Origin of the sequence: Candidatus Pantoea gossypiicola, assembly GCF_008632075.1 — a bacterium.
GTDB classification, from domain to species: domain Bacteria; phylum Pseudomonadota; class Gammaproteobacteria; order Enterobacterales; family Enterobacteriaceae; genus Pantoea; species Pantoea gossypiicola.
The window spans coordinates 1-115343 of the sequence record NZ_VWVM01000016.1 but is presented as its reverse complement, the minus strand read 5'-3'; the positions used below and the strand labels follow the sequence as shown (position 1 = coordinate 115343).

Annotated in this window: 101 protein-coding genes and 4 pseudogenes (1 of these 105 running past the window's edge); 49 read left to right on the top strand and 56 right to left on the bottom strand. The window is 53.0% G+C overall.

Features of this window, described 5'->3' with window-relative positions:
* Positions 1-781 carry the 3' portion of a substrate-binding domain-containing protein gene (locus F3I20_RS18590; RefSeq protein ID WP_150038087.1) on the top strand. The gene continues 224 nt to the left of window position 1, outside the view, so the window shows 781 of its 1005 coding nt (coding positions 225-1005); the start codon falls outside the window, past its left edge; its stop codon occupies positions 779-781.
* Positions 782-809: 28 nt separating this feature from the next.
* On the opposite strand, the gene F3I20_RS18585 is transcribed toward F3I20_RS18590, so the two are convergent.
* The 4 genes from F3I20_RS18585 to F3I20_RS18570 all read right to left on the bottom strand — a co-directional run bounded on the left by F3I20_RS18585 (position 810) and on the right by F3I20_RS18570 (position 4589).
* Positions 810-2000 (bottom strand): cytochrome P450, encoded by a 1191-nt coding sequence (locus tag F3I20_RS18585; protein WP_150038086.1) that lies wholly within the window; start codon positions 1998-2000, stop codon positions 810-812.
* 22 nt (positions 2001-2022) lie between these two features.
* Positions 2023-2568, bottom strand: a complete 546-nt coding sequence (locus F3I20_RS18580) for a chorismate mutase (RefSeq protein ID WP_150015340.1) — start codon at positions 2566-2568, stop codon at positions 2023-2025.
* Positions 2569-2888: 320 nt separating this feature from the next.
* Complete coding sequence (locus F3I20_RS18575; RefSeq protein ID WP_150038085.1) at positions 2889-4055, bottom strand: zinc-dependent alcohol dehydrogenase; 1167 nt, start codon at positions 4053-4055, stop codon at positions 2889-2891.
* The gene (locus F3I20_RS18570; protein ID WP_150015342.1) at positions 4056-4589 is read right to left on the bottom strand and encodes an SRPBCC family protein; all 534 of its coding nucleotides are present in this window, start codon (positions 4587-4589) and stop codon (positions 4056-4058) included.
* Positions 4590-4817: 228 nt separating this feature from the next.
* Between F3I20_RS18570 and F3I20_RS18565 the strand changes: the two genes are divergently transcribed.
* Positions 4818-5063 carry a hypothetical protein gene (locus F3I20_RS18565; protein ID WP_150038084.1) on the top strand — a complete coding sequence of 82 codons (246 nt, stop codon included), beginning with the start codon at positions 4818-4820 and terminating at the stop codon, positions 5061-5063.
* A gap of 1 nt (position 5064) precedes the next feature.
* Here the strand turns inward: F3I20_RS18565 and F3I20_RS18560 are convergent, their stop codons facing one another.
* The gene (locus tag F3I20_RS18560) at positions 5065-5976 is read right to left on the bottom strand and encodes a GNAT family N-acetyltransferase (RefSeq protein WP_150038083.1); all 912 of its coding nucleotides are present in this window, start codon (positions 5974-5976) and stop codon (positions 5065-5067) included.
* Positions 5977-5984: 8 nt separating this feature from the next.
* Positions 5985-6125 (bottom strand): hypothetical protein, encoded by a 141-nt coding sequence (locus F3I20_RS23980; protein ID WP_156085420.1) that lies wholly within the window; start codon positions 6123-6125, stop codon positions 5985-5987.
* 317 nt (positions 6126-6442) lie between these two features.
* Between F3I20_RS23980 and F3I20_RS18555 the strand changes: the two genes are divergently transcribed.
* Both F3I20_RS18555 and F3I20_RS18545 read left to right on the top strand, forming a co-directional pair.
* Complete coding sequence (locus F3I20_RS18555; RefSeq protein ID WP_150015345.1) at positions 6443-6652, top strand: hypothetical protein; 210 nt, start codon at positions 6443-6445, stop codon at positions 6650-6652.
* 397 nt (positions 6653-7049) lie between these two features.
* Positions 7050-8633, top strand: a complete 1584-nt coding sequence (locus F3I20_RS18545) for a sensor domain-containing diguanylate cyclase (protein WP_150038081.1) — start codon at positions 7050-7052, stop codon at positions 8631-8633.
* Between the two features lie 24 nt (positions 8634-8657).
* Here the strand turns inward: F3I20_RS18545 and F3I20_RS18540 are convergent, their stop codons facing one another.
* On the bottom strand, positions 8658-10439 hold the full coding sequence (locus tag F3I20_RS18540; protein ID WP_150038080.1) for a bifunctional diguanylate cyclase/phosphodiesterase: 1782 nt from the start codon (positions 10437-10439) through the stop codon (positions 8658-8660).
* A gap of 347 nt (positions 10440-10786) precedes the next feature.
* Between F3I20_RS18540 and F3I20_RS18535 the strand changes: the two genes are divergently transcribed.
* Positions 10787-12169 (top strand): methyl-accepting chemotaxis protein, encoded by a 1383-nt coding sequence (locus F3I20_RS18535; protein ID WP_150038079.1) that lies wholly within the window; start codon positions 10787-10789, stop codon positions 12167-12169.
* A gap of 407 nt (positions 12170-12576) precedes the next feature.
* On the top strand, positions 12577-12816 hold the full coding sequence (locus F3I20_RS18530; protein WP_150015350.1) for a transcriptional regulator: 240 nt from the start codon (positions 12577-12579) through the stop codon (positions 12814-12816).
* A 134-nt stretch (positions 12817-12950) separates the two neighbouring features.
* Here F3I20_RS18530 and F3I20_RS18525 read toward each other — a convergent pair whose 3' ends face one another.
* Positions 12951-13235, bottom strand: a complete 285-nt coding sequence (locus F3I20_RS18525; RefSeq protein WP_223811721.1) for a hypothetical protein — start codon at positions 13233-13235, stop codon at positions 12951-12953.
* Positions 13236-13238: 3 nt separating this feature from the next.
* Between F3I20_RS18525 and F3I20_RS18520 the strand changes: the two genes are divergently transcribed.
* Positions 13239-15368, top strand: coding sequence for a putative bifunctional diguanylate cyclase/phosphodiesterase (locus F3I20_RS18520; protein WP_150015351.1), 2130 nt, complete (start codon positions 13239-13241; stop codon positions 15366-15368).
* Positions 15369-15413: 45 nt separating this feature from the next.
* Here F3I20_RS18520 and F3I20_RS18515 read toward each other — a convergent pair whose 3' ends face one another.
* Positions 15414-15998: a GNAT family N-acetyltransferase gene (locus F3I20_RS18515; RefSeq protein ID WP_150015352.1), complete on the bottom strand. Its 585-nt coding sequence runs from the start codon at positions 15996-15998 to the stop codon at positions 15414-15416.
* Between the two features lie 252 nt (positions 15999-16250).
* Between F3I20_RS18515 and F3I20_RS18510 the strand changes: the two genes are divergently transcribed.
* The 4 genes and pseudogenes from F3I20_RS18510 to F3I20_RS18495 all read left to right on the top strand — a co-directional run bounded on the left by F3I20_RS18510 (position 16251) and on the right by F3I20_RS18495 (position 21727).
* Entirely contained in the window at positions 16251-16820 is a 570-nt protein-coding gene (locus tag F3I20_RS18510; RefSeq protein ID WP_150015353.1) for a pyridoxamine 5'-phosphate oxidase family protein, read from the top strand.
* 275 nt (positions 16821-17095) lie between these two features.
* The gene (locus tag F3I20_RS18505) at positions 17096-18559 is read left to right on the top strand and encodes a YsnF/AvaK domain-containing protein (protein ID WP_150015354.1); all 1464 of its coding nucleotides are present in this window, start codon (positions 17096-17098) and stop codon (positions 18557-18559) included.
* 299 nt (positions 18560-18858) lie between these two features.
* Positions 18859-18969: pseudogene (locus F3I20_RS18500) on the top strand (transcriptional regulator); the annotation flags it as partial.
* A gap of 220 nt (positions 18970-19189) precedes the next feature.
* Positions 19190-21727, top strand: coding sequence for an excinuclease ABC subunit UvrA (locus tag F3I20_RS18495; RefSeq protein WP_150015355.1), 2538 nt, complete (start codon positions 19190-19192; stop codon positions 21725-21727).
* A gap of 158 nt (positions 21728-21885) precedes the next feature.
* Here the strand turns inward: F3I20_RS18495 and yefM are convergent, their stop codons facing one another.
* Positions 21886-22137 carry a YoeB-YefM toxin-antitoxin system antitoxin YefM gene (yefM, locus tag F3I20_RS18490; RefSeq protein ID WP_150038078.1) on the bottom strand — a complete coding sequence of 84 codons (252 nt, stop codon included), beginning with the start codon at positions 22135-22137 and terminating at the stop codon, positions 21886-21888.
* 178 nt (positions 22138-22315) lie between these two features.
* On the opposite strand from yefM, the gene F3I20_RS18480 reads away from it, so the two are divergent.
* Complete coding sequence (locus tag F3I20_RS18480) at positions 22316-22630, top strand: HigA family addiction module antitoxin (RefSeq protein ID WP_150015357.1); 315 nt, start codon at positions 22316-22318, stop codon at positions 22628-22630.
* Positions 22631-22678: 48 nt separating this feature from the next.
* Here the strand turns inward: F3I20_RS18480 and F3I20_RS18475 are convergent, their stop codons facing one another.
* From F3I20_RS18475 to budA, 6 genes are all read right to left on the bottom strand, one after another.
* Positions 22679-23518: an MBL fold metallo-hydrolase gene (locus tag F3I20_RS18475; protein ID WP_150015358.1), complete on the bottom strand. Its 840-nt coding sequence runs from the start codon at positions 23516-23518 to the stop codon at positions 22679-22681.
* A gap of 165 nt (positions 23519-23683) precedes the next feature.
* Positions 23684-24997 carry a CitMHS family transporter gene (locus F3I20_RS18470; protein ID WP_150015359.1) on the bottom strand — a complete coding sequence of 438 codons (1314 nt, stop codon included), beginning with the start codon at positions 24995-24997 and terminating at the stop codon, positions 23684-23686.
* 334 nt (positions 24998-25331) lie between these two features.
* Entirely contained in the window at positions 25332-26783 is a 1452-nt protein-coding gene (locus F3I20_RS18465; RefSeq protein ID WP_150015360.1) for a flagellin N-terminal helical domain-containing protein, read from the bottom strand.
* Between the two features lie 204 nt (positions 26784-26987).
* Positions 26988-27761: a (S)-acetoin forming diacetyl reductase gene (locus tag F3I20_RS18460; protein ID WP_150015361.1), complete on the bottom strand. Its 774-nt coding sequence runs from the start codon at positions 27759-27761 to the stop codon at positions 26988-26990.
* A 21-nt stretch (positions 27762-27782) separates the two neighbouring features.
* Positions 27783-29462: an acetolactate synthase AlsS gene (gene alsS, locus F3I20_RS18455; protein ID WP_150015362.1), complete on the bottom strand. Its 1680-nt coding sequence runs from the start codon at positions 29460-29462 to the stop codon at positions 27783-27785.
* Between the two features lie 14 nt (positions 29463-29476).
* Positions 29477-30259 carry an acetolactate decarboxylase gene (gene budA, locus F3I20_RS18450; protein ID WP_150038076.1) on the bottom strand — a complete coding sequence of 261 codons (783 nt, stop codon included), beginning with the start codon at positions 30257-30259 and terminating at the stop codon, positions 29477-29479.
* A gap of 104 nt (positions 30260-30363) precedes the next feature.
* Between budA and F3I20_RS18445 the strand changes: the two genes are divergently transcribed.
* Both F3I20_RS18445 and F3I20_RS18440 read left to right on the top strand, forming a co-directional pair.
* Positions 30364-31269 carry a LysR family transcriptional regulator gene (locus tag F3I20_RS18445; RefSeq protein WP_150015364.1) on the top strand — a complete coding sequence of 302 codons (906 nt, stop codon included), beginning with the start codon at positions 30364-30366 and terminating at the stop codon, positions 31267-31269.
* A gap of 71 nt (positions 31270-31340) precedes the next feature.
* Positions 31341-31586, top strand: coding sequence for a hypothetical protein (locus F3I20_RS18440; RefSeq protein WP_013356609.1), 246 nt, complete (start codon positions 31341-31343; stop codon positions 31584-31586).
* Between the two features lie 60 nt (positions 31587-31646).
* On the opposite strand, the gene F3I20_RS18435 is transcribed toward F3I20_RS18440, so the two are convergent.
* The 4 genes from F3I20_RS18435 to F3I20_RS18420 form a co-directional block, all read right to left on the bottom strand.
* A complete protein-coding gene (locus F3I20_RS18435) occupies positions 31647-34691 on the bottom strand; it encodes an efflux RND transporter permease subunit (protein WP_150038075.1) in 3045 nt (1014 codons plus the stop codon).
* Positions 34688-35821, bottom strand: coding sequence for an efflux RND transporter periplasmic adaptor subunit (locus F3I20_RS18430; protein ID WP_150015366.1), 1134 nt, complete (start codon positions 35819-35821; stop codon positions 34688-34690). The genes F3I20_RS18435 and F3I20_RS18430 overlap by 4 nt, the downstream gene beginning before the upstream one ends.
* A gap of 93 nt (positions 35822-35914) precedes the next feature.
* A complete protein-coding gene (locus F3I20_RS18425; RefSeq protein WP_150038074.1) occupies positions 35915-37084 on the bottom strand; it encodes a sensor histidine kinase in 1170 nt (389 codons plus the stop codon).
* A complete protein-coding gene (locus F3I20_RS18420; protein WP_150015368.1) occupies positions 37081-37776 on the bottom strand; it encodes a response regulator in 696 nt (231 codons plus the stop codon). The genes F3I20_RS18425 and F3I20_RS18420 overlap by 4 nt, the downstream gene beginning before the upstream one ends.
* A 129-nt stretch (positions 37777-37905) precedes the next feature.
* Here F3I20_RS18420 and F3I20_RS18415 point away from each other — a divergent pair, with 129 nt between their 5' ends.
* From F3I20_RS18415 to F3I20_RS18410, 3 genes are all read left to right on the top strand, one after another.
* Entirely contained in the window at positions 37906-38694 is a 789-nt protein-coding gene (locus F3I20_RS18415) for a MipA/OmpV family protein (protein WP_150038073.1), read from the top strand.
* A gap of 8 nt (positions 38695-38702) precedes the next feature.
* On the top strand, positions 38703-38825 hold the full coding sequence (locus tag F3I20_RS24360) for a hypothetical protein (RefSeq protein ID WP_255471556.1): 123 nt from the start codon (positions 38703-38705) through the stop codon (positions 38823-38825).
* A 513-nt stretch (positions 38826-39338) separates the two neighbouring features.
* A complete protein-coding gene (locus F3I20_RS18410) occupies positions 39339-40289 on the top strand; it encodes an Rpn family recombination-promoting nuclease/putative transposase (protein WP_150038072.1) in 951 nt (316 codons plus the stop codon).
* Between the two features lie 54 nt (positions 40290-40343).
* Here the strand turns inward: F3I20_RS18410 and F3I20_RS18405 are convergent, their stop codons facing one another.
* Together F3I20_RS18405 and F3I20_RS24535 are read right to left on the bottom strand one after the other, a co-directional pair.
* Positions 40344-41231 carry an ROK family protein gene (locus tag F3I20_RS18405; RefSeq protein WP_150015371.1) on the bottom strand — a complete coding sequence of 296 codons (888 nt, stop codon included), beginning with the start codon at positions 41229-41231 and terminating at the stop codon, positions 40344-40346.
* A gap of 394 nt (positions 41232-41625) precedes the next feature.
* Positions 41626-42098 (bottom strand): annotated as a pseudogene (locus F3I20_RS24535) (TetR/AcrR family transcriptional regulator); the annotation flags it as partial.
* 329 nt (positions 42099-42427) lie between these two features.
* Here F3I20_RS24535 and F3I20_RS18395 point away from each other — a divergent pair.
* Complete coding sequence (locus F3I20_RS18395) at positions 42428-43261, top strand: winged helix-turn-helix domain-containing protein (RefSeq protein WP_150015372.1); 834 nt, start codon at positions 42428-42430, stop codon at positions 43259-43261.
* Positions 43258-43755 (top strand): FidL-like protein, encoded by a 498-nt coding sequence (locus F3I20_RS18390; protein ID WP_150015373.1) that lies wholly within the window; start codon positions 43258-43260, stop codon positions 43753-43755. The genes F3I20_RS18395 and F3I20_RS18390 overlap by 4 nt, the downstream gene beginning before the upstream one ends.
* 76 nt (positions 43756-43831) lie before the next feature.
* Here the strand turns inward: F3I20_RS18390 and F3I20_RS18385 are convergent, their stop codons facing one another.
* The 11 genes from F3I20_RS18385 to F3I20_RS18335 form a co-directional block, all read right to left on the bottom strand.
* Complete coding sequence (locus tag F3I20_RS18385) at positions 43832-44263, bottom strand: DcrB-related protein (protein WP_150015374.1); 432 nt, start codon at positions 44261-44263, stop codon at positions 43832-43834.
* Entirely contained in the window at positions 44256-46439 is a 2184-nt protein-coding gene (locus F3I20_RS18380; protein WP_150015375.1) for a peptidase domain-containing ABC transporter, read from the bottom strand. Before F3I20_RS18380 ends, F3I20_RS18385 begins: the two co-directional genes overlap by 8 nt.
* Before the next feature lie 17 nt (positions 46440-46456).
* Positions 46457-47716 carry an HlyD family secretion protein gene (locus tag F3I20_RS18375; RefSeq protein ID WP_150038070.1) on the bottom strand — a complete coding sequence of 420 codons (1260 nt, stop codon included), beginning with the start codon at positions 47714-47716 and terminating at the stop codon, positions 46457-46459.
* A gap of 25 nt (positions 47717-47741) precedes the next feature.
* Positions 47742-49064 (bottom strand): TolC family outer membrane protein, encoded by a 1323-nt coding sequence (locus F3I20_RS18370; protein ID WP_150015377.1) that lies wholly within the window; start codon positions 49062-49064, stop codon positions 47742-47744.
* A gap of 37 nt (positions 49065-49101) precedes the next feature.
* Positions 49102-49764, bottom strand: coding sequence for a response regulator (locus tag F3I20_RS18365; RefSeq protein ID WP_150038069.1), 663 nt, complete (start codon positions 49762-49764; stop codon positions 49102-49104).
* A 56-nt stretch (positions 49765-49820) separates the two neighbouring features.
* Positions 49821-50882, bottom strand: coding sequence for a fimbrial protein (locus tag F3I20_RS18360; protein ID WP_150038068.1), 1062 nt, complete (start codon positions 50880-50882; stop codon positions 49821-49823).
* Positions 50883-50894: 12 nt separating this feature from the next.
* Positions 50895-53480, bottom strand: a complete 2586-nt coding sequence (locus tag F3I20_RS18355) for a fimbria/pilus outer membrane usher protein (protein ID WP_150038067.1) — start codon at positions 53478-53480, stop codon at positions 50895-50897.
* A 26-nt stretch (positions 53481-53506) separates the two neighbouring features.
* On the bottom strand, positions 53507-54244 hold the full coding sequence (locus F3I20_RS18350; RefSeq protein ID WP_150038066.1) for a fimbrial biogenesis chaperone: 738 nt from the start codon (positions 54242-54244) through the stop codon (positions 53507-53509).
* 60 nt (positions 54245-54304) lie between these two features.
* Positions 54305-54835: a fimbrial protein gene (locus F3I20_RS18345; protein ID WP_150038093.1), complete on the bottom strand. Its 531-nt coding sequence runs from the start codon at positions 54833-54835 to the stop codon at positions 54305-54307.
* Positions 54836-54939: 104 nt separating this feature from the next.
* Positions 54940-55161, bottom strand: a complete 222-nt coding sequence (locus F3I20_RS18340) for a hypothetical protein (RefSeq protein ID WP_150015382.1) — start codon at positions 55159-55161, stop codon at positions 54940-54942.
* Between the two features lie 9 nt (positions 55162-55170).
* Positions 55171-55488 carry a hypothetical protein gene (locus tag F3I20_RS18335; protein ID WP_150015383.1) on the bottom strand — a complete coding sequence of 106 codons (318 nt, stop codon included), beginning with the start codon at positions 55486-55488 and terminating at the stop codon, positions 55171-55173.
* A gap of 1039 nt (positions 55489-56527) precedes the next feature.
* Here F3I20_RS18335 and F3I20_RS18330 point away from each other — a divergent pair.
* The gene (locus F3I20_RS18330) at positions 56528-57118 is read left to right on the top strand and encodes a helix-turn-helix domain-containing protein (RefSeq protein WP_013356578.1); all 591 of its coding nucleotides are present in this window, start codon (positions 56528-56530) and stop codon (positions 57116-57118) included.
* Between the two features lie 39 nt (positions 57119-57157).
* Complete coding sequence (locus tag F3I20_RS18325; RefSeq protein WP_150015384.1) at positions 57158-57793, top strand: helix-turn-helix transcriptional regulator; 636 nt, start codon at positions 57158-57160, stop codon at positions 57791-57793.
* Positions 57794-58339: 546 nt separating this feature from the next.
* Here F3I20_RS18325 and F3I20_RS18320 read toward each other — a convergent pair.
* A complete protein-coding gene (locus tag F3I20_RS18320; protein WP_150038065.1) occupies positions 58340-58654 on the bottom strand; it encodes a NirD/YgiW/YdeI family stress tolerance protein in 315 nt (104 codons plus the stop codon).
* A gap of 40 nt (positions 58655-58694) precedes the next feature.
* A complete protein-coding gene (locus F3I20_RS18315) occupies positions 58695-61622 on the bottom strand; it encodes an autotransporter outer membrane beta-barrel domain-containing protein (protein ID WP_150038064.1) in 2928 nt (975 codons plus the stop codon).
* A gap of 598 nt (positions 61623-62220) precedes the next feature.
* On the opposite strand from F3I20_RS18315, the gene F3I20_RS24475 reads away from it, so the two are divergent.
* On the top strand, positions 62221-62490 hold the full coding sequence (locus F3I20_RS24475) for a putative hemolysin (protein WP_368668633.1): 270 nt from the start codon (positions 62221-62223) through the stop codon (positions 62488-62490).
* A 699-nt stretch (positions 62491-63189) separates the two neighbouring features.
* Positions 63190-65433, top strand: a pseudogene (locus F3I20_RS24660) (S6 family peptidase); the annotation flags it as partial.
* A gap of 386 nt (positions 65434-65819) precedes the next feature.
* On the opposite strand, the gene F3I20_RS24655 reads toward F3I20_RS24660, so the two are convergent.
* Positions 65820-66383 carry a hypothetical protein gene (locus F3I20_RS24655; RefSeq protein ID WP_505538513.1) on the bottom strand — a complete coding sequence of 188 codons (564 nt, stop codon included), beginning with the start codon at positions 66381-66383 and terminating at the stop codon, positions 65820-65822.
* A gap of 121 nt (positions 66384-66504) precedes the next feature.
* Between F3I20_RS24655 and F3I20_RS24650 the strand changes: the two genes are divergently transcribed.
* Complete coding sequence (locus tag F3I20_RS24650) at positions 66505-67389, top strand: autotransporter outer membrane beta-barrel domain-containing protein (RefSeq protein ID WP_505538512.1); 885 nt, start codon at positions 66505-66507, stop codon at positions 67387-67389.
* Between the two features lie 182 nt (positions 67390-67571).
* On the opposite strand, the gene F3I20_RS18300 is transcribed toward F3I20_RS24650, so the two are convergent.
* The 3 genes from F3I20_RS18300 to F3I20_RS18290 all read right to left on the bottom strand — a co-directional run bounded on the left by F3I20_RS18300 (position 67572) and on the right by F3I20_RS18290 (position 70097).
* Positions 67572-67775, bottom strand: coding sequence for an Hha/YmoA family nucleoid-associated regulatory protein (locus F3I20_RS18300; RefSeq protein WP_150015823.1), 204 nt, complete (start codon positions 67773-67775; stop codon positions 67572-67574).
* A 219-nt stretch (positions 67776-67994) separates the two neighbouring features.
* Positions 67995-68456: a PACE efflux transporter gene (locus F3I20_RS18295; protein WP_150038062.1), complete on the bottom strand. Its 462-nt coding sequence runs from the start codon at positions 68454-68456 to the stop codon at positions 67995-67997.
* Positions 68457-69086: 630 nt separating this feature from the next.
* Positions 69087-70097: a LacI family DNA-binding transcriptional regulator gene (locus F3I20_RS18290; protein WP_150015821.1), complete on the bottom strand. Its 1011-nt coding sequence runs from the start codon at positions 70095-70097 to the stop codon at positions 69087-69089.
* Between the two features lie 107 nt (positions 70098-70204).
* On the opposite strand from F3I20_RS18290, the gene F3I20_RS18285 reads away from it, so the two are divergent.
* Together F3I20_RS18285 and F3I20_RS24355 are read left to right on the top strand one after the other, a co-directional pair.
* On the top strand, positions 70205-71218 hold the full coding sequence (locus tag F3I20_RS18285) for a Gfo/Idh/MocA family protein (protein WP_150015820.1): 1014 nt from the start codon (positions 70205-70207) through the stop codon (positions 71216-71218).
* Positions 71219-71367: 149 nt separating this feature from the next.
* The gene (locus F3I20_RS24355; RefSeq protein ID WP_255467314.1) at positions 71368-71490 is read left to right on the top strand and encodes a hypothetical protein; all 123 of its coding nucleotides are present in this window, start codon (positions 71368-71370) and stop codon (positions 71488-71490) included.
* Between the two features lie 93 nt (positions 71491-71583).
* Here F3I20_RS24355 and F3I20_RS18280 read toward each other — a convergent pair whose 3' ends face one another.
* The gene (locus tag F3I20_RS18280) at positions 71584-72162 is read right to left on the bottom strand and encodes a YceI family protein (protein WP_150038092.1); all 579 of its coding nucleotides are present in this window, start codon (positions 72160-72162) and stop codon (positions 71584-71586) included.
* A gap of 691 nt (positions 72163-72853) precedes the next feature.
* Here F3I20_RS18280 and arnB point away from each other — a divergent pair.
* The 8 genes from arnB (at position 72854) to F3I20_RS18240 (ending at position 81878) form a co-directional block, all read left to right on the top strand.
* The gene (gene arnB, locus F3I20_RS18275) at positions 72854-73990 is read left to right on the top strand and encodes a UDP-4-amino-4-deoxy-L-arabinose aminotransferase (RefSeq protein ID WP_150019508.1); all 1137 of its coding nucleotides are present in this window, start codon (positions 72854-72856) and stop codon (positions 73988-73990) included.
* 1 nt (position 73991) lies between these two features.
* The gene (gene arnC / locus F3I20_RS18270) at positions 73992-74975 is read left to right on the top strand and encodes an undecaprenyl-phosphate 4-deoxy-4-formamido-L-arabinose transferase (protein ID WP_150015819.1); all 984 of its coding nucleotides are present in this window, start codon (positions 73992-73994) and stop codon (positions 74973-74975) included.
* Positions 74972-76951, top strand: coding sequence for a bifunctional UDP-4-amino-4-deoxy-L-arabinose formyltransferase/UDP-glucuronic acid oxidase ArnA (arnA, locus tag F3I20_RS18265; RefSeq protein WP_150038061.1), 1980 nt, complete (start codon positions 74972-74974; stop codon positions 76949-76951). The genes arnC and arnA overlap by 4 nt, the downstream gene beginning before the upstream one ends.
* Positions 76951-77853 (top strand): 4-deoxy-4-formamido-L-arabinose-phosphoundecaprenol deformylase, encoded by a 903-nt coding sequence (gene arnD / locus F3I20_RS18260; protein ID WP_150038060.1) that lies wholly within the window; start codon positions 76951-76953, stop codon positions 77851-77853. The genes arnA and arnD overlap by 1 nt, the downstream gene beginning before the upstream one ends.
* Positions 77853-79520 carry a lipid IV(A) 4-amino-4-deoxy-L-arabinosyltransferase gene (gene arnT / locus F3I20_RS18255; protein ID WP_150038059.1) on the top strand — a complete coding sequence of 556 codons (1668 nt, stop codon included), beginning with the start codon at positions 77853-77855 and terminating at the stop codon, positions 79518-79520. Before arnD ends, arnT begins: the two co-directional genes overlap by 1 nt.
* A complete protein-coding gene (arnE, locus tag F3I20_RS18250; protein ID WP_150015815.1) occupies positions 79520-79840 on the top strand; it encodes a 4-amino-4-deoxy-L-arabinose-phosphoundecaprenol flippase subunit ArnE in 321 nt (106 codons plus the stop codon). The genes arnT and arnE overlap by 1 nt, the downstream gene beginning before the upstream one ends.
* Positions 79837-80202 (top strand): 4-amino-4-deoxy-L-arabinose-phosphoundecaprenol flippase subunit ArnF, encoded by a 366-nt coding sequence (arnF, locus tag F3I20_RS18245; protein ID WP_150015814.1) that lies wholly within the window; start codon positions 79837-79839, stop codon positions 80200-80202. The genes arnE and arnF overlap by 4 nt, the downstream gene beginning before the upstream one ends.
* 146 nt (positions 80203-80348) lie before the next feature.
* Positions 80349-81878 carry a Fic family protein gene (locus tag F3I20_RS18240; protein ID WP_150038058.1) on the top strand — a complete coding sequence of 510 codons (1530 nt, stop codon included), beginning with the start codon at positions 80349-80351 and terminating at the stop codon, positions 81876-81878.
* A 37-nt stretch (positions 81879-81915) separates the two neighbouring features.
* Here the strand turns inward: F3I20_RS18240 and F3I20_RS18235 are convergent, their stop codons facing one another.
* The gene (locus F3I20_RS18235; protein ID WP_150038057.1) at positions 81916-82611 is read right to left on the bottom strand and encodes a haloacid dehalogenase type II; all 696 of its coding nucleotides are present in this window, start codon (positions 82609-82611) and stop codon (positions 81916-81918) included.
* Between the two features lie 475 nt (positions 82612-83086).
* On the opposite strand from F3I20_RS18235, the gene F3I20_RS18230 reads away from it, so the two are divergent.
* The 4 genes from F3I20_RS18230 to F3I20_RS18215 are packed head-to-tail and all read left to right on the top strand — an operon-like array spanning position 83087 to position 85889.
* The gene (locus F3I20_RS18230; protein ID WP_223811697.1) at positions 83087-84382 is read left to right on the top strand and encodes an L-cysteine desulfidase family protein; all 1296 of its coding nucleotides are present in this window, start codon (positions 83087-83089) and stop codon (positions 84380-84382) included.
* Positions 84383-84435: 53 nt separating this feature from the next.
* Complete coding sequence (locus F3I20_RS18225) at positions 84436-85173, top strand: AzlC family ABC transporter permease (protein WP_150015810.1); 738 nt, start codon at positions 84436-84438, stop codon at positions 85171-85173.
* Positions 85166-85486, top strand: coding sequence for an AzlD domain-containing protein (locus F3I20_RS18220; protein ID WP_150015809.1), 321 nt, complete (start codon positions 85166-85168; stop codon positions 85484-85486). Before F3I20_RS18225 ends, F3I20_RS18220 begins: the two co-directional genes overlap by 8 nt.
* 19 nt (positions 85487-85505) lie before the next feature.
* A complete protein-coding gene (locus F3I20_RS18215; RefSeq protein ID WP_150015808.1) occupies positions 85506-85889 on the top strand; it encodes a RidA family protein in 384 nt (127 codons plus the stop codon).
* Positions 85890-86164: 275 nt separating this feature from the next.
* On the opposite strand, the gene F3I20_RS18210 is transcribed toward F3I20_RS18215, so the two are convergent.
* From F3I20_RS18210 to F3I20_RS18185, 6 genes are all read right to left on the bottom strand, one after another.
* Positions 86165-86950, bottom strand: coding sequence for a hypothetical protein (locus tag F3I20_RS18210; RefSeq protein WP_150038056.1), 786 nt, complete (start codon positions 86948-86950; stop codon positions 86165-86167).
* Positions 86951-87310: 360 nt separating this feature from the next.
* Positions 87311-87598, bottom strand: a complete 288-nt coding sequence (locus tag F3I20_RS18205) for a type II toxin-antitoxin system RelE family toxin (protein WP_150019507.1) — start codon at positions 87596-87598, stop codon at positions 87311-87313.
* The gene (locus tag F3I20_RS18200; RefSeq protein ID WP_150015176.1) at positions 87595-87846 is read right to left on the bottom strand and encodes a type II toxin-antitoxin system Phd/YefM family antitoxin; all 252 of its coding nucleotides are present in this window, start codon (positions 87844-87846) and stop codon (positions 87595-87597) included. Before F3I20_RS18200 ends, F3I20_RS18205 begins: the two co-directional genes overlap by 4 nt.
* A gap of 265 nt (positions 87847-88111) precedes the next feature.
* A complete protein-coding gene (locus tag F3I20_RS18195; RefSeq protein ID WP_150038055.1) occupies positions 88112-89245 on the bottom strand; it encodes a glutathione-independent formaldehyde dehydrogenase in 1134 nt (377 codons plus the stop codon).
* A gap of 358 nt (positions 89246-89603) precedes the next feature.
* Positions 89604-90527 (bottom strand): sulfonate ABC transporter substrate-binding protein, encoded by a 924-nt coding sequence (locus F3I20_RS18190; RefSeq protein ID WP_223813111.1) that lies wholly within the window; start codon positions 90525-90527, stop codon positions 89604-89606.
* A gap of 119 nt (positions 90528-90646) precedes the next feature.
* Positions 90647-92536, bottom strand: a complete 1890-nt coding sequence (locus F3I20_RS18185; RefSeq protein ID WP_150038053.1) for a sigma-54-dependent Fis family transcriptional regulator — start codon at positions 92534-92536, stop codon at positions 90647-90649.
* 273 nt (positions 92537-92809) lie between these two features.
* Between F3I20_RS18185 and ssuD the strand changes: the two genes are divergently transcribed.
* The 8 genes from ssuD (at position 92810) to F3I20_RS18145 (ending at position 102339) form a co-directional block, all read left to right on the top strand.
* Positions 92810-93982, top strand: a complete 1173-nt coding sequence (gene ssuD, locus F3I20_RS18180) for an FMNH2-dependent alkanesulfonate monooxygenase (protein ID WP_150038052.1) — start codon at positions 92810-92812, stop codon at positions 93980-93982.
* A 25-nt stretch (positions 93983-94007) separates the two neighbouring features.
* Positions 94008-95420: an FAD/NAD(P)-binding protein gene (locus F3I20_RS18175; RefSeq protein ID WP_150038051.1), complete on the top strand. Its 1413-nt coding sequence runs from the start codon at positions 94008-94010 to the stop codon at positions 95418-95420.
* 68 nt (positions 95421-95488) lie between these two features.
* Positions 95489-96898: an LLM class flavin-dependent oxidoreductase gene (locus F3I20_RS18170; RefSeq protein WP_150038050.1), complete on the top strand. Its 1410-nt coding sequence runs from the start codon at positions 95489-95491 to the stop codon at positions 96896-96898.
* Positions 96895-97911, top strand: coding sequence for a methionine ABC transporter ATP-binding protein (locus F3I20_RS18165; protein WP_150038049.1), 1017 nt, complete (start codon positions 96895-96897; stop codon positions 97909-97911). Before F3I20_RS18170 ends, F3I20_RS18165 begins: the two co-directional genes overlap by 4 nt.
* A complete protein-coding gene (locus F3I20_RS18160) occupies positions 97908-98612 on the top strand; it encodes a methionine ABC transporter permease (protein WP_150038048.1) in 705 nt (234 codons plus the stop codon). Before F3I20_RS18165 ends, F3I20_RS18160 begins: the two co-directional genes overlap by 4 nt.
* Positions 98609-99484 (top strand): MetQ/NlpA family ABC transporter substrate-binding protein, encoded by an 876-nt coding sequence (locus F3I20_RS18155; protein WP_150015185.1) that lies wholly within the window; start codon positions 98609-98611, stop codon positions 99482-99484. Before F3I20_RS18160 ends, F3I20_RS18155 begins: the two co-directional genes overlap by 4 nt.
* Before the next feature lie 184 nt (positions 99485-99668).
* A complete protein-coding gene (locus F3I20_RS18150) occupies positions 99669-101129 on the top strand; it encodes an MFS transporter (protein WP_150038091.1) in 1461 nt (486 codons plus the stop codon).
* Complete coding sequence (locus tag F3I20_RS18145) at positions 101122-102339, top strand: acyl-CoA dehydrogenase family protein (RefSeq protein ID WP_150038047.1); 1218 nt, start codon at positions 101122-101124, stop codon at positions 102337-102339. The genes F3I20_RS18150 and F3I20_RS18145 overlap by 8 nt, the downstream gene beginning before the upstream one ends.
* A 34-nt stretch (positions 102340-102373) precedes the next feature.
* Here F3I20_RS18145 and F3I20_RS18140 read toward each other — a convergent pair whose 3' ends face one another.
* From F3I20_RS18140 to F3I20_RS18110, 7 genes are all read right to left on the bottom strand, one after another.
* The gene (locus F3I20_RS18140) at positions 102374-103024 is read right to left on the bottom strand and encodes a methionine ABC transporter permease (RefSeq protein WP_061060926.1); all 651 of its coding nucleotides are present in this window, start codon (positions 103022-103024) and stop codon (positions 102374-102376) included.
* Complete coding sequence (locus tag F3I20_RS18135) at positions 103008-104108, bottom strand: methionine ABC transporter ATP-binding protein (RefSeq protein WP_150038046.1); 1101 nt, start codon at positions 104106-104108, stop codon at positions 103008-103010. The genes F3I20_RS18140 and F3I20_RS18135 overlap by 17 nt, the downstream gene beginning before the upstream one ends.
* Positions 104109-104110: 2 nt before the next feature.
* A complete protein-coding gene (locus tag F3I20_RS18130) occupies positions 104111-104920 on the bottom strand; it encodes a MetQ/NlpA family ABC transporter substrate-binding protein (RefSeq protein ID WP_150038045.1) in 810 nt (269 codons plus the stop codon).
* A gap of 33 nt (positions 104921-104953) precedes the next feature.
* Positions 104954-106303, bottom strand: coding sequence for an LLM class flavin-dependent oxidoreductase (locus F3I20_RS18125; RefSeq protein ID WP_150038044.1), 1350 nt, complete (start codon positions 106301-106303; stop codon positions 104954-104956).
* On the bottom strand, positions 106300-107490 hold the full coding sequence (locus tag F3I20_RS18120; RefSeq protein ID WP_150038043.1) for an SfnB family sulfur acquisition oxidoreductase: 1191 nt from the start codon (positions 107488-107490) through the stop codon (positions 106300-106302). The genes F3I20_RS18125 and F3I20_RS18120 overlap by 4 nt, the downstream gene beginning before the upstream one ends.
* A gap of 9 nt (positions 107491-107499) precedes the next feature.
* A complete protein-coding gene (locus F3I20_RS18115; RefSeq protein WP_150015191.1) occupies positions 107500-108711 on the bottom strand; it encodes an SfnB family sulfur acquisition oxidoreductase in 1212 nt (403 codons plus the stop codon).
* 272 nt (positions 108712-108983) lie between these two features.
* Positions 108984-109451 carry an SgcJ/EcaC family oxidoreductase gene (locus F3I20_RS18110; protein ID WP_150015192.1) on the bottom strand — a complete coding sequence of 156 codons (468 nt, stop codon included), beginning with the start codon at positions 109449-109451 and terminating at the stop codon, positions 108984-108986.
* 929 nt (positions 109452-110380) lie between these two features.
* Here F3I20_RS18110 and F3I20_RS18105 point away from each other — a divergent pair.
* The gene (locus F3I20_RS18105) at positions 110381-111418 is read left to right on the top strand and encodes a tyrosine-type recombinase/integrase (RefSeq protein ID WP_150038042.1); all 1038 of its coding nucleotides are present in this window, start codon (positions 110381-110383) and stop codon (positions 111416-111418) included.
* Between the two features lie 355 nt (positions 111419-111773).
* On the opposite strand, the gene feoB is transcribed toward F3I20_RS18105, so the two are convergent.
* Both feoB and F3I20_RS18090 read right to left on the bottom strand, forming a co-directional pair.
* Entirely contained in the window at positions 111774-114101 is a 2328-nt protein-coding gene (gene feoB / locus F3I20_RS18095; RefSeq protein ID WP_150038041.1) for a Fe(2+) transporter permease subunit FeoB, read from the bottom strand.
* Positions 114101-114325 carry a FeoA domain-containing protein gene (locus tag F3I20_RS18090; protein ID WP_150038040.1) on the bottom strand — a complete coding sequence of 75 codons (225 nt, stop codon included), beginning with the start codon at positions 114323-114325 and terminating at the stop codon, positions 114101-114103. The genes feoB and F3I20_RS18090 overlap by 1 nt, the downstream gene beginning before the upstream one ends.
* A gap of 289 nt (positions 114326-114614) precedes the next feature.
* Between F3I20_RS18090 and F3I20_RS18085 the strand changes: the two are divergent.
* Both F3I20_RS18085 and F3I20_RS18080 read left to right on the top strand, forming a co-directional pair.
* Positions 114615-114936, top strand: a pseudogene (locus F3I20_RS18085) (WbuC family cupin fold metalloprotein); the annotation flags it as partial.
* Between the two features lie 326 nt (positions 114937-115262).
* Positions 115263-115343 (top strand): transposase (locus F3I20_RS18080; protein ID WP_150059927.1); only part of this gene is annotated, 81 nt, incomplete at its 3' end.

Sequence of the window (115343 nt, the reverse complement as noted above, 5' to 3'; positions counted from 1 at the left end):
GGAGATCACGAACCACGGTTTCGCTGCCTTTTCTCATGCGCTGGAAAATCTCTGCCGTGCGGCGGGTCTGCAGCTGCTGATCGCCTGTACCGACGAAAATGCCGGTCAGGAACGGGTCGTGGTCAACAATCTGGTGGCGCGTCAGGTCGACGGCCTGATTGTTGCCTCCAGTATGCTGACCGACAGCGACTATGTCAGCCTCAGCGAACAGCTGCCGGTGCTGCTGTTTGACCGCCACATGAACAACACGACGTTGCCCTGGGTCATCACCGACTCCGTGACGCCCACCGCTGAGCTGGTTGAAAAGCTGGCGCGCGCCTGTCCGGATGAGATCTACTTTATGGGCGGACAGTCCGATCTCTCTCCGACTCAGGATCGTCTGGCGGGATTCAGAGAGGGGCTGGCGCGGGCCGGTGTGACGCTGCAGCCGGAGTGGGTAATCCAGGGGAACTACCATCCCGGCAGCGGTTACGAGATGTTTGCCGCGCTATGTCAGCGGCTGGGGCGTCCTCCTAAAGCAATGTTCACTGCGGCCTGCGGCCTGCTGGAAGGGGTACTGCGTTACATGAGTGAGCATAACCTACTGACCAGCGATATCCGCATCGCCAGTTTTGATGACCACTATCTTTATGATTCACTGTCGATTCCTGTCGACACCGTAGAGCAGAACGTTCCGGCGCTCGCGCAGGCCTGTTTTTCTATGCTGACCACGATGATTGCCGGAAATGATCCCGCAGACAGTCAGCTGGTGCTGCCTGCCACGCTGCGGCTGCGCGGCTAAATGCCGGGCGCTTCTGGCCCCGGCGGCTTCACCACTCGACCGGCAGGGCGCTGACACCACGCAGGTTAGCTCTGTGGTTGCGGCGAACCCCGGTGGTTACCGGCCGCATCGCTGGCAGGCGGGTCAGCAATACCTTTAGCGCCACCTCCATTTCTGCCAGTGCCAGCCGGTAGCCCATACAGTGATGTATCCCGCCACCGAATGCCAGGCAGCGTCCCTCATGCCGTCGGATATTAACCCGCTCCGGCGAGGTGAAGACAAGTGGGTCATGATTGGCTGCGCCCAGACTCAGAAAGAAACGCGTTCCGGGCGGAATGAGCTGGCCTGCCACCTCAATCTCTTCCAGCGTCGTACGGTAAAGCATCTGGACCGAACTGTCGTAGCGCAGACACTCCTGTATAGCATCGGGTATCAGCGCATGATTCTGTTGCAGACATGCCAGTTCCTGCGGATGGTCATGCAGAGCCAGAATGATGTTACAGAGCATATTTGAGGTGGTCTCATGACCGGCAAGAAACAGCAGTATCACATTGGCGATGATCTCATCGTGACTTAGCCGGTCACCGTCGCTACCGCTACGCAGAAATAGGGACACCAGATCGCGGGCGCTGCTGTCACGGCGAGCGACGATCAGGGCGCTGAAGTAACTTTCCAGTACGGCAAACGCATCGGCGGCTTCAAGCAGATCTGCCTGGCTGATTTGCGGGTCGAAAACTTTGACCAGCACAGACGTGAGGCGACCCAGTTCAGACGCATCCGACTCCGGGACATCCAGCATCCTGCAGATAATGCGCACCGGTAGCGGAAAAGCGAATGCCTGTACCAGATCGCAGGTACGAAGGCCTGCCAGTGCATCAACCAGATCATTGGCTATCGTCAGCGCCATCTCTCTGAGGGGATGAATTTCCCGGGCGCTGAACGCTTTCATGACCAGTGCTCTCAACCGGTTGTGGTCCGGCGGATTCAGCACCAGAAACATTCTGCCGATGCCCTGAAACAGCGGCATGTCGGCAGCGGCATCACCAAATCTTAACCTGACACTTTCTATATAATTCTTACCGACCCGCCGATCGTTCAGCAGTGCTTCCACCACCGCGTGACTGCCGCTGATGATGATCTTATCCCCGGCCGGAATAAGCGGGCCCTGCCGATGCAGTTCTCGATAAAGCGGAAAGGGATTGTCAGCGTAGTCGGGGTTCATCAGTTCATGAAGCTGCATAGCTCACTCCTCGGCTTAAGGATTAATGCGAGCGCTGAATGCGGGCGAGAGAAGCGAAAAGGTTGTTTTTATCACTTTCACTGAGGTGGGGTGCCGTGAGCTGTGACATCAGAAACGCTTTGTCCTCCTGCGAGAAGGTGCCGGTCATCAGGTGCTGGCTGATCGCAGCCAGCACCTGGTTATCCAGCCGTTCAATCTGCTGCCGGGTTACGGCCAGATCGACAACGGATACGTCACTCTCCGGTGCTGAAAGCCAGTCAGCGCGATAGCGATACTGAATCGCTTTGCTGGCGTTCATCAAAGCATGGACAAAAGGCTCAACCGATTGAGGTTCAAGTCCTGCCTGCTGCGCGTTATGCAGCATATTATCCAGAACAACCTGCTCACGAGGCAGATCCTCAACGGATAAATGATGCTGCGCTTTATAACCCGCCACAGCCTTCATGACCTGCATACGTTCATTCAATGCGGTGGAAAGAGCATCGAGTGATACAGAAGAAACCGAGCCTGCGAAAACGTTGCTGCACATGAACAGGGAAGAGAGAAAAACTGCCACATATTGCATCATTGGTCTGCTCCATAAATGAAAACTGGTACTAATTTATGCATGAAAAAATAACTTAGTGTGATTATTTTGTTTTCAAAATGTGAACAGGCAGGGGTGACTGCTTAGTGTTTACAGGCGTCTGATTCCGATGTGTTTTTTTGACTTTGCGTTCATAAAAAATTCATATCAGCATGGAATGATGGTGGGTTAATTCAGGTTCAGCCTGGCCGTAACAGGCTCTTCTCATCTTTCTTTGAGCGTCCGGGAATAAGTAGGGTTTTTTCAGGATTCAGGAAAGATCCCGCAGGGCGGCAGCGCCGCCCGAATCGGTTTATGTGTTTTCAGGGCACGAACACGGCACGAACGCAGCCATCTTCTTTGTGTTTGAACATCTCATAGCCTCGCGGGGCCTCTTCCAGTGGAAAACGATGTGTCGCCATAAAAGCCGGATTAAGCTCATTTCTGGCAACATGCTCCAGCAGGCGATGCATGTAGCGTTGCCCGTGCTGCTGGGCGGTACGAATGGTCAGGCTTTTATTGATCATCAGCCCCAGCGGAAACTTATCCATCACGCCATACACCCCCAGAATCGCGATGTTGCCGCCTTTACGGCAGGCATATAACGCCTGGCGCAAGGCTGCTCCGACATCCGTTTCCAGATGCAGCATCTGTTTGGTCTTGTCATAGACCTGACTTAATCCTTCACCACGGGCTTCCATGCCGACAGCATCAATACAGCTGTCCGGGCCGCGCCCGCCGGTTAATTCCAGCAGCGCTTCGTTGATATCCACCTCGGTGTAATCCAGCGTTATGCTGCCTGCGAAGTCGCGTGCCATGGCCAGCCGTTCAGGATAGCGATCGATACCGATGACCTGATGCGCGCCCATCAGCCAGGCGCTTTGCTGTGCCATCAGTCCGACACCGCCACAGCCCCAGACCACCACGGTGTCACCCGGATGAATATTACAGAAGTCGGCACCCATATAACCGGTCGGCGTCGCATCGGAGAGGAACAGCGCCTGCTCATCGGTTACGCCTTCGGGCACGACGAAGCAATCATTGTCGGCAAAGGGCACGCGAACATACTCTGCATGTGAGCCGGCATAACCGCCAAACGCGTGGCTGTAAGCATAAATGCCGCCCGTGGCATGACCGAGCACCGTTTCGCCTTTCTCCCACTGCGGATGCGTATTGTCACAGCAGGAGGGCAACTGATGCTGGCAATACCAGCAGGAGCCACAGGAGATAAAAGAGGGCACGACTACCCGATCGCCGCGCCGGATATTTTTTACCGCATGGCCAACTTCAACGACCTCGCCCATAAATTCATGACCCAGGATATCGCCCTCCCGCATACTCGGGATCAGGCCGTCAATGACGTGCAGATCGGAGCCGCAGGTGGTCGTGAGCCTGACGCGAATAATCGCATCATGAGGATTGAGCAGGCCGGGGTCGGCCACGGTTTCAACGCTTAAATCGTTGACGCCATTCCAGCAGAGTGCGCGCATTTATTTCTCCTTATCCTGACGTCCGCCATGACGACCCGCAGGCTGCCCGTGCAGGGTAGGAATCTCACCGGTTTCAGCCAGACTTTTAAAGCGATGTAACGCTTTGCTGGCTACCTCTTTTGGCAGCAGATCAAATAACGTCGTTACTTTTTTTCCCAGTGCGCCACCCGGCGGCGTGAACTGCAGAGTCAGAGCCAGCTCGGTGCCCCATTCTCCCGGAGCCGGGCGCAGGCGCAGTTCACCTTCGTTAGGAATATCTGCATCCTCAAGCGAGCGCCAGGCAATAACTTCGCCTGGCTGCGCTTCAACAATGCGGGTATCCCAGCGGTAGTGCTTACCCAGTGGACCCTCAATCTGCCAGTGTGCATCGCTTTTATTGACCGGCGTCACGCTGGCAAAGTGGCTCATAATGCGGGGCAGGGTATCTGGCTCAAGCCACAGGTTAAAAAGCTCGGTAGCGGGCAGGCCCACAGTAATCCAGCGCCGTAGCGTGAGGGTATTATCACTGGCGGTAGTCAGGGATGTTGATGTCAAAATGTCCTCCGATAGTTTTCTCAGTGGAACAAAACTACTGAGTTTGAGTTAAGGACAGCTGGCGGAATTTTGCGAGCGAAGCCGCGCCCTGCTGGTCATCTCTGCAAGGCTATAAAGCTTCTGCGATGCATGCCGGGTTATGCGCACAGTAAGACGTCATGCCTGCCGGATAATCGGTATAATACGTGCCGCTGGTTTCATCATTTTTAGCAGCAAAAAGAGGCAGATATGTCTGTAACTGAAACGTCAGCCAGTGATAAAAATGTCGCGGAACTCGTCGGGACCCTGGAAAAACAGGCGGCAAATCGTGCGGATGCCAACTGGCACAACGGTCTGAAAAGCAGCACCAGAATCGCACTGGAAAAAATTAATCATGCGGTTGAGGCAAAGTGGATTGGCGCAGAAGACGGTCTGAACCTGAAGCAGCGCGTTTACAGCATTCAGGATAAATTGATTGAGCTGGCGCTGTGGTGATTCAGATGGCCCGGCGCTCCGCCCGTAGATCTGCGGGGGTAAAAAAGTGATATTTCAGCACGCAGCGCCGTCCGGCATTTTGCGCACTTCGCAGAGAAGGTGTATTGCCGGGCAGAATGGTGCCGGTCAGCATCGCATCATGACCGCAGTAATGGTGAAGCTGCTGCAGCAAACGCTGCTGAGCGCGTGCAGCCAGTCCACGGCCCTGATACGCCGGCAGAATCACCTCATCCATAATCTGAAATCCCTCAATAAAAGCCAGTCGTCGCGGCACGCAAATCATCAACCCCGCCATCATGCCCTGCCAGAGGATCAGAAACACATGTCCCCCGGCAATATCGTCCCGTAATTCCTGCCTGCTGGTGGCCATCAGCTGATCCCGCAGATGCGGCAGCGTGTGCCAGCTGGCACGATAAGCGCGGTTAATGGCACAGCTACAGAGGGAATAATCTTTCCGGCAGGCCGTAATCAGCGAAATCTGTCGGTCGTCAGACGCGGAATGTGAGCCCGGAACGCTGAGGTAAATCAGCTGATCGGTTATACCGATATCAGGATCGGTTGCCGGCAGCAGAATACGCATCTTCAGCGGCCTGATCGTTTGCCACTCACGCATGATGCCGGCTGCGGCTGCGTAATCCAGTTCACCATCACGGGCCACGATCTCAATAAAAGGCTGAGCGGGGTCGCCCCCCAGATAGCGCGGGCCGGTGAGAAAACGCTGCCCATTAATCATCAGTTCGCGCTGCAAAAAGGTGTGCTGGGGCAGGCCGGTTTCACGCCAGGGAAAGGCGGCGGAGAAGTGATGATCGTGGCACCGGGCCTGCTGCTGCGCCAGCCAGCTGGTCAGCCAGCCGCTGAGACATTCAGATGAGACAGGCACAGTACGGTAGAGCGATAACATATAATTCAGCATAAAATTCCTTATTGCCCGCCGTCAGTAATCTCCTGCTTCTCTGCGTACACTACAGAACCGTGCCGATAAGGCTGCTGAGAGTGTAAACGATGCGTTCGCTTTATGACCATCACCATCGCATCGGTCAGCACGAATATCTGGCGTTTCATAAAGATTCCGGGCCTGCCGCACACAGGTTCACATGCCGGAAATGCTGTCAGATAAACGTCATCATCCTGTGCACTTGTTATCGCCGCTGGCTGTGCTGATTTAAAAAAACAAAGAATATTTCCCCGATTTTTGGCACGTTACGCAAACATGGTCAAATTAATTGATGCAACGGGACTAATTTGCCCAAAAAATAAAAATATTCGTTTTTTACGTAAATATTACGGAATCAGATAATCGGCAGCCGGTAAATGGATTATGCTAAACAGGCTGTTCAATAATTATAAAATGCACCATCTTTTTAACTCCCGGGGGTTATATGGTCCATATTGATTTATGTACCAAAGAGGGCGTGATGAAGGCTTATGCTTTCCAGACGCCCATGCAGGCAATGAACCTGCTGGATAAAATTAAAGATGATGAATTCCAGTGGTTTAATCTGGAGTGGGAAGGGTGTCGCTTTACCTGTCCGCATCAGTTTATTAAAAGACTCAGCAGTTGTTCTTATATTAAGTCGTTCTGGCGTTAATCCGACCGCAATGATTAAGCCTGTGCCTGACTGCGTATTCATAACGCAGATTTAATTTAACTGTTTTACGAGCAATTCATTCACGATGATAAACGGGGCAGATTATGCCCCGTTATTTTTCGTGCCTGCAGCACCTCACGCTGGTGCTCAGCGATAATAAGGCACCTCACCTGAGAAAGTCGCAGGTTAAACAGTTTCATTATTACTGCTTAATTATTTTAGACTGCTGTTTATCAGTGCCTGAGAAATGCTCAACAAGACCTTATGCAAGTCTGTACGGATTTGTCCTGCGCCCGGCAATGCATCGTGATCCACTGTAAATCCGCTTCTTTTCTTCCCTTGACGTTAAGCATCAACTGTTACACTCAGGTGATACTTGATCCGGATCCCGACCGCAATGCTCCATAAAAAAATGCGCCTTCGTTCGCTGCTGACTTTACTTTCCATTGGGGGCGTCATTCTGACCTCCGGTCTGCTACTGAGTGCGCTGCTACTGTTTCAGAAGGCCAATATTGAAGACAGCCTGCTTGAAGGAAACATTGCCTATGCCCGCAAACTGGCCGATACCACCGATCGTTACCTGACGACAGCGCAACGGGAACTGGCCTGGAGTGCATCGCAGATCAAGGGCCTTAGCAATCTGAAGCAGCTAAAAGCAGAAACCGAGCGCCTGCGCATGCAGTCAGGCTTTTTCAACTCGGTAGTAGTGGTTAACCATGATGCCATCATTGCGGCAACCTCACCCGATAGCCTGAATCTGACAGGCATGAAACTTCACTCAGCAGCCAGTCTGCAGGCTATTACAACCCGTAAGCCCTTTATCTCCGCGCCCTTTACCTCTGCCGCCGGAAACTATGTGGTGTTTTTATCTCAGCCGCTGTTCAGCGAAGAGGGGGGCTATCTGGGTTATATCGGCGGCACCATTTATCTAAAAAAACAGAGCATGCTGAGCGAAATCCTGAGCCAGCATTTTTATACCAAAGGATCGACGGTGAGCGTGGTCAGCAATGAGGGGCTGATTATTTTCAGCCATGATCCGACGCTCGTCGGAACGAAGATGCTGCTGAGTCTGGCCCTGCAGAAGCGCCTGTCCACCACGGAAAGTGGACATTTTACCCTGGAAAAGGGGGGGCAAAGCTATCTGACCGGCTATGGCACGCTGCAGAAAACCGGCTGGAACGTATTTATAACTGGCACCTCTGAAACGGTCAGGCATATTCTGCTGCGCACGGCGGAAAGCGCCATCTGGTTCGTTATGGGCATTATTCTCCTGACGGCCAGCGTAATTGCGTTTATGGCTGGTCGGATCGCTTCGCCACTGGAAAAGCTGGCGGACAGAGTGCGGGATGGCGGCAGTGAAGCACAGGCGGAGTCACTCGCTACGGTCAAAACCTGGTATTACGAGGCTGACCGGCTCAAAGAAGCGGTGCAGGAGCATCGCCATGCGGTGGCAGGCCACCTGGCCGCGCTTAACGATGAGGCGATGACCGACCCGCTGACCGGGCTCTGCAACCGTCGCGGATTTTCAGCCCTGGCGGCGCAGGCAGACAGTGAGCATGAACAGTGTGTCATCGCGATTGATATTGACCATTTCAAGAAGATTAATGACTGGTACGGGCATGACGCAGGCGATGCGGTTCTGGTGAGCCTGGCGGCGTTACTGCGTCAGGCCTGTCGCACCGGGGATATCGTCAGCCGGTTTGGTGGCGAGGAGTTTATACTGCTGCTGCCTGACACCACGCTGGCTGATGCCGCCCGTACCGCAGAACGCATCCGCGAGACCGTCTGCGCCACCACCTTCCCGTTCGCCGGGACGATGACTATATCCGCTGGCGTGGCTTCACGGGATGACCAGAGTCGCGATCGCGAGGCACTGCTGCGCCGGGCGGATGAAGCGCTTTACGAGGCAAAAGCGGCCGGGCGCAATACGGTGATCATTGCCGGGCCGGACGGATTCAGTACGCCTGAGTCTGCCAGATAAGATTGCGGGGCAGGGAAGTCAGGATTAGCACTTACTGCGTAATCGCCAGCCAAGCCACTCATCCAGCGCCGCTTCCGGCAGTGGCCTGGAGTAGAAAAATCCCTGAGCCTGGTCGCAGCCGAACTCGGTCAGCGCCGTAACAGTTTCCGCATTCTCCACGCCTTCGGCCAGTACCATGTAATCAAGGTCTTTGAGCATTGCAATAATACTGCGGGCAATGACACGCGATGCAGTGTCAGACGAAATTTCGCTGATCAGTGAGCGGTCCAGCTTGATCACATCCAGCGGCATGCGCCGCAGATAACTGATGTTACTGTAGCCGGTACCGAAGTCATCCAGTGAAATACCAAATCCCCGTAGCTTCAGCATCTCAAGCCCCTGTATCGCGGTCGGACTTTCCAGAATCCGTTCTGTTTCCAGACACTCAATGCCCAGCAGCGAAACCGGCAGCTTCGCTCTTAGCATCTTCTCTTCCAGTTCGTCAGCAAAACCGTCACGGGAAAAATCGCTGCTGCTGACGTTAATGGTGATGGGCAACTGAATATAGCTGTCGCGAAGACGGGCGAGGCGGGCAATCGCATGCTCTGTGACCCAGGCGGTCAGTTCGGTAAGCAGCTGGGTTTGCCCGGCAACGGGTAAAAACTGCGCAGGTGAAAGTTCGCCGCGCTGCGGATGCTGCCAGCGGATCAGCGCTTCCAGTCCTATCGGCTTACCGCTGTGAAGGCAGATTTTCGGCTGCCAGGCGAGCCATAACCCTTTATCCTCGCGTATTGCAGTGGCCAGGTCATGCATCAGGGTGAAATCCTGAGTATGACGCGTATCAGTGGCTTCACTGAACGGCATTGAGGCAACGTTGCGGGTAATGGCTTCGTGCAACGCGCTGCCCGCCCGCCGCAGGATCTCCTGGGCAGGCAATTCACCCGTGTTGAAACTTGCCTCACCAGTATGTGTCATCAGCGCAACCGACAGCCCATCGCCAAGATCGGCGCTGATCCCGGCCAGTTTATTGGCCACCCAACTGGCAGTGAGTGTGCTCTCCTGTCGTGTCAGCAGGGCAAAGCGTCCGGTTGCTACGGTGTAAAGCATTTCTCCCGGGGCAGGGCGCAGACGCAGCGGCAGCAGTGTCGCCACATCCTTCAGCAGGCTCTCAACCGGCCCCATGCCCATTGAGCGTGCCAGTTCGTAGGCACGCGGCATATCGATACAGTCAATCAGCACAAGCCGCCGTGGCGTGGTGTCTCCGGAGGTGGCAAGGAACTGCAGGTCGCGGATCAGACGCTGACGATTGGGCAGGCCAGTTACCGGGTCGGCAAAGCCAGCCGAGTACCAGGCGTCAAGAAAGGACATCACCAGCGCAGCGAGCATTTTCAGCATGGTTACCTGATCGTCACTGAAGCGATGAGGTGCCGTGTCGGTCACGCAGAGCGTACCCAGAATCAGACCGGTACTGCTTTTAAGCGGCACGCCAGCATAGAAACGGATAAAAGGCGCGCCGGTAATCAGCTTATGGTCAGCAAAGCGGCTATCAAGCAGGGTATCAGGCACCACCACGGTGCTGTCACTGTCCACGGCGTGCCGGCAGAGCGAGTCCTGTCGCGTGGAATGAGTGAGTGTGAAATTGTGCGCCGCTTTAACGTGCTGCATCTCATCATCCAGGACGGAGATAAAGCTGCCGGGAATACCAATGGCCTGGCTGGCCAGCCGGACGAACTGTCGCAACACATCGTCACGACTCTCGTCGTTACTGCGCAGCGCGTGCAGGGTTCGCGTACGGCAATCGTCGCCGCCGCTAAGGCTCATGAGCATGAATTCCTCCGCACCGTCTGATTACGGAGCGAAATTAAACAGAAAAATTGAAGGTTATAGCGTTATGACTACAGGCTATTTCTGTAAAAAGAAAGAGCCATAACGATTTATTTTTTATTACACCGCCTGCCAGACCTGAAGAGAATAGCAAATCACTTTTCTTTAACGAAATATTTTATGAATGACGATTCTATTATTTTGTCGTTAAAAACTTTTAATTTCTGAAATATCCTGCCAGGATAGTAAGCATAAACATAGTGCGCTATATAATAACGCATTAAAGTAGATGACATAACTTATTTTTGTTTAATTTTAACTACACCAATGACAACATCGGGGAAAACCTCATGAACTCACTCAGGCATTTCACTATTCGCCGCGTTGTGTTGTGGATAATGATCGTTTCGCTGGGCGTGGTCGCACTGGCAGGTGGCTATAGCAGTCAGATCGTGCGGGATATCTATTGGCAGACCGATCGCTCAGCTGTTCTGACGCAACAACTGAGTTTTCTTGCGCGCAGCGCTCTTATTATGCAGGGCGGAACAGCCGCAGATAAAAACGCCCTGGTCGCCTTAATTCCGGTCAGTGCTGACTGGGATAGCGTCCGCGCAGCACTGACGACCTCACCCTCAGAGTATGCAACTGTCACCCGTGCGAAACTGGATAAGGTAATGCAGCAGCTTGCACAAAATCAGGCTCTTCTTAACGCTGACCGGCGTCAGCTTGAGCGCGTACTGCTGGCGGCTGTGCTGGCAGCATTCGCGTTGCTGCTGTTTTGCGACCGCTATCTGGTCGTCCATCTGGTGCGTCCGGTAGCTAAAATCCGCGGTCATTTAAAAATTATTGCCGGAGGTGATCTGACACGCGAGCCGGAAGATCTGGGTCGCAACTGCGTCGGGCAGTTAGTGCCGCTGGTGAAAGAGATGCAGCACAGTCTGTTACAGACGGTCAGCGCTATTCACGACAACGCAGCCATTCTTCATCGTGAGGCTGGCGACATCGCGGCGGGTAACGCCGATCTCTCCGACCGGACCTCCACGCAGGCCGCTGCGCTGGAGCAGACTGCTGCCAGTATGGAAGAGATCACGGTTACCGTGCGTCACAATGCACAGAATGCCCGCGAAGCGCGTGAACTGGCCGCCAGCACCACGGATACGACCCATCAGGGCGTGGAGCTGGTTCAGCGGGTGTCGGCAGCTATCACCAGCATCGCGCAGGGATCAGAGAAAATCCGGGAGTTTACCACCACCATTAATGGTATCGCATTTCAGACCAACATTCTGGCGCTCAACGCCGCCGTAGAGGCCGCCCGTGCGGGCGAGCAGGGCCGTGGTTTTGCGGTGGTTGCCAGTGAGGTACGTTCACTGGCGCAGCGAAGTGCTGCCGCCGCGAAGGAGATTGAAGAGCTGATAGCCGATACCGAGGCACGCGTAGATGATGGCCGACGCGCAGCAGAGAGTGCAGGAACGACTATGGAAGCCGTGCTGCGTGGTGTGGATGGGGTTAATGAACGGATCGGACAGATTGCGCTGGCCTCGGATGAGCAGAGCAAAGGAATAGCCCAGGTCACCGTGGCGGTTGCTGAACTTGACCGTGTAACGCAGCAGAATGCGACGCTGGTCCAGCAGGTTTCGACGACGGCAGGCAGCCTCAGTGGACAGACTGAAACGCTAGGCAGCGTCATTACCCGCTTTACCCTGCCGCCGCAGGTTGCCGGGATAGTGAACTGACATGTGCATCGTTTGAAAATAAGGGACCGTGTGGATTCTGGTCAGGCACAGTGATCAGATATTTTATTCATCCGCAGACAATGGCTCTGTAAAGTAATGGTTAATACTCACTCTTTTTTATCGCGGAATGAAAAGGTCATCTTTTCAGACGGTAATTAATGTTGAACATTAGCTGACCATTATTACCATTCAGAATAACGATGATTATTCTCAACGGTACAATCATTATCCGATTCACGAATTAAACATAAATACAGTTCATTCCGGTGGTTTTACCTGGGCTTTACGCTTTCCTGACGATCAGGGATCGCGCACATTTAAAACTTAACCCAAATTTATGGGTTGGCCAAAGGCGGATTCGGTTGCCTGGCCATCTCACCGGGGGCACCGTATGGGGAGCGTTTCATATGGGAAAACAGATTTTACAGCGGCCTGTTGCCGTCCAGCGTAACGTACGTGAGCTGCGCCTTGCGGCGGGTCTTTCGCAGGAAATTGCAGCCGAACGTTTCGACCTTAGCCAGCGCGTCTGGCAGACCAAAGAAGCATCAAAAAATCCTGCTCTGCTCAGTCAGGGCGAATATGAACTGCTGATGCTGCTGGCGGGAGAGCATCCGCACTACGAACTGATCCCAAAGCCTAAAAAGTAAGACGTTCTGCCACTATTTTCCCTGAAGTAAACGTATTTCAGGCCGATATAAAGAGCTAAGCGAAGCGCATTAATTCGCGCGTCTTAACTGCTCTGGCAGGATTGTTCTGGCACGGTCCGCTATTAACCAAACCGTCACGATCGCACTGCCCGGCATAACGTATTAACCGGCATCCCGCTGTCTGCGATGCTGGCTTTATCGGACTCATTGCGGCGGGTTTTGCTGCAGAGTTCACTGACGGGCCTTTCTTCCGGCAGCGGGTCGGCAGCCAGTTCTGCGTGTCCTGTCTGATTGAACGTGTCCTCTTCATGCTGCGTCATGCCGGCCACAGCAGATAACATCAGAGGGGATTTACGCTGAAACGTCCAGTTTATCATGATGCCGAGGCGGCTCGCCTTGACGCACTTAAGCAGTATCATCTGATGGATTCACCGCCGACCGATGCGCTGGATCGCCTTACCACGCTTGCCGCGCGACTGTTCCGCGTACCGGTTGCGTTTGTATCGCTCATCGATGAGAAGCGACAGTTTTTCGCCTCCCGCTACGGTTTGAACATTTCCGGTACGTCGCGCAACGTCGCCTTCTGCCACCATACCCTGGCGCAGGGCGATATCCTCTGCGTACCCGATACGCTGAAAGATCCCCGCTTCCGCGACAGTCCGCTGGTTCATGGCTACCCTTTTATCCGCTTTTATGCCGGGATCCCGCTCACAACGCCGGATGGTCATCACATAGGCACCGTCTGCCTGACTGACAGTCATCCGCGTGAGCCGCTGGCTGCAGAAGATCGGAAGCATCTGTCCGATATAGCTGCGCTGGTGATGGATCGCATGGAGATGCATCGTCTGGAGTTACTGCGCTACACCAGCCAGCAGCGGCTTCAGGCAATCTCATCCACTTCACCCGACGCCATTGTCTGTACCGATTTGCGGCGCGGCATCACCTTCTGGAATCCGGCAGCCACTGCCCTCTTCGGCTACAGCGCAGAGGAGATGAAAGGTCAGTATGTCAGCGAGCTGATCCCGGCGCGCTGCCAGACTGACTACCGTAACGAGCTGGCCCGGATTACCTCAGACGAAGGGGCTATCTCACACCCACGCTTGTTGCAGATATGGGGTGTGACGCGCGATGGCCGTGAATTCCCGGCAGAAGTCTCGTTTTCGGGCTGGCGTGAAGAGGGCGAGCGGCTGGTGGGCATGATCATCCGTGATGTCACGGCCCGCTATGAAAGTGAGGCGCGGCTCTGTGAGCTGGCTTCTCTGGATATGCTGACGCGACTCGCCAGCCGTAGCGCGTTTATGGATCAGGTCGGGCAGCTGACCAAAGCGTGCGTTCCCTACACCTTGTTGATGACCGATCTTGATGGTTTTAAAGAGGTGAACGATACGCTGGGACATGCAGCAGGCGATGCGCTGCTGTGTCACGTGGCCGAGCAGATTCGTGCAGTGTGTGCCGGTGCTGTGACGGCTGCGCGGCTGGGCGGCGATGAATTTGTGATCCTGCTGGCGGGCGGCAGCGCTGAGGCGGCGATTACCGCGGAAAAACTGATTGCGGCCGTACAAACGCCGTTCCACTATCACGATTCGCCGGTTGTGGTCGGTGCCAGCACAGGCATCGCTTCCTACCCGGATCACGGTCGCGATCCCTCTGCGGTGATGTCCGCCGCTGATCTGGCACTCTACCGCGCCAAAGCCTCAGGCAAAGGCTGCAGTATCCTGTTTATGCCTGCGTTTCGCGAAGCGGAGCAGCAGCGCCGCCGTTTCGAGCGCGAACTGGAAACGGCGGTGCGGCAGCAGCAGTTCACGCTTTACTATCAGCCCCGTTTCGATGTGGAAAGTGGAAAACTGGCTGGCTGTGAGACGCTGGTACGCTGGCAGCACCCGACACGCGGATTGCTGTTGCCTGCCGACTTCATCGGCATGCTGGTTAAAAGCCCGCTTTCCGTAACGCTGGGGGAATGGATCATCCGCAGTGCTCTGGCACAGGTCCGGCAGTGGCAGGTGCGATCGCCTGAGCTTCGCGTCAGCATCAATCTGTTTCCGCGTCAGCTGACAGTGAACAGCCTGGAAACCGTCATACGTGAGAGTGCCGGCGGCGATGCGGGTTTTGTTGAGCTGGAAGTAGATGAGCCTCTGCTGGCTGTACTGGTGCAGGATATGCCGGTTCAGGTTGAAGCGGTGCGACGTACCGGTGCCTCATTTGTCATCGATCATTACGGACGCACGCTGGGGGCTATTAACCTGCTGCGCCACAGCTTTGTGGCGGGTTTTAAAATCGATAAGTCGCTGACGCACGAGCTGAACTCCAGCATGCGCGTGCGAATGATGTTCCGATCTATCACCGCACTCGGCAAAAGTCTGGGTATTCGGGTGGCTGCAGAAGGGGTTGAAGATAAAGAGCAGATCGCCTTTGTCACGTCAGCCGGATGTCACATTATGCAGGGCAATGGCCTGTGCCGGCCACTGACACCGGCGGACTTTGAAGCGATGCTGTACGGCGAGGAGCATTCTGTGCCCGCTAATGCCAGCGGTTACGATGTCACATCCCCCTGAACATTCTGACCCTGGCAGCCGAAGAGAGGAGGCGATTGACGCCCGTCAGTCTGGCTGTCCGGGTCGGTAATCCTGTTTCAGCAATCCGAAAATCCAGTCATCCTGCCACTGACCATTGAGGAAGAAATTCTGCCGCAGGGTGCCTTCCTGAATAAAGCCCGCGGAGAGCAGCGTGTGGCGTGAGGCGACATTGCCTGCCGTCACCGTTGCGGTCATTTTGCGGTAACCCTGTTGCTCAAAGCAGAAGGCGATTATGGCATGCAGCGACTCGCTGCCGTAGCCTTTGCCCTGTGCCTCCGTGGCCAGAATAAACCCGGATTCCGCAACACCTTCTCCGCGATCGATAAACCCGCAGAAGCCTGCCGGAAGACCCGTCGCTTTTTCCTCAATGACCAGGCAAAGCCAGTGTGTGCAGCCTTTGTACCAGGCTGGCAGGCGCACGTTGAATGACAGGGTTCGGATCTCTTCAGCACTGCGCGGATCGCTGATGTACTTCATCACCGATCTGTCCTGACTGACCGCAAGATAAAAGGGCCAGTCTTCCTGACTCAGTGGCCGATAGGTCAGGCGCGGCGAGGTGACGTTAACGGGCATTTCTGGCCGGACTTCAGCGGGCTTCTCAGCAGACATAGTGCTATTCCCTGCGGGCAAGACGGTAAGGTGATGGCGCAAAAATAGCACAGAGCGGCAGACTGATGGCACGGGTGTGCGTGACTTTGCGAGGCATTCCGCAATCCCTCGGCTGTCTCACCCTCCGCGATATTGCCCGGCAACTCGCGGATCATATTTTCTTCCACAGCGGAGCAGACAGGCCATCTGCTCACATCATTGCTACGCTTTTAGCCAGATGGCTGACATTGTCCCTGATGAGAGTAATTTCCAATGGATCTGAAAACCTTTGAAACAGCCAGCTGGGCAGCACTGGCAGAAGCTGCCGCCGATCCGCAGGCCGGATTTCATTATCTGACGCTCGCTACCGTGGATGCTGGACAACGGCCTCAGGCTCGCACTGTGGTGCTGCGCGAGTGCCATGATGTCCGCCGGATGCTGACCTTTCATACTGATGTGCGAAGTCCTAAGTGGCTGGAGATGGCGGCGAACCCCCAGGTTACCGTGCTGGGATATTGCCATGAGCGTCGCCTGCAGCTACGGCTGGTGGGACAGGCTGAATGTTACGCAGCGGGAAGTGCGGTTGCCCGTGACGCCTGGCATACGTTACCGCAACACACGCGCCAGACCTATATCGGCGGGCCGCCGGGAGAAGCACTGGCTCCCGCTCACGAGACACTGGACGCGTCGACAGCAGAAACGGGCGAATCGCGTTTTGGCGTGGTGATTGTGCAGGTCAGCATGCTGGATGCGTATCAGCTTCAGCGCAATGAAAATCAGCGCGCACTGTTTCACTATTCCGCCCATGGCGAACGGCAGGAAAGCGGATGGATCAACCCCTGAGGCAGCCATGTCAGACGCGCTCAATGCCTGACCCGTTCTCTTTTTCTCAACTGAAAACAGAGATTTCACTGCTGTTCATACTATGATCCTCTTTTTATCTGCCGCATCGCTTATCCGATTTTAGCGCCATGTTATCTTCATATCGCGGCATATTTCTGCTTTTTTCTTCCCTTTGTCAATGTTTGTGCCAGGCTTTAACTAACCGGAAAGCAGTCACTTATGCTCAAGGTCACGGAAAGCACCAATGATCGTTCTGTATCACAGGCAGGTTAACCATGAACAATCAACCTCCTGAAAAAACAGGGTCAGAGAGTCGCGAACAGGTCTTAAGTCTGGCGGAGGAAACCGTTGAGGTCTCGAAACAGCGGGTCGTCGACGCTCATGTCAGGGTTACCCGCCAGGTCACTGAACATCAGCAGAAAATTGCGCTGATGCTCCGGCAGCAGACGGCGGACATTCAACGCATTCCTAAATCGGATCGGCTGACTGAGATGCCAGCGATCCGTGAAGAAAATGGCGTCCTGATTATCCCGATTGTCGAAGAAGAGGTCGAGATTGTCCGTCATCTGGTGCTGAAAGAGGAGTGGCACATTCGCAAAGTCGTCAGCGAGGTGGAGACCGAACAGATTGTCTCCCTGCGCCGACAGCAGGCTCATCTGACCCGAATACCCTATTCAGAGCCGTCCGAATCCATCACCGAGGAACACAACATGGCGCGTGAAACAATCGTAACAATGTTCAGCAATATCTCACTGGCAGAAGGGGCAAAGCGTAACCTGATTAAGGCCGGGTTCCTGGATGATGACATTGATATCATCTCGGGTGAACGGCTGCGCACTGAAGGTCATGAAGCCCGTCATCCGGGCTTCTGGCAGCGCCTGTTTGGCAACACGCTGGAAGAGGATCAGGCCGAAGTCTATGAAGATGCGATGCGTACCGGCGGTGTGGTGCTGTCGCTGCGGGCTGATGAAGATGAGTTGCCGCGCGCACTGGGCATCCTGGATGCGCATGAAGAGCTGACTGAGCGCAGTGCCGCATTGCCTGATGACTATGCGACCGATGATGGCCTGACAGCGCCCGCCAGCGGAACGCTTCAGGATAAGGGTGCCATCGATCCACGCCATACCGATCCTGCCCATCGCGGTGCGGCACGTGCGGCCCTGACTGGTGATGAGAGTGACGAGGATGTGCTGCGTCTGGCTGAAGAGCGACTGGAAGTAGGTAAACGACTGGTCAGCGAAGGATCAACCCGCGTGCGCCGCTACACTGTCACGGATCGGGTGTCTGAAAATATCTCTCTGCATGAGCAGCATGCCGAAATCTTCCGTCGTCCGGTGAACGAAACGGGCTCACCGGACCAGGTTGACTGGTCTGAAAAAACGGTTGAAGTGGAAGAGACGCATGAGCAGCCGGTGGTCAATAAGACTGCGCAGATCATTGAAGAAGTGGTGCTGCGTAAAGAGGCCAGCGATCGGGTTGAAACCATCAATGATTCGGTACGTCGTCAGGAGGTGGATATTGACCATGCCCGCGCCGACCATCTCAATACAGACCCCGTGACCGGTAATCCTGCCGCGACCGATCCGCTGCTGGAAAGCACGCGTCAGGCGCGCGGTGACGACAGCCGTCCGGTAACGCCAGGCAGCGAACCTGCGCATAAAGAGGGTTTCGCGGAAAAAGCCGGGGATAAAATTGCCGAAGCAAAAGAGAAGGTCGAAGACAAGTTTAAAAAACCGTAATGCTGTCACGTTGACGTTCCTCTTTCAGGCCTGAAAAAACCCGTCAGCGACGGGTTTTTTGGCGTACAGAGTATGTTTTGACTTAACTCTCCGGCGCGGGATCGACTTTCAGTCTTTTTCGCCCGGAATGGTCATTATGTGTACCGACCTGCCAGGGTAACGTTCATAACTGGAGCTGAACGCATGGACGCCATTTCTGTGCTCATGTGTTTTGTTTCTGCTAAGCGCGCAATGGCACAGCCATCATCTTAAGATAAATCGACATACGACAGGATAAACGCAAATACGGTGGAATTGTGATGACTTATAAAATCAAACCGATTCACAGTGAAGCAGATTATGAAGCCGCTCTGGCCGCCGTATCTCCCCTGTTCGACAATGAGCCAGAACCGGGAAGTGAAGCCGGTAACTAAAGCCCGCCCTGTGCGGGCTTTTTTATGGGCTGCTCTTTTGTACAGCCCTGAATCAGCCTTCCTTCACGTTGTGCTGACTAAAATTCCTGACTACCCTTGCTGGTGTTTCTGTCCCGTAGTGGGCCGGATAGCCCGAAAGCCGGGTCAGCCTCTGCGATTTTCAGTCATTAACGGCAGGTGATCGTTCATCTGCCGTGCATCATCAAACAGGGACACCATGACAGAACAAGACAACGCCCATACTTATCGCGCGGATGAGCACATTGATCCTTATATCTCGGTACAGGGTGCAAGAACACACAATCTCAAGGATGTGTCGCTGCGGTTTCCCCGGAATGCCATGGTGGTGTTCACCGGGGTTTCAGGCTCCGGGAAATCCTCACTCGCCTTTGACACGCTTTATGCAGAAGCTCAGCGCCGGTTTATTGAGTCGATTTCACCCCATGCCCGTCGCCTGATCGATCAGGCCGCTGCGCCAGATGTGGATAACATTGACGGACTCCCGCCTGCAGTGGCCCTACAGCAGAGCCGGGCTGGCGCGCAGGAGCGTTCAACGGTGGGCAGCCTGACCCGAATTTCCGTCACGCTGCGCCTGCTGTTTTCCCGTGCGGGCACAAGGCCTGACGGTGTGCCGTTTATGACCGCCGATTATTTTTCGCCTAACAATCCTGAAGGTGCCTGTCCGCATTGCCAGGGGCTGGGACGGGTTCATACCGTCAGAACCGAGGCGATGGTGCCGGACAGGTCACTGAGTATCCGGCAGGGTGCCATAGCTTCATGGCCGCGGGGCTGGCATAACAAAAATCTGCGCAGCATCCTTGAGACACTCGGCTACGATGTCGATGCCCCCTGGGATACGCTTTCAGCCCGCGACCAGCAGTGGATACTGCTGACTGACGAGCAGCCATCAGTGCCGATTTTTATGGGTCTTAACGCTGAACAGCGTGAAAAAGCGCTGGCGGCTGGCGAAGAGCCCGCTTATACCGGCACTTACACCAGCGCAGCAAAAATCGTATTGCAGAGCTATTCCACTGGCAGCGAGACGACGAAAAAACGGCTGGCGCGCTTTGTCACTGTCACACCCTGTTCAGCGTGTCACGGCAAAAGGTTAAACCGGAACGCGCTGTCCGTGACCTTTGCCGGTTATGACATTGCCAGCCTGAGTGAGCTGTCGGTCTCCGGGCTTGCGGAACGGCTGAAGCCTTATGCGAATGGCACCTCAGCGGATCTGCCAGTCGAGACGGCTCTGCGGGAAGCAGTGATCCGGATGGCGTCAGATATCTGCATGCGGCTTGAACAGCTTGAGACGCTGGGACTGGGTCATCTGGCACCGGGACGCCGAACAACGCTGCTCTCATCCGGCGAGCTGCAGCGCGTACGTCTGGCCACCCAGCTGATATCGCGGCTGTTTGGCGTGCTTTACGTGCTGGATGAGCCTTCTGCCGGTCTGCATCCCGAGGATGTCAAAGCGCTGCTCGCATCCCTGAAGAACCTGGTACGTGCAGGTAACTCGCTGGTAGTCGTCGAGCATAATATTGATCTCATTGCCGAGGCGGACTGGCTCATCGAAGTCGGTCCCGGCCCGGGAACGCATGGCGGTGAGATTGTTTATAACGGTGAACCGGCAGGGCTTAAAGACGTCAGTGCCTCGCCTACCTCAGGCTATCTCTTCTCCCGCAGCTATACCGGGATGCGCCAGCGCCGGCCCGCGGAGAGCTGGCTCAGGCTTGAGCAGGTCCATTGCAACAATATTACCGGCGTGGATATCGCCATCCCGCTGGCGAGAATGACGGCGGTTACCGGTGTTTCCGGCTCTGGCAAATCGACGCTGCTGAATCGCGTGCTTCCGGAAATGCTCGGACGTTTTGACAAAACATCCGACAGTGAAGAGAGTGAAGAAGAGGACCTGGTGCCGGACGTTAAGGGGCAGGTTGTCAGCGGAAATGACGCTATTGGTCGTCTGGTCAGAATCGATCAACGTCCTATCGGGCGGACGCCACGCTCCAATCTGGCTACTTATACCGGCTTTTTCGACATTGTCCGCAGGCTGTTTGCAGAAACCCCCGAGGCGAAAGCCCGAGGTTTCAGCGCCAGCCGGTTTTCCTTCAATCTGCCCGCGGGTCGCTGTCCTGCGTGCGAGGGACAGGGACAGATTTCGATTGAGCTGCTCTTTATGCCCAGCGCCACCGCAACCTGCTCGGTCTGTGCGGGAAGCCGTTACAACCCTGAAACGCTGGAGGTGCAGTGGAACGACCTGACCATAGCGGATGTGCTTGATCTCACCGTAGACGACGCCACCAGGGTCTTTGACGGGTATGACGGGATCCAGCGTTCGCTGTCGGCTCTGCGATCTCTGGGGCTGGGATACCTGACGCTGGGTCAGCCCGCCACGGAACTCTCTGGCGGTGAGTGTCAGCGCATCAAGCTCGCCTGGGAGCTGCAACGCGTCCAGCGCACATCCACGCTCTATCTGCTCGATGAACCGTCAACCGGGTTGCACCCATCCGACATGGACAAACTGCTGATTGTGCTGGATGAACTGGTGACGCGCGGCCACACCGTCGTAATGGCGGAACACACAATGCGCATCGTGGCTGAAGCGGACTGGGTGATTGATCTGGGGCCCGGTTCGGGGCTGAAGGGCGGAAGGATTGTCTCATCCGGTACGCCGGAAGCGGTCAGCACATCTGCTGAGAGTCTGACTGCGCCATGGCTTTACGCGCAGCTTAAAAAGAGGACGGGTGATCCGGCGTAATTAAATTGCAGTGGATGACGCCGCCGCTGAAACGGCTGACCTGTAAGGGCTCAGGACACGCTGCTGAGCCCGTTAATAGTGATAACGACATGAGGCAATTGGCAGAGCATTTCGACTGACGGCACAGACCAGCCGGGTTTCTGCGGACCAGGCCGGTTTCACTCAATAATATCCTTGTCAGTCTCGTTACTGCTTCGCAGGCTTTCGATGGCATTCGTCAACCTGCGGTCATTCTTAGGCGATCGCAGTAGCCAGGCTGTCTCTTCCAGTGAGTTATATTCTTCAAGCGACATCAGCACACAGGACTCACCGTTCCGGCGGATGATCATTACTGGTGCTTTATCTTCTGCCGTCTGAATCATCGTGGCAGAAAGATTCCGTCGGGCTTCGCCGAAAATGATGGCTTTCATAAAGACCTCCGCAGTGAATAAAACAAACCAATGTACAATGAAAAGCCGGGCTTTCGCTTTCACCCAGGCACGGGGAAAGGAAGAACGTCTGTTCAGTTCCGGTCAGAGCAAACTGGCGCATCACATTCGGATTCACGAACGTCCACGCATTCATTCTCAACCTCAAGGATTATCATTGATGGTAATGTTTAAACCGCCACACCCAGGCAGCCTGATAGCGGAATATCTGGAAGATAACGGCATCAGTCTGCGCAGTCTGGCTAAACAGCTGGGCGTTTCGGCGGCATCGCTGAGCAAAGTGGCAAACGGTAAAGTCTCCGTCAGCCCGGAAATGGCAGTACGGCTGGAGACTGGGCTGGGTATTGCGGCGCGGCTCTGGCTATCCATGCAGGCTGCATACGATCTGCACAAGGTACGAGAAACGACAGACGTTTCCGGCGTGCCTCTGCATCCGGGGATCGTGACGTCCCTGGGGCGCGACGGGACAGCTTAATCCTCGCTCTGAGGTAGCTGCCCCATCACTATTACGGAGTTTATCCCATCAGCGCAGCGGCGTATTGACCTGCAACGCATCCAGCTCGCGCGCATCGTGACTGCAGAAAAAGGTGATTTCGTTGCCGCGCAGGCAGGAGAGTTCACGCAGTCGCTGCTGGTTGTGCCGTCTGGCCACATTATCCATGCCCATCATCCACTGGTAAAAGCGCAGTCCCGGCGTGCAGTGGCGCGTCGGTTGCCGCATTTCACCCCGGTAGAACCAGGCGTCGCCGCCGTGCAGCAGCCAGCCATCGGATTGCTGAATCGCAATGCCCGCGTGACCCGGCGTATGGCCCGCCAGCGGCACCAGCAGAATCTCCGGGGGTAAATCCCGCAGGCGATTAACCGCCTCAAAACCAAACCACGTTTCCCCCTGCGGCTGATAGGTTTCCCAGTTGCCGATCCCGCCCCATTGTCCGGGACGATAGCGCTCACGCGACAACCAGCTGTGACGCTGGTGGGCGGTATCGACCTCCTGCTGCATCAGATGGATGCGCGCCTGCGGAAAATCGGTCAGTCCGCCAGCATGATCAAAATCGAGATGGGTCAGAATAATATGGCGCACATCGTCAGCCCGAAAGCCCAGCCCCTTTACCTGTGATAAGGCGGTGAGATCGTCACGCCGCTGAATATTGTTTAAGGCGCGGAAAAAGCCCGAGAGGCGACTGCCGGGCGTATGGATATCCTGACGGCCAAAGCCGGTATCGACCAGCACCAGCCCGTCGCGGTCTGTCTCAATCAGCAGGCAGTGACAGACCAGGTGCGCTTTCAGGCCTTTACTGAATCCATCATAAAACACGCCGCCCAGCGGGCACATACAGCCACAGTTAAGGTGGTGAATTTTCATCGGGCCTCCATAGGGTCATCGGCAAAATCTCTGAGAGACTACGGCCTGTCCGGCGCGCAGCACATCAGCCTGGCTATAGAGTGTAGAGCGGGTTGAAACAACAGGCGGAGCGGTGAAGCGGATAACCGGGCGAAAAAAGCCGGTTATCCGCCAGAAAGCAGAGAATTAACTGTGGAACAGCGGGAAAGCACCGGTCAACAGACCGCCCGCCATTAATACCAGACTGACCAGAATCCCCCACTTGATGGCAAAGCGCTGGTGGTCGCCGATATCGACTTTCGCCAGGCCCACCAGCAGGTAGACCGACGGCACCAGCGGGCTCAGCAGGTGGAACGGCTGACCGACAATGGAAGCACGGGCAATCTCTTCTGCGGTAATGCCATAGCTGGCCGCCGTCTGCGCGATAACCGGCAGAATGCCGAAGTAAAAAGCATCATTTGACATAAAGAAGGTGAACGGCAGGCTGACCAGCGCGGTAAATACCGCCAGGTAAGGTCCGAAGCTGGTTGGGATCACGGCCAGCAGACTCTTCGCCATGGCATCCACCATGCCGGTGCCGGAGAGAATACCGGTGAAGATACCGGCGGCAAAAATCAGTGCGGTCACCGCCAGCACGTTACCGGCATGGGAACTGATACGGGCTTTCTGCTCCTCCAGCGTGGGATAGTTGAGCATCACCGCAATGGCAAACGCCAGCATAAACAGGATCTGAATCGGCATTAAACCAATCACCAGCAGCACCAGCAGCACGGTGGTCAGGATAAAGTTAGGCCAGAACATCTTCGGACGGCGGTTGGCGGCGCACTCTTCGGCATCGCCGAGGCCCAGTTCAATGTTGTCGAAATGGTGATCTTTCATGGTCATCACGCCTAACCGTTTACGCTCACGCAGACCAAACAGCACCGCCATCGCTACCAGGCTGACGCAGGCGAGCAGCATCGCAGGCAGCATCGGAATAAAGATGTCGAGAGCATCAATGCGCAGTGCCGCGGCGGCTCGTGCCGTCGGTCCACCCCAGGGAGAGAGGTTCATGATGCCGCTGGCGAGGTTGACCAGGCAGGTCATCATCAGCACGTTCATGCCCAGCCGGTGATAGAGTGGCAGGAACGCGGCGATAGCGATCATGTAGGTCGTCGAGCTGTCACCATCCAGTGAAACCAGCAGCGTCAGCACCGCGGTGCCGACCAGCACTTTAAGCGGATCGCCGCGAACCAGCCGGAGAATAAAGCGTACCAGCGGGTCAAACAGTCCGGCATCGATCATCAGACCAAAATAGAGAATGGAGAAGGTCAGCATCACGCCGGTCGGGGCCAGCTTTTTGACGCCATCCAGCATCATGGCACCCAGTCCGGCGTAAAATCCGCCAATCAGCGCAAATAGGGTTGGTATCAGGATCAGCGCAATTAAGGCTGACATGCGTTTGGTCATGATCAGATACATGAAGCAAACAACCATGGAAAAACCCAGTATCGTCAGCAAAATAGCAGCCCTCACAATGGCGTAAAAGTAATGAAAAAGTTACATGAAGCCAGGAAAATTCAGGTAATTAGTTAGCATGGTAACAATTAACCTGTTGTTTTAATTAACCCTGCACAGCAGGATGATATTAAATAGTTGTCAGGATTTAGCATTTCTTTAACAAGGAAGGGTGATCGCGATCATCTTTAAACGAATCTTAAACGAGTTTGTGTGACTGAGATCAACAGGCGCAAAAGCGTAACCCGGTGTTTCGGACCAGAGCAGGCGCAAAGAAGTCAGGGTGCAGGACAAAAAGAGAAAGGGCTAAACCAGGCGGCTTAGCCGGTGAAAGGTATTAGCTGCCAAGCAGCTGGATGATCATCTCAGGGGTTTTATTGGCCATCTTGCTAACGGCTGTCTGTCCCTGCTGGATAATCTGGCTGCGCGCCAGCTGACTCGCTTCTTCAGCATAGTCTGCATCCTGAATGCGGCTGCGAGCCGCTGAGGTATCCACGCCCTGCTGTGACAACACATTACGGTTTGACTCGTAACGGTTTATCTTTGCGCCATAGAGCGACTGATAGCCGCTGATCTTCTCCAGCGCTTTATCCAGCGCCTTCATGGTGGTGGAGATGTCACCACTGGTCAGCAGGGTAGTGTTGTTGAGTCCCAGCGTTTTGGTATCTGACGGCGTAGCGGGGATGCTATCCGACTGGATCGGCTGGCCATAATCGGCGCTGGTGATCACTTCGAGAGGACGACTCTCATGTGGCGGCGTTGCAGGCACGCCTTTAGGTTCCGGCAGGTTTCCCCACGTCAGACTACCGGTGAAGGAGCCGTTGCCTACCACCACGACAATCAAATCTTCGCTAACGGTGTCCAGCGAGATGCGCTCCAGCCGGGTGCCGGTATTGGTGCCGTTGTTGAAATCGCCGCTGGCGGCATCTTCATAACGGTCGCCGTCACCGCTGTAGGTGATGGTCATCCCGTTGTAGCTGCTGCTGTTACTGCCCGCCAGCGCCCAGCTCGTGCCGCCTTCCAGCAGCTGTGAGCTGTCATAGGTCGCGCCAGTGGAGAAACCATTATTGCTGGTCAGCAGGCGGGATTGTGCCGTTGTCGGATCTGTTATGCCTTTACTGACCCAGGTGTAATCAGGCGCACTGCCGTCCAGCGGCGTACCGGCCAGATGCTTGCCGTCGCGGGTAAACAGCTGGAGATCGTCATCCTGGCCCAGTGAGTCAATGGTAATGCTTATCGATGTTGAGCCTGCCGGAATATAGGCCAGCGGGATCACACCCGAGGTAAACGAGTAACTCTTGCCCGGCTCCGGGAACTTAACGTTGATAGGGTCAACGTTACCCAGTTTCGCAGGCGGCAGATCGGGATTATCGGTTGCCAGCGGATAACGCCCGAAAATCTCGGTATGATCGGCAACGTCGTTGATGCCGGCCAGTATCTGCTGATACTGGCTGTTGACGCTCTGCCGATCCGCGTCCGACAGCGTACCGTTAGCGGCCTGGACTGACAGCGTACGCGCCTGAATCAGCAGATCGACGATAGTGCCCAGGCCGCCACTGGCGGTCTGGGAATAGCTGATGGCGTCATTAAGGCCGCGTGCCACTACTGCGTCGGCGTTGACATTGGCCGTCATACGGTTGGCTATCGCCTGACCTGCCGCATCGTCTTTGGCACTGTTAATCCGCATCCCTGATGATAGCCGTTCAACCGTTCGTCCCAGAACGGAGTCAGTACCGTACCGCAATTTGTTCGTAATGGCGGCGGTTTCGTTATGGTTGATCGTTAACATGGTCGCTTCGAACAGGGAGAGGAGTCTCTGTTTTATCGGCAGGGTGATAAGCAGCTTTAATCTCTGCGGCGACAAAAACTGAGCAAAGACGGGGTCAGGCGGGCAACTGGCTGATGGATAACTGCTTTTCAGATAAAATAAATTAACGGTTCGCCCGGTCAGGAAAGAAGCCTGCTGCGCAGAGACGCAGCAGGCGAGGGCAGATCAATTAAACACCATGCCGCCGTCAATCAACAGCGACTGACCGGTCATATAATCGGAGTCGGGACTGGCGAGGTAAGCGACGCAGGCGGCCACATCCTCCGGTTCGGAAAGCCGTCCCAGCGTAATACGTTTTGCAAATTCTTCGGTGCCGTAACCGGCGGGTTTTCCGGCGGCTTCAGAGATTTGCCGGTCGATCTCTTCCCACATTGGTGTTCTGACAATGCCCGGGCAGAAGGCGTTGACCGTGATACCGGCGGGAGCCAGATCGCGTGCGGCGGTCTGTGTCAGGCCACGCACGGCAAACTTACTCGAGCTGTAGACCGCCAGCTCCGGATTGCCGACGTGACCCGCCTGTGAACAGGCGTTGATGATTTTGCCGCCGTGGCCTTCTGCGGCGAACGCTTTAATTGCGGCCTGCATGCCCCAGATTACCCCTTTGACATTTACGTTATAGACCTTGTCGACCACCGCTTCGGTGATCTCAGCAATCGGCGTGGAGGGGGCAATACCGGCATTGTTGACGATGACGTCAAAACCGCCCAGCGCGCGACGCGCCTCTTCAACAGCATCCATCACCTGATCGCGCTGTGAGACATCGACTTTCAGGGCAATCGCTTTGCCACCCTGCTGGTTAATCTTCTCCGCGACCTGGCGGGCGGTCTCCTGATTGAAATCGGCTACGGCCACCGCCAGCCCATCTTTTGCCAGACGCAGGGCGATCGCTTCACCAATGCCCTGTCCTGCGCCCGTTACAAATGCCACTCTGTTTTTCATCCTGATTTCCTTTTTACGAGATTAAAGAAGCTGGCTCAGATGGAGCTGACCCATCAGCAGCGGGTTGTCGGCGTAATCGACCGGCACAGCCACCACGGCAGGACCCTGAACATCCATCGCTTTACGCAGCGTCGGCTCCAGCTCTGCCGCGCTGGTCACCGCAAAGCCCGCAGCGCCAAACGCTTCGGCGTAGGCTTTGAAATCGACCGGGCCAAAATTGACACCTGAGACGCGGTGATATTTTTTCTCTTCCTGCATTGCCACCATGTTGTAGGCGTTATCGACCCAGACGATGTGCAGGATATTGGCTTTTAAACGGACAGCCGTTTCCAGCTCCATGCTGGACTGCAGGAAACCACCATCCCCTGAAACCGATACCACTTTGCGCTGCGGATCGACCAGCCAGGCACCAATCGCCCACGGCAGTGCCACGCCCATGGTCTGCTGACCATTGGAGATCATGATCTGGCGGGCGCGAAAGCTGTAGAGATAGCGGGCGATCCAGATGTGAAAGCTGCCCATATCAACGGTCAGGCTCACGTCGCTGTTAATGATGTCCTGCATGGCGCGCACGATGCGCAGCGGATGCAGGGCAAACTGATTCAGGCTGGCACCCTGCATCGCCAGCAGTTTGCGTTGCTGCTGACGATCTTCCAGGATGCTGGCGGCTTCCGCTGTCAGCTGCAGCGGCGCGGTAATACGTGCTGCCAGTTTACGCACCGTGGCGGCGATATCACCCACCAGCTCCGCGTCCGGCAGGTAGCGGTTGTCAGTCTCTGCCGGAATCACGTCGATGTGAATCAGGGTGGCACTACCGCTGTTCCACATCGCTGGTTCATATTCGACCGGGCTGTAACCGATGGTGATGATCAGGTCAGCCTGTTGCAGCAGCCGGTCACCCGCCTGGTTGTTAAACAGTCCGACGCGACCGGCGAAGCGTGAGAAGTGATCCTGTCTGATCGCGCCCGCAGCCTGATAGGTGCTGGTGACCGGAATGTGACTGCGGCTCAGCAGATCGTGAATCGCTTCGCTGTTTTCCGGCTGGCTCGCCATCAATCCCAGCAGGATGACCGGATTTTTCGCGCCGGCAATCGCCTGGCTGACCGTGTCGATCATCGCGTCTGGCGCGGCACCCAGTACCGGTCGACCTTTGCTGCTCAGTGCTTTGCCGGTCACCGGCTGGTCGACAATATCCTGCGGCAGGCTGATAAAGGCACCGCCGCCCCGGCCATGCTCGGCGTGACGAAACGCATTCGACAGGCATTCAGAGAGCGCAGAGGGATCGGTCACCTCAACCGCATATTTGGTGATCGGGCGAAACATGGACACGGTATCCATGCTCTGGTGAACCTGCTTGGCGCTGTCCGAGCGTTTCACCTGGCCGCCGATGGCGACCACCGGATCGCCTTCGCTGGTGGCGGTGGCCATGCCGGTGATCAGGTTAGAGCAGCCCGGCCCGGACGTAACCAGTGCCACACCCGCATTGCCGGTCAGCCGGCCCACTGCGGCGGCCATGAAGGCGGCATTGGCTTCATGACGAACCGGGATAGTCTGGATGGAGGAATCCAGCAGGGAATCAAAAACCTTATCGATCTTTGCGCCAGGAATGCCAAAAACATGCTGCACGCCCTGCGCCTCAAGCTGTGCGACCACCAGGTCAGCGCCGCAGGTCCAGAGCGTGGTATCGGTTGGAGTTTTCATCGTCATTCCTCTGATTAGCTTTCTACCGCACGGATCGCGGCGTCAAGATTGGCGGGGTTCAGGTCGGCATTGAGAAAGTCACTGTCCTGCGGCAGATCCACGACCAGCTTGCTGATGGCACCAAAGGTCAGGGTGCCCTGTTCCAGCGCATAATCGAGAATGTGGCCGCCGCCTTCGCGGTCGTCGGTAATAAAATGTTCGTGATAGCCCGCCACGTTAATGCCCTGCATATATTGCGGGGTGCGGAAGCCAATCAGTTCGCCCTCACGCTGGCTGAAGGAGAAGGTCGGCTGATCGCCCAGCACTTCCGGCATGGAGCGATAGGGACGGCACTGGCATGGCACAGTGCGGGTGTCGACGCGGCTGAAACGACCGCTGATGCGCAACGCGCAGAACTGGTTATCGGAGATGATTTCGCTGTCAATCACCCGATGGATGTCTTCACGCGACATCGGCCGGTCAAACGCAAACAGGTGCTGCGGTTTGAAAAAGGTCATGACCGCAAACGGGGTTTTCTGAGCCGGATCGGCCGGATGCGCACTGCCATCTGAGTGCAGCTGATAGACCTTGCTGTCGAACGCAATCATCTCGCCATCCAGCCGGTTAAATGTGCCCAGGCCGAAATCCCCTTTGCGCAGCAGGTCGGCGATGCGAACATTCCCGTCGTAGACGCCGCTCAGCAACGCACTCATTAAAGAGGTCTGATAGATAACGCTTTCTGGTGCATCCTGGGAAAGCGTTAAGACAGTATGTTTTAGTTGATCCTCACAGGAACAATCAGTTACACAATTGCTCATTTCATGCCTCATCGATTAACCGTTAAGCCGTGTTAACCTAATGGTGAACCGATTCAGTCGGTGGGTCCAATAGCGAAACCTGTTAACTTTGAGACGTTTTTGATATGGAACTGCGCCACCTGCGTTATTTTGTTGCCGTAGCCGAGACGCTTCACTTCACCCGAGCCGCTGAAATGCTGGGAATTTCTCAGCCGCCGCTGAGCCAGCAGATACTGCGGCTGGAGCAGGAGATTGGCACACCGCTACTGAAGCGGCTGACGCGCGGAGTGGAACTTACTGAAGCGGGGGAAGCGTTTCTGGCGGATGCGCAGCAAATTGTCCAACTGGCCGATCAGGCGCTGGAGAACGCGCGAGGTATTGCCCGCGGGATCAGTGGCCAGCTGTCGCTGGGGTTTGCCAGCTCGGTGGCGTTTAATCCGCGCATCTTCACCCTTATCCGTCAGTTTACAGATCGCTATCCGGCGATGGAGCTGCTAACGCGTGAAGAGAACATGTCGTTACTTATGCAGGATCTACAGGAGGGTTTGCTGGATGCGGCCTTTATCCGCCTGCCGTGCGAAAGCAGTAAGGCGTTTAATCTGCGCGTGATCTCCACCGAGAAGATGCTGATAGCACTGCCGCGCAGCCATCCTCTAAGCGGCACGCCCGCAGTCGCGTTGTCCGCGCTGGCGGATGAAACCCTGATAATCTTCCCGCGCGACGTTTCACCTAGCCTGTATGAGCTGATTGTCACGGCCTGCCTGCGGGCGGGCTTTTCCCGTCACACTTTTCAGCAGGCACCACAGATCACCACATCGCTGGGCATGGTGGCGGCAGGCTGCGGAATTGCGCTGGTGCCAGAGTCGCTGCGCTGCGTCGATAACCCGGAGGTCAGCTTCTGCGATATCGAAAACAACACCCTGTTTACTGATGTCGCATTTGCCTGGCGTCGGCATCACCCATCAAAAGCGGTGCTGCATCTGCTGGCGCTGCTGGCCGAGCCGCCTGTGACACCAGGCGAAGCGGGTTGATAAGCGCCAGCTATTGTACTGAAAACAATAACCAACTGGCGGCCCGTGGCCGGGATGCCAATAATCGGTGCATGACTACATACCGCGTAAGAGTCGGGTATCACAACCCGTCAGCCCTGACATTCAGGCAACTGGATGAAATTCTGGAGCCGCAGCGATTCTGGAGAACAGATTCGGCGGGCGGCCAGTTCCGCTATTTCATGGAGTATGAGTACCAGTCTGACGTGCGCGATCTCTGTTCGGTCTGCTCGCTGGCCTACAGTCAGGCCTGCAAAGTCAGAAAGTGCCCGCTGATTCTGGTCGAGGTGATGAACTGAATGCGTCCGGCGATCCCGCGGTTCTCAGCACGGGTTCGCCAGGCATTTTATGCGACTGTTTTAACCTGCCCGTCGCTGCATCAGCAGACTTAACGCGGCGGGCAGCACTGTGAGCGTCACCAGCGTGCCACTGACCAGACCGCCAATAATCGCCAGCGCCATCGGACCCCAGAAAACCTGATGGGCGATGGGGATCATGCCGAGGATTGCAGCACAGGCGGTCAGCAGAATGGGACGCGCCCGATGATGCGCGGCCTGTCGGATAGCGTCATCGGCAGGCAGTCCGGCGCGGTTGTTCGCATCCACTTCACTGATCATAATCACCGCGTTGCGGATGATGATCCCCGCCAGCGCAATAATCCCCAGCAGCGCCACAAACCCCAGCGGTGTGCCCGCCGGCAGCATCGCGGAGACAATGCCGGGCAGGCCAAACGGAGCCATGCTCAGCGCCAGCAGCATGCCGGAGAAGCGTTGCAGCTGAATCATCAGCAGGACCAGCATGGCGCAGAGCGTCACTGGCAGCAGGGCAAAAACCGAACCGTTGCCTTTGTTCGATTCCGCCGCCACGCCTCCTTCTTCAATTCCGTATCCGGCTGGCAGTGAGGCGCGTAGGGCGGCGACCTCAGGCGCGAGCTGTTGCGAGACCTGTTCAGCACGCTGGCCGGGGGCAATGTCGGTCTGCACGGTAATGTATGAGAGTCGCTGACGGCGCCAGATCACCGGATCGTCCACGCCCCAGTTCAGAGTCGCCACCTGGCGCAGCGGAATTTTCTGTCCGCTGGCGTTGGTGATCATCAATCCTTCCAGCGTCTCCGTGTTCTGCCGTTCCGTATCATTGCTGCGCAGCACCACATCAATCAGCCGGTTGCGATCGCGCAGGGTGGTCACCAAACTGCCGGACATCAGGGTGTTCAGCGCGGAGGCGATGGTGTCGGACGACAGTCCGGCGGCTCGGGCGGCGGTCTGGTTTACCGCCAGCGTCATGACCCGTTCTGGCTCCCCGGCGGTGAGATTCACCCCGCGGGCCAGCGGAGAGCGGGCGATCAGCGCTGCCAGATCACTGGCAGCCTGCCGCACCCGGGCATTATCCGGGCCGGTGATGCGATATTTCAGTGGCCAGCCCACCGGCGGACCCAGCTCCAGCGGCGAGACCCGCGTCGTGATATCACTGAAATCTGTTGCCAGTTTCTTCTCCAGCCTGCTGCGAAGCCTATCGCGTACCGCCAGACTTTTCGCCACCACCACCAGCTGAGCGATGTTTTCATTATCCAGCAGCACATCCATCGGCAGATAGAAGCGTATTGCGCCAGAGCCGACGTAACTGGTGAAGTGTGCTACATCCCGATCGTTGCGCAGCATCTGTTCCAGCTGTGCGGTTCGGCGCGTGGTTTCCGCCTGGGCCGCGCTGGCGGGCAGCGTCAGGCTGACCAGCAGTTCAGGGCGATCTGACGCCGGGAAAAATTCACCCTGCATAAAAGTGGTGGCGTAAAGGCTGACCAGCAGTACCGTCATCGCTGCGCCAATCGTCATCAGCCGGTGGCGCAGAATCATCTCCAGTAGCCCGTGATAGCCGCGCATCAGCATGCCCGGCGGCTGGTGGGCTTTGATGCGCTTCGCTGACAGCAGCCAGCAGCCGGTGAGCGGCGAGAAGATAACCGCAACAACCCATGAGCAAAGCAGCGCCAGCGTAATCACCACAAAAAGTGAGTAGCAATACTCCCCGGCACTGGACGCGGCAAATCCGACCGGAATAAAACCGGCGATCATGACCAGAGTACCGGTCAGCATCGGAAAGGCGGTGGTTTTGAATGCATACGTTGCGGCCTGCCACTTGCTGTCGCCCGCTTCGAGTCGCGCCACCATCGCCTCGACGGTGATCATGGCGTCATCCACCAGCAGCCCGAGCGCAATAATCAGCGCGCCCAGTGAGATGCGCTGCAGTCCGATGCCCGCCAGCAACATGCCGGTAAAGGTCAGCGCCAGCACCAGCGGAATAGCTGCCGCCACTACCAGACCGGCACGCAGCCCCAGCGAAACAAAGGAGACAGCTAACACAATGACAACCGCTTCGCCCAGTATCCGGACAAAGCCACTCACCGCTTGTTTCACCACGGAAGACTGATCGGCTACGCGAGTCATGGTGATGCCGTGTGGTAACTGACCGGCGAGTGTCTGCATACGCTGATTAAGCTGTTTACCGAAATCGAGCATGTTGCCGCTGGCGGCCATCGAGATCGCCAGCCCGATAGCCGGCACGCCGTTAACCCGAAAGGTGGGCGCGGGTGGTTCAGCCGGTTGCAGGCTGATGGTCGCCAGGTCGGTCAGCGGAATGAAACGCTCCCCGATATGCAGGGTAATTGTTTTCAGGCTTTCGACCGAAGTCAGGGTGCCGCTGACCCGCAGCGCGATGTTCTCACGGTCAGTACGCAGGCTGCCAGCGGGCACCACATCGTTCTGCGCTTTGATGGCGTCACTGACCTGCTGTAAATCAAGGCCCATGCCGTTTAGTTTGCGCGGGGAAAAGGCAATGACCACCTGCTGCTCCTGTACACCCAGCAGACTGGTTTTGCCGATGTCGGGCAGACTGGCCAGACTGCGGCGCAGGTTATCAACCCGATCGCGAAGTTCTCTGGCGGTAAAGCCATCCGCCGTGAAGCCGTAAATTGTGCCGAAGGTGTCATCAAATTCGTCGTTAACCGCCGGCCCCTGCACGCCCTGCGGCAGTGAAGACGTCACGTCATGCATCTTTTTACGCAGCTGATACCAGATACCGGCCACCTGAGATGGCGGCGTTTCATCGCGCAGGTTGACATAAATGATCGTCTCTCCGGCGCGGGTCTCGCTCTCAACCGCATCCAGCGAAGGGATCTCCTGCACCTTCTGTTCCAGCACGTCCGTCAGCAGTTGCACGGTGGTGTTCACGTCAGCGCCGGGCCACTGGGCAGAGATCACCGCGGTTTTGATGGTAAACGCCGGATCTTCATTACGTGACAGACGTTCATAGCTCAGCACACCCGCCGCCATCACCAGCAGCATGAAAAAGACCACCAGCTGCTGGTGCGCCAGTGCCCAGCCAGAGAGGTTAAAGCCAGTCAGTTTTTTCATGATCCCTCCTGCGCCAGCGTCACTTTTTCACCGGGCTGCAGGGTGCCGACACCGGCGGTAACCACGCGCTCGCCTGGCCGGATCCCGGCAGAGACAAAGATTTGCTGTGCGCTGAAGCGGGCCAGCACCACCGGACGAAGCTGTAAGCGTGATGCCGCATCAACCACCAGCAGCGCAGGCTTGTCTGCGAAGCGGGTCAGGGCGCTGGCGGGCAGGGCGATGACCGGCGGTTGCGCATCGGGAAGCGTGACCGTGACGGTGGCACCCAGAGCCATCGCCTCCGGTGGCTGATTCATTGAGATGCGCAGCCGCCAGGTACGGGTCTGTGAATCGGCCTGCGGGCTGATGTCACGTATCGTGCCACTGGCCTGGATGCCCGGGTCAGCGAGCAGCGTTACTTTCAGCGCAGTCCGGCCGTCAGCTCGCAGCAGAGCAGGTGTTGTCAGATCAAACACGGCATCGCGTGCATCACCGGCTGCCAGTGTCATCACAGTCTGTCCGGCGCTGACCACCTGACCGGGCTGAACCGGAAGGGCGGTAATCCGGCCTGCTGCGGGCGCAGTGAGCTGGGTCCAGCTGAGGTTATCCTGGGCATTTTTCAGCGCCGCTTCGCTGCTGAGACGGCGGGACTGCGCGCTCTGCCAGTCTCCCTCGGCACTGTCCAGCTGGCTGCGGGCGATGGCTCCGCCGGGCATCAGCAGTCGCATCCGGTGGAGGTTAAGCGCGGCGACCCGTTCGGCGGCACGAGCGCTGTCGAGATCGGCCCGCGCACTGTTCAGCTGATTACGAGGCTGATCATTTTCCAGCGCGGCCAGGGGTTGCCCTATGCTTACGCGGTCACCCAGCTCAACAGCGCGGCTCACCACCCGGCCATCCAGCCTGAAGGCCAGCGCAATCTCTTCATGGGCGCGGATTTCACCGGTCAGCACGCGTGACGCGTCACTGCTGAGCGGCGGGGCAATCACCGTTTTGACCGGGCGGAGCGGGGCGGCTGGCGGGGCGGCATTGTTGTCCCGGCAGCCGGTCATGATGAATACGCCGAGCAGCACGAACACGATCGGTGCGAAGATATGAACACTGAAGAGATGACGCCACACCTGGCGGGCAGCATCCGATAAGAAGTCTGTCATAACCGGGTTCCTGTAATGAGTTGTGCTCATTGAACCCGGCCTGTGTCCAGAAACGTTCCATGAACCATCAAGAAATGGTCAAGTCAGAACAATTTATCTCGCCGGTAGTGTTATCCTAATCATCAGACCGCCGTCGGCAGGCAGCGTGGCGTGCAGCGATCCGCCGTGCGCCTCGATAATCGCTTTGGCGATCGACAACCCCAGACCGCTGCCGCCGGAGTGACGGGCGCGTGAAGAGTCAGCACGGGTAAAGCGGTCAAACAGCTGAGGCAGGAAGTCTGGCTCTACGCCCTGACCGTAATCACGAAAAGTGAGTGCGGTCGCCTTATCGTTCTGGCTGGCCGTGATCAACAGTGCGCCACCGTCGGCAGCGTAGCGCAGTGCATTTTCACAGAGGATGGTCACGACCTGACCCAGGCGAAAGGCGTCGGCGCAGAGCAGCAGATCGCCGGGTGCGAGAACGCTGATAGCTACACCCGACTCTTCTGCCTGTGGCAGCAGCCAGCCTGTACGCTCGCGCAGCAATTCAGAGAGATTAAATCGCTCTCGGTTGAGGGTAAGCTGCCCGGCATCTGCCAGTGACAGCAGATGCAGTTCATCTGTCAGGCGGCTGAGCTGTGTCAGTTGCTTCATGATCATCGCCAGCTGCTGCGGCTCCGCAGGGAAGACACCATCCAGAATGCCCTGCAGGCGGCCCATTGCCGCCGTCAGTGGCGAGCGAAGTTCGTGTGCCATCGCCACATGCGAAGTGCGCAACTCGCGATCGTAACGCGCCAGCTGCTGCGTCATCTGGTTAAAATCTTCGGTAAAGCGCACCAGCTCCTGCGGCGCTTCTTTCACTACCGCCGCCGTCCGGCCAAATTCCCCCTTCGACACCGCACGCGCCACCGTCGCCAGCTGGCTGAACTGCGCCGACAGCGGACGGGCGAAACGCAGCGCCATCATCACCATAAACGGGATGGTGACCACCACCAGGAGCAGCACTGTCAGCCAGTCAGATGATGCCAGCGAGGGATCGGAAAAGTTGATCCCCCACCACTGATCGACAATCTGATGAAAGCGCGCTGGATCGCTGGCGGGATGATGGCGCAGCTGGGTGAACTCACTAAGCAGCGCGGGCGGCATGCGGTAGTAGACCCAGAACGCCTGCACCGCAAAGCGCAGCCACATACAGGCGGCGATCAGGATCACGCTGCCGATGGCCAGAAACAGCACCCGGATGCAGATCCAGCGCCACAGTGAGGTATGCGCATTGTTCTTCATGGCTGTCTGAACCGGTAACCGACGCTGCGAACTGCCGGTAAGACGTCAGAGATGCCTGCAGCCTCCAGTTTACGACGCAGGTTATAGACGTGGGTATCGACTACACGCTCCAGTGCATCGCTTTCCGGCAGACAATGCTCCAGCAAAAACAGGCGGGTAAAAGGCCGCGTCGGCGCACGCATCAGGGTGACCAGCAGGGAAAATTCAGTGGGCGTCAGATCGAGGCGGCGCGGTGCATCACTTTCACTATCAACCACGGCGGTGAGTGCCAGCGGATCAACCACCAGACCCGCCCAGCGCAGCAATTCTGCGACGGGCGCATGACTCTGGCTGCGGCGCAGCACGGCCTGAACGCGCGCCACGACCTCGCCCGGATGATAGGGTTTGACCACGTAGTCATCTGCGCCATAGCGCAGGGCACCGATACGGTCCGGCGCGTCACCCATCGCCGTCACCATGATTACCGGAGTATTGTCACGCCGCCGCAGCGCAGCCAGCACTTCGGTGCCGTTCATGCCTGGCAGCATGATATCCAGCAGGATCAGATCGGGCTGCCAGCGTCCTGCAGTTTCCAGCCCGCCGGCTCCGTCACCGGCAATCATGACCTCATAATTTTCACGTTTCAGGTAGGCCTCAAGGACACCCGCCGCATCCGCGTCATCTTCAATAATCAGTACACGTTTTGACTGCATTTTCGGATCACCTTGACTGTTTCTTCATAAATCCCTGGTCGTTCATTGACACTCGCCTCGCATACTCCGGCCAGTGACGCGGCACTGAATCCCTCAGCTCCGCACCTGATGTGATAATGAGGAAACGTGATGATAACCGGAAAAATAACGCTTCACATGGTCTGTTTTTCGCTGGGGTTGAGTGCCGCTACTGCTATAGCTGATGAAAGCGCCACGCCACCGCCCAGCCTGACGCTGGGCATTGCGGGTATTAATGCCCCGCGCTATAGCGGCGCAGACAAGCAGCACTGGCAGCTGATGCCGGTCATTCAGACGCGCGACGGAGCATTCTTTTTCGACTCGCTGAAAGGCATTGGCTATGACCTGCAGGCGGATAACGGGCTGTATCTGGAACATACGCTGGGCTACGGGCTGGGTCGCTCTGACCGCAAATCATCGTGGCGCGATGGTGATGACCGGCTCAGAGGCATGGGGAATATCGACGCCACGGTTAACACTGCGCTGGCAGCAGGCTGGTCAGTCACCCCGTGGTTTGTGGTTGAGGGTAAAGCGACGCTGCCATTAAGTGATAGTCAGGGCGTGCAATACCGGACGTCTGTAACCCTGATCCCCTGGCAGACCCAGGACGATACGGTGGCATTGCAGGTGGCAGGTCTGGCTGGCGATGCGCGTTATATGAATACCTGGTATGGCGTGAGTAGCGGACAGAGTGCACATAGCAGGTTTGAACGTTATAACGCCGCGGGGGGATTTTATGGCACAGACACCAGCCTGACATGGAGTCATCAGTTCACGTCCGCCTGGGCTGCCAGCGTAATCGGCGATTACACCTGGCTGGATAAGCATGCTTCAGATAGCCCCATCGTCGCCCGGCACAATGGCACCTCGGCCACGCTGGCATTGAGTTATACCTTCTGAATGGCATCATGAAGAAAAGTGAGATGCGTAGCCATCGACGGTTGCTGGCTGCGCTGATTCTGTTCTATCTGCTGGTTTATGCCCTTCTCGTCGTGGCGCTGAGTCTGTTTGATGCGCCGGTACGGGGATAGGGACATCATTAATATCCACTGCAGGGCTTAGAGTCATTAATTAACCTGGTTACCGAATAAAGCAATGCTGATATAGCGGCTGTCAGGAAATAACAATACATTGCTAGTGAAAGTAATGCTGCTAATTAACAGGCATGGTTTATAAATAGTAACTGAGCTGATTTATTATCGGTGAGTTATGCTAAAAAAACAGTTAAATCAGATAATAATTGTTTTTTATAATTCATTACCTCTTATTTGTTTCGGTTTAAATATTGTTGGTGGATATGGAAAGATCATAATTCTGTTAGTTTATCTGCATATATATTGCTGTTTTATAAGTAATTAAATTGTTGTTATCAAGGGGTAACTTATTTTGAATGCATTAATTTTACTTTTAAATATTACAGTTAACCCAGTATGGATGTAGTGCATTTTAATTCACAGATAACACAGCGATAATATTGGCATCCGGCCTGGATAAACCATTTTCCCCTCACCTATCAGTATGTGAACCTTATAGAAAGTAAACCGATGAGAAAGAAAAAGAGCCCTGTACCTCATGATGCGACATTCCGACAGTTTCTGGCAAATCCGGATGTTGCCAGAGATTTTATGCAGCTGCATCTTCCTGAAGAACTCCGTAAAATCTGCGATCTCGGCACACTTAAGCTTGAATCCGGCTCCTTTGTCGAAGACGATTTGCGGCAATATTTTAGTGACGTTCTGTACAGTCTTAAAACCTCAGCCGGGGACGGCTACATACACGTTCTGATTGAACATCAATCTACACCTGACAGACATATGGCGTTTCGTCTGATGCGTTATGCGATTGCCGCTATGCAACAGCATCTTGCGGCGGGTCATAAAAAGCTGCCCCTGGTAATCCCTGTATTGTTCTACACCGGTAAGCGCACGCCCTATCCTTATTCGACCCGCTGGTTCGACGAATTTGACGATCCGGCTGTGGCAGAACAACTTTATAGAAGCGCTTTTCCGCTGGTGGACGTTACGGTTATCCCTGATGAGGAGATTATGACGCACCGCAGCATGGCCGCACTGACGCTGATGCAGAAGCATATTCATCAACGTGATATGGCTTCGATCATTGACCGTCTGAGCACCTTACTGATGGCCGATTATCTTTCTTCACCCCAGGTATTGGCGCTGATACACTATTTAATGCAGGCAGGTGAATCAGCTGATCACGAAGCTTTTGTTCGCGAACTGGCACAGCGGGTGCCGCAACACGGAGATGCACTGATGACTATCGCACAGCAGCTTGAGCAAAAAGGTATTGAAATAGGTCGCGCTGAAGGTATTGAGCTGGGCGAACAGCGGGGAATGGAGAAAGGCCGCAGTGAAGGTAAGCGCGAAGCCACGCTGGAAATCGCTCGCGTTATGTTACAGCGCGGCCTTGAACGTAAAACCATTATGGAAATGACAGGCCTTTCCTCAGAAGATCTGGCTAACATCCAGCATTAAGCCTCTGCGGATAAGACCTGATAACAACTTTTCATGTCAGGGAAAGCAAAGCTCTCAGGTCTTATTGCCCGCCGGCTGGCGCTGCAGGTAATTCCAGGTTGCGCCCAGCATGCCGGAGTCGTTACCGTAGGTTGCGGCATCTATGCGGATATCAGGATCATATTTTGCCAGCTGCTCTCCCAGTTCTTCGAGGAAGGGTTCGCGCTCGGTAATTCCTCCACCAATAAATACCCTCTGCGGATCGAACACGCTGAACAGGTTATATAAGCAGGCCGCAAGATCCGCATAAAATTTATTTACCACCTGCTGCGCGGCATCTTCATTACGGTCGTATGCGTCAAAGACATCTTTACCACTGATGTCGTCGACAGGCTTATCAATAAGCTGGCTGTAATTCTCCCGCAGCGCCGTCATGGTACAGCTCTGGCTCATGGTATGACGTTCAATATTGCCGCTGGTGGGACGCGATGTTAGCAGGCAACCAAACTCGCCCGCCCGGTTGCGTCCACCCCGAATCAGTGCGCCATTGCAAAAAGCCGCTCCGCCTAACCCGGTGCCTATCGTCAGCATCAGGAAATCGTTGAGCTTTTTTGCTTTTCCCAGCCACTTTTCCGCCAGTAGCGCACAGTGTGCATCGTTTTCGACGGTAGCAGGCAGGGACGTTTTTTCTGTCAGCCACTGGTTCAGATGAAACTGGTCAAAGTCACGTATGGTGCCGCCCATGGCAATATAACCGGCGTCTGCATCAATATAACCCGGTGTGCTGACGGCAATACCAGCACAACCGGGATTTTTCTCCAGCCAGGCCAGGATTTCATCAAGTATTTTATCGCGTGCGTTATGAGAAATATCAGCACTATCGCTGGTCAGAATATTTCCCTGATCGTCAATCACACCCATTTTTAAAGAGGTACCACCAATATCAAAAGCTGCAATTTTCATCAACGTTCTCTGAAGTTGTTTTCATACAACTAATTGTAGTGCTGAAAAAAAAGGGCAGACGGCAAGGCACCGGCAATTTTGTCAGGAAAGGTACAGATTTATAAAGCTATTGCCAAAAGGGCGTGTCTGAGATTACCCCGCACACAAGAATATCCCTGTAATTTAAAACCCGCACAGCCAGTGTGGATGCACAGATTTAATCGTTACGGTGCTGTTACTACCACTTAGCGCAGCAGGATGCGGGTGTTGACGCCGCCAAAAAGCCAAATCCGTTGGACGTGGCATAGATTATGCGCGGCAGATCGGGCATTAAGCGTCACCAGGTCAAGATTGCCTGCTGCTTCATCGGGATGATAGAGGTCCAATGAAGTAAAGGGTCACTGAGGTTTTACGTTCAGGGGGCGGGACTGCGTAATACGAGTGCGACCAATTGGGCAGAGGCTTCTTCCCCTTCATCAAGGCTGTACTTCAACAGTACTGGGTTGGCATCGCGTTTGATCACCCTGTAAATCGCTTCTGCTGCTTCGTCTGCAGGGGTTTTACGCTCAAGCTCACCGGTTTCTCTTCCATGGCGGAGGGTCTGCTGAATCAGGTTCAGCAGCCGCTTTTCGCAAGCCATCGCTGATGGTCAGCGATCACGTGATGCGACGGCGGCAATATCATAGCGTTTGCGTTCGTGAAAAAAAGCTCAGTGCCAGAAAGTGTGCCAAACAGCCGCCGCAGTTGTTCTGATGCTCCTGAAGCGTCGGCTATCGCGGCTTCGGCACGCTGCATGATCATCGCCAGCCGGTTTGAACAGATGACTTTGCCAATGGCCTGTTTCGATTCAAAAAACTTATGAATGTACGCTCTGGTAAAGCCGATTGCTGGCCACACTCCAGGCCCTGCTGCAGGCAAAAGCCATGAATTGCAGCGGATGAAGGGTGCTGATAGCGTTAATCTTCAGATTCAGCAAGCCAGTGGAGTCATACGGATAGTGTGTTCACTGACAGGGCTTATAACGCTGAATCTTCCGCAGATGATAACTTCTGAACGGCCGATCCTGGGCCGCACAGCCAGAGACATGAATCGAATACCCGCTTGAGTGCCTGATTTTAACGTCCCTTACTATCCTGCGCTTGCGTTCACTGTTTAGTGCTTCTTTAAATAAGCTGAATTATACTGTCCAAAATGAGCGCAAATTCAGTGATTTCTTAATGATTTACATTATCGATGATCAGATTAGTTACAATTCAGATGACTGTACGCTAAGCCATCTTCCTACTCAGGAAATGCTGAGTCTGAGTATTTCATCGGGTCGGCTGTTTGAACAGTTACTGAATTCTGAAGGTGAGATACTGTCGCGCGATAGCCTGTTGACCGAAGTCTGGGATAAATATGGCCTGCGCGGATCAAACAGCAATCTGAATCAGTATCTGAGTATTCTGCGCAGAGCGCTTGCAGCCTATGGCTGTGAAAACCTGATCATCACCATTCCGAAAATTGGCATCCGACTCAATACTGAAATCAAAATAGAACGCGAATCCTCTCCGGCTTTTGTTGCGATGCAGGTTCAGGTTGATGAGATGCCTGCAAAGCAGGTGGTATCTGTCGCAGATAGTCAGCCCATGCTACCCGATCCTGTTATCGCAGAGCATGTTGTTGAAAAACCCGCTCTGAATCTCGGACAGCTCCTGCTCGCCCTAATCATGCTGGTGCTGCTTGGCAGTGCTTTATGGTATTTCACTGTGCGTCAGCCTGCTGAAAAGAGTGCCTCTATGAGCAACATCAAACTGGAAGGCGGTTGCGAAGCTGTTATTATCCCGGGATTAGAGGTGTTTGAACAAAAATCACTGGAAAAGCAAATACTTGAAATGCTTAAAGAGAATAATCAATCCTGTGTGCCGGGTCGACGCATCTATTTCGATAAAAACACGGCATTCACAACTAAAGATTATGGCCGGACTATTCTTTCCGCATGTAACCTGAACAGCAGTGGTCATATCGTTTCCTGTGACAACTTCTACTATCTTGACTGGAGAATGTTTTGAAACGGAAAGCCACTCTTACGCTGACGATAATGCTGGCTATGCTGTTGCTGGGGATCTTTGCAGGCATTAACTATTTTAATCTCCGGACAAACGAACTGCCTTTCCGCTGCTCAACATTTAGCCGCTACGATCTTAGTCGCAACGATAATAAAAAAATTGAGTTTGCTGTTTCCCAGGATCTACGTTTTATTAATTCTGATTCAGGATATTTATTACTGAATGGGCAGGTGACGTTTGGTGATGAGGTAACAACGGTTAATCGACGTATTGCACTCAGTGCCGGTAATAAGATTGATAGTGACACTTACCGTTATAAAATAAGAGAAATTATTACTTCGACTAACGATACGACGCCGGATGCCGTGTTTAATCTGCTGCTGGCTGAGATCACGCTCGATCCGGGTTATCTTCAGCTTGATATCACCAGAATCGATAAAAAGACCTATCTGGTTGGCGGACCGCTCTCCTATCTCTTCACCTGTCAGCGTTACTGAATGCATCGACTGATAACCGAAACGCAAACCGGAAGAGCATATGCTCTTCCGATTTGTTTTATCTGTACTTTGCAGATTACCAGGTACGGAAGCTTTTCAGGGTATCTGAGAAAAGCTGTAAATCGTTAGCGGTTATGGGGCTCGCTTTCGACAGAGAGAAAATCAATATGTCTTCCATATTGAGCGTGAATAAGGCTTGTTTCTGATAAACACGAAGATTATCTGGTCGCAGGAAGTCATAACTGATCATGATTCCTGTCGTCAGGTTATCCCCCAAAACTACTGATTGATGGGCTTCCTGTTGCCAGTCTTTCATCTGCTTTTGCAGGATAGCGAGCTGGCTAAGGATATACTCTTCCGGGTTGTTATGGTCGCCTAACTTATCACGGGAAATAGTGATTGGTGGCAGAACAGATCGTGTATCAGCCAGCGTATTCAGAGTTCGCTCGGAGTAGCCTTCCGGCAAGGTAATTGTGCCTTCAGTGAAGCGACAAATAGTCTTATACATGGGTAATCTCCGTTTCATTATGATTTATTGTTTGCCCAAATAACTGCTCTGCCGTGACTTCGCTGAGCGTACCGTTATTTAACAGGACGATTTTATCGGCACTTCGGATAGTTTCCGGGCGGTGTGCGATGATGATTCTGGTGATCTTCATCTGCTTAATTGCGTTGTTGATCTGCGCTTCGTTATAGATATCCAGATGACTGGTGGCTTCATCCAGTACCAGGATTTTAGGTTCACGATAGAGTGCGCGCGCCAGCAGGATACGTTGTAGCTGGCCACCCGATAAAAACGAGCCCATATCACCTACCAGGCTTTGATAATTCATCGGCATTTTCATGATATCGCCATGAATCTGAGCCAGACGGGCCACGCGGGTAATTTTTGCGTGATCGGGTTCGTTATCAAAGAAGCTGATGTTCTCGCTGATTGAGCCTGAAAAGAGAATGTCATCCTGCATTACGCAGCCGATGCGATTACGGTGATGTTCAAGTCCGGTTTGAGTGATGTCCATGCCACCCACGGTGATGGTGCCTTCTTCAGGGTGCAGCAGGCCAAGAATAATTTTGGCCATCGTAGTTTTGCCCTGGCCGGATGGCCCCACGATGGCAAGGCTCTCACCCGCTTTAATCTCCAGATTGGCACCATCGACAACCCAGGGTTCAGTCGGCGCATAACGAAAACGGATATTGATGAGCTTGATATCCTGCGGTACGTCTGTCTCCTTGTCGATTTCCTTACTAACCAGACCCGGATTGCCCTCAGAACTGGCTTCTGTTTCAGACAGAACAATATCGGCCAGGCGTTCACCATGCATTCTCAGCATACGAAAATCGATGATGGCATTGATCAAACCTGAACCGCGACTCATGAATTGATCGGAAAAGCTGATAAAGGCGGTCAGCATACCGGCAGAGAAGTTGCCATCCAGGACCTGCAGCGCGGCAAGCCAGACCAGAACGACACGGCCCACTGAAGTTAGCAATCCCTGAGCCGAACCGAACAGGATGTTGAGCTTCTGAATCACGATGCCTTTATTGGTGGTATCCACCAGAAAGTTCATGTATGCCGAGAGGCGGGGCACCTGTTTATTATTGGTTTTAACCGCCTGGATACCGCGCAGCGTTTCAAGCAGAGAAGACTGGGTACGGGCCGAGCTGATGATTTGTTCTTCATTGGCGCGGCGAACCGGATCGTAGGCCATGAAACGTAGCAGTGCATAGGCGAGAAAAAGTCCAATGACCAGCCACGCCAGTTGCGCGTTATAGATGAAAAGCATCACTACCGTGACGATTGACATGACACCGTCCAGTACGGTGCTGATAAAACGGGAAGTCAGCGTACTCTGAATGGTATTAAGCGAACCGTAACGAGAGAGAATGTCTCCGACGTGGCGTGATTCGAACCATTCCAGCGGCAGCTTTAACATATGGTGACAGACATTTACGGTCCACTGCACACTGAGCTGACTTGAGAACCAGCTCATTACCCATGAGCGCAACGCTGTAACGATAGTCTGAAACAGCGCGATCATGATAAAGCCCACACCGAGCAGCGATAGCAAAGAATAGTCAGCAGAAACCAGCACCATATCCATCACCCACTGCATAAAGAAGGGGCCGAGGACGCCGAATAGCTCCAGTGCGATTGAGAGGATGAGCACCTGAGCAAAGGCAGACTTTACCCCGGTCACGCTGCCCACCAGCTTCATCATTGAGATGCTTTCTTTCTCTTCTTTTACTTCAAAGGTAGAGGAGGGAACCAGTTCCAGCGCGACCCCGGTGAAGGCGGTCGATGCTTCTTTAAATGTCAGTTCACGGATCCCGCGCGCGGGATCGTGAATGGTGATCTTATTGCCGCGTACTTTCTTCAATACCACAAAGTGGTTCAGTTCCCAGTGCAGAATGCAGGGCATACGCAATTTAGACAGCTCTTCCATTTCCACTCGCAGGGCGCGAGAAGTCATATTGAGCTGTTGTGCCATAGCGATGACATCAGCCAGAGTAGCACCTTTGAGTGATGTGGCGAACTGGCGGCGTAACGTGATCATGTCGATCTGATGACCGTGATAATTAGCCACCATGCCAAGACAAGCCAGCCCGCACTCGGCTGCCTGTGACTGACGAATCATCGGTAAGCGGTTAAACCATTTAAAATTGAGTTTCTCTAATAACAACACAGAACAGACCTTCTAAATCAGAGAGAAATTTTGTGTCCCAGCGCGAAAATCGGCTCCAGTACCCATTCATAGAGACGACGTTTGTCGACAATAAAGTCGGCATCCAGCGCCATACCTGGCTTCAGTTTTTCATTCTGCGAATAAGCAGAAATAGTTTGTTTATCCAGAGAGACCAGAACCCGGTACTGCTGTTCCTGAACATTGTTTTTACCGGTTAAGGTGGTAACTTCCTGAGGAGAGAGGGCGGTTCGCGAGACCTCGATTACCTTGCCATATTGCTGGCCAAATTTTTGGTAAGGGAAAGCTTTATAGCGCAGCACGACACGCTGGCCTGGATGGATAAAGCCAATGGATTGCGTGTTGACCATGATGCGGGCAACAAGATTGGTATTGTTAGGCAGAATCGCGACTGCCGACTGGCCGGCATTCAGCATCTGACCATTTTTGACCATGATCATGCCGACATAACCACTTTTCGGCGCACGAAGCTCAATGGATCGGCGCGCTTCATTCTCTGCCATTGCCTGACGGTTATCTGCCAGCTGCCGTTCGATGTCGTTGCGTTTTTTCTCATCATCCAGCGGCTTTTCATGCAGTTGCTGCTCCGCCTGAACAATTTTTTGCGACGTGTCCAGCAGCTGACGCTGGTACTCCTGGTAACGTGCCTGACTGTCGAGCAGATTGGATTCCTGCTCTTCCAGTTGACGGTTTGAGGCGTACCCTTCCAGGTGCATAGCGTTGAGTTTATCGAGTTGCAGTTTCGCTAACGCGACCTGCTTGCGACGGTGTGTCAGTTGAAGTCTCAGCTGTTCCTGCTGGAGTTTCAGACTGGCGATGGTGTCGGATAACCCTTTCATTTCGACGTTATGCAATTTGGCAAGCGTCTGAAGATCCTGCTGAAGTCGTTCCCGCTGAGCCACCAGATTTTCGGCGATAACCTGACGCGTCTGTCCCATCTGTGTTGAGACTTCTGATGACAACACCATAAGAACATCATCTTTTTTGACCAGTTGTCCCTCCTTAACTGGAATATCCACTACGGTTGCGCTTACAGGAGGAGGAACGACTAACATGCCATTCTCAGGCAGCAGTTCTCCGGTAGAGGATTCATATTTCGTATAGCTGCCGAAAATGAAAAACAGGGCTGTCACGGCAGTAATAAAAATCACCACAGAAATAACAAGCCAGCGATAGGGCGGACAATAAAGTGCCACGATACCCAGGTTACCCCGGTTAGCGGCATCAAGCGCCTCCTGACGGAAGAGTGATTGTTCCATTTATAGATTCATCATGATTGAGGGATTAACGGCACTGAAAATAATTCAGCATATCGAGTGATAACGATCCGGTGCTTTGCGCCAGACTGATCAGGGCATTGAGATAACTTAAGCGTGCTTCAGCCTGATCTTTGAGTGCGGTGTAATATTTTTGCTGAGCATCCAGTTCATCGTTAACGGTGCGGAAGCCCATTTCACGGCCATACTGGACCGACACCACTTTTTCACGTGCTGAGTCGACGGCATTCTTTTGAGCACTGAGTAAAACTTTGCCATTGGTCAGGCTAAGCCAGGCAGAACGGGTATCGGTTGCCGCTTTGCGTTGTGCTTCCATCATGGAATACTTTGCTGCCTGACGGCGGTAAGATGCTTCAAAAGATTGTGAAACCTGACTGCCGCCGGCAAACAATGGAACAGAAACGTTTACGCCATATTGGAGGTTATTACTCTTTGAGTTCGTCCCGAAGATTGCGTCATACAGGATATTGTCGTCGTCGTCATTACGACTCCAGTTCTTGCCGTATCGCGCATAGAGCGAGACCACTGGCATGTGCGCGCCGTCAGCCGCAAGGACATCTGCATCTGCCTGGTCATTCTGAAAAAGAGCAATTTTAATATCAGTATTACGCTGCTGGCTGGCATTAATTGCATCGGTCAGAGAAGAATAGGGCGATGCTTTCAGGCACTGAAAATTCACCGGTTCTACGGTGTCCGGGCTGATACCCGATAAACGGCGAAATGCCTCGCCTGCAAGCAATAGCTGATTGCCAGCTTCTATTTCCTTAGCCTGTGCCAGAGCGTAGTTAGCTTTAGCCTCATCCAGTTCAGTGCGGGTATTTTGACCGTTGATTAAGCCGGTCTGAATTTTCTGCTGTTGTTGCTTAAAGTTATGGCTGGCGGCTTTGGCTGCCTGTAAAACTTCCTGCTGATAAAGCACCGTAAAATAAGCATTACTGATGGCATTAAGTAACTTTTCTTCAGCCTGTTTTGCCTGTGCTTCAGCAGTGTTGGCAATCGCAACACCTTTACGCCATCCGGCATATTTACTCATATCAAACAGCGGTTGTCTGACGCTGAGATCGTAACTGTGGTTAGTAACCCCACTCTGATATTTCTTATCCGGTTGTTCCTGACGATCCCAGTTTCCCTCCAGGGTCAATGTTGGCAGCATTCCGGCCATACCTTGCCAGTATTTTTGTTTATCTGCCGCACTGGTCATCTGACTGGATTGTAATGCTGAGTCGTAGCTCAATGCAGCCTGAGCAGCTTGCTGCAGGTTGGTTGCAGATGTGCAAAATGGAGCACAGGTTAGAGCCAGTAATGCAATATTCAGATTATGAAATTTCATGATTTTCGCTGTTTATAAAATTTTTCGTGCCAGGTGATTAAATGAGTTCCTGTGCAAAAACATACTTAATTAAATCTGTGTTTGATTGCAGCTGAAGCTTACGCATGGCGTTGTATTTCTGTGTTGCAACGGTGCTTATGCTACGTTTACGCGCTTTTGCTATCTCCATCAGGCTGTATCCAATGGCGAATAATCGAATGACCTCTACTTCTGAAGGTGACAAAAGTGTTTGTGCCGGATCTGCGGGTGCAGAGAGCATTAAACTCTTCATCTGTTCCGAGTAGTATATTCCTGAGTTGGATGAGCAAACCCAATTGAATGCTTTGACCAAATCACGAATGTCATCTCGCTTGTGCACGATGGCATTAACCGGGATTTGTAATATGCTTTTCAAAATAGCCTGGCTGTTTTGTGCAGTAAAAACAATAATTTTTAATTCCGGGTTTTGCTTATGTATCTGTTCTATTTTTCGCACGCCATTGACATCATTGCGGTCAAAATTAAAGCAAAAGTCCGTTATTAATATATCGGGCATATCCTCTCTGATAACAGACAGCAAAAGATCAGCTTCAACCGGATAAGCAATAACATCAAGTTCTGAAAACTCCTTTATGAGTATGTTCCGGATAGAGTAAAGAATAAATGGACTTTCATCTGATACACCAAGCCTGAGCTTATTTTTTTCCTTGAGTTTATTCACAGACAATCCTTTTCTGTAGATAAAATATGAAGAAGGGCTCCGCAGAGCCCTGCTGATTACTGGTAACTAAGCGTATACGTTGCTACTGCATTAGCCGTGCCAGGATTGATTTTCGCAGCAGTCTGATAATATCGTGCATAGAGTGGCACCGTCACTAAGGCAGATGAGAGCGGGTAAGTCGCAATGTTAAATGGAGTAGCAAGTGCAATCGGCTGCTCATTTTCATTAAGGATTTGTACACCGACGCCACTCGCCGTTGAGGCCGAATTAAGTGCTACCACACCCAAATCGGATAATCCGCCAGACGCGTCACCATCCAACTGCATCATCACATCAAACGAACCCGAAAGAAGCGCCTCACAGTTAAGCTGAATATTAAATGCGGTTGTAGCGCTAGTCTGACCGATTCCTGATCCTAAACCGCTAGTGGGATTCGTGGTGTAACTACCTAATGGCACAGGCAGATTGGTATCACCGGCGACTGAGCAGGTCTGATCTTTAACAGTGATACCTGTTTTAATATTGGTGAAGTTGAATGATACATCTTTACCTGATATTAACGAACCAACATCAAAAGCGTTTACATAGCTCTTAAGAGAAGTAGACGCTGACATAGAGTTGGAGGTCTTTACAATCTGATAAGGTACGTTGATTGAGACATCTGTATATGAACCAATGGTTCCGCCGCTGGTTAAAGCATAAGTACTAATCATGATACCCGTTGCAATACTTGCGGCATCGGTACTCATCTCTCCGCCATAGCCAGTATATAACGTCAATCCATAACCCAGGGCACCCGCGTCAATCGCCTTGCGCTTAAAATAGACCTCACCGCTTAATCCATCTGCGTACTGCTGCAGATTATCCAAAGCACATTTAAAGTTAGCGGTTGCCGTGCCGCTATAAACGATCGTACCTACTGGCACAGCAGCTGAAATATTAATGCCCAATGAGCTCACATCAACTAACGTTGTACTTGATGTTATTTTGCATGTTAACGTCACATCGGCTGATGAATCCGCTGCATTAACATTAAAAGTAGCCATCAGTATCAGACTTAATATTAATGAAACTGAGCCAATGAGGCGCATTATTTTCTTTCCTGAAATTAAAAACATGATGTTACCTCATTAACCCTGTGTATCTTTATTGTCGGTATTAGAAGCGTACCGCACCGGCTGCATTTGCTCGTTACTGCAGGTTGTCGTCAGTCTCGCCAGTGTCTGATTCTCACTGGACTGAACGGCACCAGATTCAAGGTTAACCATGCAATTGTCATTTGCCGTTTTTCCCCATGAAACATGCAGACGGCTGACATCTTTATTCAGCCTGACGTAAATCTGACCACCCTGTGAAACAGTCGTTACCAGATTGCCATTTTCATCATTAACTGACGCACCAAAAGGTAAGGCATTGCCATTGGGCTGATTTGCCCGTATTAAAAGTGGTTTTCCCTTACTGGTTTTATAGTCCAGTCTGACTACAGCACCTTCAACAGGAATAACTCGCTGCTGAGTTGACTCCAGCTCAACATCAAGCGGAATACCTTTCGGATCAATCGCCAGTTCATTTATCCTGTACGGATTAAGATTAGGTACTATTGCTCTGCCGCTTCCGTCCAGCACTATATTTGGATAACCAAGCACCCGAGCCCCTTCTGCATCAGCGGCACTTACTACAGCATACGTTGTTGACTGATAAGCACTAAAGTTGATGCTATCAGGCAAGGCAACCACAGTTCCGCTGGCACCTGCTGAGGCTGAATAATAGTCTTCTCCCTTTGTATATGACGCTGTCAGCATGCTGTAAGGTGAACGATATTGACCACCGATCGAGCCTGACTTTTTATTATCAATATCGCGTGCAGCACCTACGTTATAGCTATATTGATCATTCTCACCTAGCACGCCATTAACTGCAGTTTGAGCAGTTACACCCTCTTTATTATGTGTGGCGCTTCCGGTTACATAATTCTTACTTTCACTACCAAGTGGTATAGAGAAGTCGAGTGAAAGTTGCGTGTCATGCCCACCGGTTGAATATAATAATCGGTTTGCTGATAATGTATAGGATACACGACCAATTCTATTATTATAGCCTAACTGAAATTGGGTGTTTGTACCGGTGCTGTTCCAGTAATTTTGAACGAAACCAGTAAGATAGATATTCCCATATGACTCTCCAAAATTTTGGCTGGCAGTCAGTGAAAAGCGTTGTTTAGGCCGTGATAGATAATTTTTCCCGTTAATTTTATTCTTTTTGTAATAGTTATTAATTTGCAGAGCATTGTCATAGCTGTAATAGCCTGATGACGAAAATCTATACGCTGCGAGAGTAAAGTTGGTGCCAGTCTGAGAAACTTTTTTACTGTAGGTCGCACGATAGCTCACACCCTGCTTTTTCTCATCGCCATATTTTGTCTGAGCACCGGTGATATCCAGAGAGATAGCGCCTATGGGTAACCCAAATGCACCGCCTAACAGCGCTGAGATATAGTTATCTGATCCCAGGATACCGGTATAACCGGTCAGGCTATTGGTAAAGCCATGCTGAATGGTGCCCTGATAAACAGAAGGCGTATAAGCCATATTGTCTTTACGCGACACACCTCCCGTCACAGAGTAGAACGTCATGCCCGGGCGCTTCAGTCTCGTCATAGCTGCATAGGGTACTGAAAAGCGCGTTTCGCTGCCGTCAGCTTCTTTTACAGTAACATCTAAGTCGCCACCGTAGCCGGTAGGGTAGAGGTCGGAGATGTTAAAGGGGCCTGGCGAAACTGTTGTCTCATAAATTTTACTGCCATTTTGCGATACAGTTACCTGAGCATTAGTACGCGCAACACCACGAATTTCTGGTGCGTAACCACGTTGTGAATCAGGCCACATTTGATCGACAGTCGATATCTGCGCACCGCGGAATGAGAGGGTATCAAAGAGTTCGCCACTCGTATTACCTTCACCTAACAATAAGCGTGATTTCAGCTGCGGGATATCACGCTGAACATAGGTGTTGATGGCATTATAGTGATGAGACTCCTCACCTTGCTGGCGTCGCCAGCTTAATGAGCCATCATGACGAAACATCCATCCGCCAAGGTTAAAACCTGCCAGCGCCCTGCCATAAAAAGAGTCATATTCACGTCCGTCGTTAACAGAGCGGTAATAGTTGGTGTCATAATTAAGTGTTAATGCCGTTTCGCCCTTATCCCAGAACTCTGGAGCGACATAGCCACGTGCTGAGCGCAGCAGATAAATCTGTGGAATTGAGATGTCCATCTGCATATCAGCGGAGTTGATTGCGGCATGACTCTCCTTAACCACATCTTCCAGTGCAATACATTGCTTACCTGTACGTAACTCTTCAGCTTGCTCAGAGCTGAATACTGTATCTTTGATGGAAAGGCTTTTTACCAGATCATAGGAAAGACAGGCTTTAGTACCAGCTCCCTCACGCACAACCTGAACATTCTCCCGACCAATCTGACGGCCATTTAAAAAGATATCCAGCGTGTAGATGCCGGGATCAATGGGGTTACCTGTTGCGTAGCGGGAAACATCTACTTTTACACCAGCTAAATTTTTTACAAATGATTCATCGAAATCATAAGCAGTTACAGCAAACGCTGACTGAGTTGCTGCGGTCAGAAACAGCGCCAGAAAAGAGCGATAAAAAATTTTGCCAGTTGGTTTATTAAAAAATACCGTCCTTGCCATCATAATTTCCCCTGGATAATTATCAAAAGCTACTCGTTTATTTTGCTTTCAACCTTACGTGCTGCACCAAAATCGTCCAGATACTGATAATTAAATGTTGTTTTTATTTGACTTGTTCTCATGCCTTTCATCGGAAACTCTTTTGTTTCGCCTGGTGCCAGCATTTCTCCTTTTTCACTGACTAATTTATGACCGGCGTTATCTTCTGCATTAATCTGGGAGACGTTAACGTAGAAAGGTGAGTTGTTAGTTGCGGAAAGAAAATTAGGTTTTTGACCGTGACGCCATACCAGTCCTGACGCAGCTTTATTGGCCTGCGCTGTATCAAACTGAACTGGACGATAAAAAATCTTGATACGACTCCGGATCGCCATTTGCAACTGGTTCTGGTTAGCCAGGCTTTTATCACGAGGAGGTATATCAAGGACATTAAGCCAGAAGATAGATTCTTTGTCCGTGGGCAAATTGGCACCCGTAAAAACAATACGTAACGTTTGCCCTTTATTCGCCTCCATACGGAAAACCGGAGGTAATAAAACGAAAGGAACATTTATTTTATCGACTGCTTCGTTAGGATTTCCGTTATCAACCCATGCCTGAACAAGTGCGGGATGATCGCCGCGGTTATCCAGACGAACGGTAACCTCTTTCTCGGAAGCAGGGTAGATTACCCGGGTACCAATAATGGTCACACTGGCAAAGGCAGACGAAGTCATTGCGCAAGTGAGCAAACAGGAGATTAGAAATTTAAAACTTTTTTTTTTCATGATATTAACTGAAGTGATGAAAGGGGAAGAGTGGTGAGGGCATTGCCCTCACCAAATCAATTACAGGTAATTGATTGAATAGTTTACTGTTGATGCAACGGTACCCGCTTCTGCAGCAGCAGTTGCATAGTACTGAGCTGAGTAAGACAGGGTGCCAGCCCCTGCTGTCAGAGCGACAGTTGCAGGAGCGGTAGACTGTTCAGTGCTGCCTGCATTGATAGCGTTGTTAGCGCTGTCCAGCAGTTGCAGATCAACACCTGTAGCAGTACCAGTGTTAGTCAGGCGACCGTTGGCGTTTACACCAGCGCCCTGCTCAAAGTAAGCGTAGACATCGCCAGTTGTTGCGGAGCAGTCGCTCAGCGCCAGAGTAAAGCGAGTGTTGCCTGCAACGGCACCTGCCGCATTTAATACACCGGCCGCTACTTTCGGCAGGGTAACGGTGGCAGTACTGCTTCCGCCGTTAACACTTACGGTACAGGTCTGAGATGCAATGGTGCCGGTGAAGTTAATTGTGCCATCTGAAGCTTCTGCTGCATTAACCTGCGCCGCTGCCAGCAGCAGACCCATAGCAACCATAGATACCTTTTTCATATACTTTCCTTTGTATAAAATAGTGAACAACATTTAATTATGAGCGATTGAGTTTTATGACAAGCGCTCATTCCTTCCCGGAAGTCTATCGACCTCCAGGTAAATCAGAACATCAGCAGGCCGAAAACTACGGCCGCAGCAACACCGACAATACCCATGCCAAAAGCAGTACCGCTAACCGGGTTAGCTTCTGGTATTGATTCCGGACGTACCCACTCAGTTTTTTCTTTGGAGCTTTCGCCAATCTGTTTGAAGAAATCTAAAATTACGGAAGTTAATGAGCCGCCACTAACGCCTGCAATTTCATTACTTTTCAATTCACGCATGATTTTTCCTTATGCAGTAATTACACCTGTTCCCAGGTCAAGCTGGTTTTCAACAATATTATTGAACCAGCCTGCAGTTGTTTCCCAGCCATTCATCGCGCCATAAAGTGCGCCATCGACCAGACCCACAACGGCACCCACGATCAGACCAACACCGCCAGAGATAATACCAACGCCCAATACGCCGCCCGTGCTACCGCCGCTCATGGCCCATTTGAGACCGAAAGCAGTAATACCTGCAGCTGCACCTACAACGACTGAACCGATGAAATCAAAAACGCCTGCGCCTGAAACGGTCTGCATTTCAACAGTTGTTAACTCTCTCATTTATATCTCCAGGATTAATTAGTTATTCAATTATTCAGTAATGAAATTTTTTAAAACGCCGCTTCAAGCGAACGGCGTTATTAGATTAGGAGGCCATAAAAAATAAAATAGTAAAATAGCCATAATTGATATTTGGTGCGGTTACCACTGGCTATAGAAGCTATGGACTTATTACATTCTGTTTACATTCATTATAATTTAGGTGGGCTTGATGAGGTTATTCACCTTATCGATAAATTATTTCTTTTCATACCGGTTTAGTTATCTTGTGTTGATGCGGCACTATCAGCCTCAGACGCTGATAACGGTACGCATTCTGCGGGGTAAAGGGCTTTGAAGTAATTTATAGGGTTTTCTTAAAACACTCTGATTCTCAGTAAGTGAGCTTCATATGAAATGTAAGGTAAAATCCGGGCGCTTAAAGTCAAGCACGAAAACAGGATATATTCCTAAAAATAAATTCAAAAATAGAATATAAATCTATATATTGACTGATTGTCGATTTAAATGTCTGTTATGAGGATGCTATGGTTTAATTTATGCCATCAGATGCTGTGCTGTTTTTTTATTTCTACGGGGGAGTTAACAATGATCACCTTATGAATGGCCATGTAAATATTATTACAAGTTTTTAAAGTGCTACTGCATACTTGTTTGTTTTAATACGGTGATTTTATAACATTAGTTTTCATATGGTTATGATTGATTCCTTTTTTAAGAAAAAAGTTATAACCCTATCAGTAAGTCTCTACTTGTTAGTTTGAGTTACTGATTAATTGGCATTTAAGCGGTGAAATATCTGGTTGTGTCGCCATTCCTTGGCTTAATACTCTTCCTTTTTGCATGTTTGTGGTGTTGAATTTTATCGCAATGGTTTTACTATAGTGAAACCAATAACGACCTCTTCTATGGCTTATATTTGAGGGAAGGCCAGAGATCAGAAATACACCAGGCGAAAAAAAGAGACTATAACAAACGGATTTTTACTAATTTTTCTACTAATCACTAACTTCGTGTTAGTTAGATTGAGTTAATTATTATGTATAGAGTGACTGAGAATCATGAGCGGATCATCGATGCGCTGGCCGGGTACACCCAGGTTGCTAATCCAGATGAGATTTCACGCGGTAAGCGTCGTTATCATCTCACCAAAGATAATGTGCGCCGGGTAATGTTCATTCTTGATGGTGACTTCTTACTGAAATTAAAGAGCGAAAATAAGGTCTTAAATATCCTGTCTGCTCCCTTTGTTGTCGGTGTCACACCGGCACTCGATGAACCTCCTGTTTATCTGGAGAGAATCGATTATGGGAAGGTCAGTTTCATCGATTACGATGTGTTCTGGCGACTGGTATTTGAGAAAGACCTCTTTAACGATGCCATGTCCATTCTGTCTGGCCAGTACTCAGACCTGATGAACTACATCCAGCTACCCAAGAATAACTCACATGATGAAGTGATTTCTTTAATTGGCCGCTGGGAAAAATTGCCACCGCATCTTAAGAAGCGCTTTTCGGCACTTTACCTGATTGAAAATAGTTCTCATCTTTCAAAAAGCTCCATTTGCAGAGTTTTGAAAGAATTAAAAGAGAAAGGCGAACTGACCCTGGTTAACGGCAAGTTTACCTGAGTCTTCTTTTATCCAACTTTTGGGATGCTTAAGGAAAAAATGGATTTTAAAGTCGTTTGTACAGATGAGAACTACTTCTTTCGGCTGGGCATCTCCAAAATTATTGAGGAGGCACTGTTATCAGAGACGTCAGTAGAATTCTTACCCGCCTATGACGCGAAAAATTTATGTCAGGCGGACTTTATACTGATTAGTGTTGCTCAGTGGCGCCTTTATATGTGTCAGCCTGCCTACCGGGATCGGAAGCCCGGTAGCATTTTAATGGTCTTCGTTGACGATATTGAAGACATGATTACTGAGCATTTGCCTCTCTGCTATCGTTCTTTGATTATCATTTCGCGCAGGGATTCTGTTCGCGATATTGCTGAAAAAATCATCCGGTTCTGGCTGGAAAATCAGGGGAGCGCCAGAGGATTTGTACCCACAGATTGCTCGCATTGCGATTTCGCGCGTATTACAGTAGTCCAGCTGCAGGTGCTAAGTTTTCTGAAGAAAGGGTATAGCGTGGGGCAGACAGCTAAACGCCTGAATCTTTCCACTAAAACAATTTATGCACATAAATACAATGTAATGAAGAAGTTTTCGCTAAGTGGTGATATGGCTTTTAACGCCTTCATCAATGATCTGACGCTGCTTGAGCTTTATAAGGGTGTTATTGAGTCTGCAAAATTATAATGCCTCATGCATCTCATATGTCCGGGATCCTGCAAATTACAGAGTTAATTCTGGTGTCCGGATTTTCTGTGATGCATAACGGCCTTCACAGGCTGCTTTCTGGCCGTTAAGGGTTGAGAGGTTTATGTGAGAAATGAACCGCGAAAAATCAATCCCTGGCCATCCCTTTTAAAAGGGTAACGGCACTCATGTCAGGGATGGTTATTTGTATTCATAGTAACTATGCCGTTGCTGCATCCGTACTTCATCTCCCCGATGCGTTTCAGTCAGACGTGGATAGCCGTTGTCCTACTCAGTCTGCGCCGACACTCAAAGAAACGCATATAAGTACGCAGAATCTTCCGGACAAACTCTTGAATGCTCAGCCGGATGGCTAAACAGCATTTGAAATCAGTGGTTTTGAGAAATAATGACGTTCAGGCGTTATTGCTGCCTGGGGATACCGTTGGTACCAATTACGCTTGCAAAAGATAAGGAACCTGAAGTTCCGATAAGTTAAGACAGGTAAAAAAAGCCAGCGTTGCCGCTGGTTTTTTTTACAGATTTTTATTTCAGGATATAAACACGTTCTGCATTGATTTCGCTGTAGCCATCATCCCGGTCGACTTCACCGCTGACCCGTACCTTTTTGCCAATCAGATAACGATTATCGTCATCATCATCGTCTATATCGACACGGATGCGGCCAGTCGGGTCTTTTAACCAGTAGTGATCATCATCGGCCCTGCCAGTGATCGTTCCCGTGAGCGTAACCTGGCTATCGTCGCGCAGGGTTTTCGCCACTGTAACCGTGACCTCTTGCCGGGCATATACCGAGCCTGAACTGATGAGGGCCAGTATCATCCATAATATTTTCTTCATTTACGTCTCCCTTAACATCTATCATTTGTCGGTTTATTTATTAAAAACTAAAACGATAGCCGGCGTTAACCTGGCGCTGATCGAAGCGATTTCCATTTACCATATCTCCTTCGATAAAAAGGGTATGGTTACTGATTTGCGCACTGACACCGATACCGTTATTCCAGCCATTACCTTTAAATGAGAGGCGCTCATCTGAACCATTCAGAGCAAAAGCAGCATCCCCGCCAAACTCGCGTAAAGCACCTGTTTTGACATAAGTATTGAGTTTGTAGTTGCTCTGATTGACTTCATATCCTGCCAGTACGCTGGCTCTTCCCATCAGCGATTTGTAACTTGAGAGATCAATGTTGAGGCCATTCGACGCCCTTACTGAGGTTCCATCCTGATGACCTGCAGTCAGCTGAAGCTGTGGTTCCACGTAAAAGCCAGTAAGTTCGTCAGAGAAGCTGAACTTCTTCCCGGCTTCGAGTGATCCACTCAGGCCTGATGAAACACCATGACCGGATACGCGATTATTCTGTGTATCGCTGACATCGAATTGATTTCTCAGGCGGTTGAATTTCAGTACACCATCCAGGTAGAAACCAGCATCATTCAGCCATGTGCCGTAGATACCAAAATGTTCAGATTTTGTCGTGCCATCGCCAGCACGATAATGAGGCGAGCCCTCTGTTGCTCCCATGAACAAGCCCAGATAAATCGGCAGATCATCGGACAGGCGTTTATCTATCCCAAACTGATAGCCTGAATAATTCATGTGGAAGTTGCTCAGCTTGCCATTGGCAAAACCACTGAAACGCCCATCCATTCCGCGCAGCCAGACATTGCCGCCCGTCTTTCCCTGGCGCACATCACCCATACGCTGCATCAGAGTCTGCATTTCGGCATAATTCATCAGATAACCGATGTTAAGGAAGTTGGCACCTGCATTCGCTGTGCTGGTGATGGTTGAATTGTGATTTTGTTCTGCTGGCTGTGTCGGATTTCCATTTTCTTTCATGTCTTCATCTGAAGCAGGTTGAATGATGTTATCCGTTGGGACTACGGGGGATTGGTCTGCTGAGGGGTTCTCATCTGAAACAGGTTGAATGTTGTTATCGGCTGGAATGGCGAGTTGCTCATCTGCAGCAGACGTTTCAGGCGCTTTTGGCGATGAGAGAACCCAGTTAGTACCCTGTTTGTTGACCGAATAGACATACCCACCCAGTTCAACGTCGGTGTTGCCCCTGAACGTCGCGATACCATCCGTAGTCTCAACAACGGTCAGTACTTCATTACCTGTGGTAATGGCACTGCCGCGGTTCAGAATATTCAGACCGTACTCACCTGCGCTGCTTTCGGTCACCACGATTTTGTCGCCCGTATTATTTACCCCTTCACCATCGCCGACCAGATTGGTACGAAGGGTAAAGTTGCCGCTACCGCTCAGGTTTGCAATGGTCAGAGTGGAGTAGGTCGCATCGTCTGTTGCTGCAGAAAGATCTGCCAGTGAGTTATTTAATGTCAGGTTATCAAGATTAGATGTTTGACTAACGTTCCATGTGCTGTTGGTGAGGCTGACGTTTAAATGACCGCCATTCACGTTATCGCTGGTAGCACTACCGGACCACAGTGAACCCGGCTCTAAATTAAGATCGATCAGGCCCCCCTGCGATACCACGCTGCCGGTGATTTCCGCTTTCCCCTGAGAAGTGATAACGCCCGGTGCAAGCCCTTCGGCGTAAAGTGTTGCTATTGCTACGCCATCCGGAGAGGTCATATCGATAGAGAGATCGCCTGTCAGATTGGTCTGGCCACCATTCCAGGTAACAACACCTATTCCTGTATCAGGGCCGGTGATGCTTATGTCTTCGCCATTAATCTCGCCTCCACCCAGAGACCAAAGGCCTCTGCCGACCATATCTGATTGTTTAAGAACTATATCTGTGTTGGCCAGGTTGATCACTGCACCTGTCGATTGAGCGGATGCGCCATAACCACCAGACTGAATGGTGTTGCGTTCCTCTTCACTGCCTGAAAAGTTGAGGGTGACATTACTATCCATAGCAACAAGGCCGCCAGTCTGCGCTGAAGAGATTACGCTGCCTGCGCCGACATTTATCAGGCTATTTTCTCTGGCTGAAATGCCAGGAGAAGTCGTGCCAGATGTGCTGATTGTCAGATGATCGGCAGTCAGTTCACCCAGGCTCCAGATGCCTGCAGAAATCTTACCTGTGGTGATAATGGTTGAGTTGCTACCCAGATCGACCGAGCCATTATCCTGAATATTGATACCCTGCGAGGCATCGCCCAGGGTATTAATGGTCAGCGCTTCGGCTTTAAGCGTTGCGGCACTATTAATCGCATCACCGGCTAGTGTATCCACCTGGACACCATGACTGTTGGTCCCGTTGGTCTGTATACTACTGCCATTGCCTAAATCAACGTTCGAGCCGTAACCGCTGACGCGCAGTGCGATACCGTTGGTGCCCTGGGTACTGATACTCAATGCTTCGGCCTGCAACGAGGATTGATTGCTTACAACCACTCCCTCCGCGTAAGCAATGCCTGAACCGATCGATGTGACGGAGCTACCGGATCCCAGATTGCCAGTAACCTGCTTTCCGCTGAGCTCCATCGCTACTGCGGATATTCCTGAAACATTGAGAATTAATTTATCAGCTGTAAAGTTACTGTTCGCCGCCTGGATGAAAATGCCCTTAGCGTAGTGCTCAGGGTCTTTCACCGTAACTGTGCTGCCCGAACCGGCAGTCACTTCAGCAGCGGTTGCACCGGTTACAAGAATGCCATAATAACCATCGCCAGATGACTGATCGGCAATCAACGTGGTGCCATCCGCCAGCGTAATATCTCCGCCTCTCAGACTTCCGACAATAGCCGCTGAACTGATAAGGGGCAACATACCCATTCCTCCGGCCAGCACTATCGCTTTTACGCGTTTATTCAGGTCAGTATTATTATTCATATTCGTAACTCTTCCTTAAGGTTTTATTAAAGGGCTAAGGGGCTCTGAAAGGTGTTAGACAGGCATGCCATTTCGCACTTCATACGCTTCTTTGGCCCGATACGAATTAAGCGTTTTGTTAATTAAATCCATTAATAACAGCGTGTTTACTAAGGGCGTCAGGATTATGCAGGTGAGGCGTTAATTATGTAAAGGGAGTGAAAGTATGCGTCTTTTGACGACAGGTTAAAAGAATCGAGGTACTACAAAGGAATTTTCATTGAAAATTAAGCTTATGTGTTAACTATAACTCGGGAGGTCTTGTTAATTATTATTACAGTCATTCTCTTTTGGGGTTTGTTTATTGTGTTTCGCAGGCCAGTAATGAGAATGCCGACAGTAATAGGTGTTGTTAAGAGAGGGTTTAGCGCGTGGGTGCTATCATTATTAGATGCTCAGATAAACACCCGGTTTTTCCACAAACTGGCCAGAAACGAATCTGAAGCGATGGTCTATGAAAAACGCATGACGAATAGCGAATTAATTAATGCGCTCATCGCTATTACGCTTTGTGCCATAGCATGGTGAGCATGAAAAACGAAGTCTCACTGACCTGAAAATGATGCTGAGAGAGGGTTACATGAAAATCATAAACAGAATAACAGTCGGCTCCCTGATGCTGGCCACACTGCAAATTAGTGCCTGCACGCCTCATCATGCCGAGCCACAGCGCCTGGTAATGCGGAATCCTGCAAGTCAATGGTGCCTTCAGCGTGGCGGACAACAGGTAAAGGATGAATTATCGAACACCAGTACACTTTACTGTCTGTTACCTTCAGGAGAAAGGATTGAGCAGTGGGCGTTGTATCATCGCGATCACCCGCAATAATCACTTTTCAATTTCCCTGCCAGCAGGATTATCAAAAGCTATTGAAATAAATGATAATTCTCCTGAGGCTCTGTCTGAGCTCAATGCTGGCTAAATCTTTGCAAGACCCCGGATCATTTGTCGCAGTCCTTTTTCTGGACTGCTACAGATTTCTGCTGCCTTTCTTATTTCGGGCTTACTCCAGGAATGGTTAACCGCGTGTTTTATGTGAACTATACACGCAATTGATTAATCCCATGAATGATTTTGAGTATTATTTAAACAAAGTAAAATAAGCTTTTTAAGATAAGAATTAATCCCGCGATAGATAAAAAAACTGGCTCTTAAATAATAAATTATTTTTTATCAGGAAGTGTTTTTTTATATCTATCTTGATCTCATTTGGCACTCGCCCGGCATATCTTTTAAGAATTATATTAAATAAGATATTTTCAATCCATTTTGGCAATGGGTTTTTATGGCCTTTTAATACAATGAGTTATCAAATATTTTACGCTAACCTGCCTCCTTTAATTGATCTGAATCAATATCTTTATAAAACTCAGATTCTATTACCGATTGTCATAATGATACTATTTCATTAATTAAGGTATTTTTCTTAAATAATAATAGCCTCATGAGGATAATCCATTGAAACATTTTGGAAGCGCAGCGTTATGTTGCACCTTCTTTATCTGCACCAAATCTTATGCGGGTATAATGCGACACGATATTGATGTGCAAGAATATCGTGATTTTGCTGAAAACCTGGGAAAATATTCGGTCGGTCTGACAAATATACCTGTCTATAAAATGGATGGTTCTTTATCAGGCTATCTTGATTTCGCCATGCCTGATTTCGGTATGGTAGCGACCTATGGCTACAGCACGCTGGTAGCACCCTCGTATGTTGCCAGTGCCCGTCACAACACCGGTTATCAGTCGCTGCAATTTGGCAACGGTGCACAATATGGTGCAACCTATAAGCTCATTAATCGCAATGAATCAACGATCTCAGATGTTGATTTCCACCTGCCTCGTTTAAATAAAGTTGTCACAGAGGCTGCGCCAGCAGAAGTGCTCGATAAGACGACCATGCGCACGGCTGATAAGTCACGTTTTTCCTGGTATACACGTACCGGCGGCGGTACGCAGAGTCAGGTCAGTGAGGATCAAACAACACAGATCACTCTGAGCGGTGCCTATAAATGGGTAAGCGGCGGCACTATTAATGCGGATACGATAACGACGCCGTCCGGGACCTTGCGCGCAATTGATTACGGACCAGACAACCCTCTCACTTCGCCGCTCGCGATTGGTACTCTGAGCGGTGATAGTGGTAGCCCGATTCTGGCCTATGACGAAATTGATCAGAAATGGAAATTGGCGGGTGTGCTACATGGTGGTACGAGTGCAGCAGCTTATGGCAGTACTTCCATGTGGGAATATATTCCTGATGGGTATATTCAGAACATCAGCGCCACAAATACCTCGCCCGATGTTACAGATAGTGCCAGTGGCGGCTCAATCTACTGGGACGGCAATGGCATTACTCAAAATAATGCTTCCTGGTCATGGAGTGGACTGGATACGAAATATGCGAGTATTGCCCCGTCAGAGCGAACCAATGAAGAGCTCGATGCCACCAAAGATCTTCGCTTCAATGGTGCTGGCGGACTCATCACCCTGAATACACCCATCAACATGGGTGCTGGCAAACTTCAGTTTTCCAGCGATTACACTGTCGCATCTGCCGACGGCGTCAATGCGACCTGGGCTGGCGGTGGTATTGAGGTTGATGCAGATAAAGAAGTCCTGTGGCAGGTTAACGGATTGGCCAATGACGCTCTGCACAAAATCGGCGCAGGTACATTGCATATCAATGCCGTAGGTAGAAACCCGGGTTCCCTGAATATAGGAGAGGGTACCGCTATCCTTGACCAGCAAGCGGATGCTTCAGGTAACAAGCAGGCTTTTTCCTCGGTTACGCTAGTCAGTGGTCGGCCAACCGTAGTACTCAATGACGAAAGTCAGGTTGCTACTGACCAGATCTTTTTTGGCTATCGTGGTGGTCGCTTAGATTTAAACGGCAATACGCTGAGTTTTAAAAAGATTAACCATACCGACAGCGGCGCTACACTGCTAAACCACAGTGATGCCGCGGCAACGCTCAACATTACTGGCTATACGGCCGCAGATGTTCCCTTTTATAAATTTACGGGCAGTAACCCTAAGGGAACACCAGGCACAATCTATGTATATAATAATCCTTACACTAAAGATACTGAGTACTTTCAGTTAAATACATCATCTTACTGGTATTTTCCGACCGATAAATCCTCGACGTCGACCTGGACGTATCTGGGGACCGATGCGGATGAAGCCATCAATCATCGCCTGACACAGCTGAACGTTCAGGTGTTCCGCGGTTTTCTGGGTGAAACGCTCGAAAATGCGCTGAATGGCGTCATGAATGTTAACATTTTACCGCGTAATACCACCGCGATTACCGCGCTGACCGGAGGGATGAATCTTAATGGCAATCTGGATGTTGCCAGCGGGACTGTTGTTCTCTCTGGCCAGCCGGTTCCACATGCGGGCAATGTTGTCGTTGATGATGACTGGAACACATCTCTGTTTAAGGCCGATCAGATCAATGTTGGCTCCGGAGCGCATTTCCAGGTGGGAGAATACGCTGGCGTTAAAGCCAACATTGTTGCTGCTGATTCGTCAACACTCTCTTTTGGCTATAACGATAGCGAGGTGGCAGGCGAGAAAAGCTGGCGTTGCTATTCTGCCATCTATTCTGATGATGTTTCCTGCAGTCAGCCCGTGCGAAGCGCAGAAGCACTGACACTGCTGCCTGCGAGTGAAGTTGAAGGGGATGTCCAGCTAGCGAATAACGCCTCACTTTATCTTGGAAAGGTAAATTATCAGGGTTCGGTAACCTCAACAGGCAGCACTATTATGACACTGGATCCCAATGCTGCCTGGACGATGACCGGCAACAGTAATGTCAGTTCGCTTATGGCGAAACGTGGATCGATGCTTTCAATGGTGCCTTCAGGCAACTGGAGCGCTAAAACGCTGAAGGTAGATACGCTGGATGCGACCGGGTTGAATCTGATGTTAGGCGTTAGGCCATCAACGCTGGAAAGTGACAAACTGATTGTAAAAAATTCGGTGAGTGGTGGTGATAACCTGCTGGACGTAAGTCTGCTAATCGGAAGTGAAGAGGAAGTTGCGCTGACCCAGGATCTGGTGATGGTGGATGCGCCTGCTGGCACCTCACACAGTTATTTCTCATTCGCCGACAGTTACAGTGGATTCAGCGTTTACACACCCAATTATCAGGTGAAAGATGATAACGATCGAGTTTTATGGGTGCTGGAGAGTAATAAGTCGGCCGAACCTGACCCCATCCCGGAGCCAACACCTGTTCCGGACGTGACGCCAGAGCCAACACCTGTTCCGGACGTGACGCCTGATCCAGAGCCAACACCTGTTCCGGACGTGACGCCTGATCCAGAACCGACGCCTGTTCCGGACGTGACGCCTGATCCAGAGCCAACACCTGTTCCGGACGTGACGCCTGATCCAGAGCCAGCACCTGTTCCGGACGTGACGCCTGATCCAGAGCCGACGCCTGTTCCGGACGTGACGCCTGAGCCAGAACCGACGCCTGTTCCGGACGTGACGCCTGAGCCAGAGCCGACGCCTGTTCCGGACGTGACGCCTGAGCCAGAACCGACGCCTGTTCCGGACGTAACGCCTGATCCAGAGCCAGCGCCTGTTCCGGACGTAACGCCTGATCCAGATCCAACCCCAGCACCGTCTGCTCCGACAGAGGATACCTCGACTGCCGAACAATCTGCTGCTGAGAAAGCGAAAGCTGAAGAGGAAGCTAAATCCAAAGCGGAGGCTGAAGCAAAGGCCGAAGCTGAAGAAAAAGCGAAAGAGGAAGCCGCGAAAGCAGAAGAGGAAGCCAAAAAACCGGCGTTCAATCCGGATGACTGGTTCTCTGTTTACGACAACCTGCCACTGATCCAGCGCACGCGTGCCTTAATCGCCTCGCGGCAGTACATTTTCAGTGAAGCGGTCAGCCAGTTGCATAACCGCACTGACAGTCTGCGCGCTTCGCCAGAAAGCAACGGATCATGGGCAACAATAGAGCAGAAAAAAGGGCATTTTCTTGGACTCGACGCCAACCAGCAAACACTGAATGTGGGCTGGGATACCCGCAGCGACACGCAAACAGCCGGTATCAACGTCAGTTATACTCAGGGTGAAGTTAAAGGTGAGGGGCATGAGAAGCATCGGCTGGCCACGGTTGGGGCCTACTACTCATGGCAGTCCGATGCCGGATGGTTCTTTGATTCTGCCAGTCGTTATATGTATCTGAATCAGGAGATAACGCTGGATCCTGCTTTAAATATTAATGGCATGAAAAAGGACAGCCATATGCTGGCAGGCAGCCTGCGCACTGGCTATCAGTTTGCGCTGGCTGACGATACGCTGTTTATCTCACCGTTTGTGGGTGTGACCGGAGGTGTCATGTCCGGCTATACCCTGAAAGGGGAGGATGCGTCAGTTTCGTTAAGTTCATCCACACCATACTTCACCAGCAGCGGGTTAATGGTGCAGAAACGCGGTGTGGGCGCATTAATGCCGAATATTAACGTCAGCGCCAGTCTGGCCTATCAGTATTCACCTGGTAAAAATGGCTCCACTACCACGCTCTCCGATCGTCAGTCAAACCGGCAATACAGCGCCTGGTCAGATAACCGTTATCGTGGCAGTGTAGGGCTGGAAGGCATTATCGCACCTGGCCTTTCACTGAATGCAAAAGTAGAGAGCAGTTTTGGTGGTGAATTTAAAACGGATTACAGTGGTTTGATCGGCCTGTCATATCACTTCTGATATCCGTGTCTGAATAATATCAGAGCATCACTGCGTGAAAGGGTGATGCTCTGACTTATCGATACATTATTCCTGCTGAAAAATATCAGTCTGCGGTCGTACTCGTAAGAGGAAAGGGGATAATCTGCAGACAGTAAATCATCAGCGGCTAATGTATTAATTTTTTTCTCCTTATTTCAGCTTCAGCAAACTAATCGCCAGACTTCCGCAGGCACTTCGTTGTAAGTCTCATTCATTATTAGTTCGGCTTTACGATGATCGTATGCGCCCTCAAAAGAAGAGAGATCGTCAGAAGGAAGTTTTTTTCGCATATAGCTTGTCACGATATCCAGGATATCGGTTGACGGGCAGTTTCTTAACTTATTCAGATAGTAGACTTTGTTCATAATTTTTTGCTGAAGTTAACCTGTAAAAATGAGCTTATGCGCGGTCTTAACTTTATCTAAGCTGACTCGCTGTGCTATCGATGCTGCCAGGAGAATAAATAAGAACCTGACAACAGATATACGTGTGTCCTTACGCACTGGATGCGTTCAGATGCGCAGTGTCGCCTCTGACGCTTCACTGACCTGGCTAAGCAGAAGGTTAAAAAATCAGTTTTTACCTTAACGTATTTTTAATTTATTGTTTTTTGTATTATTTTTATGTGCAGCCCTGCCGTAATCCCATATCAGATTGAACAGATAAGCATAAACCAGAAAAAACAGCACCAACCCACATTCCAGTTTCAGCGCTGCGAGTAGCGTAATATCCAGCCACCATGCTGCAAAAGGGATCAATACGAATAACAGACCTGCCTCAAATAAAACGGCATGGAGACATCTTATTCGCCAGTCTTTTTTAAATCCGGTTCGCAGCTGAACGCTGTCAAACATCAGGTTGAACAGATAGTTCCATCCCATCGCCAGTGTCGATGAAACGATGGTCAAAAGTGCCGACTGTGAAGGTGCTGCCGAGGCAAAAATAATCAGAATGATGAAAACCAATACATTGGCAACAACTTCGAAAATAACAGCGTGCAGCACTCTTTCTGTGGTGGTGCGCACTGGAGATAAACACTTTTCCAAACCACGCTCTCATTAATCAGTCAGACACCGTTACCGGTGGAGATAAAATTCAGGATGACCCTCTGCTCAGTCCTCTTAATATAAAGCGCTGAAAGTATCCCTGCCTTAAACCGATGAGAATTTAACATCGCACCGTCATAAAGTGAAAGCGTAACGGGACACTGGCAATTAAAACCCAGACAGGCTTGATATTTATCAAACCTTATACAAAACGTGCTTTATCAGTCAAACACCTTAGCGTATCAGCTCCTGAATCGCTCTTTCTGTTCAGCGATCCGGGTTCAGAGTGTCTAATCTGATATGTTCCTCGCTGCATGCGATGCTGGCCTGTCGGATTTGAGGCGATGATAGCAACTCTGAAGTGGGGTGGAATATTAAAATAATAAATTGATTATATATAGATTTATATTTCAATATTTAGATGCAAGGCAGTTTTAAAACCTGCCTCTCGGCATCATTTACCGTTCTGAAGTGATTGCGATACAGAAGAGCAGAGTAGAAGTGATGCTGCCTGACGTTAAAAGTGGGTCATCTGCTGGCCCAATATCAATAGCCTGATCAGATTTCAACGGCTGGCATCTATAACGAAAATGAGGGCTCTCGGTGGAGGGTATGATGTGATGGTTTGCTTCATATCGCGTTCTCGGCTGTATAAATCATGAAGTCCACTTTACCGCTGGCATACTCATCGGGTTTCGTCCCCTGCTCCAGATAGTTCAGCATCAGCTGCAGGGCGATTTGAGTATGCTGCCGGGTATTCTGATCCAGCGTCAGCGCAACGCTTTGCTGCGCCATCAATGTGCGGGTGGTGGCATAAAGTTCATGGGTGATCCAGATACACTGATTAAGCCGACGATGACGTGCCAGCGCCTGACCGATCTCAGTGTTCCCCAGGCCGGTATTATAAATTCCCATCAGATTTCCGCTCTGAATCAGCTGTTTCTCCAGCAATTTACTGATTATGTCGCGATTTTCCTGAGCGGCCAGAACTTCACGCAGCTGAAGATGGGGATATCGTTCAGTCATAAGCGTGCAAAATCCTTCAATGCGCTGACGATGCGCGCTGTAATCCCTGTGACCACTGACCATCAATACCTCACCGGGCTGATGCAGCATTTTACCCATAAGCTGAGCGGCGGTGCGTCCTGCCTGCAACTGGTTGATCCCGACATGACAGAGCCGGGCGGCACCGGGCAAATCGGTGACCAGCGAGATCACCGGTACACCACGCACCTGGCAATGTTCCAGCGCCTCATAAATAGCCGGATGTTCATGGGCAAAAACGATTAATCCATCCCGCGATTCACTGCCTTGCCTGATAAGCTTTGCCAGCCTTTCTGGCTGCGCCTCCGGGACAAAAGTGCGATGCAGCGTCAACCGGCGATAGCCCAGATGGGAGGCGATCTCAGTAAAATCCTGCGCCAGTTGCTTAAAGAAAAACGAATCGTTACTGCTCAGCAGCAGTTCGATCTGCCATGGATGACGATGCTCCTCAGGCAAAATCCGCCTGAGTCCGACTTCCCGTGCCGCCTGCAATACCCTGTGGACCGTTTCCGGTGCAACGCCACCCCGTTCATTAAGCACCCGATCCACGGTTGCCAGCCCTACTCCTGCCCGCAGGGCGACTTCTTTCAGCGACATGCCGTTCTCCTCTGAGGTAAACACCTCAAAACATCATGCCGTCAGTGTAAAACGCCGCGCTATCCTGCCGTTGCAGCTTTCTGCCGTACTATGATGGAGTTCAAATAATGAATAAAAAGCAACGCGTTGCCCTGCTCGGGTGTGGCTTTATTGGCGAAGTTCATGCGGCTAATCTTCAGGCACATCCCGGGGCTGAACTGGTGTGGGTAGCCGATGCGGAGCCCGCACGCGCTGCCGCGTTTGCGACACGCTTTGGTGCCAGGGCCGCGTCCGTGACTGAAGCGATAAATGATGGGCAGATTGACATGGTATTGATCGCCAGCGCGACGCCAACCCATGCCGATTTGCTTGAAGCCGCTGCCCGTGTCGGTAAAGCCATTTACTGTGAAAAGCCGGTCGATCTCTCTCTTGAGCGCGCCCGTAAGGCCGTGTCTAACGTTCTCCCTTACAATGTGCCGGTCACGGTGGGATTTAATCGCCGTTTCGATGTCAGTCATCTGCAGCTTAAGCAGCAACTCCGCCAGGGGCGGATTGGCTCGGCGGAACTGATTCAGATGGTCTGCCGGTCTTCGTCCATGCCGCCACTGGCCTATCTTCAGGCATCCGGTGGCCAGATGCGCGATCAGGCTATCCACTTTTTTGACCTGCTGCGCTGGCTGACTGAACAGGAAGTGACGGAAGTGGCAGCGATGGGCGCAGCGCTGGCTCTGCCTTCGATCAGCGAATTCGCCGACGTGGACACCAGCACGCTGCTGTTACGGCTACAGAGCGGGGCGCTGGCACAGCTCGATAATGCCCGCCGGACTGGCTATGGCTATGACGAACGCATCAGTGTGATGGGGTCAGACGGCATGCTGGAATCGGCCTCTCAGCCGCAGCGCGGCGTCAGCTGTTATCAGGGCGCGCAGGTTCAGCAGCCTGGGCTGCTGCCAGACTGGTTCAGCCGGGTGCAGCCAACCTATTATGCTCATCTGGACGCATTTATCCGATCGCTGAACGGGGAGCAGGTTGGCGATCTGCCCGGCCTGGAGGATGGCCTCAGGGCACAGGCAATTGCGGAAGCCGCGGTGATCTCCCTGGCGGAAAGGCGCTTCTGTCAGGTGGAAAACGTGCTGATCTGATGAGGCATGGCAGACTGAAAAAATAAGATTATTTTTATCGATTAGAAACCGGTGCTGAGCTGTTTACCGATTGTGAGGAGTCCCGCAATCTGAAATCTGTCATTAATGGCCATCCCGAGGTCTGATGTAGCAGGGAGGCGCGAAAAATCATGTACAGCAACCTCCATCAGCACCCTGAGGAACACCTGGCGTATGGCTATGCGCTGTCGCACAACGGTGACATGGCATGCAGCTGGCCTGGTGGACGCACGACGGTTATCAATATGTACTGATTGGCCGCAACCAAACCCTCAGCGCAGCTGGCGGCCTCCTGAAACATGACAGGCAGCGCTCACGTAATCCGGCAGCACGCGCAGCAGTGACGATCAGCGCGGCTGTCTGACCTGCGCTGCAATCTTAAGCGCAATATTTACCCGGTCGTCAACCACCCCGACCAGCCGATCCATACCGAAGGCGGAGCGGGAGATAGCGGTGGAGGCATGCAGCGCCAGCAAGCGTGAGGCAGGATCGAGGGTCTGCCCGCTGTCCAGCGAGGCCAGCATCACGACAGGCCGGCTGACAGTTTTAACCGTCAGCGTGCCAAAAATCCGGTAATTACCGTCACCCAATGCAGCCACGCGACTGCTGACGAAATGAATCTGCGGGTAATGTTCTGCATCAAAAAACAGATCACTTTTCAGTTGCCAGGTTAACAGGCTGTTCGAGGCGACCAGCGTTCCCACCGGAATATTCACTTCAATACGGTCGTCACGATCCTCATGCGGATTAAGCGTCACTGTGCCGGTCACGCCCTGTAGTCTGGCCTGCGAAAAGTCATGTCCAAAGGCACGCCACGAAAGGCCAATCGACGTTTTATCGGGGGTAATGGCATAGGTTACCGGCGCGGCACAGATCACCGGGCTGATCAGGACAAACAGAATGCATAAACAGGCGGCACGTATCATCACTTTTCCCCCTTCAGACAGACCAAACGTTAACGCCTGAAACCGCGATCTTATTCGCTTTTATTAGCACTGCTTTTACCACAGGGGCACAAATAATATTAAAGATATTAACTGACTGTCACCTTAGATTCACCAAAACGTAATGATTATTTGGGGCAAAGAACATCAACTACAGGAAATATTAAGAATGCATTAAGGAGGGCTTATTAATCGGTCGTTTTACTGAAATCCTGAGTGGAGGTATTTGATGACGTTAAGGGGGAAATTTTCAATCTGAAATTATCTTTTCGTCATCAGTGGCTTAAGGTTTCCCCATTAAAAAATCTGTGTCAGTCGAGCTGTGTCTGAGTTGATAACAGGCCGGCGTTTCTGTTTTTTAAACAAAATATCAATCACTCAAAAAGAGTTGGGTACCGGCGGAGTATTATTGAAATAATAGTGAACTTTTCAGAAATCCATTAAATGAATCCTCGCTGTTTTATTGTAATTAAACCTCTTCATTTAATGTTTAGTTAACTTTCATACGTTAGCTTGTATTAGCAGTCCGGTAACCTTAATTCCATAACGGGAAACCTGTTATGGCTTATCCGCCTGCCGGGTATTGATAAATCGCTATTTCAATTCTTTTCCGGCGTTGTATCCGATTAACAACGCGCGACAGTTTATGGGTTTGATTTGCAGGAGTTTTAGCATGGAATTTTTGCCATTTTCCCGCCCTTCATTCGGTGATGAGGAGCTGGCTGCTGTTAAAGCGGTATTCGATTCCGGATGGATAACAACCGGGGCGAAATGCGCTGAACTGGAGCAGGCCTTTGTTCAGCTGACCGGCAATCAGCACGCCATTGCAGTGAGCTCTGCCACTGCCGGGATGCATGTCACGCTGATGGCGATGGGGATCGGGCCTGGCGATGAGGTGATCACGCCGTCCATGACCTGGGTTTCAACCCTTAACCTGATTACGCTGCTGGGTGCCACGCCAGTCATGATTGATGTTGATCCGGATAACCTGATGGTGACGCCGGAACGGATAGCGCAGGCCATTACGCCACGCACCCGCGCCATAATTCCGGTGCATTACGCCGGTGCGCCCGCCGATATCGCACCGATCTATCATCTGGCTGAGCAGCATGGCATTGCCATTATTGAAGATGCGGCTCACGCGGTGGGCACGACTTATTACGACAGACCGGTCGGGTATCGTGGCACGGCAATTTTCTCGTTCCACGCCATCAAAAATATTACGTGCGCAGAAGGCGGTCTGGTGGTGACCGATGACGCTGCTCTCGCCGATCGTATCCGCAGCCTGAAGTTTCATGGCCTTGCCGTGGATGCGTTTGATCGTCAGACTCAGGGGCGTCTGCCGCAGGCGGAAGTGATGATGCCGGGCTTCAAATACAATCTGCCCGATATCAGCGCAGCGATTGCGCTGGTGCAGTTACAGAAACTGCCGGGCTTTATTGCACGCCGCCGTGAGATTGCCGAACGCTATCTTGAGGCGCTGCGTTCGCTGCCCTTCACGCCGCTTTCACGGCCAGAGTGGCCACATCAGCATGCGTGGCACCTGTTTATTATCCGTATTGATGAACAACGCTGCGGGCTGTCCCGTGATGCCTTTATGCAGGCACTGAAGTCGCGAGACATCGGCAGCGGCCTGCATTTCCGTGCAGCGCATACCCACAAATATTACCGCGAGCGCTATCCCGATCTGCGTCTGCCCGCCAGTGAACGTAACAGCCAGCAGATGTGTTCAATTCCGCTGTTTCCGTCCATGACGGATCAGGATGTAGAACGCGTGATTCAGGCTTTACATGACATTGCCGGAGTCTGAGATGCGCGATATCAAACCGATCAATATGCTCTCCGTGGTGATCCCGGTCTATAACGAGCAGGAGAGTTTGCCGGCGCTGCTGCAGCGCACCAGCGCCGCCTGCGACGCCATCAACCTTGAATATGAAATTCTGCTGGTGGATGACGGCAGCAGTGACCGCTCTGCCGAACTGATTGAACAGGCCGCTACCGTTCCCGGCAGCCGGATAACCGGCGTGCTGCTCAACCGCAACTACGGTCAGCACTCCGCCATCATGGCCGGCTTCAGCCAGGTCCGTGGCGATCTGATTGTTACCCTTGATGCCGATCTGCAGAACCCGCCGGAAGAGATCCCGCGGCTGGTTGAGGCTGCGCGTCAGGGGTATGACGTGGTGGGCACCGTGCGGCAGCAGCGCCAGGATACCTGGTTCCGTCGCAAGGCCTCGCGCACGCTCAATCACCTGATTCAGCGGGTCACCGGCAAAGCGATGGGAGACTACGGCTGCATGCTGCGCGCCTATCGCCGCCACATCGTCGAAGCGATGCTCAATTGCCACGAACGCAGCACCTTCATTCCGATTCTGGCCAACACCTTTGCCCGACACACCATCGAACTGCCGGTGATCCACGCCGAACGGGCTTTTGGCGATTCGAAATACAGCTTTATGCGCCTGATCAACCTGATGTACGACCTGGTGACCTGCCTGACCACCACACCGCTGCGACTGCTCAGCGTGGTCGGCAGCCTGATTGCCCTTTCCGGTTTTGCTTTCTCACTGGTGTTGATCGTATTGCGACTCTTTTTTGGTGCGGCCTGGGCGGGTGACGGCGTCTTCGTGCTGTTCGCCGTGCTGTTCATGTTTATCGGTGCCCAGTTTGTGGGTATGGGACTGCTCGGGGAGTACATCGGGCGCATTTATAACGACGTTCGCGCGCGTCCACGCTATTTCGTTCAACGCATTGTTCAGGCTCCTGAAGAGCCTTCAGTACAGGATACTCAATCATGAAGACCGTTGTTTTCGCCTATCACGACATGGGCTGTGTCGGCATCAATGCCCTGCTGAACGCAGGCTATGAGATCACCGCCATTTTTACGCACAACGACGTGGCGACCGAAAATAACTTTTTCGGCTCGGTAGCCCGCCTGGCGGCAGAACACGGCATCCCGGTCTATGCGCCGGACGAGGCGAATCATCCGATCTGGCTTGACCGCATCCGTACCATGGCACCAGAGATGATCTTTTCCTTCTACTATCGTCATCTGCTGAGCGATGAGATCCTGCAATGCGCTCAGAAGGGGGCCTTTAACCTGCATGGCTCCCTGCTGCCAAAATACCGTGGTCGGGCACCGCTGAACTGGGCGCTGGTCAATGGTGAGCGCGAAACGGGCGTCACGCTGCATCGCATGGTGAAGCGTGCAGATGCCGGTAATATTCTGGCGCAGCAGAAAGTAGCCATTGACGATCAGGACAACGCGCTGACGCTGCATCGTAAATTGACCCAGGCCGCAGAGCAGTTGCTGGGCGACATATTGCCTCGCCTGCGTCAGGGTGAGGTCAGTGAGTGGCCACAGGATGAGAGCCAGGCAACCCGGGTGGGCGGTCGCACGCCCGAAGATGGCCGCATTGACTGGAATCAGCCTGCTGAGAAAATTCATAATCTGGTCAGAGCGGTCACCGATCCCTGGCCTGGGGCATTCGCCTTCGCCGGTTCGGTTAAATTTATTGTCTGGAAGAGCAGGGTTCATCCGCAGCAGCAGCAGGTGAAACCGGGCACTGTCATCTCTAAACAGCCGTTTCTGATCGCCTGTGGCGAAGGCGCACTGGAAATCCAGACCGGACAGTCTGAGCATGGCGTCTATATGAACGGCAGCCAGCTGGCGCAGAGCCTGGGCATGGTGCCAGGTGCACTGCTCTATTCACAGCCGCAGTTGGCGCTGCAACGCCGTACCCGCGTGCTGATCCTCGGTGTTAACGGCTTTATCGGTAACCATCTCACCGAGCGTTTGTTACAGGATGAACATTTCGACGTCTACGGCCTGGATATCAGTTCAGACGCTATCAGCCGGTTCCTGGAACATCCGCGCTTTCATTTCGTTGAGGGCGATATCGCTATTCACTCCGAATGGATTGAGTATCACATCAAAAAATGTGACGTCATTCTGCCGCTGGTGGCGATCGCGACGCCGATTGAGTACACCCGCAACCCACTGCGCGTGTTTGAACTCGATTTCGAAGAGAACCTGAAAATCATTCGCGACTGCGTGAAGTATCAGAAGCGCATCATTTTCCCGTCCACCTCTGAGGTCTACGGCATGTGTACCGATGCCAGCTTCGATGAGGATTGTTCTAACCTGGTGGTCGGGCCGATTAATAAACAGCGCTGGATCTACTCCGTATCCAAACAGCTACTGGACCGTGTGATCTGGGCATATGGTGAAAAAGAGGGGCTGCGTTTTACCCTGTTCCGTCCCTTCAACTGGATGGGACCGCGTCTGGATAACCTCAATGCGGCACGCATCGGCAGTTCCCGTGCAATTACCCAGTTGATCCTCAACCTGGTAGAAGGTTCGCCGATTAAGCTGATCGACGGCGGCAAACAGAAGCGCTGCTTTACCGATATTCAGGATGGCGTGGAAGCGCTGTTCCGCATTATCGAAAACAGGCAGCAGAATTGTGACGGTCAGATCATCAATATCGGTAACCCGGACAACGAAGCCAGCATTAAAGAGCTGGCCGAGCAGCTGCTGGAAAGCTTCGAACGCCATCCGCTGCGCAGCCAGTTCCCGCCATTTGCCGGTTTCCGGGAAGTGGAGAGCAGCAGCTACTACGGCAAAGGCTATCAGGATGTAGAGCACCGCAAACCCGCTATCCGCAATGCACGTCGTTTGCTGGGCTGGACGCCGACCGTCACGATGGATGTCACTATTGATAACACGCTCGACTTCTTCCTGCGCACCGTCGAGCAACAGGTTGATAAGTGATGAAGAAGATCGGTCTGCGGATTGACGTAGATACCTGGCGCGGCACGAAGCAGGGTGTGCCAGCGCTGCTTGAGCTGTTCCGGCGTCATGCGGTGCGAGGCAGCTTTTTCTTCAGCGTGGGACCGGACAACATGGGCCGCCATCTCTGGCGGCTGGTGAAACCGGCGTTTCTCATGAAGATGCTGCGTTCCCGCGCTGCATCGCTCTATGGCTGGAACATTCTGCTCGCCGGTACGGCCTGGCCGGGAAAGCAGATGGGACGTGGCTTGCGGCAAATTATGCAGGACGCCACCCGTCAGCATGAAGTTGGCCTGCACGCCTGGGACCACTTTGCCTGGCAGACCTGGGCGGGCGTCTGGCCGCAGGACAAGCTGGTTGAGCAGATAGCCCGCGGCACGGAAACGCTGAGTGAGATCCTCGGTCACCCGGTCAGTTGCTCGGCCGTTGCTGGCTGGCGCGCTGATAGCCGGGTCATCGCTGCCAAACAGGACTTCAGCTTTCACTACAACAGCGACTGTCGGGGCAGCGGCCCGTTCCGGCCCCTGCTGCCGGATGGGCAGATCGGCACGGTGCAGATTCCGGTGACGCTGCCCACATGGGATGAAGTGGTTGGCCGCGAGGTCAGCGCAGCAGGCTATAACGACTACATTCTGGCGAAGATGCTCGCGTCTGATGAGGGCGCGGTTTACACCATACATGCCGAAGTTGAGGGGATCATCGGCTACACGGACTTTGACCAGTTGCTGGATGCTGCGGAACGTAACGGCATTCAGTTCTGTCCGTTAGGCGAGTTGCTGCCCGACGATCTCAGCACGTTACCGGTGGGCAGGGTCGTCAGAGGCGAAATTCCCGGACGGGAAGGGTGGCTGGGCTGCCAGAAACTGACTGAAGAGGCGAACTAGTGCGGATACGTAACAACACGATGTGGGTGCTTTTTTGCAGCTTCTTTATTCTCTATTACCTGATCCCGCCCGTGTTCCGTGATCTCTGGCAGCCGGATGAGACCCGCTACGCGGAGATCAGCCGGGAGATGCTGGCCACGGGTAACTGGATCACGCCACACTTCTTCGGCCTGCGTTATTTTGAAAAACCGATTGCGGGTTACTGGATTAACTCGTTGGGGCAGTGGCTATTTGGCCACAACAATTTTGGCGTGCGGGCGGGATCGATATTCTCAACGGCGATGACTGCCGCGCTGGTCTTCTGGCTCGGCAGGCGGATATTTGGTTCGGCGCGCACCGCCGCTGTCAGTGGTCTGATTTTCCTCAGTTCACTGCTGGTCTACGGCGTGGGCACCTATGCGGTGCTCGATCCCATGCTGATGCTCTGGCTGGCGGCGGCGATGTGCAGCTTCTGGCTGGCGACGGAGGCCACCGGACGTGCCGGACGCGCGGGCGGTTATCTGCTGCTGGGCCTTGCCTGCGGCATGGGATTTATGACCAAAGGCTTTCTGGCACTGGCGGTTCCGGTGCTGGCGATTCTGCCGTGGGCGATCTGGCGAAAGAGACTTCCGGAGCTGCTCTGCTTCGGGCCACTGGCGATGCTTTCAGCCGCAGCGATCAGCGCGCCCTGGGCGCTGGCGATCTATCATCAGGCTCCCGATTTCTGGCACTACTTCTTCTGGGTTGAGCATATCCAGCGCTTTGCGGAAGAGAATGCACAGCACAAGGCACCGTTCTGGTATTACCTGCCGATTCTGCTGCTGGGCACGCTGCCGTGGCTGGCGCTGTTACCGGGTGCGTTAATGACCGGCTGGCGCGAGCGTCAGCAGCATCCGGGCGCGCTCTATCTGCTGAGCTGGGCGGTTATGCCGCTGCTGTTTTTCAGCCTGGCAAAAGGCAAGCTGCCGACTTATATCCTGCCCTGTTTTGTGCCGCTGTCGCTGCTGATGGCGCACTATGGGCTGAACGCCGCGCAGCGGGCAGGACGCGCTTTAACGGTCAATGGCTGGCTTAACCTGATTTTCGGCATCCTCACCCTGACAACGGTACTGCTGGTGCTGTCGCCCTGGAGCGTGACGCATCATCCGCTGTTCGCTACGCATGAGATGCTGAAGCTGGTGCTGGGCGCGCTGGCATTTCTCATCTGGGGGCTGGTGGGTGCCTACAGCTGTCGATCTTCACAACGCCGCTGGCTGGCGGCCGCGCTTTGCCCGCTGGGTGTCGCACTGCTTATTGGTGCTGCGATCCCGGATAAAATCCGCGACGCTAAACAGCCACAGCACTTTGTTGCCACGATCAGCGCGCGTCTGGCCTCCAGCCGCTTTATCCTGGCGGACAATCCCGGCGTGGCGTCTGCCGTTGCCTGGCATCTTCAGCGCAGCGATATTGGCTTCTACGACACCAAAGGCGAGCTGGAGTATGGGCTGAGCTACCCGGATGCGCAGTCCCGTTTTGTCTCTCAGGCCGACTTCGGCAGCTGGCTTGTCGACCATCGCCGTATCGGAAGCGTGTCGCTACTGTTGCTGGTCGACTCGGTGCACAGCGATATCGGTGAGGATGTGCCGGTGCCGGATGCGGTCTATCGTCAGGGCAGGCTGGTCTGCCTCTACTACGATCAGATGAAGTAATGCTGCTGCTGATTGTGCTGGTGAGTCTGCTCAGCTGCAGCGCGCAACTGTGTCAGAAACAGGCGACGCACGCGATTTCGCGCCGTATTCGCCTGAGCTGGATTGGCATGAGCGTGCTGCTGTTAGGCATTGCGATGCTCCTCTGGCTGCTGGTCCTGCAGCGGGTACCGGTGAGTCAGGCCTATCCCATGCTGAGCCTGAACTTCATTTTCGTTGCGCTGGCCGGACGCATCCTCTGGCGCGAGCGGTTAACGCTGCGCCAGATTGTCGGCACGCTGCTGGTGGTGACGGGTGTGGCGCTGATGGCGAGCCAGCTATGAAAGGATACGGATGGGTCGCGTGCAGCGTGCTGCTGGTCTCCGCGGCACAGCTGATGATGCGCTGGGCAATGCCGCGGCTGCCCGATGTCAGCAGTATCTTCTCTCTGCCGACTATTGCCATACAGCCCGCCTTGCTGCTGTTTTCCGGGCTGGCCGCTTATGGAATTTCTATGCTCTGCTGGATTCGGGCACTGCACTATTTCCCGCTGAACCGGGTCTATCCGCTGCTCAGTCTGAGTTACGTGCTGGTCTGGCTGGTGGCTGTCTGCGCGCCGGTATTTCATGAAGCATTCAGCTGGCATAGTCTGGCGGGCGTGGTGATTATTGTTACCGGGCTGCTGTGCATTGTGATTAAGCCCTGAACATGTAAGTTAGCGTTTCCGCATCATCAATCCATTTTATTGCTATTTTCGGGCAGGAATTAATGCTGCTGTGGTTGGTATATTAGCGTTTTCGTGTTAAATATCCTTTTTGTTATCATTTTCGGGAAACGGATAAAGGATTCGCTATGCTGGTCGGCTTCAGCGCACTGCGCGAACGTTATGCTATTAATCCGGCGCAGCCATTACGCGTTAAGTCAGCTATCGGAACGGTACGCTCTCATCATGAGAGTCAGGGGCAGGTGGAAAATCATTATCCACCTGGCTATCAACCGGAAGATGATTTTGCCGGTCACTTTGCCTTTGGTCTCAAATACGAAGAGATTCACCTTGAGTTTTTTGCCCGCCTGTTTACCGCTGTCGGCCCGGAACCTCTGGAGGCGTGGTGCCGTCAGGAGCCGTTCGGACAGTATGCGCGACGGGCTGGCTTTCTCTATGAATGGCTGACCGGCAACACGCTGCAGGTACCGGATGTCACCAATGGAGGCTATATTGAGGCCATCTCATCCAAAACCTATCTGACCCGAACGACAGTAAAGCGCGTCAGACGCTGGCGCATCAATGATAACCTGCCAGGAACGGTGGATTTCTGCCCGCTGGTGCGCAGGACCGCGGCCGTTGAACAGGCGCTTACGTTCGATCTCAATGAAGCCTTAAACGATCTGGATAGCGCCTTTGGCGCGGACATTCTGATGCGCACGGCCAGCTGGCTGACATTTAAAGAGTCGCGCGCCAGTTTTCTGATTGAGAAAGAGTCGGATCAGGGCGACCGCATTCAGCGTTTTGCTCACGTTATTGCGCAGTATTGCGGACAGCTTGACGATCCGCTCAGTGATAGCAGCCTGCATACCATACAGCAGGGCATTCTTGGCCAGGACGCACTGGGGCTGGGGCTGCGCCGCTCACCCGTGTTTGTCGGGCAGTCGACAATGCGTGAAGATATCGTCCACTATATTGCGCCACACTATGATGATGTTCCTCGCTTCATGCAGGGCCTTAAAGCCTTTGACCTGGCGACGCGGGGGGCCGCGCCACTGGCCCGTGCCGCGGTTATTGCGTTTGGCTTCGTCTATATCCACCCGATGCGTGATGGCAATGGTCGCATCCACCGATTTTTAATCAATGACACGCTGATTCGTGACGGGGCGATACCTGATGGGGTCATCCTGCCGGTCTCAGCCACCATCACCAGCTCGATGGATTTTCGGGTCGGCTATGATCGCACGCTGGACGTGTTCTCGAAACGGCTGATGCGGCGCTATGCAGGCTGTTATCGGTTTGGCGAACTGAAAACCTATGAAGATGGCACGCTGAGCAACTTCAGTTTTAGCGACTACGAGGATGCCCGGTTCGCCTGGCGCTATCCCGACCTAACCGAGCATGTGCTCTATACCTGCAAAGTTATAGAGCATACCGTCCGAAAAGAGATGGCTGATGAAGCGCGCGTACTGGTGATATTTCAGCGTGCACAGCAGCGCCTGAAGGAAGTCATTGAAATGCCCGATCAGGACGCGAGTCGCATTATTCGTTCGCTGAAGGAAAATGGCTGGCAGATCTCCGGCAAGCTTAAAAAAGCGTTCCCGGTGCTGGACGATGCGACACTGTCCGGGCGCATCGTGGAAGCGGTCAGATCGGCATTTGAGACCCAGGCAGACTGACTGCCTGAGTCTCACCGGCAATCACTGCGCACTATGCTCAGCAGAGCGGCTTAAGCTGTGCGGCCAGCGCCTCGATATCGCTGACGATCAAATCAGGTGCAGGTGCCAGCGGATAAAGTGCCTGTCCCTGACGGCTGACAAAGGCGGTTTTCATGCCAGCCCGTTTTGCTCCGCCAACATCCCAGCCATGCGCAGCCACCATCATGCACTCTGCGGCGGGCTTGCCCATCTCTTTCATGGCCCACTGATAGACTCTGAGATCGGGCTTATACACCTTCACTTGTTCCACGCTGAGAATGCGAGTGAACAGCGGTGTCAGTCTGGCTGAGCTGAGTTGTTTTTCAGCCAGCGCGGCTGAGGAGTTGGTCAGCGCAACCAGCGTAAAACCCTGCTGCTGCAATGCAGACAAGCCAGTGGCAATATCCGGATGGGCGGGCATGGCGGCGATGATGTCAGCCAGCGGCGTCGCGCCAGCTGGCAGAGTGACGCCGTAACGCGCAGCGGTCATCTTCAGTACCGCTTCTGCAATATCACCAAAGCTGTGCCAGCTGCCGGTCACTGACTCGACCAGTGAATGATGCAACAGTGAGGTAAACCAGGCCTCGGCGCGCTCAGGCCTGTCGCCGAGCCGTTGCGCGACAGCCTGGTTCAGGGATGTGGTATCCAGCAGGGTTTCATTGACATCGAAAAACAGGGTGCCGCTGCAGGGTTCGGGGTTGTGATTGTTAGTCATAGAGTCTCCGCCTGGCTTAAAAGGGTGAGGGTAAGGCGTTATAGGCGCTGACTGAAGGCAGGACCCGGGGGGCAGATTCACCAACAATAGGGCTTAATTGCCAGACGCTGATTGCTGGTGACGTTGAATATCGCGATGGTCACACCAGCGCCTGCATCAGGCAGTATAATCTAATCAAAAAATCGGTTCAGGTTGATAACAAATATCATTTCTGACTAAGGAGAATATTCTTCTTAAATCAGCGAGCCTCGTGAAACATTTTCAGCTGCAAATTTTCCCCATACTGGTGGCCGATACTCCTGTGCACTCTGCTACACGTGTTCACTGGGTTACAGTATGAAATATCCTGTCATCTTCTGAAGCAGAAAAAAATTTTCTCCATAACCTTACTAAAAGTCGGGGATTGAGAAAATATTTCTCCCCCCTCCTGATTATCATACCTCCAAAGAGTGAATCAAATTTTGAGAGGATGCCTGTGAGTAAAATTAACGATGACGTTTTCCTGAAATGGCTCAGGCAGGAAGTCAGACCTGCGTTGGGGTGTACAGAGCCGGTAGCGATAGCATTTGCCGCAGCCATGGCCTGCCGTTATCTGCATGAACCCTGCGTCAGTGTCTCGGGCTTTGTTTCTGAGAATCTGTATAAAAACGCGATGGCTGTGACTATTCCGGGAACACAGTGCTCCGGTATTGCTATGGCTGCAGCCATAGGCGTCTACGGTGCCGATCCTGATAAAGGGCTGGAGGCGCTGCGCGGACTCACCGCAGAACACATTAAACAGGCTGAGGTTCTGGTGGATCAGGAGCTGGTTAACATTACCGCCCGCGCCGTACCCGATTTTATTCACGTCGACCTGACGGTATCTGGTAAGGAAAACAGGTGCCGTATCGTCGTCAAGGGCGGGCATACCTCCATTACGGAACTCTATCTGAATGACCAGCCTGTCGCTGACTTCTGCCGCCCGGAGAAAAAAGCCAGCACGCCACCACTGCCCCAGTTCTCTGTGCGTGAGGCGTTTGACTTCATCACCCGGGTTCCCCTGCGTGATATTGATTTTATGCTCGAGGCCGCTCGTCTGAATAGCGAGTTATCCCAGGCGGGTATACATGGCCGCTACGGACTCAATATTGCCGGCACGCTTTCAGCCGCCCTCAGTCAGGGGCTGATGAGCGATGATCTGCTTTACCGTATTCAGCTGGAAACGGTGGCGGCTTCTGACGCCCGAATGGGCGGTGCGCCAGTCACGGCCATGTCCAATTTTGGATCCGGCAATCAGGGGATAACGGCGACGCTGCCTGTCGTTGTGTTAGCCCGGTCGCTCAACGCCGATCAGGAGACGCTGGCCAGAGCGCTGACACTGTCACATCTGGTAGCCATCTCCGTACATGCCCGTTACACCCGGCTTTCGGCCCTGTGTGCGGCATCCACGGCGGCAATGGGCGCTGCGGCAGGCATGGCATGGCTGTTCAGCCGTGATTTGAATGTCGTTGAGTCAGCCGTTATCAATATGATCAGCGACGTAAGTGGAATCATCTGTGATGGTGCTTCGGGCAGTTGCGCAATGAAAGTCTCAACCGCGACGTCGAGTGCGTTCAGATCCGTGTTGATGGCAAGGCAGGGCGTACGGGTCAGCAGCACCGATGGCATTGTCGGCGTCAGTGCTGAGCAGACGGTTGATAACCTTAGCCGGTTGGTTGTTAACGCGATGCCTGCTACCGACAAAGAAATCATTCACATCATGACCGAAAAGGACGCGCTCGCGCACAGTTGAGTGCCTTCAGACAATGACGAGCTGCTCTCAGTGAGCGGCTCGGGAGAGTGTTAATGGACAAGAAAACCACCATCTGCCGTGGCGTCAGCGCGGTAATGCCCCTCTGTATAGGAGACTTTCCGTTCTCCTTCATCGTTGGCGCATTAAGCGTCAGCGCTGGCATGAGTGTGTGGCAGAGCACAGCCTGGTCCTGCATCGTAATTGCTGGTTCAGCCCAGATGCTGGCAGTGAACATGCTGAAAACCGGTGCCAGCCTGGGGGTAATTATCTTCACTACCTTCGTCATCAATCTGCGCCACGTACTCTACAGTGCCTCTCTGGCCGGTAAAATCCGGGATGCTTCTTTTTTTCAAAAATGCCTGATGTCTTACGCGCTGACCGATGAGGTTTATGCCACCACGATTAAAGAGATGGAAGAAAACAGGGGAGACAAATACCTCTTCTATTTCACCGTTATGCTGACTTTCTGGGGATTCTGGGTGCTGGCAAACTTTATGGGCGCGATGATCGGGTCTTCTTTCCCGGATATTCAGAAATACGGTCTGGATTTTGCGATGGTGGCCGCTTTCATCGCCATCGTGGTGCCTCAGGTCAAAAGTCAGGCCTGCACGGTCGCGGCTCTGGTCGCCTCTATGTCAGGCGTACTGCTGGTTATCCTGCCGTGCTCACTGGGTATCGTCATCGCCTCTCTGCTTGGCGTGCTTGCGGGCCTGGCGGTGGATCTGTCGGAAGAACGCAGGCAGAAAAACGTCAGCGGCTCTTCCATCATCAGGGACACCGCACATGAATAATAGCTACTTTGCTGCGCTGACATTGGGTATGGCAGCGGTGACATTTCTCATCCGCGTCTCCTTTACCGGGATGGCAGGCAAAATACAAATGAGCGAACGGGTCAGGAAAACACTGCGCTTCGTACCCGTGACCGTGCTGCCTGCCATCATCACCGTCCAGATTCTGGACATTAACTCACGTATGCAGTTCGACCTGCATAATCCCAAGGTGATTGCGGCGATCGTCTGTACTTTAGTGAGCTTTCGGTTTGGCCTGATTTGGGTGGTCATCAGCGGAGTAGGCTCACTGATTCTGCTTAACCAATTTATGTAACGGAAGAGAGAAGCATTAAATGAACATTATCAGTACAAAACAGGCACCGGCAGCCATTGGTCCTTACGTTCAGGCAATAAGCACCGGCAGCATGGTTTTTACCTCTGGACAGTTACCGGTCGATCCGGAAACAGGGCTAATGTCAGAGGCGATTGAAGTTCAGGCTTACCAGTCTCTGGAGAACGTCAGAGCGATCATCGAAGCCTCAGGTCTGGCGGTGAAAGACATTGTTAAAACAACCGTTTTTGTCAAAGATCTGAACGACTTTGCCGCCGTAAATGCGGTTTATGAAGCCTTTTTTACAAAGCACGCCGGAGCATTTCCAGCGCGTTCCTGTGTTGAGGTGGCTCGTCTTCCGAAAGATGCCAAAATTGAAATCGAGGCGTTAGCGGTGCTGTCGTAGCAGACAGAATTGTCATTAGCAGGCTGCTGCCGTAAAAGGTAGCAGCGTTGCATTCACTTTCTGTTCCGATTCATGATGCCGCCCGGCATTGTTGATGTTGTAGTGTTGAATCAGCAAAGTATAAACAGCTTGTGTTTTATCCGCATAACACTAATTATGTTAAATTAATTGTACGGACGCGCACCCTATGTTGCGCGATGCAGTCACCTGTACATCAATGATGCTATTGCTTGCAGCTTATTACTATAATTATGCATGTTTTGAAATTTAGAGGTTTAGAATTTGTCACGGGGTTTTGTTGGCACACACAGAACAACAGTATCCTTAAGCTTGAGTTCTGCAAGTGTAGGAACTTTATTAATGAGCAGTGTAGTACTCCCGGCTTCTCCCAATTGAAGAAATCTACGCTCAAGTTCTTTTTCTTTGTCCGCCGAGTTCTCGAATAATTCATATTTGCACAGATTCGAGTTCTCAGTAAATTCGCTCATTTTTTCCTCATATTCTGAGCGTGTAAAGTAAGCATGTGCGCCAGGAAATATTGAGAAAATAGCTAAGCATGATAAAATGAGAATTAATAGTGAGGATGTAAATCTCATTTTGGCAAGATCTGGATGGCGCTTTGCATATGCCAGTTTTTGCATGGTCGGTGTTATGGTTTTTTCTTTTATAAGCACCTGGTCAACATTGAATTTTTTATCTGTATTGTAGAATTGTATAATGACAGAGTCATTTGGAAAAACTTCATTAATTAAAATCTCTTTTAAATCGGGCATTACCTCAAAAACGACATCTACATCACGGCGATGATAAATTAAGCGAGGAAGATATTCATATGAACCTGACATTAAAACTCGTATGTTTTTCTGAACGCTGGTAGTGAAATTGTCTATGCGGAAATAAAGGCAACTTAACTGTTCAATTTTTTCTAAAGCCTCTTTGCTTAAATCCTTGGTTATTTCATTCGGAATTTCGAACATATCTTGTTTTTCAATGAATGTATAACCAATTGCATCTGGAAGTTCCTGCCGAATTTTTATTGCAGCGAGAATTTGATCAAACATTCTAAATCCTTTCTACTTTTCAGGTTAATATAGTTGGCTGACGTAACAACTTGTTAAATTATTAATAAAAATAATAAAGTCAAAGTGTCATTTTATAATAAAATCCCTGGCCGACAAAGTTATTATCGACTCTCAGGAATTATTTTTATATAATAAATGAGTAGGTCATGCCCGTTACCATTATAGTCTTTGATAAAATTATTTTTTCTGGCCTTATATAAACCGGGAGGCTATATGAAAAACAAGCTCAATCCAAAAGACATATTTTTATTTTAAAATTCGATTTATCGATAGCGGTAAATCCTGATGAAATCTGTCCTCTCCACAGAAAATATGCATGTATGATCAAATCAGGCCTTACTAACGCATTCTCTCACTGGCAAGATGATACACATCATTGCGCTCGCGCTTACCTACAGCCACTACGGCAATGATCAGTTGATCGTCGATCACCTGATAAACCAGCCGAAAGCCGGACGCCCGAAGTTTGATTTTGTAGCAGTCTTTAATGCCACGTAATTTTGCCGAGGGGATATGGGGATTCTCACAACATTTCTTAAGCTTTTTAGCAAACTGCTGCTGGAGAGATTTGTCCAGCTTCTGCCATTCTTTAAAAGCCTCTTCCCTGAACTTGACGGTATAACTCACAAAAGTGCATCCAGATCGACATCAAGCAGAGGCTGGTTGCTCCGTTCGTGGACCAGCTTAGCCAGTTCCTGATCGTCAAGGGCATCAAGCATCTGTTCATAAAGCTCAGCCGGCACGCAATAGAATGCAGGCTGGTTGCGGTTGAGAATAGCGACGGGATAGCCGTCCCCGGCATTAACAGTAGCCATCGGGTTTTTTTTAAGTTCGCTGACGCTGGCACTGGTATCGCTTAAAATGATGTGTGGCATAAGGCCTCCAGGACTGCTTAACAGGTCTTTATGGTATCAGGATGAAGACCTGTTAACCAGTCATGGTGTACTGACAGAATCCGATTTATCCAGAATGAAAAGCACTAATTCAGTTAAGAAAAAGCCGCTGATTATGACTTGCGCGACACCCGGTAGCTTCGGCAAGGTTATGTCATACGATATAAAGCCCCAAACCACAGACAGGCGGTTTTAGTTATCCCTGTTATTACAACCTGAATGTGGCTTATGCACTATGGCTCACGATTCAGGGTTTGAGGATAACCTTTGTCCAGCCATTATCACGATCGTCAAAATGCTTATAGCCTTCGGGAGCGTCTGCCAGTGCAAGACGGTGCGAGATGATCTGCGACGGATTGGCTCTGCCCTGATGGATAAGCCTGGCGAGCTGGCGGTTGTAGGCTTTCACATTACACTGGCCGGTCTTCATCGATTGTCCTTTAAACCAGAACGTACCAAAATCGAACGGCACTTTTCCCTCTTTAGCCAGTTCGGTTGCACCGCCGGGATCCTGAGGAACAAAAACGCCTACCGTACCAATGCCGCCCGTGGCTTTGGTGGATGCAACAAGGCTGTTCAGTGTGGCGGAGTTATCCTCGTGGCCATGTTTATTGCAGCACTGATAACCCACGCATTCGCAACCGCAATCCGTGCCGCGCCTGTCGGTGAGTTCGAGGATTTTATTTACCGCCTCATCACCCACGCCATTGATCGCCACTGCGCCAAGCTGTTCGGCTAACGCCAGTCTGTCCGGATGAGTATCGACCACAAAGACCTGTGATGCGCCTTTAATCATGGCCGAGTGCGCAGCCATTAAGCCGACCGGGCCAGCGCCGTAAATGGCAACACTCTCGCCAGGGCGCAAGCCTGCCAGTTCAGTGGCATGCCAGCCGGTGGGGAAGATATCAGAAAGCAGAACGTAATCTTCCTCTTTTTCTACCGCATCCGGCGGCAGTACCAGGCAGTTAAAATCAGCATAGGGAACGCGAAGTAGCTCCGCCTGTCCGCCCTCCCATTCACCCATCTCCGCAAAGCCATAGGCGGCACCTGCCGTACCCGGGTTGGCTGTCAGACAGTAACCGGTTAACCCTTTCTCGCAATTTTCACAGAAGCCGCAGCCGACGTTAAAGGGCAGACAGACATAATCACCGACTTTAACGCGCTCCACAGCGCTGCCAGCCTCAATAACCTGTCCCAGGTTCTCATGGCCGAAGATGCGACCCTGCTCGAAGCTGGTTCGCCCTTCGTACATATGTAAGTCAGAACCGCAGATATTGGTGGTGGTAATACGGACAATCACATCGGTGGGACGAACGATTTTCGGATCCGGAACGTCTTTGACTGAAACGTCAAACGGTCCGTTATAGACAACTGCTTTCATAGTGTTCACCTCTCGTGCATGCTCAGTTTTGAGGGTGGCGACTGCGTGATACATTGCTGTCACCACCTTCTTCGTGATGCTGCTTTTTCAGTCAAATGGCGCGACTGAAGGTGTAAGTGTAGAACAGCTTATGGCGCAGTCTGGCAAAAGAAATATCATGTAACTCTATGAAATATAAAACCGCTTCGCTAAAAACCCATTTATCTCCCTCTGTCGTTCTGCTTATCCTCGTCCTGCTGTAACGCTCCGGGATAATGCTGGAACAGGATTAGCGAGGCCGCCTGTTGCTATTTAACAGCCTGATTATCATCAGATGTCAGACGGCGTTTATCCTGATAAACATCCGCCTGATGTTTGCCTACTTCTTATCCTGTGACCACGTCGCGCTGCGGATATCGACCTTCACCGGCAACAGACCAATCCGGGTAAAGGTATCTGCCAGCGCCTGCTGCTGGGTGAAGACTTCTGGCGTCATCCGCTCTGCGCCAAACGGCATTCTTGCCAGCGCGCGCTGCCAGATCGGCTGCGGCAGGCCGGTTGAGGTGGACATGATTTTTGCTGCTTCTTCCTGATTTTGATTAGCCCACTGACTCAGTGAACCCAGCTCATCTACCACCTCAGTGGCGATATGTGGATATGTCTCTGCGAACTTACGACTGGCAAGATAGAAGGTGTAGTGTGGCACCAGCCCTTCGGCACTTTTAAGCAGCCGCGCATGGGCATTAGTTTCCACTTCGGCGTAATAGGGATCCCAGATGACCCAGGCATCCACCGCACCACGCTGGAAAGCGGCGCGCGCATCAGCAGGTGGCAGATAGACCGGCGTAATGTCTTTATAGGTCAGCCCGGCCTGCTCCAGCGCGGTGACCAGCAGATAATTAACGTCAGAGCCTTTATTCAGCGCCACGCGCTTGCCTTTGAGATCCGCCACACTTTTAATCGGGGAGTCAGCGGGCACCACAATCGCTTCGGTTTTAGGGTTAGCAGGCGAGTGTCCCAGATAAACCAGATCGGCCTGCGCTGCCTGCGCGAATGTCGGTGGCGCGTCGCCGGTAGCGGCCAGATCGATACTGCCGATGTTTAAGCCTTCCAGCATCTGCGGTCCGGCCGGGAACTCAATCCAGTGCACCGCAATACCCTGCTTTTTAAATTCCTGATCCAGCGTGCCGCGATACTTCAGCAGCGCGAAGATATTGGCTTTCTGAAAACCGATGTTCACTGTCTCGGGTTTCTCTGCTGCCTGGGTGTTGAACGCGAAACCCGCCTGGGCGGCAATCATCATTACGCTGAGTAAAACTTTTTTCATCTCTCATTCCTGAGTCTGGTTGTTGTCTGCGCAACATAACAAACGCGGGTTGAAGCGCTTAGCGATGAAATGTTCGATGCTTAGCTAAAAAAACGCTATGGATGCCAGACCGACTCGCGTACGCGAATGGCGCGACTGAATAACCCCAGCGCATAGAAGCGGTCCGCGATGGTCTGCTGTTCCCGGATGATGGCCAGGTTCATTCTCTGAGTCTGATGACTGCGTCGGGCTAAGGCATGCATCAGTGAGGTGGCAGAGATGCCGAGTTCCGTGGAGAGCAGTCCGGCAGCTTCAGCACGATGCGCATCAATGTAGCGGCCGGTCTGCTCCAGCGCACTAAGCAGAACATGTAACAGATCGCCAGAGTGCGTCGCAAATCCGCGCTCAGCCAGGTAAAACTGATGGTTATTGACCCGGCCTGTGCCATCCGTAATCACCCTGAACTCTCCGCTGTTCTCAGCATCACTGAGTAACGGATCCCACATCATCCAGGCATCCACCGCGTTGAGGTCGCTGGGTGTCAGCGGATATTTAGGCGGGGCATAGACAATGCGCACATCATCCAGCGCTAAACCCGCCTCATCCAGAATCTGTAATAACAGATAGTGAACGTTGGAGCCGCGATTCACTGCGATGCGTTTGCCCCTGAGATCGCCAATCTGCTGAACCGGGCTGCTGTTCGGCACCAGCAGCGCCACGCTCTGCGGGGCGGCAGGTTCCCAGGCGACATAGACCATCGGACTGTTGCTGGCCTGTGCAAACAAGGGTGGAACCTCACCGGTGGTCCCGAAATCGATCTCCTTATTGCTCAGCGCATGCAGAAGCTGGGGACCCGCAGGAAACTCACTCCACATGACGCTGACACCCTGCCCGGCCAGCTGCTGCTCCAGAGACTGGCGCGCTTTCAGAATGCCAAGGTTGCCAAATTTCTGATAACCAATACGCAGTTCCCGCTCCCGCTCAGGCTGCTGACCAGGAGCAGCATCGCGCTGACGCACTGAACCGCGGCGCGGTTTAATCACCCCAAGATGCCCCAGCTGTGTGCGCAATGTATGTCGGCTGATCCCCAGCAGCGCGGCCGCCTGTAACTGATTACCCTGCGTGAGTTCCAGCGCATTTTTCACCAGCGCAGCAATGACCCGGGGATAGAGCGGCGAGTCACTCTGCTGCATCTGCTGGCGTAAAAACTGATCCAATGCCTCCTCTCCCTGCGGCAGATCGCTCCCCGCAAGTGGGCTTAGCCGCAGCTGCTGGGGCGTGACCAGTGAGGTTTTGCTGAGCAGCACGGCGTTGTGCAGCGTGTTCTCCAGTTCACGGATGTTGCCTGGCCAGCTGTAGTTCATCAACACCGTCATGGCTTCATCGCTGAGGCGAAGCTGAGGACGACCAAGACGGCGCGCATAGAGTTGCAGGAAGTGACTGGCCAGCACCGGTATATCTTCGCAGCGCTGGCGCAGCGGTGGCAGTGTGACGCTGGCCACATTCAGCCGGTAGAAGAGGTCTTCCCGGAATCGGCGTTCACGGATAGCCACCGCCAGATCCCGGTTGGTCGCGGCAATGACCCGCACATTGACTTTTACCGGCCTGGACGAACCCACGCGGGTGATCTCACGCTCCTGCAGCACGCGTAGCAGCTTCACCTGCAGCGACGGGCTTAGCTCACCAATCTCATCCAGCAGTAACGTACCGCCCTCAGCCGCCTCAAACCAGCCACGATGCCTATCCTGTGCGCCGGTAAAGGCACCCTTCTCATGACCAAACAGCTCCGACTCCGCCAGGCTCTCGGTAAGTGCGCCGCAGTTAACCGCCAGAAAAGGCTGCCGGCTGCGGGCGCTGTGGTGATGCAGATAGCGCGCCATCACCTCTTTGCCGGTGCCGGTTTCGCCAATAATTAATACGGTTGCATCAGTGGGCGCGAGCTGGTCCAACACGCTTTTGAAGGCGCGCGATGCGGGATCAATTAACTCAGGGCTGGATATCTGCATCTCTTTTACCGGGTGAGTTGGAAAGTCATGACCATACCGCGCCGCTGACGCCGAAACGAGAGGCGAAACAAGTCAGATTGTTGCCAATGCAGCAGTATGCAACTGCCTCTGTTGCCAACGCAGCAGATTAACGCCAGTCAGCAGGGTGCTATATGACTGAATTTAATAATAAAAAAATTTCACCGTACTGGCACGCATCCTGCTAAAGCCTATATAACCAAAGGGATTAACCCTATGTGATAAATTCGAATATCGTTATAAAGGAATCTGCTAATGAGTCATGCGACACAGGAAAACCTCAACCTCTTCTGGTTTCTGCCTACCCATGGTGACGGGCGCTATCTGGGCACCACCGAAGGCGGCAGAGCAGTCGATTTACCCTATTTACAGCAGGTTGCGCTGGCGGCAGATAATCTGGGCTACTACGGTGTGTTAATCCCGACCGGTAAAAGCTGCGAGGATTCATGGCTGGTCGCCTCGGCACTGGCACCGATTACCAAAAAGCTGCGCTATTTAGTGGCCGTGCGTCCCGGCCTGCAACCGCCCAGCCTGGCGGCGCGTATGGCGGCGACGCTGGATCGTCTTTCCGGCGGCCGGTTGCTGATCAACGTGGTCACAGGTGGCGATCCGGTGGAGAACAAAGGTGACGGCATCTTCCTGAGTCATGAAGAGCGCTATCAGGTGACCAAAGAATTTCTTGAGGTCTATTCCCGCCTGCTGAAAGGCGAGAAGGTCGACTTTGAAGGCGAACATATTCGCGTGGAAGGCGCTGAGATCCTCTTCCCGCCGGTGCAGGAAGACGGGCCGCCACTCTATTTCGGTGGCTCGTCTGAGGCCGCTATCGACGTTGCGGCGAATCAGATCGACACCTATCTGACGTGGGGCGAGCCGGTTGAGCAGGTCGCGGAGAAACTGGCGGTGGTTCGCCAGCGGGCGCAGGAGAATGGCCGCACGCTCTCTTATGGCATCCGGTTGCATGTCATTGTACGAGAAACGGAAGAGGAAGCCTGGGCAGCGGCCGATCGGCTGATTTCGCATCTGGATGAAGAGACTATTGCCGCCGCGCAGAAGATCTTTGCCCGCATGGACTCCACCGGTCAGGCGCGGATGAGTGCCTTGCATCAGGGTTCGCGGGAGAGCCTGCGCATCGGTCCCAATCTCTGGGCGGGTGTCGGCCTGGTGCGCGGCGGCGCAGGAACTGCGCTGGTCGGCAATCCGCAGCAGGTTGCCGATCGTATCCGGGAGTATCAGGCACTGGGCATTGAGAACTTTATCTTCTCCGGCTATCCACACCTTGAAGAGGCACACCGCTTTGCTGAACTGGTCATGCCATTGTTACCGCTGGCCGCCAACGCCGAAAAGAAACAGCGCAGCGTGAATACCGGCCCGTTTGGTGAAACCATCGGCGGCGACCGTCGCCCGGCTAAACAGGCCAGCGCCAGCTAGTTAGTTAACAGAAAAAGGCTCGCTTATGTCACAACAGCAGATTGTCATTATCGGCGGCGGGTTCACCGGCACTGCGCTGGCGATCCATCTGGCCCGCGCTGACCAGGCGGGGTTGCAGGTGACGGTGATTGAACCTCGCGCGCAGCTGGCGCAGGGCGTGGCATACGGCACTACCGATCCAGCCCACCGCATTAATGTGCCAGCCGCCAGAATGCAGCTTGTCGGTGATGAAGAGGGGGCATTTGATCGCGACTATCGCGCCTCGCCCGACTTCAGGGCCGATCCAGAAGCGCTGTGGCATGACGGTAATGTCTACCCGCAGCGCGGTAAGTTTGGTCACTGGGTCAATGCGCAGTTTGTTCATCAGCAGCAGCACTCACCGGTGAAACTGAGCCATCTGCGTGACAGTGCCGTCGCTTTTAAAGATGGCGTGGTGACCACGGCCTCCGGGCAGCAGATTCATGCCGATCAGGTGGTGCTGGCGATCAGCCATCCTCCGCCGGATCTGCCTGCTCTGCTGAGGCCGTTACAGGGCCATCCGGATTTGATTGCCAATCCCTGGCAGCGCGACGCGCTGGCGCAGGTCGCCCGTGACGATCGGGTCGCGATTATCGGTTCAGGCCTGACCATGTCCGATGTCGTGGCGTCACTGGATCGCCAGCTGCACCGCGGAAAGATTACCGTCTTCTCCCGTCGTGGTCAGTTGCCGCGCGCCAACCTGAGTGGCAGTTTTGAGAACTACACGCTGGATTACGATCAGCCGCAACCTGCGACCGCGCGCGGCTGGTTACATCGGGTGCGACAGGAAGTTAAACAGGCGGCGGCGCTGAATCTGCCCTGGCAGCTGGTGCTGGATGATATTCGCCGTAACGGTCAGCGCATCTGGCAGAGTCTTTCGCTGCATGAGCAGCAGCGCTTTCTGCATCACCTTCGCCCCTGGTGGGATGTTCACCGCTACCGCATTGCGCCGCAGGTGAGCCAGGTTCTTAGCCAGCAGCAGGCCAGCGGTCAGCTGTCGCTGCTGGCGGCACGTCTGATTGCCGCTGATGCGAGGGGAAACACTCTTCGGCTCACGCTGCGCCTGCGTGGCGCGCAATCACACATGCTGGAGGTGGATAAAGTCATTGTCACCACCGGCCCTGCACACAACGCTCTGCTTAACAGCAATGCGCTGCTGCGTCAGCTCCATGGCGATGGCGTTATCCAGCCTGACCCGCTGGCGTTGGGAATCCGGGTCAATGCGCTATCACAGACGCTGAATGCGCAGGGCAAGGCTAATCCACATCTCTATGTCGCCGGGCCTGCCGCGCGGGGGCGCTTTGGCGAGCTGATGGGATTACCGCAGGTGGCGGAACATGCTGAATCTGTAGCAAGGCAACTGCTTAGTGCCCCGCCACTGCCGCTCAGCGAGCGATGTCCCGGCTCACTCACCTACTGAACCTTCCTCCTGAAACACACTTTAAAAGGTGGGCGGCAAGCGATTGCCGCATCCGCTCTGGAGTCGCTATGTCATCGCAACGTGAAATTCGCCTGAATGCTTTCGATATGAACTGTGTTGGTCATCAGTCACCCGGCTTGTGGGCGCATCCCCGCGACCGCTCATGGCAGTATAAAGACCTGGCGTACTGGACCGATTTAGCCCGCCTGCTGGAGCGCGGTAAGTTTGACGGGCTGTTTATTGCTGACGTGCTGGGTGTCTACGACGTGCTCAACGGTAATAACCATGCCGCCATCCGTCAGGCGACACAGGTGCCGGTTAACGATCCGCTGGCATTAATCACGCCGATGGCCATGGTGACGGAACACCTGGGCTTTGGCCTGACCGCCTCGTTGTCGTTTGAACACCCCTACCCGTTTGCGCGACGGATCTCGACCCTGGATCATCTGACCAAAGGCCGTATTGGCTGGAATATTGTCACCTCCTACCTGGAAAGTGGTGCACGCAACATTGGCCAGCAGACCCAGACCGATCACGATGCACGCTACGACTACGCCGATGAGTATCTGCAGGTTATCTATAAGCTGCTTGAAGGAAGCTGGGAAGACGACGCTGTCCTGCGTGATCGTGAACGTCATATTTTCAGCGACCCCAGTAAAATCCATCCGATTAACCATCAGGGAACGTTTTTCCAGGTGCCGGGTATTCATCTTTGCGAGCCCTCTCCGCAGCGCACGCCGGTGCTTTATCAGGCCGGTGCCTCCAGCCGCGGTAAAGCCTTTGCAGCGGAGCATGCTGAATGTGTATTTGTCGCGGCACCGTCGAAAGTGCTGCTGAAGAAAACCGTGGCGGATATTCGCCGCAGGGCCGCTGAGGCGGGACGCGACCCGCGTTCCATACTGATCTTCAATCTGCAGACGGTGATAGTGGGTGAAACTGACCTGGCGGCACAGGCCAGATGGCAGGAGTACAAAAGCTATGTCAGTTACGAAGGCGCGCTGGCGCTCATCTCGGGCTGGACAGGTATTGATTTCGGGCAGTATCAGCCGGATCAGGTCCTGAAGCATCTGCATACCAACGCCATTCAGTCGGCGGTCGAAACCTTCTCCACGGCCGACCCCAACCGTCAGTGGACGGTGCAGGGTCTGGCGGACTGGGTGGGCATTGGCGGTTTTGGCCCGCTGCTGGTGGGTAGCGCCGAAACTGTGGCCGATGAGTTGCAGAGCTGGGTTGAAGAAACCGACGTTGACGGGTTTAACCTCGCTTACGCCGTGACGCACGAAACCTTCACTGACGTGGTAGAACTGCTGGTGCCGGAACTGCAAAAGCGCGGCGTTTACAAGCAGGACTATCAACCCGGCACGCTGCGTGAGAAGTTGTTCGGGCAGGGACCACGGCTGACAGTGCCGCATCCGGGTGCCGGTTATCGCCGTATCACAGGCGCGGAGCAGTGGACAGAAAGCGTGGAGGCCTCATGATTGAGATTACGGGGCTGAGTAAAACGTATGCCGGGCCACAGAACCGTCAGATTGAGGTGCTGAAAGATATTACGCTCAGCGTTCCTGCCGGTTCAATTACGGCGGTCGTCGGGCCAAGCGGCGCGGGAAAATCGACGCTGGCAAAGTGCATCAGTCTGCTGGAGCGACCAACATCGGGAAGCATCCGGGTCAATGGTGAGGATCTCTCACATTACACGGGTGAGACTTTACGTCACAAACGTCGGGCGATAGGCACGGTGTTTCAGTCATCCGCGCTGCTGCAGCGCAAAACCGCCTGGGAAAATGTGGCGCTGCCGCTGGAATGGCTGGGCGTGGTGCCTGTGGAGATCAAACGCCATGTTGGTACGCTACTGGAGAGCGTCGGTCTGAGTGACAAGGCGGGCTTTTATCCGTCTCAGCTCTCGGGCGGCCAGCGCCAGCGTGTGGGTATCGCCCGGGCGCTGGCGCTTAAGCCCTCGGTGTTGCTGGCTGACGAGGCCACGTCCGGGCTTGATCCGGATGCCACCCGCGCCATTCTGACGTTACTAAAAACCCTGCGCGATCAGTTTGGGCTATCAATCATCTTTATTACCCACGAAATGGATGTGGTGCGGCGCGCAGCCGACGCCGTCGCGCAGATTGCAGACGGCAGGCTGGTGCAACAGGGCCATTTACGTCAGCTGCTGGCCACGCCCGATTCGTCGCTCGGCCAGCAACTGTTCCCACTCCAGCCACTCGCTGGGTCCGGCGATCTGCTGCTGCAACTCACCTATGGCGACCGCCCGATTGCTATCGACTGGATCAGCCGTCTGACGCAGCAGTTTGCCCTGCAGGTGGATCTGCTGGCCGCACACGTTGAGCAGGTTGGCGATGCGCTGGCGGGACGGATGCGGGTGGCCATTCGCTTTTCCCATTCTGGTATCACGCCCAGGCAGGTGACAGAGCAACTGCAGCACTATGGTATTCATGCTGAGATCCTGGAACAACGTGCGGCCCTGCAGGAGGTAGTATGAAACCGGCTGACGTATTGAGCCAGGATACGCCGTGGAACCAGATCCCGGCGCTGATGCTGCCGGCCTACGGAGAAACCTGGCTGATGGTGGCTGTGGTGATGCTGTTTGTGGTGACACTCGGTGGCCTGCTGGGGGTGGTGCTGTTTAACACCTCGCGGCAGGGGCTGTTTCCGCACAGGACGCTGCACCAGATTCTGGGCTGGATTATCAACATGGGCCGTTCACTCCCTTTTCTGGTGCTGATGGCGGCCATTATCCCTTTTACCTTCTGGCTGACCGGCACCACTATTGGCATCCCCGCAGCCGTGGTACCGATGATCATCGCCGGCACGCCCTTTTTTGCCCGGCTGGTCAGCAATGCGTTGCGTGCACTGCCCGCTGATGTCACCGCCGTGGGCCTGGTCTCCGGCGGTTCCACATGGCAAATCATTACCCGCGCCCAGATTAGTGAAGCCCTGCCCGCAATTGTGGCAGCCATTGTGCTGAATCTTATTTCGATGATTGAGTATTCCGCTATCGCCGGAACGATCGGTGCCGGGGGGATTGGCTATCTGGCTGTGGTTTACGGCTATCAGCGTTTTGATAATCACATCATGGTGGCCACCATTATGGTGCTGATCGTCACTATTCAGCTGGTTCAGTTTTTAGGCGACCGTTTGATTTCGGCGCTGCAACCTTATCAGGGAAAACATTCAACATGACGCATCACGACTTTGAAATCCGACAGAAGAAAAAATGGCCGTGGGTAGTGGCTGGGGTGGTCTTACTGTTGATTGCCGCTGCGGTCTGGTATCAGGTTGCGCACAAGGCCCGCACCGTCACTTTTGGCACCACGCTGAAAGTCCATTTTGAACCGGCGATGGCCGGTGAAGAGCGGCTGATTCAGTTTGTGGCGCAACATATAGCGCCCGACTACGGCATTAAACTGGAGGCGGAAGGATTGCAGGATCCGGTACAGGCCGATCGCGCAGTGGCGGAGGGTAAATATGCCGCCACCGTCTATCAGCATCAGTGGTGGCTGAAACAGGTGGTGGATGCCAATAAATTTCCGCTGACAGCCACCCTGCCGCTGTTCCAGTGGGCGTTTGGCATCTACTCAGATCGCTACCGTGCCATCAGTGAACTGCCACAGGGCGCGGAGATTGTGGTGCCCAATGATGGCGCTAATCAGGGTCAGGCCTTATGGCTACTGCAGCGTATCGGCCTGATTGGCCTTGATCCGGCGATTGAGCCACGCACCGCAAAACTCAAAGACATCAAAGAGAATCCTCATGGTTTCAACTTTAAAGAGCTGGATCTGTTGACCATGCCACGTGCGCTGAATTCGGTTGATGCAGCCATCGGCTATGTTTCACAGTTTGATGCCGGAAAAGTACCGCGCGAAAAAGGCATTTTATTCCCGCCAGCCCCTCGCACCTTTGCCTCTCAACTGGTTATAGGTACGCCCTGGCTGGCAGATGAAAATATTGTCCGGCTTAAAAAAGCCTTCGCCGACCCCCGGCTACAGCAGTGGCTGAAAGAAACGCAGGATCCGCTGGTGAAAGGCGTGCTGGTGCCGGTTTCCGCAGAATAATCAATAGGCCTGGACTGGCCCGAACCGGATGAATCACTGCATTCATCCGGTCTTTTCCATGTCTGAAAAATGACATTAACTTATTGAATTATATAGAATAGTTATCCATATTTGTTGGTTGTTTACTGAGCCGGGAATGCCTATAAAAACCTCGTGACCTGCTGAATATAATAACGAGGATATGATGAGTACATTAGAGATTGACAACACCCTGACCGCCCCGCCGCCCCACTCCACGCCGGTTCGTTCGGTGAGTGATGTGGCCCGGCTAATCAACAGTAAAACGGAGAAAAACAGCTACGCCCGCTGGATTGTGTTCCTGGCGCTGGGCGGTGTATTTCTTGATGCCTACGATCTCACCACGCTCTCTTATGGTATTGACGATGTCGTGAAAGAGTTTGGCTTAACCCCGGTGCTGACCGGACTGGTCACCTCTTCAATTATGATCGGCACTATCGTCGGTAATCTGGTCGGCGGCTGGCTGACCGATAAATATGGCCGCTACTCGGTGTTTATGGCGGACATGCTGTTCTTTGTGGTCTCTGCGATAGCTGCGGGTCTGGCACCCAACGTCTGGGTATTGATTGGCGCACGCTTTCTGATGGGCATCGGGGTCGGGATCGATCTGCCGGTTGCCATGGCCTACCTGGCAGAGTTCTCTAAATTCTCCGGCAAAGGCAACAAAGCGTCGCGTCTCGCGGCCTGGTGCCCGATGTGGTACGCCGCGTCATCTGCCTGTTTCTTTATTATTTTTGCGCTCTATTTCCTGCTGCCTGCCGAACACATCGACTGGTTATGGCGTGCCTCGCTGTTGTTTGGCGCGGTACCGGCGCTGCTCATTATCGCCGTGCGCAGCAAATTCATGAATGAGTCACCGCTGTGGGCAGCCAATCAGGGAGACCTGAGCGGTGCAGTTCGTATCCTGCGCGACTCCTACGGCATTATTGCGCATGAAGAGCAGCCCGAAAAAACCGAAACCGCGAAAGCGGCCCCGAAAGTGAGTTTCCGCGTGCTGTTTCAGAAGCCTTACCTCGAACGCACGATCGTCAGCGCAGTAATGAACGTCTGTATCGCATTTGAGTACACCGCCATCGCATTCTTTCTGCCCTCTATCCTGGCGCAGTTCCTGGGCGCGGGCGTGTTTGAAACCATCTCCGCCTCACTAGGGCTGAACGCGCTGTTTGCCTTTACCGGCGGTCTGCTGGGGATGCGGCTGGCATGGAAGTTCCCTTCCAGACATGTGGCGATTGCGGGTTTTGCCCTGCAGTTTATTGCGCTGATCTCGCTGGCGCTGATCGGTCATCCACAGGCCACTGCTGGCGTGGTGTTTGCCGTGCTCATGCTGGGACTCTGGCTGTTTGCCGAAGGGTTCGGCCCCGGTGCGCAGTTAATGATCTATCCGGCGCTCTCTTATCCTACCCACATTCGCGCAACCGGTGTTGGCTTCAGTCGCTCGCTCTCTGGTATCGGCAGTGCGCTGGCACTATTTATCCTGCCCATTCTGCAGGCCCGTTATGGTACCAACATGTTCTGGATCGTCTCTCTCGCCGCCCTTATCCCCATTATTTTCCTGTTGATTATCCGGTTTGAACCGACCCGACAGGACATTGATGAACAATCTGCAACAGGAGAAGATCATGTCTGAATTAACCCGTACTGAATTTTCCGCGCTGACCGAACAGTTCCGGCCACTCTTTAACCGCATTGCTGAAGGCGCTGCCGCGCGTGAAATCAACCGTACTCTGCTGCATGAGCCAATCCGCTGGCTGAAAGAGGCGCGGTTCGGCACCCTGCGCATCCCTAAAGAAGAAGGCGGCTTCGGCGTCTCACTGCCGCAGCTTTTTTCTCTGCTGACCGCGCTGGCTGAAGCGGATTCGAATCTGCCGCAGGCACTGCGCGCGCACTTTGCCTTTATTGAGGATCGCCTGAATCAGCCGGAGAGTGAGGATCGACGGCAATGGTTCCGCCGTTTCGTGGATGGCGAGCTGGTGGGCAGTGGCTGGAGTGAAATCGGAGCGGTTAAGCTGGGTGAGGTCAACACCCAGGTCTCACCGGCAGAGGGAGAATGGCGCATCAGCGGTGAGAAGTTTTACAGCACCGGCACGCTCTATGCGGACTGGATTGATGTCTATGCACAGCAGACTGACAACGGCCGCGATGTCATCGCGCTGGTGAACACGCATCAGAATGAGGTAGAGCGTGATGATGACTGGGATGGTTTCGGGCAGCGGCTGACCGGCAGTGGCACCACACGCTTTCATCATGCCCGCGTGGAGCAGCCGCACGTTTATGATTTCAGTGAGCGCTTTCGCTATCAGACCGCATTTTATCAGCATGTGTTATTAGCTACGCTGGCGGGTATAGGCCGGGCCGTAGTGCGCGATGCGTCACAAGGGGTCGCACAGCGTAAACGGATTTACAGCCACGGCAATGCGCCTCAGGTTAAGCAGGATGTGCAGGTGCTGCAGGTAGTCGGTCAGATCAGCAGCTGGACCTGGGCCGCTGAAGCTGCCGTTGATCGGGCGACCCACTCACTGCAACGGGCATTTGAACTGCAACTGAGCGGTGCGAATGAAGCGGAGCTTCACGCGGCGAACGTTCAGGCAGAGGTGGAGTCCGCCCGGGCGCAGGTCGTCGCGGTGGAGTTAGTGACGCGAGCTGCCACGGAGTGCTTCAATGCGCTGGGCGCGTCCGATACCCGCGTCAGCAAGGTGCTGGATCGGCACTGGCGCAACGCCCGCACAGTGTCATCACACAACCCGGTGATCTACAAAATCCGCAATGTGGGTGACTGGGAGGTCAATGGCAACGATCCGACATTTATCTGGCAGATCGGCAACGGCGAAGGGGCATAAAACAGCAAGGCCGGGGGAACCCGGCCTTATACGTTTAGCGATGGTTCAGGCGACGCGACAGCCGATCGCCACACAACTGAAGGAGTGTCACCAGCGCAACCAGCACCACAATCACTGTCACCATCACCTGCATATCAAAACGCTGATAACCATAACGATACGCCAGATCCCCCAATCCGCCTGCACCGATAGCGCCGGCCATGGCTGACGCGTTGATCATCGTCACCAGCGTGATGGTAAAACCGCTGACGATGCCAGGCCGCGCTTCAGGCAGCAGCACATGCCAGATAATATGCCAGCGATGAAATCCCATGGCCTGTGCCGCTTCGGTCAGCCCTTTATCAACTTCACGCAGGCTCACTTCCGCAATACGGGCAAAAAACGGGGTAGCTGCAAGGGTGAGCGGTACGACGGCTGCCCAGACGCCATAGGTGGTTCCCACAATCCAGCGGGTAAAGGGAATTAACGCCACCATCAGGATCAAAAAGGGAATAGAACGAAAGAGGTTAACCACCCAGCCCAGCACCCGATTAAGGAGTGGGCTGGGAAAAAGATCGCCGCGTCCGCTGACCACCAGAATCACCGCCATCGGTAAGCCCAGCGCGAGCGCGAGCGCAGAGGAGACACCTACCATCAGCAGCGTATCCAGAAAGGCGACCCATAAACGTTCAATAGCCGGTGACATAACCTAATACCTCCAGTCGATCGGCGATGTGCGCCAGTTGTGTTGTCACAGATTGCGCCTCGTGTCGGGCATCCAGCAGGAGCAACAACTGGCCGGTGGGTTTGCTGTCAACCCACTCGATAGCGCTGTAAATCAGGGTGATTTCGCCTGCGATCTCTGCACTCAGCGCACCGATATCGGGTTGTGCACCCTGCCCTGTGTAACGTAACCGGACTAACAAACGGGATTGATGATGCTGCCGGTGGGCAGTCAGGCGTGTGCCGATCGACTCCGGCAGAGCATGATGATTGGGGTTCAGCAGCTGGCGCGTCGTCTCCTGCTGCGGGTCGCTATAAACCTGCCAGACCGGGCCGCACTCAATGATTTCACCCTGATCGATTACCGCAACGTTGTGGCAAAGGTCATGAACGACGTCCATCTCATGAGTGATCAATACAATGGTAATATGGCGTTGCTGATTGATCTTTTTAAGCAGCGCCAGAATCGAGCGTGTCGTTTCGGGGTCGAGTGCTGATGTCGCTTCATCGCACAGCAGCAGTTCCGGATCATGGACCAGCGCACGGGCAATACCGACGCGCTGTTTCTGTCCACCGGAAAGTTGTGCGGGCCAGGCGTGTTGCCGCGCCTCCAGCCCGACCAGCGCCAGCAGCTCATCCACTTTGCGCGCCCGCACGGCAGCAGGTACGCCTGCCACTTTGAGCGGTAGCTCAATATTCTGCCGTACGGTTTTGGCCGATAGCAGATTGAAGTGCTGGAAAATCATGCCGGTGCTGCGCCGCCATTCGACCAGTTGCCGCGTGTTAAGCGCGCTGATATCGGTGCCATCGATCACAATGCGCCCGGCAGTCGGCTCTTCCAGACGATTGAGGCAGCGGATGAGCGTAGATTTTCCCGCACCGCTGCGGCCAATGATGCCGAATATTTCTCCGCGATGGATCCCGAGATTAATATTACGCAGTGCATCCACAGACTGGCCGGGATAACATTTACTTAATGCTTCAATGATGACGTGTGAAGCACCGCTGGTATGGCGCGTAGCGGCATCGGACAATGCCGACGTCTCAGGGATGCTAAGGCTGACCATGTTTACTGGCTCCAGCCTGGCTGATAGAGTTTGCCATAGAAATTGTCGAGGCTGGCGCGTACTACCGGAGAGTGCTGATAGATATCAACAAACTTTGCCAGTCGCGGATCGTCCTGATGGCCCTGACGGATTACAAACTGAATCACATATTCCGGGTGCTCCAGCCCGTCGAACAGCAGCGCCTTATTGGGATCAATTGTCTTTGCCAGACGCAGATAGTGTGGGTAGCCCTGCGCCAGGTCGACCTCTTCCAATGACCGTGAGAGCTGTACGGCTTCCACCTCGATAATTTTCAGCTTTTTTGGGTTGCTGACGATGTCATCAACGGTTGCTTTCAGTCCCACACCCGGTTTGAGCGTAATCAGCCTCGCCTTCTGCAGCAGCAGTAATCCGCGTGCGCCATTAATTGGATCGTTGGCGATAGCAACGGTGCCGGCTTCGGGAATCTGATCAATCGCACTGTGTTTTTTGGAATAAAGACCAATGTTATTAATGATGGCCGGCGCATAAGCGACCAGGTGGAAGCCGCCGGACTGATTAGCATTCTCCAGAAAAGGCTTGTGCTGGAACAGATTGACGTCGATATCACCGTTTTCAACGCTGACGTTAGGTGCCGTCCAGTCGGTAAATTCGACCAGTTCAACATCCAGGCCCTGCTTCTTTGCTTCGGCGACGGCGGTCTCCAGCGGCGGGGCAAACGCAGCGGTGGTCCCCACTTTGAGCGGGCCGGAGTAGTTCGCTGCGCTCGCAGCGGCACTGAGAGTCAGCAGCAGACCGCCCAGGGCGGCGCGTAGTGTTTTTGAGCGTGTCATGGTGATTCCTTGAGGTTAAATAGATCAATGAGGTCAGGCGGAATGACGCCAGCGTGCCGCCGGGTGACGTTCGGGCAGGCGATCCTGCTGGAAAATTTTGTGGCGCAGTGAACCGGGCTGGTAAGCCGTTTTATAGCGCCCGCGCTGCTGGAGTTCAGGTACAACTAAATCGATAAAGTCGCGATAACTCTGCGGGTTCAGAATGCGGGTCAGATTAAAGCCGTCAATGTCGCCTTCATCCATCCAGTGCAGCAGCGCGTCCGCGACCTGCGCGGGATTACCAATTATGAGTGGATAGCGACTGCCCATCGCATGCTGCTCCAGCAGGCGGCGACGGGTCCAGCCGCTGTAGGCTTTACTGACCGATTCGATAGCCCGGGTCTCCCCGCTGATAATGGGCTCGTCGAGCTCAAAGGCGGCCAGATCGAGACCAATGGAACTGGAGAAATGGGCAATGCCCGCTTCCGGGCTGGCATATTCAAGATAACTGCGGTGTTTCTCCTGTGCTTCACGCTCTGTCGGGGCCACGATTACGCCGACACCCATAAAAATGCGCAAATCATCTGCACGTCGGCCTGCCTCCACCGCCGCCTGCCGCAGTCGCTGTGTCTGCTGCCGCATCGCTGTGGGTGTCGCTGCGTTAACAAAAGTGCATTCAGCATGACGCGCAGCAAACTGAATCCCGCGTGCAGAGGTGCCCGCCTGAAACAGCAACGGGGTACGCTGGGGGGACGGACTGCTGAGGTGATAGCCCTCAACCTGATAAAATTCACCCTGATGCCTGACCGGATGAATTTTCGTGGCGTCTGCGTAAAGGCGATTCGGGCGATCAACAACCAGCGCATCATCCTGCCAGCTTCCTTCCCATAGCTGATAACTGACATCGAGAAACTCATCAGCCTGTGCATAGCGCTCATCGTGTGCCAGCAGCTGTTTGTTTCCCATGGCACGGGCGGCGCTGTCCAGGTAGCCGGTGACGATGTTCCAGCCTATCCGTCCCTGAGTCAGATGGTCGAGTGTTGATAGACGGCGCGCAAAAGGAAACGGTGCTTCATAACTGAGATTAGCGGTAACGGCGAAGCCAAGATGCTGCGTAACGCCCGCCATAGCCGAAACCAGCATCAGCGGATCGTTGACCGGTAGCTGTATCGACTCGCGTGCCGTTAGCGTAATACCCTGCTGATAAACGTCATAGACGCCCAGAATATCCGCAATAAAGAGCCCATCGAACAGTCCGCGTTCCAGCAGGCGTGCCAGATCAGTCCAGTAGGCCAGCGTATTGAATTCGATTGAACGATCTTCAGGGTGCGTCCACATACCGTGATGGATATGGCCGACACAATTCATATTAAACGCGTTGAGCAGAATCTGTTTCTGAGTCATAGCGTGCCCCGGCGCGGCGGCAGAACACCATTCAAAAGGTAATTGCCGATGGCAGGATATTTCCAGCGTACCGGATCGTGCAGGGTATGGGTGCGAGCGTTACGCCAGTGGCGATCAAAATTATATTCACGCAGGCTGGAGCGTGAACCGCCCAGTTCAAACAGCAAATTAGCCGCTTCCAGCGAGACTTCTGTCGTCCAGGCGCGCGCTCTGGCTACCTCAACTGAGGCCAGCGCTACCGTCGCGGCGTCAGACTGCTGTTGCGCGGCGTCGATGACTGCGCCTGCCTCAGCTAAGAGGGCGTCACCGGCGCTCAGTCGCGCCGCCAGACGTCCGGTGCGATCGAGCGTTAAGGGGTCATCAGTGGCACGCGTTACCCCGCTGTCAGGCCAGGGCCGGGCACGCTGGCGCAGAAAGTCGAGCATGTCGTTAAATGCGGCGCGTGCAATTCCCTGATCGATAGCGGCGTGCATAATCTGCGCAAAAGGGCCGACAGTCGTTGGCCGCTCAAATGCTGTCTGAAACGGCACCACATCTGCAGCATCCACCGTGACGTTTTCGAAGAGGACGCTGCCGCTGCCTGTGGTGCGCTGACCAAACCCGCTCCAGTCATCAATAACGGTCACACCCGCCAGATGACGTGGCACAAATACCAGTTGCTCTTTATCCTCTTCATCGCGCGCAGCCGTGGGAATGCGGTCAGCAAACAGCGCACCGGTAGCGTAGAACTTGTTGCCGTTGATAATATTGCACCGAATCTGCGTGGTCCGCTGATGTGCGGCACGGGAGGAGAACTCAGCCAGCGCATTACCCAGATGCACGCCAGTCAGTACTTCCCGATACAACCGCTGTTTTTGTGATTCACTGCCGTTAACGCGCAGAACTTCCAGCGCGTAGTAGTGATTCTGCGGAACCTGACCGATCGCGGCATCAGCCTCGCTAATCAGCGTGATCACAGACACGAGTGTGGCGGTTGATACGGCAATGCCTCCATAGGCCTGCGGCACGGTAATCGCCCCTAATCCTGATTGAAACAGGGTCTGCAGAGGGGAATGCGGCAGTTCACGTTCACGATCTCGCGCTGCGGCCCCCTCGCGGAACTGCTGCGCCAGTTGCGCAGCCACTTCCAGTGCATGCTGCTCGTTGCGAATACGGGAAGCATACTGTTTGGGCTGAACCTGACTCATTCTGTCTCCTTAAATCCATGCATGACGCGCGGGGTAGATCGCATTGAGGTAGTAATTGCCTATAGCGTATGTTTTCCAGCGCACCGGATCGTGCAGCGTATGAGTGCGCGCATTGCGCCAGTGGCGATCCAGCCCATGCTGCAGGAGCGTGGCGCGACTGCCGCCCCACTCCAGCAATTTTTCACTGGCACGCAGCGCAATGTCGGTGGTCAGCACTTTGGCTTCCGCTACGGCAATAGAGGCGGCTGCGCTGTTTTCCACTGTCAGTGCCTGCTGATCGAGTGAATCAAGCATCTTTGCGGCTCGGCGCAGTAAGGCATTTGCGGCGCTCAGTTCAGTACTGATACGACCGATGTCAGCAAGGATGTAGGGATCGTCAGCGTTGCGCTCCACGCCTGCATCCACCCAGGGGCGTGAGCTGCTGCGGACAAACTCCAGTGCATCGTCCAGCGCACCCTGGGCGATACCGGCATCAATCGCCGCCTGAATCAGCTGCGAGACAGCACCGCGCAGGGTCGGTTTTTCAGCTGGCGGCAAGGGGATAAGCAATGCAGGATCTACGGCAACCCGATCAAGCCTTACCGTGCCGCTGGCCGTGGTTCGCTGACCCATGCCTGACCAGTCATCAATAATCTCTACGCCGTCGGCAGGCAGCGGGATAAAAGCCATTGCAGGCTGGTCACCCTCCTGCAGAGCGGTGGTTACCAGAATGTCTGCGAATAATGCACCGGTTGAATAGAATTTCTCTCCGGTCAGATGGTGTTCCAGACCGTCACTGACCAGCCGTGCCTGAATGTCCCGCGTATGGCGGGTGTTCTTCTCGGGGCCCCCGTTGCCCAGTCGTTTGCCACTGACCACCGCCTGCAGCAATGTTGACTGTTGTTGCGGGTTGCCTTCGCCAAGAATGAACTGGATCAGACCAAAGTGATTTTGCGGAATCTGGCCCAGAGAGGGATCGCTGGCTGAGATGATGCGGAATACCTCCGCGATTGTCTGAAAATCCAGTCCCCCGCCACCATAGCGGCGTGGAATACTGATGCTGCCCAGGCCGAGCCGGGTAAACTTGTCGAGCAGGTCGCGGGGGTAAAGTCGTTGCTGATCGCGTTCGATGGCACCAGGTTTCGCCTGTTCAGCCAGCGAATGGGCAGCCTGAATAGCCTGATCGCGTCGGGTAATGACGGCCGCCAGGCAAGTCTCGGGAGGATCTGAGATGAGTTTCATAGCGCTTCCGGAAAAAGAGACAGGCGTCAAAGCAGACTGGCTGATATTGAGCGCGTCACATTTATTAACGTTGAAAGCGATAATAGTCAGTTGGTCAGAACAAAGTAAATAGCGTGGTTATTACAATATTCGCAAAGCTAATTCATAATAAAGCTTTGCCTTCTTCGGGTGTTTCTGGTTGGTACTAAATAAATTTTTTTGACCATAACAATCAGCCTCTGAAATATCCAGAGGCTGATTTTAAAAAAATCAATAATAATGCGAAACGAATATTACTGGCTCACTGGTTCTGGCATAGCTGAAGAGTGATGGGTTGAGATTTTCCAGCCCTTACCATCCCAGACGTAAGTAAAGGTATAGCGTGCTGTAACGTGCGTATTATCTTTGAAGGTAAAGGTGTAAACGCCGGCATCAATCGCTTTATTACAGCCAATTCGGATGGTGCGGGAATCAATTTTACCGCTCGGACCTTTTTTCAGGAAGTCTTTAAAATAGTTGATGCGTTCCTGATCTGTCAGACGCACATGGTTTGAAATAGTTGGCAGCAGCACGGCATCGCTGACATATAATTCAGAGACTTTAGTGGCATCGCCAGTTGCCAGCGTAGTGTTCCATGTATCAAACAGATTGGCCACATCCTCCTCAGAAGCTTTAACACAGGTCACAGGCTGTTGAGCCAGCGTGATAGCGGGTGTGCACGACAAGCCTAACAGGCACAGCGACAATAACGTTTTTTTCATGAGATATCCTCTTTTTACCCTGGTGATGACAGCGTTCTGTGACTTAATTCAGACGCAGTTATAAAATTTTTTAACGCATCAGGAAGAAATGCCCGTTACCTTGCCAGAAATTAATTTTCGGCAATAGATTAATTATCAGTCTCATTTGATAAAGTATCTGGCATAAAGCATCAACGTTGCTTTTTATTTCAGGCTGAAAGATAACGGATAGTCGCTAACAGTTGACATTTAAATCTTTGCGAAGTCAGTATTTAGTTTTTTATTCTGATTTCGGATGCAGACATGCTCCGGGAGAGCGTGAATGAGAAGTGTTCATATGATGATGGCTGAGACAGCATGGGAAATTTTCGCTGCAGCAATTCAGTAAAAGAAGTGATTTCAAACGGATCTGATAGACAGAAGTTTCATTCGGGATCCTTCAATTATCTATAAATTAAACTGGCTGAATACATAATAAAATTTCAATCCTCAATAGTCTGTTAATTGAATTTCACGTTTTTTTCGCCTTACTCAGCGCATTGGAAGTGCTGACTTTATTCAGATTCTATTTATCAGGTTACTATTTCACGATTTCACTAGATAGTTATTCAGACTTCTCTTCTATTTTTCATTTTATGCCTTGTCATAAATAACCGCTTCGTCATTAACCCTGGATAGGTTGGTGTTTCGAACGTCTCCCTGCCTTACCCATTTGAGAATCTGTTTATCGGGTCAAAACCGGGCTGAATCCTGCACATTCACATGACTTCGTATAATTGTTCTTATACGAAGTCATGACACAGCAAAGTCGTCGGGTTATGATAAAGAGCAGCAAAGATTACCCTGCAAAATGGCAACGCTACGTAAATTCTGGCCGGTAATCCCCCTGCGAAATTCTCAGAATTCACGTAGCGCGATCATCGCGTTTTCTGATTGATAAGTGAGCAAAAATGAGCGAGATAGTGCCGTTAACCCGTCTGACGGTCACCCGGAACAGTGATATCACCGAACGGCTCAGGCAGTTCGTCCAGGACAAAGAGGCATTTTCCCCTAATACCTGGCGACAGTTGCTTAGCGTCATGCGAATCTGCAATCAGTGGTCAGAAGATAATCAGCGTACTTTTCTGCCGATGAGTGCAGAGGATTTACGCGACTATCTCTCTTTTCTGGCTGAAAGCGGTCGGGCTTCCTCGACTGTCACCTCCCATGCTGCGTTAATCTCGATGTTACACCGTAACGCCGGGTTGCCCGTTCCCAATGTGTCTCCGCTGGTTTTCCGCACCATGAAGAGAATTAACCGGGTTGCCGTCGTAAGCGGCGAGCGCGCGGGTCAGGCCGTGCCTTTCAGGCTGACAGACCTTATGGCGCTGGATAAAAAGTGGGCAGGTTCTGACAATCTCCAGGTGCTTCGTGACATGGCTTTTTTGCATGTCGCTTATGCAACACTACTGCGTATCAGTGAACTGTCACGATTACGGGTGCGTGATGTGATGCGTGCCGGTGACGGTCGTATCATTCTGGATGTGGCGTGGACAAAAACAATTGTGCAGACTGGCGGATTGATCAAGGCGCTCAGCACTCATTCAACCCGGCGGCTTGAAGAGTGGATTGAGGCATCCGGCCTTTCCAGTCAGCCTGATGCCTGGCTGTTCAATGCAGTACATCGCTCTGGCCGGATAATTATTACAGAAAAACCAATGAGTACCCGGGCACTGGAACAGATTTTTAAGCGCGCCTGGCGAACGGCCGGTAAAGCAGGTGCAATAAAAGCCAACAAAAATCGTTATACCGGCTGGAGTGGTCACAGTGCACGAGTGGGAGCAGCTCAGGATATGGCAGATAAAGGCTATCCTGTCGCCCGGATCATGCAGGAAGGCACCTGGAAAAAACCGGAGACGCTGATGCGCTATATCCGTCATGTGGATGCGCATAAAGGCGCTATGGTGGAGTTCATGGAACAGTATGCTGAACCCGATATTCCCGGCTGATAGCTTCATGAAGCGCGAATTTGACCTGTTTTCAGGCCAGAGTTATCCACAGAAAAAGTGGACAGCCTGTGTGTAAGCCGGTACGGTTTATCACTATTGCGGGAGCATGGTCGGTTCATCCGGCTGATTTCATTACTTTCTTCGTGCTGCCATACCATCTGCTGTGAATCTGTCTCTGAGATAGCAACTGCCAGCTTAACAGGAATGACCAAAACGCGCGGTGCGCCAGGGGATATCGATCAACGCTCTTCACTGATGTTCCTGACTTATCACTGTCAGCGAAAGGACGATCGGGTATCTCTCCGCTGCGGCGCTGATAAATCAGCATCGCAACGGATAGCATCGATGTTTATCTTTACTGCGCGTAGCCTTTCTGTTTATCACAGCTTCCGTGGCAGCCGCGACAACCTCTTTTTTCCTCTCCAGGCATAACCGGTATTGCCTGCACCCTGTTTCCAGCTTTACGCAGTGTCAGCAGGATGATTCCATTCAGCAACAGCACGCTTATCAGGCAGACTGCACTGAATGCAGGATGCGCGTTAAATGTGACGGTCTGATAAAAGAGTGTCGCCATGGTATAGGCGATGTTAAGCCCCCAGAAGAATGAGAACATCATCCATTTTTTCCCGGCCTCTCGCGCGATTGCACCCATGACTGAGACGCAGGGAACGTAGAGCAGGACAAAGATTAAATAGCTGTAAGCGGCAAAGCCGCTGCCAAATTTTGCTGCCATCACGCCCATTGAACCGGATGCCATCTCACCATCGCCTTTACTGGCATCAATAGGATGGGCCAGCGAATCAATTCTGAATGCAGCCGTCAGGCCCGTCCAGGTTTCCGTCAGCGCCTCTTTCAATTCATCCGCCAGGTTAAAAGCCTGCGGATTAAACACACTACTCTGAATCGCCTCCGTGGTGTAAAGGCTGTTAAGCGTACCGACCACGACCTCTTTTGCCATAATGCCGCTCACCAGCCCCACTGTCGCCTGCCAGTTATCCTGTGTCACGCCGATGGGCAGAAGCACGGGTGTGATAGCTTTACTGGTCGCTGCCAGCGCAGAGTGATTTATGTCATCAACCAGCTGGCCATTGAATGCAAAGCTGCTCAGCACACCAATCAGCATACTCACCAGGATAATGACCTGACCAGCACGCACCACAAACATTTTCAGCCGTTGCCAGGTCTGCAGCAGCAGGCTTTTAAGATGAGGCCGGTGATAGATCGGCAATTCCATGATAAACGGTGAAGCTTCGCCACCCAGCAGGGTATGCTTGAGCACCAGCCCGGTCGCAATCGCCACGACAATGCCCAGCAGATAGAGTGAAAATACCAGGCTGGAACTGTGAGCATCAAAGAATGCCGCGGCGAACACCGCAAAGATTGCCAGCCGCGCGCCGCAGGACATAAAAGGCGCAATCAGTACCGTAAGCAGACGCTCACGCGGTGTGTCCAGCGTCCTTGTACCCATGACTGCCGGCACATTACAGCCAAAGCCGACAATCAGTGGCACAAAGGATTTCCCCGGCAGGCCAAGTGACTGCATCAGCCGATCCATCACAAAGGCGGCGCGCGCCATATAGCCTGAATCCTCAAGGAATGAAAGGAACAGGAACATCAGGCCAATTTGTGGAATGATTGGCAGCACGGTATTGATACCGGCACCCAGCCCCTGCGCCAGAAAAACCGTCAGCCAGACCGGGAAGTGGCAGACATATCCCAGCCATTGTGCGCCATGAATGAATATCGCCACCGAACTGCCGTCGAACAGCGGCTGCAATGCCGCGCCGATATTAATTGAGAGAACAAACATCACATACATCACGGCCAGGAATATCGGAATGCCCAGCCAGCGGTCCAGCACAATGTTATCAATCTTGCGGGTAAGGCTGGCTGGGGTAGCCTGATGAATGTTACTGACGGCCGCACAAACCGCATTAATGGCACGATAGCGATAATCGGCAATCTGCACGCCCGTATCGCCACCCGCCCGCTCCATAATCTCAGGCAAGGTTGGAAGCAGTTCCGGGCAAAGTTTCTGGCTGTTGATATCGCCTTCAAGCAACTGCAATGCCAGCCAGTACCTTTTCTGCGGGGTCAGCGACCCGGACATCCGCAGGCTGAGCTGCTCAATCGCGGTTTCAATCGCGGCCGGATATGGCACCTTTTCTGGGGCGCGATAAATATGTGGCTGGTCAATCAGTGCTTTTAGCTGAGCGATACCGTCGCCTTTGGTTGATGTCAGTGAAACCACCGGACATCCCAGGCGGGCTGACAGCGCTGCGGCATCAATTGTGATGTTCTGGCTTGCGGCAATATCCTGCATGTTCAGGGCGACAATACAGGGTACGCCAAGCTCAAGCAGTTGAAAGGTCAGGAACAGGTTACTTTCCAGACTGGAAGCATCGACGACGTTAATCACTACATCGGCGGAATTCTGGTAGAGATACTGACAGGCGATGCTCTCATCAATAGAGCTTTCAGCGGATAGCGTAGTCAGCGAGCGAGTGCCGGGCAGATCGATGAGCCGGACGTCAGACTGTGCAGTAAAGAACTGTCCTTCTTTACGTTCAACCGTGACACCCGCCCAGTTACCGACCCGCTGGCGGGCACCGGTCAGCTGATTAAACAGTGTGGTTTTGCCGGTGTTGGGATTGCCAATCAATCCGATGGTAATCTTTTTCATCAGACGATTTCCTCCAGAATGATGTCGGCCAGATCACGCTGTCGCACCGCCAGGCTGACACGGCGGGTACGAATCTGAACCGGATCGCCCATAGGTGCCACGCGAATAACCTCCACTACTGCCCCGGGCAGCATGCCCATTGTCAGTAATTTTTGCCGCCAGGCGAAATTGACCGATGGCTGATAACCAAGGATTCGGTAGGTGCTGCCCATGTTAATTGCCATACCACGCTCTGCCTCTGAGTAAGAAGCACTCATTCTATAAATGATAAGCGTTTCGGTTTTTGATCTGGCTTCAGGCAGACAGTGTAAAAGCGCTCAAAATGGCTTTCGTTTAGGAAACAGAGAACATCTTTCTGTCACCTGCTATCACGCGATACAGGCGATGTTTGTGAGTTCTGCCATCGTCAGTTTTATAGCTTTAAGCAGCAGCATCTATTATCCGGGCTGAGATTTGTTCCGCGAATGCAGAGGTTATACATCCGTTGAGAATGGCAAAAGCCTTACGGCAACCGTCCGTCCTCATCGACATCCGCATACTTTTGAATTGCTGACCTCGCTCTGTGGGCGGTTTCAGGTATTACACTTTGATGAAAATGGGTATGTTACCCAACGGGTGGTGTTAGGAGAGGGGTGCAAGGTCATGGAGACGGAAGCAGGCACCTGGCATGCGGTGTTATCGTTGGGGTGTTATTTTTGAGGTTAAACACGGGGGTTACCAGTCTGTGACTGAACAAGACTTAGCGCCATGGGCACCCGCCGAAAATGAGCCGGGCACTGGGGAGCTGATGGAATGGTATGCTCGGGCACAAGTAGGGGATTCTTTTATCCGATAATTATTGTTTTACGCGGAGTAGACAGTATCGCTAGCGATGCTGTTTTGCCGCTTTATCCTGGCCTGACTGAATATCTTTCCTGGTGTCTTTTTGCTCTAACTCTGGTGTGGCGGCATACACTGTTTTAATCAGCTAAGAATTTTCAAAAGTGCAGGATTCCTGCCGTAAAATTTAAAATTCTGTTAATACTGACCATGAAAAGTGCCGCTTTTACATAAAAGCTAACCGGATTAAATAATTGAAATATAGGTTCATTGACCTGCCCCCCGTTGATTAATACACCACGATGTTAGTAATGTCTTCATAAGCCACATGAGGACATCCCCATGAAGAAGCGTTTTTCCGACGAACAGATCATCAGTATTCTTCGCGAGGCTGAAGCCGGGGTTTCTGCCCGTGAACTCTGC

What these genes read in the sequence shown, in the direction of transcription:
- F3I20_RS18585 (WP_150038086.1), bottom strand. Translation starts at nt 2,000, where the DNA reads ATGCAGCTTCATGAACTGATGAACCCCGACTACGCTGACAATCCCTTT.
- F3I20_RS18580 (WP_150015340.1), bottom strand. Translation starts at nt 2,568, where the DNA reads ATGATGCAATATGTGGCAGTTTTTCTCTCTTCCCTGTTCATGTGCAGC.
- F3I20_RS18575 (WP_150038085.1), bottom strand. Translation starts at nt 4,055, where the DNA reads ATGCGCGCACTCTGCTGGAATGGCGTCAACGATTTAAGCGTTGAAACC.
- F3I20_RS18565 (WP_150038084.1), top strand. Translation starts at nt 4,818, where the DNA reads ATGTCTGTAACTGAAACGTCAGCCAGTGATAAAAATGTCGCGGAACTC.
- F3I20_RS18560 (WP_150038083.1), bottom strand. Translation starts at nt 5,976, where the DNA reads ATGCTGAATTATATGTTATCGCTCTACCGTACTGTGCCTGTCTCATCT.
- F3I20_RS23980 (WP_156085420.1), bottom strand. Translation starts at nt 6,125, where the DNA reads ATGAAACGCCAGATATTCGTGCTGACCGATGCGATGGTGATGGTCATA.
- F3I20_RS18555 (WP_150015345.1), top strand. Translation starts at nt 6,443, where the DNA reads ATGGTCCATATTGATTTATGTACCAAAGAGGGCGTGATGAAGGCTTAT.
- F3I20_RS18545 (WP_150038081.1), top strand. Translation starts at nt 7,050, where the DNA reads ATGCTCCATAAAAAAATGCGCCTTCGTTCGCTGCTGACTTTACTTTCC.
- F3I20_RS18540 (WP_150038080.1), bottom strand. Translation starts at nt 10,439, where the DNA reads ATGCTCATGAGCCTTAGCGGCGGCGACGATTGCCGTACGCGAACCCTG.
- F3I20_RS18535 (WP_150038079.1), top strand. Translation starts at nt 10,787, where the DNA reads ATGAACTCACTCAGGCATTTCACTATTCGCCGCGTTGTGTTGTGGATA.
- F3I20_RS18530 (WP_150015350.1), top strand. Translation starts at nt 12,577, where the DNA reads ATGGGAAAACAGATTTTACAGCGGCCTGTTGCCGTCCAGCGTAACGTA.
- F3I20_RS18525 (WP_223811721.1), bottom strand. Translation starts at nt 13,235, where the DNA reads ATGATACTGCTTAAGTGCGTCAAGGCGAGCCGCCTCGGCATCATGATA.
- F3I20_RS18520 (WP_150015351.1), top strand. Translation starts at nt 13,239, where the DNA reads ATGGATTCACCGCCGACCGATGCGCTGGATCGCCTTACCACGCTTGCC.
- F3I20_RS18515 (WP_150015352.1), bottom strand. Translation starts at nt 15,998, where the DNA reads ATGTCTGCTGAGAAGCCCGCTGAAGTCCGGCCAGAAATGCCCGTTAAC.
- F3I20_RS18510 (WP_150015353.1), top strand. Translation starts at nt 16,251, where the DNA reads ATGGATCTGAAAACCTTTGAAACAGCCAGCTGGGCAGCACTGGCAGAA.
- F3I20_RS18505 (WP_150015354.1), top strand. Translation starts at nt 17,096, where the DNA reads ATGAACAATCAACCTCCTGAAAAAACAGGGTCAGAGAGTCGCGAACAG.
- F3I20_RS18495 (WP_150015355.1), top strand. Translation starts at nt 19,190, where the DNA reads ATGACAGAACAAGACAACGCCCATACTTATCGCGCGGATGAGCACATT.
- yefM (WP_150038078.1), bottom strand. Translation starts at nt 22,137, where the DNA reads ATGAAAGCCATCATTTTCGGCGAAGCCCGACGGAATCTTTCTGCCACG.
- F3I20_RS18480 (WP_150015357.1), top strand. Translation starts at nt 22,316, where the DNA reads ATGGTAATGTTTAAACCGCCACACCCAGGCAGCCTGATAGCGGAATAT.
- F3I20_RS18475 (WP_150015358.1), bottom strand. Translation starts at nt 23,518, where the DNA reads ATGAAAATTCACCACCTTAACTGTGGCTGTATGTGCCCGCTGGGCGGC.
- F3I20_RS18465 (WP_150015360.1), bottom strand. Translation starts at nt 26,783, where the DNA reads ATGTTAACGATCAACCATAACGAAACCGCCGCCATTACGAACAAATTG.
- F3I20_RS18460 (WP_150015361.1), bottom strand. Translation starts at nt 27,761, where the DNA reads ATGAAAAACAGAGTGGCATTTGTAACGGGCGCAGGACAGGGCATTGGT.
- alsS (WP_150015362.1), bottom strand. Translation starts at nt 29,462, where the DNA reads ATGAAAACTCCAACCGATACCACGCTCTGGACCTGCGGCGCTGACCTG.
- budA (WP_150038076.1), bottom strand. Translation starts at nt 30,259, where the DNA reads ATGAGCAATTGTGTAACTGATTGTTCCTGTGAGGATCAACTAAAACAT.
- F3I20_RS18445 (WP_150015364.1), top strand. Translation starts at nt 30,364, where the DNA reads ATGGAACTGCGCCACCTGCGTTATTTTGTTGCCGTAGCCGAGACGCTT.
- F3I20_RS18440 (WP_013356609.1), top strand. Translation starts at nt 31,341, where the DNA reads ATGACTACATACCGCGTAAGAGTCGGGTATCACAACCCGTCAGCCCTG.
- F3I20_RS18435 (WP_150038075.1), bottom strand. Translation starts at nt 34,691, where the DNA reads ATGAAAAAACTGACTGGCTTTAACCTCTCTGGCTGGGCACTGGCGCAC.
- F3I20_RS18430 (WP_150015366.1), bottom strand. Translation starts at nt 35,821, where the DNA reads ATGACAGACTTCTTATCGGATGCTGCCCGCCAGGTGTGGCGTCATCTC.
- F3I20_RS18425 (WP_150038074.1), bottom strand. Translation starts at nt 37,084, where the DNA reads ATGAAGAACAATGCGCATACCTCACTGTGGCGCTGGATCTGCATCCGG.
- F3I20_RS18420 (WP_150015368.1), bottom strand. Translation starts at nt 37,776, where the DNA reads ATGCAGTCAAAACGTGTACTGATTATTGAAGATGACGCGGATGCGGCG.
- F3I20_RS18415 (WP_150038073.1), top strand. Translation starts at nt 37,906, where the DNA reads ATGATAACCGGAAAAATAACGCTTCACATGGTCTGTTTTTCGCTGGGG.
- F3I20_RS24360 (WP_255471556.1), top strand. Translation starts at nt 38,703, where the DNA reads ATGAAGAAAAGTGAGATGCGTAGCCATCGACGGTTGCTGGCTGCGCTG.
- F3I20_RS18410 (WP_150038072.1), top strand. Translation starts at nt 39,339, where the DNA reads ATGAGAAAGAAAAAGAGCCCTGTACCTCATGATGCGACATTCCGACAG.
- F3I20_RS18405 (WP_150015371.1), bottom strand. Translation starts at nt 41,231, where the DNA reads ATGAAAATTGCAGCTTTTGATATTGGTGGTACCTCTTTAAAAATGGGT.
- F3I20_RS18395 (WP_150015372.1), top strand. Translation starts at nt 42,428, where the DNA reads ATGATTTACATTATCGATGATCAGATTAGTTACAATTCAGATGACTGT.
- F3I20_RS18385 (WP_150015374.1), bottom strand. Translation starts at nt 44,263, where the DNA reads ATGTATAAGACTATTTGTCGCTTCACTGAAGGCACAATTACCTTGCCG.
- F3I20_RS18375 (WP_150038070.1), bottom strand. Translation starts at nt 47,716, where the DNA reads ATGGAACAATCACTCTTCCGTCAGGAGGCGCTTGATGCCGCTAACCGG.
- F3I20_RS18370 (WP_150015377.1), bottom strand. Translation starts at nt 49,064, where the DNA reads ATGAAATTTCATAATCTGAATATTGCATTACTGGCTCTAACCTGTGCT.
- F3I20_RS18360 (WP_150038068.1), bottom strand. Translation starts at nt 50,882, where the DNA reads ATGTTTTTAATTTCAGGAAAGAAAATAATGCGCCTCATTGGCTCAGTT.
- F3I20_RS18355 (WP_150038067.1), bottom strand. Translation starts at nt 53,480, where the DNA reads ATGATGGCAAGGACGGTATTTTTTAATAAACCAACTGGCAAAATTTTT.
- F3I20_RS18350 (WP_150038066.1), bottom strand. Translation starts at nt 54,244, where the DNA reads ATGAAAAAAAAAAGTTTTAAATTTCTAATCTCCTGTTTGCTCACTTGC.
- F3I20_RS18345 (WP_150038093.1), bottom strand. Translation starts at nt 54,835, where the DNA reads ATGAAAAAGGTATCTATGGTTGCTATGGGTCTGCTGCTGGCAGCGGCG.
- F3I20_RS18340 (WP_150015382.1), bottom strand. Translation starts at nt 55,161, where the DNA reads ATGCGTGAATTGAAAAGTAATGAAATTGCAGGCGTTAGTGGCGGCTCA.
- F3I20_RS18335 (WP_150015383.1), bottom strand. Translation starts at nt 55,488, where the DNA reads ATGAGAGAGTTAACAACTGTTGAAATGCAGACCGTTTCAGGCGCAGGC.
- F3I20_RS18330 (WP_013356578.1), top strand. Translation starts at nt 56,528, where the DNA reads ATGTATAGAGTGACTGAGAATCATGAGCGGATCATCGATGCGCTGGCC.
- F3I20_RS18325 (WP_150015384.1), top strand. Translation starts at nt 57,158, where the DNA reads ATGGATTTTAAAGTCGTTTGTACAGATGAGAACTACTTCTTTCGGCTG.
- F3I20_RS18320 (WP_150038065.1), bottom strand. Translation starts at nt 58,654, where the DNA reads ATGAAGAAAATATTATGGATGATACTGGCCCTCATCAGTTCAGGCTCG.
- F3I20_RS18315 (WP_150038064.1), bottom strand. Translation starts at nt 61,622, where the DNA reads ATGAATAATAATACTGACCTGAATAAACGCGTAAAAGCGATAGTGCTG.
- F3I20_RS24475 (WP_368668633.1), top strand. Translation starts at nt 62,221, where the DNA reads ATGATGCTGAGAGAGGGTTACATGAAAATCATAAACAGAATAACAGTC.
- F3I20_RS18300 (WP_150015823.1), bottom strand. Translation starts at nt 67,775, where the DNA reads ATGAACAAAGTCTACTATCTGAATAAGTTAAGAAACTGCCCGTCAACC.
- F3I20_RS18290 (WP_150015821.1), bottom strand. Translation starts at nt 70,097, where the DNA reads ATGTCGCTGAAAGAAGTCGCCCTGCGGGCAGGAGTAGGGCTGGCAACC.
- F3I20_RS18285 (WP_150015820.1), top strand. Translation starts at nt 70,205, where the DNA reads ATGAATAAAAAGCAACGCGTTGCCCTGCTCGGGTGTGGCTTTATTGGC.
- F3I20_RS24355 (WP_255467314.1), top strand. Translation starts at nt 71,368, where the DNA reads ATGTACAGCAACCTCCATCAGCACCCTGAGGAACACCTGGCGTATGGC.
- F3I20_RS18280 (WP_150038092.1), bottom strand. Translation starts at nt 72,162, where the DNA reads ATGATACGTGCCGCCTGTTTATGCATTCTGTTTGTCCTGATCAGCCCG.
- arnB (WP_150019508.1), top strand. Translation starts at nt 72,854, where the DNA reads ATGGAATTTTTGCCATTTTCCCGCCCTTCATTCGGTGATGAGGAGCTG.
- arnC (WP_150015819.1), top strand. Translation starts at nt 73,992, where the DNA reads ATGCGCGATATCAAACCGATCAATATGCTCTCCGTGGTGATCCCGGTC.
- arnA (WP_150038061.1), top strand. Translation starts at nt 74,972, where the DNA reads ATGAAGACCGTTGTTTTCGCCTATCACGACATGGGCTGTGTCGGCATC.
- arnD (WP_150038060.1), top strand. Translation starts at nt 76,951, where the DNA reads ATGAAGAAGATCGGTCTGCGGATTGACGTAGATACCTGGCGCGGCACG.
- arnE (WP_150015815.1), top strand. Translation starts at nt 79,520, where the DNA reads ATGCTGCTGCTGATTGTGCTGGTGAGTCTGCTCAGCTGCAGCGCGCAA.
- arnF (WP_150015814.1), top strand. Translation starts at nt 79,837, where the DNA reads ATGAAAGGATACGGATGGGTCGCGTGCAGCGTGCTGCTGGTCTCCGCG.
- F3I20_RS18240 (WP_150038058.1), top strand. Translation starts at nt 80,349, where the DNA reads ATGCTGGTCGGCTTCAGCGCACTGCGCGAACGTTATGCTATTAATCCG.
- F3I20_RS18235 (WP_150038057.1), bottom strand. Translation starts at nt 82,611, where the DNA reads ATGACTAACAATCACAACCCCGAACCCTGCAGCGGCACCCTGTTTTTC.
- F3I20_RS18225 (WP_150015810.1), top strand. Translation starts at nt 84,436, where the DNA reads ATGGACAAGAAAACCACCATCTGCCGTGGCGTCAGCGCGGTAATGCCC.
- F3I20_RS18220 (WP_150015809.1), top strand. Translation starts at nt 85,166, where the DNA reads ATGAATAATAGCTACTTTGCTGCGCTGACATTGGGTATGGCAGCGGTG.
- F3I20_RS18215 (WP_150015808.1), top strand. Translation starts at nt 85,506, where the DNA reads ATGAACATTATCAGTACAAAACAGGCACCGGCAGCCATTGGTCCTTAC.
- F3I20_RS18210 (WP_150038056.1), bottom strand. Translation starts at nt 86,950, where the DNA reads ATGTTTGATCAAATTCTCGCTGCAATAAAAATTCGGCAGGAACTTCCA.
- F3I20_RS18200 (WP_150015176.1), bottom strand. Translation starts at nt 87,846, where the DNA reads ATGCCACACATCATTTTAAGCGATACCAGTGCCAGCGTCAGCGAACTT.
- F3I20_RS18195 (WP_150038055.1), bottom strand. Translation starts at nt 89,245, where the DNA reads ATGAAAGCAGTTGTCTATAACGGACCGTTTGACGTTTCAGTCAAAGAC.
- F3I20_RS18190 (WP_223813111.1), bottom strand. Translation starts at nt 90,527, where the DNA reads ATGATGATTGCCGCCCAGGCGGGTTTCGCGTTCAACACCCAGGCAGCA.
- F3I20_RS18185 (WP_150038053.1), bottom strand. Translation starts at nt 92,536, where the DNA reads ATGCAGATATCCAGCCCTGAGTTAATTGATCCCGCATCGCGCGCCTTC.
- ssuD (WP_150038052.1), top strand. Translation starts at nt 92,810, where the DNA reads ATGAGTCATGCGACACAGGAAAACCTCAACCTCTTCTGGTTTCTGCCT.
- F3I20_RS18175 (WP_150038051.1), top strand. Translation starts at nt 94,008, where the DNA reads ATGTCACAACAGCAGATTGTCATTATCGGCGGCGGGTTCACCGGCACT.
- F3I20_RS18170 (WP_150038050.1), top strand. Translation starts at nt 95,489, where the DNA reads ATGTCATCGCAACGTGAAATTCGCCTGAATGCTTTCGATATGAACTGT.
- F3I20_RS18165 (WP_150038049.1), top strand. Translation starts at nt 96,895, where the DNA reads ATGATTGAGATTACGGGGCTGAGTAAAACGTATGCCGGGCCACAGAAC.
- F3I20_RS18160 (WP_150038048.1), top strand. Translation starts at nt 97,908, where the DNA reads ATGAAACCGGCTGACGTATTGAGCCAGGATACGCCGTGGAACCAGATC.
- F3I20_RS18155 (WP_150015185.1), top strand. Translation starts at nt 98,609, where the DNA reads ATGACGCATCACGACTTTGAAATCCGACAGAAGAAAAAATGGCCGTGG.
- F3I20_RS18150 (WP_150038091.1), top strand. Translation starts at nt 99,669, where the DNA reads ATGAGTACATTAGAGATTGACAACACCCTGACCGCCCCGCCGCCCCAC.
- F3I20_RS18145 (WP_150038047.1), top strand. Translation starts at nt 101,122, where the DNA reads ATGTCTGAATTAACCCGTACTGAATTTTCCGCGCTGACCGAACAGTTC.
- F3I20_RS18140 (WP_061060926.1), bottom strand. Translation starts at nt 103,024, where the DNA reads ATGTCACCGGCTATTGAACGTTTATGGGTCGCCTTTCTGGATACGCTG.
- F3I20_RS18135 (WP_150038046.1), bottom strand. Translation starts at nt 104,108, where the DNA reads ATGGTCAGCCTTAGCATCCCTGAGACGTCGGCATTGTCCGATGCCGCT.
- F3I20_RS18130 (WP_150038045.1), bottom strand. Translation starts at nt 104,920, where the DNA reads ATGACACGCTCAAAAACACTACGCGCCGCCCTGGGCGGTCTGCTGCTG.
- F3I20_RS18125 (WP_150038044.1), bottom strand. Translation starts at nt 106,303, where the DNA reads ATGACTCAGAAACAGATTCTGCTCAACGCGTTTAATATGAATTGTGTC.
- F3I20_RS18120 (WP_150038043.1), bottom strand. Translation starts at nt 107,490, where the DNA reads ATGAGTCAGGTTCAGCCCAAACAGTATGCTTCCCGTATTCGCAACGAG.
- F3I20_RS18115 (WP_150015191.1), bottom strand. Translation starts at nt 108,711, where the DNA reads ATGAAACTCATCTCAGATCCTCCCGAGACTTGCCTGGCGGCCGTCATT.
- F3I20_RS18110 (WP_150015192.1), bottom strand. Translation starts at nt 109,451, where the DNA reads ATGAAAAAAACGTTATTGTCGCTGTGCCTGTTAGGCTTGTCGTGCACA.
- F3I20_RS18105 (WP_150038042.1), top strand. Translation starts at nt 110,381, where the DNA reads ATGAGCGAGATAGTGCCGTTAACCCGTCTGACGGTCACCCGGAACAGT.
- feoB (WP_150038041.1), bottom strand. Translation starts at nt 114,101, where the DNA reads ATGAAAAAGATTACCATCGGATTGATTGGCAATCCCAACACCGGCAAA.
- F3I20_RS18090 (WP_150038040.1), bottom strand. Translation starts at nt 114,325, where the DNA reads ATGGCAATTAACATGGGCAGCACCTACCGAATCCTTGGTTATCAGCCA.